The organism is Salinispirillum marinum (assembly GCF_042650105.1).
GTDB classification, from domain to species: Bacteria; Pseudomonadota; Gammaproteobacteria; order Pseudomonadales; family Natronospirillaceae; genus Salinispirillum; species Salinispirillum marinum.
The window spans coordinates 1,374,610-1,489,952 of sequence record NZ_JBHSAL010000001.1 but is presented as its reverse complement, the minus strand read 5'-3'; the positions used below and the strand labels follow the sequence as shown (position 1 = coordinate 1,489,952).

100 protein-coding genes and 1 pseudogene (2 of these 101 only partly in view) are annotated in these 115,343 nt (G+C 53.8%); 38 read left to right on the top strand and 63 right to left on the bottom strand.

What is annotated here, in order from left to right:
- Together ACFOSD_RS06935 and ACFOSD_RS06930 are read right to left on the bottom strand one after the other, a co-directional pair.
- A protein-coding gene (locus ACFOSD_RS06935) for a cation:proton antiporter domain-containing protein (RefSeq protein ID WP_380692370.1) crosses the window boundary here: on the bottom strand, positions 1-698 show its start. The gene continues 889 nt to the left of window position 1, outside the view; 698 of the gene's 1,587 nt are visible here — the first part of the coding sequence; the start codon lies at positions 696-698; the stop codon falls past the left edge of the window.
- A gap of 31 nt (positions 699-729) precedes the next feature.
- Complete coding sequence (locus ACFOSD_RS06930) at positions 730-1,587, bottom strand: endonuclease/exonuclease/phosphatase family protein (RefSeq protein WP_380692371.1); 858 nt, start codon at positions 1,585-1,587, stop codon at positions 730-732.
- A 64-nt stretch (positions 1,588-1,651) separates the two neighbouring features.
- Between ACFOSD_RS06930 and ACFOSD_RS06925 the strand changes: the two genes are divergently transcribed.
- A complete protein-coding gene (locus ACFOSD_RS06925) occupies positions 1,652-2,041 on the top strand; it encodes a diacylglycerol kinase (RefSeq protein ID WP_380692372.1) in 390 nt (129 codons plus the stop codon).
- Here the strand turns inward: ACFOSD_RS06925 and manA are convergent.
- Together manA and ACFOSD_RS06915 are read right to left on the bottom strand one after the other, a co-directional pair.
- Positions 2,038-3,225, bottom strand: a complete 1,188-nt coding sequence (gene manA / locus ACFOSD_RS06920; protein WP_380692373.1) for a mannose-6-phosphate isomerase, class I — start codon at positions 3,223-3,225, stop codon at positions 2,038-2,040. The two genes, ACFOSD_RS06925 and manA, sit on opposite strands and share 4 nt — an antisense overlap.
- Before the next feature lie 51 nt (positions 3,226-3,276).
- The gene (locus ACFOSD_RS06915; RefSeq protein WP_380692374.1) at positions 3,277-4,698 is read right to left on the bottom strand and encodes an aminotransferase-like domain-containing protein; all 1,422 of its coding nucleotides are present in this window, start codon (positions 4,696-4,698) and stop codon (positions 3,277-3,279) included.
- A gap of 185 nt (positions 4,699-4,883) precedes the next feature.
- On the opposite strand from ACFOSD_RS06915, the gene ACFOSD_RS06910 reads away from it, so the two are divergent.
- From ACFOSD_RS06910 to ACFOSD_RS06870, 9 genes are all read left to right on the top strand, one after another.
- Entirely contained in the window at positions 4,884-5,120 is a 237-nt protein-coding gene (locus ACFOSD_RS06910; RefSeq protein WP_380692375.1) for a DUF1127 domain-containing protein, read from the top strand.
- A gap of 153 nt (positions 5,121-5,273) precedes the next feature.
- Complete coding sequence (locus tag ACFOSD_RS06905) at positions 5,274-5,951, top strand: GntR family transcriptional regulator (protein WP_380692376.1); 678 nt, start codon at positions 5,274-5,276, stop codon at positions 5,949-5,951.
- A gap of 25 nt (positions 5,952-5,976) precedes the next feature.
- Positions 5,977-6,867, top strand: a complete 891-nt coding sequence (gene prpB, locus ACFOSD_RS06900) for a methylisocitrate lyase (protein WP_380692377.1) — start codon at positions 5,977-5,979, stop codon at positions 6,865-6,867.
- A 181-nt stretch (positions 6,868-7,048) separates the two neighbouring features.
- The gene (gene prpC / locus ACFOSD_RS06895) at positions 7,049-8,188 is read left to right on the top strand and encodes a bifunctional 2-methylcitrate synthase/citrate synthase (RefSeq protein ID WP_380692379.1); all 1,140 of its coding nucleotides are present in this window, start codon (positions 7,049-7,051) and stop codon (positions 8,186-8,188) included.
- 27 nt (positions 8,189-8,215) lie between these two features.
- Positions 8,216-10,825, top strand: coding sequence for a Fe/S-dependent 2-methylisocitrate dehydratase AcnD (gene acnD, locus ACFOSD_RS06890; RefSeq protein WP_380694929.1), 2,610 nt, complete (start codon positions 8,216-8,218; stop codon positions 10,823-10,825).
- Entirely contained in the window at positions 10,825-12,024 is a 1,200-nt protein-coding gene (gene prpF / locus ACFOSD_RS06885; protein ID WP_380692380.1) for a 2-methylaconitate cis-trans isomerase PrpF, read from the top strand. The genes acnD and prpF overlap by 1 nt, the downstream gene beginning before the upstream one ends.
- A gap of 91 nt (positions 12,025-12,115) precedes the next feature.
- Positions 12,116-12,964 (top strand): DMT family transporter, encoded by an 849-nt coding sequence (locus ACFOSD_RS06880; protein WP_380692381.1) that lies wholly within the window; start codon positions 12,116-12,118, stop codon positions 12,962-12,964.
- 52 nt (positions 12,965-13,016) lie between these two features.
- Entirely contained in the window at positions 13,017-13,403 is a 387-nt protein-coding gene (locus ACFOSD_RS06875; RefSeq protein ID WP_380692382.1) for a hypothetical protein, read from the top strand.
- 138 nt (positions 13,404-13,541) lie between these two features.
- Positions 13,542-13,943, top strand: coding sequence for an MAPEG family protein (locus ACFOSD_RS06870; RefSeq protein ID WP_380692383.1), 402 nt, complete (start codon positions 13,542-13,544; stop codon positions 13,941-13,943).
- 21 nt (positions 13,944-13,964) lie between these two features.
- On the opposite strand, the gene ACFOSD_RS06865 is transcribed toward ACFOSD_RS06870, so the two are convergent.
- From ACFOSD_RS06865 to ACFOSD_RS06850, 4 genes are all read right to left on the bottom strand, one after another.
- Positions 13,965-15,149 carry an AAA family ATPase gene (locus ACFOSD_RS06865; RefSeq protein ID WP_380692384.1) on the bottom strand — a complete coding sequence of 395 codons (1,185 nt, stop codon included), beginning with the start codon at positions 15,147-15,149 and terminating at the stop codon, positions 13,965-13,967.
- Positions 15,150-15,232: 83 nt separating this feature from the next.
- Complete coding sequence (gene gpt / locus ACFOSD_RS06860) at positions 15,233-15,727, bottom strand: xanthine phosphoribosyltransferase (protein ID WP_380692385.1); 495 nt, start codon at positions 15,725-15,727, stop codon at positions 15,233-15,235.
- Positions 15,728-15,817: 90 nt separating this feature from the next.
- Complete coding sequence (locus ACFOSD_RS06855) at positions 15,818-16,363, bottom strand: adenine phosphoribosyltransferase (RefSeq protein ID WP_380694931.1); 546 nt, start codon at positions 16,361-16,363, stop codon at positions 15,818-15,820.
- Positions 16,364-16,381: 18 nt separating this feature from the next.
- A complete protein-coding gene (locus ACFOSD_RS06850; protein WP_380692386.1) occupies positions 16,382-17,671 on the bottom strand; it encodes an NCS2 family permease in 1,290 nt (429 codons plus the stop codon).
- Positions 17,672-17,996: 325 nt separating this feature from the next.
- On the opposite strand from ACFOSD_RS06850, the gene ACFOSD_RS06845 reads away from it, so the two are divergent.
- The gene (locus tag ACFOSD_RS06845) at positions 17,997-19,049 is read left to right on the top strand and encodes a Gfo/Idh/MocA family oxidoreductase (protein WP_380692387.1); all 1,053 of its coding nucleotides are present in this window, start codon (positions 17,997-17,999) and stop codon (positions 19,047-19,049) included.
- Positions 19,050-19,068: 19 nt separating this feature from the next.
- The gene (locus ACFOSD_RS06840; protein ID WP_380692389.1) at positions 19,069-19,518 is read left to right on the top strand and encodes a heme-degrading domain-containing protein; all 450 of its coding nucleotides are present in this window, start codon (positions 19,069-19,071) and stop codon (positions 19,516-19,518) included.
- Positions 19,519-19,535: 17 nt separating this feature from the next.
- Here the strand turns inward: ACFOSD_RS06840 and ACFOSD_RS06835 are convergent, their stop codons facing one another.
- The 6 genes from ACFOSD_RS06835 to ACFOSD_RS06810 all read right to left on the bottom strand — a co-directional run bounded on the left by ACFOSD_RS06835 (position 19,536) and on the right by ACFOSD_RS06810 (position 29,588).
- Positions 19,536-21,554 (bottom strand): beta-propeller domain-containing protein, encoded by a 2,019-nt coding sequence (locus tag ACFOSD_RS06835; RefSeq protein WP_380692390.1) that lies wholly within the window; start codon positions 21,552-21,554, stop codon positions 19,536-19,538.
- Between the two features lie 223 nt (positions 21,555-21,777).
- On the bottom strand, positions 21,778-22,140 hold the full coding sequence (locus ACFOSD_RS06830; RefSeq protein WP_380692391.1) for a hypothetical protein: 363 nt from the start codon (positions 22,138-22,140) through the stop codon (positions 21,778-21,780).
- Positions 22,137-22,616 carry a transcription elongation factor GreA gene (gene greA / locus ACFOSD_RS06825; protein ID WP_380692392.1) on the bottom strand — a complete coding sequence of 160 codons (480 nt, stop codon included), beginning with the start codon at positions 22,614-22,616 and terminating at the stop codon, positions 22,137-22,139. The genes ACFOSD_RS06830 and greA overlap by 4 nt, the downstream gene beginning before the upstream one ends.
- Positions 22,613-25,834 carry a carbamoyl-phosphate synthase large subunit gene (carB, locus tag ACFOSD_RS06820; RefSeq protein WP_380692393.1) on the bottom strand — a complete coding sequence of 1,074 codons (3,222 nt, stop codon included), beginning with the start codon at positions 25,832-25,834 and terminating at the stop codon, positions 22,613-22,615. The genes greA and carB overlap by 4 nt, the downstream gene beginning before the upstream one ends.
- 435 nt (positions 25,835-26,269) lie before the next feature.
- Complete coding sequence (gene carA / locus ACFOSD_RS06815; RefSeq protein ID WP_380692395.1) at positions 26,270-27,400, bottom strand: glutamine-hydrolyzing carbamoyl-phosphate synthase small subunit; 1,131 nt, start codon at positions 27,398-27,400, stop codon at positions 26,270-26,272.
- Between the two features lie 328 nt (positions 27,401-27,728).
- The gene (locus tag ACFOSD_RS06810) at positions 27,729-29,588 is read right to left on the bottom strand and encodes a methyl-accepting chemotaxis protein (protein WP_380692397.1); all 1,860 of its coding nucleotides are present in this window, start codon (positions 29,586-29,588) and stop codon (positions 27,729-27,731) included.
- Positions 29,589-29,890: 302 nt separating this feature from the next.
- Between ACFOSD_RS06810 and ACFOSD_RS06805 the strand changes: the two genes are divergently transcribed.
- Positions 29,891-31,282 (top strand): sigma-54 interaction domain-containing protein, encoded by a 1,392-nt coding sequence (locus ACFOSD_RS06805; RefSeq protein ID WP_380692398.1) that lies wholly within the window; start codon positions 29,891-29,893, stop codon positions 31,280-31,282.
- A 1-nt stretch (position 31,283) separates the two neighbouring features.
- Here ACFOSD_RS06805 and ACFOSD_RS06800 read toward each other — a convergent pair whose 3' ends face one another.
- The 5 genes from ACFOSD_RS06800 to ACFOSD_RS06780 form a co-directional block, all read right to left on the bottom strand.
- Positions 31,284-31,994: an alpha/beta fold hydrolase gene (locus ACFOSD_RS06800; RefSeq protein WP_380692399.1), complete on the bottom strand. Its 711-nt coding sequence runs from the start codon at positions 31,992-31,994 to the stop codon at positions 31,284-31,286.
- A 1-nt stretch (position 31,995) separates the two neighbouring features.
- Positions 31,996-32,463, bottom strand: coding sequence for a nuclear transport factor 2 family protein (locus ACFOSD_RS06795; protein ID WP_380692400.1), 468 nt, complete (start codon positions 32,461-32,463; stop codon positions 31,996-31,998).
- A gap of 87 nt (positions 32,464-32,550) precedes the next feature.
- Positions 32,551-33,453, bottom strand: coding sequence for a LysR family transcriptional regulator (locus ACFOSD_RS06790; protein ID WP_380692402.1), 903 nt, complete (start codon positions 33,451-33,453; stop codon positions 32,551-32,553).
- A 64-nt stretch (positions 33,454-33,517) separates the two neighbouring features.
- On the bottom strand, positions 33,518-34,513 hold the full coding sequence (locus ACFOSD_RS06785; RefSeq protein ID WP_380692403.1) for an aldo/keto reductase: 996 nt from the start codon (positions 34,511-34,513) through the stop codon (positions 33,518-33,520).
- Between the two features lie 86 nt (positions 34,514-34,599).
- Entirely contained in the window at positions 34,600-35,289 is a 690-nt protein-coding gene (locus tag ACFOSD_RS06780) for a GntR family transcriptional regulator (protein WP_380692404.1), read from the bottom strand.
- Between the two features lie 205 nt (positions 35,290-35,494).
- Here ACFOSD_RS06780 and ACFOSD_RS06775 point away from each other — a divergent pair, with 205 nt between their 5' ends.
- Both ACFOSD_RS06775 and ACFOSD_RS06770 read left to right on the top strand, forming a co-directional pair.
- Positions 35,495-36,535 (top strand): aromatic ring-hydroxylating dioxygenase subunit alpha, encoded by a 1,041-nt coding sequence (locus ACFOSD_RS06775; RefSeq protein WP_380692406.1) that lies wholly within the window; start codon positions 35,495-35,497, stop codon positions 36,533-36,535.
- Between the two features lie 61 nt (positions 36,536-36,596).
- Complete coding sequence (locus ACFOSD_RS06770) at positions 36,597-37,568, top strand: PDR/VanB family oxidoreductase (protein ID WP_380692407.1); 972 nt, start codon at positions 36,597-36,599, stop codon at positions 37,566-37,568.
- 114 nt (positions 37,569-37,682) lie between these two features.
- Here ACFOSD_RS06770 and ACFOSD_RS06765 read toward each other — a convergent pair whose 3' ends face one another.
- The 3 genes from ACFOSD_RS06765 to ACFOSD_RS06755 all read right to left on the bottom strand — a co-directional run bounded on the left by ACFOSD_RS06765 (position 37,683) and on the right by ACFOSD_RS06755 (position 41,066).
- Positions 37,683-39,122, bottom strand: a complete 1,440-nt coding sequence (locus ACFOSD_RS06765) for an ice-binding family protein (RefSeq protein WP_380692409.1) — start codon at positions 39,120-39,122, stop codon at positions 37,683-37,685.
- A gap of 348 nt (positions 39,123-39,470) precedes the next feature.
- Positions 39,471-40,055, bottom strand: coding sequence for a hypothetical protein (locus ACFOSD_RS06760; RefSeq protein WP_380692410.1), 585 nt, complete (start codon positions 40,053-40,055; stop codon positions 39,471-39,473).
- A gap of 18 nt (positions 40,056-40,073) precedes the next feature.
- The gene (locus ACFOSD_RS06755; RefSeq protein WP_380692412.1) at positions 40,074-41,066 is read right to left on the bottom strand and encodes an LPP20 family lipoprotein; all 993 of its coding nucleotides are present in this window, start codon (positions 41,064-41,066) and stop codon (positions 40,074-40,076) included.
- Between the two features lie 192 nt (positions 41,067-41,258).
- On the opposite strand from ACFOSD_RS06755, the gene ACFOSD_RS06750 reads away from it, so the two are divergent.
- Both ACFOSD_RS06750 and ACFOSD_RS06745 read left to right on the top strand, forming a co-directional pair.
- Positions 41,259-42,929: a P-loop ATPase, Sll1717 family gene (locus ACFOSD_RS06750; protein ID WP_380692414.1), complete on the top strand. Its 1,671-nt coding sequence runs from the start codon at positions 41,259-41,261 to the stop codon at positions 42,927-42,929.
- A 15-nt stretch (positions 42,930-42,944) separates the two neighbouring features.
- Positions 42,945-43,091: pseudogene (locus ACFOSD_RS06745) on the top strand (integrase core domain-containing protein); the annotation flags it as partial.
- Positions 43,092-43,187: 96 nt separating this feature from the next.
- Here ACFOSD_RS06745 and ACFOSD_RS06740 read toward each other — a convergent pair.
- The 5 genes from ACFOSD_RS06740 to ACFOSD_RS06720 form a co-directional block, all read right to left on the bottom strand.
- Positions 43,188-43,940: a hypothetical protein gene (locus ACFOSD_RS06740; protein ID WP_380692416.1), complete on the bottom strand. Its 753-nt coding sequence runs from the start codon at positions 43,938-43,940 to the stop codon at positions 43,188-43,190.
- Positions 43,930-45,111 carry a DUF262 domain-containing protein gene (locus tag ACFOSD_RS06735; protein WP_380692417.1) on the bottom strand — a complete coding sequence of 394 codons (1,182 nt, stop codon included), beginning with the start codon at positions 45,109-45,111 and terminating at the stop codon, positions 43,930-43,932. The genes ACFOSD_RS06740 and ACFOSD_RS06735 overlap by 11 nt, the downstream gene beginning before the upstream one ends.
- Before the next feature lie 491 nt (positions 45,112-45,602).
- On the bottom strand, positions 45,603-47,342 hold the full coding sequence (locus tag ACFOSD_RS06730; RefSeq protein WP_380692419.1) for an acyl-CoA dehydrogenase family protein: 1,740 nt from the start codon (positions 47,340-47,342) through the stop codon (positions 45,603-45,605).
- A gap of 436 nt (positions 47,343-47,778) precedes the next feature.
- The gene (locus ACFOSD_RS06725; protein WP_380692420.1) at positions 47,779-49,560 is read right to left on the bottom strand and encodes an acyl-CoA dehydrogenase C-terminal domain-containing protein; all 1,782 of its coding nucleotides are present in this window, start codon (positions 49,558-49,560) and stop codon (positions 47,779-47,781) included.
- 186 nt (positions 49,561-49,746) lie between these two features.
- The gene (locus ACFOSD_RS06720) at positions 49,747-52,593 is read right to left on the bottom strand and encodes a M16 family metallopeptidase (RefSeq protein WP_380692422.1); all 2,847 of its coding nucleotides are present in this window, start codon (positions 52,591-52,593) and stop codon (positions 49,747-49,749) included.
- 206 nt (positions 52,594-52,799) lie between these two features.
- On the opposite strand from ACFOSD_RS06720, the gene ACFOSD_RS06715 reads away from it, so the two are divergent.
- On the top strand, positions 52,800-53,042 hold the full coding sequence (locus ACFOSD_RS06715) for a hypothetical protein (RefSeq protein ID WP_380692424.1): 243 nt from the start codon (positions 52,800-52,802) through the stop codon (positions 53,040-53,042).
- 1 nt (position 53,043) lies between these two features.
- Here the strand turns inward: ACFOSD_RS06715 and ACFOSD_RS06710 are convergent, their stop codons facing one another.
- Positions 53,044-53,412: a tetratricopeptide repeat protein gene (locus ACFOSD_RS06710; RefSeq protein WP_380692426.1), complete on the bottom strand. Its 369-nt coding sequence runs from the start codon at positions 53,410-53,412 to the stop codon at positions 53,044-53,046.
- Positions 53,391-55,715 (bottom strand): penicillin-binding protein 1B, encoded by a 2,325-nt coding sequence (gene mrcB, locus ACFOSD_RS06705; RefSeq protein ID WP_380692427.1) that lies wholly within the window; start codon positions 55,713-55,715, stop codon positions 53,391-53,393. Before mrcB ends, ACFOSD_RS06710 begins: the two co-directional genes overlap by 22 nt.
- A 113-nt stretch (positions 55,716-55,828) precedes the next feature.
- Here mrcB and ACFOSD_RS06700 point away from each other — a divergent pair, with 113 nt between their 5' ends.
- On the top strand, positions 55,829-56,830 hold the full coding sequence (locus ACFOSD_RS06700; RefSeq protein ID WP_380692429.1) for an adenosine kinase: 1,002 nt from the start codon (positions 55,829-55,831) through the stop codon (positions 56,828-56,830).
- Between the two features lie 8 nt (positions 56,831-56,838).
- Here the strand turns inward: ACFOSD_RS06700 and ACFOSD_RS06695 are convergent, their stop codons facing one another.
- Both ACFOSD_RS06695 and tyrS read right to left on the bottom strand, forming a co-directional pair.
- Complete coding sequence (locus ACFOSD_RS06695; RefSeq protein WP_449329092.1) at positions 56,839-57,342, bottom strand: winged helix-turn-helix transcriptional regulator; 504 nt, start codon at positions 57,340-57,342, stop codon at positions 56,839-56,841.
- 49 nt (positions 57,343-57,391) lie between these two features.
- Entirely contained in the window at positions 57,392-58,591 is a 1,200-nt protein-coding gene (gene tyrS, locus ACFOSD_RS06690) for a tyrosine--tRNA ligase (protein ID WP_380692432.1), read from the bottom strand.
- Between the two features lie 240 nt (positions 58,592-58,831).
- On the opposite strand from tyrS, the gene ACFOSD_RS06685 reads away from it, so the two are divergent.
- Positions 58,832-60,097, top strand: coding sequence for a M23 family metallopeptidase (locus ACFOSD_RS06685; protein ID WP_380692433.1), 1,266 nt, complete (start codon positions 58,832-58,834; stop codon positions 60,095-60,097).
- Positions 60,098-60,165: 68 nt separating this feature from the next.
- Here the strand turns inward: ACFOSD_RS06685 and erpA are convergent, their stop codons facing one another.
- From erpA to ACFOSD_RS06670, 3 genes are read right to left on the bottom strand one after another with little or no spacing between them, the layout of a single operon-like run.
- Positions 60,166-60,501, bottom strand: coding sequence for an iron-sulfur cluster insertion protein ErpA (erpA, locus tag ACFOSD_RS06680; protein ID WP_380692434.1), 336 nt, complete (start codon positions 60,499-60,501; stop codon positions 60,166-60,168).
- Positions 60,502-60,552: 51 nt separating this feature from the next.
- A complete protein-coding gene (locus ACFOSD_RS06675; protein ID WP_380692436.1) occupies positions 60,553-61,047 on the bottom strand; it encodes a bactofilin family protein in 495 nt (164 codons plus the stop codon).
- Positions 61,044-61,787, bottom strand: coding sequence for a DUF6776 family protein (locus ACFOSD_RS06670; protein WP_380692438.1), 744 nt, complete (start codon positions 61,785-61,787; stop codon positions 61,044-61,046). Before ACFOSD_RS06670 ends, ACFOSD_RS06675 begins: the two co-directional genes overlap by 4 nt.
- Before the next feature lie 213 nt (positions 61,788-62,000).
- Between ACFOSD_RS06670 and hemJ the strand changes: the two genes are divergently transcribed.
- Complete coding sequence (gene hemJ / locus ACFOSD_RS06665; RefSeq protein WP_449329091.1) at positions 62,001-62,423, top strand: protoporphyrinogen oxidase HemJ; 423 nt, start codon at positions 62,001-62,003, stop codon at positions 62,421-62,423.
- Positions 62,424-62,640: 217 nt separating this feature from the next.
- Here the strand turns inward: hemJ and ACFOSD_RS06660 are convergent, their stop codons facing one another.
- Positions 62,641-65,334: a LuxR C-terminal-related transcriptional regulator gene (locus ACFOSD_RS06660; protein ID WP_380692440.1), complete on the bottom strand. Its 2,694-nt coding sequence runs from the start codon at positions 65,332-65,334 to the stop codon at positions 62,641-62,643.
- Between the two features lie 292 nt (positions 65,335-65,626).
- On the opposite strand from ACFOSD_RS06660, the gene hemL reads away from it, so the two are divergent.
- Positions 65,627-66,913 carry a glutamate-1-semialdehyde 2,1-aminomutase gene (hemL, locus tag ACFOSD_RS06655; RefSeq protein WP_380692441.1) on the top strand — a complete coding sequence of 429 codons (1,287 nt, stop codon included), beginning with the start codon at positions 65,627-65,629 and terminating at the stop codon, positions 66,911-66,913.
- Positions 66,914-67,065: 152 nt separating this feature from the next.
- Here hemL and ACFOSD_RS06650 read toward each other — a convergent pair whose 3' ends face one another.
- Together ACFOSD_RS06650 and ACFOSD_RS06645 are read right to left on the bottom strand one after the other, a co-directional pair.
- Positions 67,066-67,914, bottom strand: coding sequence for a universal stress protein (locus tag ACFOSD_RS06650; RefSeq protein ID WP_380692442.1), 849 nt, complete (start codon positions 67,912-67,914; stop codon positions 67,066-67,068).
- A gap of 75 nt (positions 67,915-67,989) precedes the next feature.
- Positions 67,990-69,480 (bottom strand): SulP family inorganic anion transporter, encoded by a 1,491-nt coding sequence (locus ACFOSD_RS06645; protein WP_380692443.1) that lies wholly within the window; start codon positions 69,478-69,480, stop codon positions 67,990-67,992.
- A 501-nt stretch (positions 69,481-69,981) separates the two neighbouring features.
- On the opposite strand from ACFOSD_RS06645, the gene typA reads away from it, so the two are divergent.
- A complete protein-coding gene (gene typA, locus ACFOSD_RS06640; protein ID WP_380692445.1) occupies positions 69,982-71,793 on the top strand; it encodes a translational GTPase TypA in 1,812 nt (603 codons plus the stop codon).
- 147 nt (positions 71,794-71,940) lie between these two features.
- On the opposite strand, the gene ptsP is transcribed toward typA, so the two are convergent.
- Positions 71,941-74,223, bottom strand: a complete 2,283-nt coding sequence (gene ptsP, locus ACFOSD_RS06635) for a phosphoenolpyruvate--protein phosphotransferase (protein WP_380694932.1) — start codon at positions 74,221-74,223, stop codon at positions 71,941-71,943.
- The gene (locus ACFOSD_RS06630; RefSeq protein ID WP_380692447.1) at positions 74,183-74,719 is read right to left on the bottom strand and encodes an RNA pyrophosphohydrolase; all 537 of its coding nucleotides are present in this window, start codon (positions 74,717-74,719) and stop codon (positions 74,183-74,185) included. Before ACFOSD_RS06630 ends, ptsP begins: the two co-directional genes overlap by 41 nt.
- 187 nt (positions 74,720-74,906) lie before the next feature.
- On the opposite strand from ACFOSD_RS06630, the gene ACFOSD_RS06625 reads away from it, so the two are divergent.
- Genes ACFOSD_RS06625 through ACFOSD_RS06615 form a run of 3 tightly spaced genes read left to right on the top strand, consistent with a single transcriptional unit; the run spans position 74,907 to position 77,574 of the window.
- Complete coding sequence (locus ACFOSD_RS06625; RefSeq protein WP_380692448.1) at positions 74,907-75,560, top strand: histidinol-phosphatase; 654 nt, start codon at positions 74,907-74,909, stop codon at positions 75,558-75,560.
- Positions 75,536-76,678, top strand: a complete 1,143-nt coding sequence (locus ACFOSD_RS06620) for an imelysin family protein (protein WP_380692450.1) — start codon at positions 75,536-75,538, stop codon at positions 76,676-76,678. Before ACFOSD_RS06625 ends, ACFOSD_RS06620 begins: the two co-directional genes overlap by 25 nt.
- Before the next feature lie 11 nt (positions 76,679-76,689).
- Positions 76,690-77,574, top strand: coding sequence for an HDOD domain-containing protein (locus ACFOSD_RS06615; protein ID WP_380692451.1), 885 nt, complete (start codon positions 76,690-76,692; stop codon positions 77,572-77,574).
- Here the strand turns inward: ACFOSD_RS06615 and ACFOSD_RS06610 are convergent.
- Both ACFOSD_RS06610 and ACFOSD_RS06605 read right to left on the bottom strand, forming a co-directional pair.
- Positions 77,568-78,068 carry a methylated-DNA--[protein]-cysteine S-methyltransferase gene (locus tag ACFOSD_RS06610; RefSeq protein ID WP_380692453.1) on the bottom strand — a complete coding sequence of 167 codons (501 nt, stop codon included), beginning with the start codon at positions 78,066-78,068 and terminating at the stop codon, positions 77,568-77,570. The two genes, ACFOSD_RS06615 and ACFOSD_RS06610, sit on opposite strands and share 7 nt — an antisense overlap.
- Positions 78,068-79,483 (bottom strand): DNA-3-methyladenine glycosylase 2 family protein, encoded by a 1,416-nt coding sequence (locus ACFOSD_RS06605; protein ID WP_380692454.1) that lies wholly within the window; start codon positions 79,481-79,483, stop codon positions 78,068-78,070. The genes ACFOSD_RS06610 and ACFOSD_RS06605 overlap by 1 nt, the downstream gene beginning before the upstream one ends.
- A 143-nt stretch (positions 79,484-79,626) precedes the next feature.
- Here ACFOSD_RS06605 and ACFOSD_RS06600 point away from each other — a divergent pair, with 143 nt between their 5' ends.
- Positions 79,627-80,220: a YhgN family NAAT transporter gene (locus ACFOSD_RS06600; protein WP_380692455.1), complete on the top strand. Its 594-nt coding sequence runs from the start codon at positions 79,627-79,629 to the stop codon at positions 80,218-80,220.
- A 108-nt stretch (positions 80,221-80,328) separates the two neighbouring features.
- Here ACFOSD_RS06600 and ACFOSD_RS06595 read toward each other — a convergent pair whose 3' ends face one another.
- The 4 genes from ACFOSD_RS06595 to ACFOSD_RS06580 form a co-directional block, all read right to left on the bottom strand.
- Positions 80,329-80,778 carry a MarR family winged helix-turn-helix transcriptional regulator gene (locus tag ACFOSD_RS06595; protein WP_380692456.1) on the bottom strand — a complete coding sequence of 150 codons (450 nt, stop codon included), beginning with the start codon at positions 80,776-80,778 and terminating at the stop codon, positions 80,329-80,331.
- A gap of 77 nt (positions 80,779-80,855) precedes the next feature.
- The gene (locus ACFOSD_RS06590; protein WP_380692457.1) at positions 80,856-82,154 is read right to left on the bottom strand and encodes a TRAP transporter large permease; all 1,299 of its coding nucleotides are present in this window, start codon (positions 82,152-82,154) and stop codon (positions 80,856-80,858) included.
- A gap of 9 nt (positions 82,155-82,163) precedes the next feature.
- Positions 82,164-82,670: a TRAP transporter small permease gene (locus tag ACFOSD_RS06585; protein ID WP_380692458.1), complete on the bottom strand. Its 507-nt coding sequence runs from the start codon at positions 82,668-82,670 to the stop codon at positions 82,164-82,166.
- Positions 82,671-82,735: 65 nt separating this feature from the next.
- Positions 82,736-83,881, bottom strand: coding sequence for a C4-dicarboxylate TRAP transporter substrate-binding protein (locus ACFOSD_RS06580; RefSeq protein WP_380692459.1), 1,146 nt, complete (start codon positions 83,879-83,881; stop codon positions 82,736-82,738).
- Positions 83,882-84,117: 236 nt separating this feature from the next.
- Here ACFOSD_RS06580 and ACFOSD_RS06575 point away from each other — a divergent pair, with 236 nt between their 5' ends.
- The 6 genes from ACFOSD_RS06575 to ACFOSD_RS06550 are packed head-to-tail and all read left to right on the top strand — an operon-like array spanning position 84,118 to position 90,944.
- A complete protein-coding gene (locus ACFOSD_RS06575; RefSeq protein WP_380692460.1) occupies positions 84,118-84,882 on the top strand; it encodes a crotonase/enoyl-CoA hydratase family protein in 765 nt (254 codons plus the stop codon).
- Entirely contained in the window at positions 84,879-86,135 is a 1,257-nt protein-coding gene (locus tag ACFOSD_RS06570) for a thiolase family protein (protein ID WP_380692461.1), read from the top strand. The genes ACFOSD_RS06575 and ACFOSD_RS06570 overlap by 4 nt, the downstream gene beginning before the upstream one ends.
- Positions 86,136-86,146: 11 nt before the next feature.
- Entirely contained in the window at positions 86,147-86,914 is a 768-nt protein-coding gene (locus ACFOSD_RS06565) for a 3-hydroxyacyl-CoA dehydrogenase (protein WP_380692462.1), read from the top strand.
- A gap of 15 nt (positions 86,915-86,929) precedes the next feature.
- Positions 86,930-88,636, top strand: coding sequence for an acyl-CoA dehydrogenase (locus tag ACFOSD_RS06560; RefSeq protein WP_380692463.1), 1,707 nt, complete (start codon positions 86,930-86,932; stop codon positions 88,634-88,636).
- A gap of 24 nt (positions 88,637-88,660) precedes the next feature.
- Positions 88,661-90,496 carry a feruloyl-CoA synthase gene (locus ACFOSD_RS06555; RefSeq protein WP_380692465.1) on the top strand — a complete coding sequence of 612 codons (1,836 nt, stop codon included), beginning with the start codon at positions 88,661-88,663 and terminating at the stop codon, positions 90,494-90,496.
- A 25-nt stretch (positions 90,497-90,521) separates the two neighbouring features.
- Positions 90,522-90,944 carry an acyl-CoA thioesterase gene (locus tag ACFOSD_RS06550; protein ID WP_380692467.1) on the top strand — a complete coding sequence of 141 codons (423 nt, stop codon included), beginning with the start codon at positions 90,522-90,524 and terminating at the stop codon, positions 90,942-90,944.
- A gap of 36 nt (positions 90,945-90,980) precedes the next feature.
- Here ACFOSD_RS06550 and ACFOSD_RS06545 read toward each other — a convergent pair whose 3' ends face one another.
- On the bottom strand, positions 90,981-91,409 hold the full coding sequence (locus tag ACFOSD_RS06545) for a DUF5367 family protein (protein WP_380692468.1): 429 nt from the start codon (positions 91,407-91,409) through the stop codon (positions 90,981-90,983).
- A 76-nt stretch (positions 91,410-91,485) separates the two neighbouring features.
- On the opposite strand from ACFOSD_RS06545, the gene ACFOSD_RS06540 reads away from it, so the two are divergent.
- A complete protein-coding gene (locus ACFOSD_RS06540) occupies positions 91,486-92,031 on the top strand; it encodes a TetR/AcrR family transcriptional regulator (RefSeq protein WP_380692469.1) in 546 nt (181 codons plus the stop codon).
- Positions 92,032-92,129: 98 nt separating this feature from the next.
- Here ACFOSD_RS06540 and ACFOSD_RS06535 read toward each other — a convergent pair whose 3' ends face one another.
- The 5 genes from ACFOSD_RS06535 to ACFOSD_RS06515 all read right to left on the bottom strand — a co-directional run bounded on the left by ACFOSD_RS06535 (position 92,130) and on the right by ACFOSD_RS06515 (position 99,808).
- Positions 92,130-94,883, bottom strand: coding sequence for a M16 family metallopeptidase (locus ACFOSD_RS06535; RefSeq protein ID WP_380692471.1), 2,754 nt, complete (start codon positions 94,881-94,883; stop codon positions 92,130-92,132).
- Positions 94,884-95,060: 177 nt separating this feature from the next.
- Positions 95,061-96,584, bottom strand: coding sequence for a DUF5666 domain-containing protein (locus tag ACFOSD_RS06530; protein ID WP_380692472.1), 1,524 nt, complete (start codon positions 96,582-96,584; stop codon positions 95,061-95,063).
- Positions 96,585-96,624: 40 nt separating this feature from the next.
- Complete coding sequence (locus tag ACFOSD_RS06525; protein WP_380692474.1) at positions 96,625-97,464, bottom strand: DUF6502 family protein; 840 nt, start codon at positions 97,462-97,464, stop codon at positions 96,625-96,627.
- Between the two features lie 74 nt (positions 97,465-97,538).
- A complete protein-coding gene (gene pobA / locus ACFOSD_RS06520) occupies positions 97,539-98,744 on the bottom strand; it encodes a 4-hydroxybenzoate 3-monooxygenase (protein ID WP_380694934.1) in 1,206 nt (401 codons plus the stop codon).
- A 125-nt stretch (positions 98,745-98,869) separates the two neighbouring features.
- Positions 98,870-99,808, bottom strand: a complete 939-nt coding sequence (locus tag ACFOSD_RS06515) for a helix-turn-helix domain-containing protein (protein ID WP_380692475.1) — start codon at positions 99,806-99,808, stop codon at positions 98,870-98,872.
- A 177-nt stretch (positions 99,809-99,985) separates the two neighbouring features.
- Here ACFOSD_RS06515 and ACFOSD_RS06510 point away from each other — a divergent pair, with 177 nt between their 5' ends.
- Complete coding sequence (locus tag ACFOSD_RS06510) at positions 99,986-100,750, top strand: sulfite exporter TauE/SafE family protein (RefSeq protein WP_380692476.1); 765 nt, start codon at positions 99,986-99,988, stop codon at positions 100,748-100,750.
- Positions 100,751-101,002: 252 nt separating this feature from the next.
- On the opposite strand, the gene ahpF is transcribed toward ACFOSD_RS06510, so the two are convergent.
- The 6 genes from ahpF to ACFOSD_RS06480 all read right to left on the bottom strand — a co-directional run bounded on the left by ahpF (position 101,003) and on the right by ACFOSD_RS06480 (position 107,308).
- The gene (gene ahpF, locus ACFOSD_RS06505; protein ID WP_380692477.1) at positions 101,003-102,553 is read right to left on the bottom strand and encodes an alkyl hydroperoxide reductase subunit F; all 1,551 of its coding nucleotides are present in this window, start codon (positions 102,551-102,553) and stop codon (positions 101,003-101,005) included.
- A gap of 299 nt (positions 102,554-102,852) precedes the next feature.
- The gene (gene ahpC / locus ACFOSD_RS06500; RefSeq protein ID WP_380692479.1) at positions 102,853-103,410 is read right to left on the bottom strand and encodes an alkyl hydroperoxide reductase subunit C; all 558 of its coding nucleotides are present in this window, start codon (positions 103,408-103,410) and stop codon (positions 102,853-102,855) included.
- Positions 103,411-103,560: 150 nt separating this feature from the next.
- Positions 103,561-104,526, bottom strand: coding sequence for a GlxA family transcriptional regulator (locus ACFOSD_RS06495; protein ID WP_380692480.1), 966 nt, complete (start codon positions 104,524-104,526; stop codon positions 103,561-103,563).
- Positions 104,510-105,058 carry a cysteine hydrolase family protein gene (locus ACFOSD_RS06490; RefSeq protein ID WP_380692482.1) on the bottom strand — a complete coding sequence of 183 codons (549 nt, stop codon included), beginning with the start codon at positions 105,056-105,058 and terminating at the stop codon, positions 104,510-104,512. Before ACFOSD_RS06490 ends, ACFOSD_RS06495 begins: the two co-directional genes overlap by 17 nt.
- Before the next feature lie 138 nt (positions 105,059-105,196).
- Positions 105,197-106,324, bottom strand: a complete 1,128-nt coding sequence (gene gcvT, locus ACFOSD_RS06485; protein ID WP_380692483.1) for a glycine cleavage system aminomethyltransferase GcvT — start codon at positions 106,322-106,324, stop codon at positions 105,197-105,199.
- A 345-nt stretch (positions 106,325-106,669) separates the two neighbouring features.
- Positions 106,670-107,308 carry a helix-turn-helix domain-containing protein gene (locus ACFOSD_RS06480; RefSeq protein WP_380694936.1) on the bottom strand — a complete coding sequence of 213 codons (639 nt, stop codon included), beginning with the start codon at positions 107,306-107,308 and terminating at the stop codon, positions 106,670-106,672.
- A gap of 370 nt (positions 107,309-107,678) precedes the next feature.
- Between ACFOSD_RS06480 and gcvH the strand changes: the two genes are divergently transcribed.
- Together gcvH and gcvP are read left to right on the top strand one after the other, a co-directional pair.
- The gene (gcvH, locus tag ACFOSD_RS06475) at positions 107,679-108,065 is read left to right on the top strand and encodes a glycine cleavage system protein GcvH (protein WP_380692485.1); all 387 of its coding nucleotides are present in this window, start codon (positions 107,679-107,681) and stop codon (positions 108,063-108,065) included.
- 22 nt (positions 108,066-108,087) lie between these two features.
- A complete protein-coding gene (gcvP, locus tag ACFOSD_RS06470) occupies positions 108,088-110,958 on the top strand; it encodes an aminomethyl-transferring glycine dehydrogenase (protein WP_380692486.1) in 2,871 nt (956 codons plus the stop codon).
- 32 nt (positions 110,959-110,990) lie between these two features.
- Here gcvP and ACFOSD_RS06465 read toward each other — a convergent pair whose 3' ends face one another.
- From ACFOSD_RS06465 to ACFOSD_RS06455, 3 genes are all read right to left on the bottom strand, one after another.
- Positions 110,991-111,410, bottom strand: a complete 420-nt coding sequence (locus ACFOSD_RS06465) for a type II toxin-antitoxin system VapC family toxin (RefSeq protein WP_380692487.1) — start codon at positions 111,408-111,410, stop codon at positions 110,991-110,993.
- Positions 111,407-111,649, bottom strand: coding sequence for a FitA-like ribbon-helix-helix domain-containing protein (locus tag ACFOSD_RS06460; protein WP_380692488.1), 243 nt, complete (start codon positions 111,647-111,649; stop codon positions 111,407-111,409). Before ACFOSD_RS06460 ends, ACFOSD_RS06465 begins: the two co-directional genes overlap by 4 nt.
- 332 nt (positions 111,650-111,981) lie before the next feature.
- Complete coding sequence (locus tag ACFOSD_RS06455) at positions 111,982-112,182, bottom strand: cysteine-rich CWC family protein (protein ID WP_380692489.1); 201 nt, start codon at positions 112,180-112,182, stop codon at positions 111,982-111,984.
- 156 nt (positions 112,183-112,338) lie between these two features.
- Between ACFOSD_RS06455 and ACFOSD_RS06450 the strand changes: the two genes are divergently transcribed.
- Positions 112,339-114,156, top strand: a complete 1,818-nt coding sequence (locus tag ACFOSD_RS06450) for a putative bifunctional diguanylate cyclase/phosphodiesterase (protein ID WP_380692490.1) — start codon at positions 112,339-112,341, stop codon at positions 114,154-114,156.
- On the opposite strand, the gene ACFOSD_RS06445 is transcribed toward ACFOSD_RS06450, so the two are convergent.
- From ACFOSD_RS06445 to ACFOSD_RS06435, 3 genes are all read right to left on the bottom strand, one after another.
- Complete coding sequence (locus tag ACFOSD_RS06445; protein WP_380692491.1) at positions 114,146-114,661, bottom strand: GNAT family N-acetyltransferase; 516 nt, start codon at positions 114,659-114,661, stop codon at positions 114,146-114,148. The two genes, ACFOSD_RS06450 and ACFOSD_RS06445, sit on opposite strands and share 11 nt — an antisense overlap.
- Positions 114,658-114,936, bottom strand: coding sequence for a hypothetical protein (locus ACFOSD_RS06440; RefSeq protein ID WP_380692493.1), 279 nt, complete (start codon positions 114,934-114,936; stop codon positions 114,658-114,660). Before ACFOSD_RS06440 ends, ACFOSD_RS06445 begins: the two co-directional genes overlap by 4 nt.
- 125 nt (positions 114,937-115,061) lie before the next feature.
- Positions 115,062-115,343, bottom strand: the 3' portion of a protein-coding gene (locus ACFOSD_RS06435; protein ID WP_380692494.1) for an NADPH-dependent FMN reductase. It continues 273 nt past the right edge of the window; 282 of the gene's 555 nt are visible here — the last part of the coding sequence; its start codon lies off the right edge, out of view; it ends in the stop codon at positions 115,062-115,064.

The following is a 115,343-nucleotide window of genomic DNA, read 5'->3' as shown; positions in this document are numbered from 1 at the left end:
GCTAACAACACACCCATGACCAACGCCCCTAAATCACCCTTGATACCCACCGTTTCAAACAACTGATACCCCAACACCAGGGCAAACAGGAACCCAAAGAGCACCTGCATCTCACCATGCCCCAAGCGTTCCAGCAACCGACGAAATACCGGCGCCACCGGGATAAGCAACACCAGCGCCAGCGCCCAAGGGCTGGGCAGCGCGCCGGTAGATGCCGTTAGAAATAGCACGGCGAAGATGTCCTGCATGATCAATACACCAATCGCTACCCGGCCATACAGCGACTGCGTCTCACTGCGGTCCTCCAGTACCTTTACCGCGAACACCGTACTGGAAAACGACAACGCAAAACCCAGCACCAGTAGGTTGGTCCACCCACTGTTTTGAAACAGCATCACACCTAAGGCTTTTAGCGCGATAAACACCACCAAAAAGCCACCACTGGACAACACCATGTGCAAGGTGGCAACACCCCACACTTCCGGCCGAAGCAACAACTTAACATTCAATTTCAACCCGATGGTGAACAACAACAGCGTTACGCCTAAATCCGCAACGGAGTCCAATGCGGTGGTCAATTCATAACCTTGCCAGTTCAACACAAATCCGGCGGCCAAAAAGCCAGCGAGTGGCGGTAGCCGAACAATCATGGCCAGCATCCCACCGACAAACGCATACAATAAAAAAGCGGGTTCCATAGATTCTACCTAATCGATTAAAACGTATTGTTCACTGCAAACTAATGTATACCGGATGATGGTCTGAAGGCCAGACACCGTCATAACGGCGGTTCAGCCGCTCGGTATCACCCTGTTGCTGAAACCCCGTGAACAGAATGTGGTCAATGGCCGGAAACAGATGCAAGCCCCGATTAAAATGAAAGGTGCTGCCCGCGCTCGACGCCAAGGTAAACCCGAGGTCACGAATGGCAGCCACCTCAGCAAACCAGCCAGGGGCATTTAAATCCCCTAACACCACGATGGGCGCGTCACTCTGTAACCACGGCTGCATGCGCTGCATGATCAGTTCGGTGGTTTTTATGCGGTTGCTGCGGCTGCTGTAGTCGTTGTGCACATTCAGGACATAGAAGGCTTGCTCGGTCTGCCGATCTAAGAACTTCACCCAACTGCTGAAATACGCATGCCCACCGTTCCACTGTCGAGAATAGATAACGTCAGGGGTTGCCGAATAAAAGAAATATCCCTGCTCCAACGGCGTAAAACGCTCGGCTCGATAGATAATGGGCTGTGTTGCAGGGTAAGTGCGAGGATCACCCACAGCCGCCGCTTGGTATTCCGGCAGATGCTGTAGCACCCAATCCAATTGCTGGTTCTCCGGGTTGCCGCTGCCACCTATAAAGGTTTCCATCTCCTGAAACGCCACCAGATCAGCATTCATGTCGCTTAACGCCGCCACCACCGCATCCCGCCGGTCAGCCCACACCATTTTTGTTTGATTCGGCGAGATGTAATGCACGTTGAAGGTCGCAATACGAAACGGCTCGGCCACCGCAGCGTTCAGGATAGCGGTCATAAGCATCAAACCCACCATCAAAATTGTACCGACCCGTTTGAACACCATGTTCATCCAACCTTTTATTTGTCACACAAGTACGGTTTACTGCCTAAAAACCACCCAACGAGGATACCCCATGGTCAAGCCCGGCACTACCGGCCTGCAACGCATCATCAACGCCACCCGCTATTCCATGCACGGTTTTCGGGCGGCGTACCGCAACGAAGCCGCCTTTCGACAAGAGTTGCTGTTGGTAGGGGTAGCGGTACTCGCCGCCGCATTTTTGGCCGATACCCTGTTGCAATGGTTACTGCTGGTTGGCTCCGGTTTGTTGGTCTTAGTCGTCGAATTGTTGAATTCCGCCGTTGAAGCCATAGTGGACCACGCCAGCCCGGAATGGAATGAATTGGCCGGACGCGCCAAAGACATGGGCTCCGCCGCGGTGTTCACCAGCTTGGCGTTGATGGCGTTGACATGGGGTGTGGTGGTATGGGAAACGCAAGTGCTGGGGCTTTTCGCCGGTTAGAGTATCGCAACCACTGTAGTCACCACCGCCAACCGCGCATTGCCGCGTAAGCGCACCTCGCCTAAACAGGCGGGCAGCAAAAAAATATCGCCGTGCTGCACGCTTTGGTCGGCCACTTCTGCGTCGCCCGAAAGCACCAACAACAGTTCAGCGCTGCCACTGCACCCCAGCGTGACGGTGCCTTCGCTGAGGTCAATCAGCCGCAAGTCAAAATCCGTACAGGGAATATCGAAACGGGTTACGCCCTGCTCCGTGACACCCGCTTGCACCTGAACCGAGTCGGGCACCACGTTGGTAATGCGCAGCAATTCCGGTACATCCATGTGCTTTGAGGTCAAGCCGCCGCGCAGCACATTGTCGGAACTCGCCATCACCTCTAAGCCGGTGCCACGTAAATAGGCGTGCGGAATGCCAGCATCCAAATAAATGGCTTCTCCGGGTTGCAGCACAAGGTAGTTCAGCACCAAAGGAAAGAAGATGCCCATATCGGCGCCATACTGTTGATGCAGTTGGGCCATCCAAGCGAACTCAGGCGCATCGGGCAACACGGCCATGGCTTCCTGCACGATGGTTTCAACTTCGGCCTGAGGTCGCTGCAACAGCCACGCATACAATTCGGCCAAGGCGGGCAGGCCCTGCTCCCGCAAACGCTCTATCCACGCATGCAACGCTGGGCTGTTCAACTGAGTGAAACGGTCTGCCACCGCATCGGGTTGGCGAAACCCGGCCATGGCGTGAAATTCGGTCAGCGCCATGAGCAGTTCCGGCTTGTGGTTATCGTCTTTGTAATTGCGTGTTGGGTCTGTCCATGCGATACCACGCGCATTTTCCTCCGCAAAACCGGCTTCCGCCTGTGCTTTAGAGGGGTGTACTTGAACGGAAAGCGCGTGCTCGGCGCTCAACACTTTGAAGAGATAGGGCAGTTGGTCATGCATGGCGGCGTTTTGCTCGCCCAATATCGCTTTGGGGTCTTGTGCGATCAAGGCGTCCAAATGCGTTATGCCGTCTATCGCCGATGCCAGAGGCGAAGGTAAGCCCGTATGCGCACCCATCCACAATTCTGCAACCGGTTCGTTGGTGTTGACAGTTGGCAGATTCAACAGGTCAGTAATGGCCGTCGCCGTGCCCCATGCGTAATGCTGAAACACGGGCGTTAAACGAATGGGCCGGGTGAAACCTTGCATGTTAAATCCTAGTACAGGTTGTCGAGGTGTTTCAGTGTAGCGCAAACTCACTTAGGCATGCAGCGCCTCCTTCACCCATTGGCCCAAGCGCTGAATGGCTTCTTCGCGCTCGGGCGTCCAACGTTGGCTGTAGCCCAAGCGCAAGCAGTTTTTGTATTGCCCGGAAATGGAAAAAAGCTCACCCGGCGCAAAGAGAATGCCTTCTGCTTTAGCGCGATGGTAAAGCTCGGTGGTATTCACCTGCTCGGGGAATTGCAACCAAGCGACGATGCCGCCTTGAGGCTGCGACATACGTGTTTCCGCCGGGAAATACGCCGTCACCAAATCCGCCAGCCGTTGGTAACGCTGCCGGTATGTTTCTCTGGCCAGACGCAAATGTCGGTCGTACAGCCCTTGCGCCAATAATTCTGCCGCCACCATTTGCGGCAAGGCGGAATGGGTGTGCAAATTCACGAACTTACTGTAGGCCACCTCTTCAAAGTACCGGCCGGGCATGATCCAGCCGATGCGTAATTGCGGGTCCAACGTTTTTGATAGCGATGAACACAGCAGCACCCGGCCGTCGGCATCCAACGACTTCACTGCCCGCGTGCGCCGCTCGCCGAAGTACAAATCACCATAGATATCGTCTTCTATCATCGGAATATCATAGCGATCCAACAAGGCCATCAGTTCCTCGCGGCGTGCCATCGGCATATCGCACCCCAGCGGATTCGAAAACGTGGGGACCGACAAAATAACCTTGATCGGCCACTTCGCTAAGGCCAGTTGCAGGGCTTCAATACTCATCCCGCTTTCAGGGTGCGCGGGAATTTCAATGGCCTTCAAGCCGAAGGCTTCGATGATCTGCAACAGCCCGTAATAGCAGGGCGATTCTACGGCCACGATGTCACCGGGCTGGGTCAATACGCGTAAACACAGCGCCATGGCGTTTTGACAACCGGACGCCGTGATGACCGACTCTGGCGAAATAAACACCCCGGCATCGACCGCCCGCCGCGCGATTTGCTGGCGCAATTCCGGTAGCCCCTCCACGGAATCATAACCTACCCCAACGTAAGACTTGGTGCGGGATAGGCGGGTGTACGTGCGTTTGATCTGCTGAATGATGGGCAAGTCCAACGCGGGAACCGAGCGCGAGAAATTGCCATGGTCAGCGACTTTAGTGCGGCGCACGTCCATCATTAATTGGGAAACGGTGGCGGGCCGTGGCTTGGGTTTAGCGCATATAACAGAAGGTTTTTGCAATGCATCCGTTTGCTTTTGCTTCACGAAATAGCCTGACTTGGGTCGCGCTTCTATCCAGCCCTGCTGTTCTAAAAAGCTGTAGGCCGCCATCACGGTTGAGATGCTCACCGCTTCGCGTTGCGCCATTTTACGTACCGAGGGCAAACGCTCACCCGTTTGCACTGCGCCTTGGCGTATTTGTTCCGTTACGCGCTCCGCCAATTGAGCATAAAGATTGGTTTCCATCACGCCTCCGAACAAGGGTTAAAGCCGAGCAGTACAGTTGCGGTAAAACCGACCGGTACAGAGCTATTTCAGACCATCTGTACCGGTTGACTTTAACTTTTTCTATATCTGTATCGTATCAAATGAAGCGCCTACTATAGACCCTGTTGGCAACGTCGCCAACGTTTGTTTTTAGGAGAGAGACCATGAAAAGCGTTTTGGAAGCATCAGACCTCATTCATTCGGCAAGTGTTGCGGCCACTGAAAAAGGCCGAGCATTTCCAAGCAACGTTCATGCATGGTTAAGCCTGATGGCCAAATGGAAAACGAACCGGCGTATCCGCCGTCATCTCGCCACCCTACCCGACCACTTGTTGAAGGATATCGGCTTAACTCGCCAGCAAGCAGAGCAAGAAACGCAGAAATGGTTCTGGCAGGACTGATCGCTCAATAAACTGTTGGGCGCCCATGGGTCGTCAACCACCGACGACCCGATTCGACTTTCGTCCAATATTGTCGACAATTATTAAATTTTCCTCGACAAAAATGTAATTAAAAACCTATTATGTCGACAATCTTGAATTGAGTGTCGACACATGACCGTCTCCGCGTTAAAAACTCAGACCATCACCGAAGACCTCGCACAGCGCCTCAGCCAAGCCATTATTCGTGGCGAAATGCCGCAAGGCAGCAAGATTTCCGAGCCTGAGCTCGCCCGCAAATACGGTGTATCCCGCGGACCATTGCGTGAAGCCATTGTAAAATTGGAAGGCATGGGGCTGGTGACGCGCATTCCCAACGTGGGCGCGCGTGTGGTGGAATTGTCGACAGAATCCCTCGCCAACACCTTTGCCATTCGTGAAGCCTTAGAAGGCATGGCCGCCCGCCAAGCCTGTGAACATATTTCCGATGCCGAGCTGGACGAATTAGCAGCCTTGCTGGAACAACACGAGCAGGACTTACTTGCCAGTGGCGGCGAACACTACGCCGACCAAGAAGGCAATTACGACTTTCACAACCGCATCATCCGCGCCAGCCGCAACAAACAACTGATAGCCCTGCTGTGCGACGAACTCTACGCTGTGGTGCGCATGTATCGCCAACAAACGGCGGACCACCGCACCGACCCCATTCAAGCGCTGCGGGAACACCAGATGATTCTCGACGCGCTGCGCAACCGCGAAGCCGACTTAGCGGAGCTGTTGATGCGCCGCCACATCAGCCGTTCGCGGCGCTTGCTTGAACATTATCTTGCAAACACATCTAAACCCTAAACATCAGCTAACAGGAGGCCACCGCATGGCATCTTCAACCACAGCTCAGTCCCAAGGCGCAAAATTCCGCCAAGCCGTGGCCGACCACGCCCCCTTGCAAGTGGTCGGTACAATTAATGCCTACACCGCCATGATGGCAAAACAGACCGGCCACCAAGCCATTTACCTGTCTGGCGGCGGTGTCGCCAACGCCTCCTACGGCCTGCCGGATTTAGGTATCACCTCACTGAATGACGTACTGGAAGACGTACGCCGCATCACCGCCGCCTGCGACCTGCCCTTATTGGTCGACGCCGACACCGGCTTTGGTGGCGTATTCAACATCAAGCGCACCGTGACAGAAATGGAACGCGCCGGTGCAGCCGCCATTCACATTGAAGACCAAGTTGCACAAAAACGCTGCGGCCACCGCCCGAACAAAGCCATCGTATCGGCCGGAGAAATGACCGACCGCATCAAAAGCGCCGCCGATGCCCGTACCGATAGCAGCTTTGTGATTATGGCGCGTACTGACGCACTTGCCGTTGAAGGCATGGACTCCGCCATCGAACGCGCCGTCGCCTGCGTGGAAGCCGGGGCCGACATGATCTTCCCCGAAGCCATGATCACCCTCGAACAGTACCAACAGTTTGTCGACGCGGTGAAAGTGCCGGTATTGGCGAACATCACCGAATTCGGTGCGACGCCACTGTTCAGCAAAGAAGAACTCGCCACCGTCGGCGTCAGCTTAGTGCTGTACCCGCTATCGGCCTTCCGCGCCATGAACAAAGCGGCGTTGAACGTATACCAACACATTCTGCAAGATGGCCACCAGAGGGACGTAGTGGATACCATGCAAACCCGCATGGAACTGTACGATTTTCTGAACTACCACGATTACGAGCAAACGTTGGACCGGTTATTTGGCAAAGACTAACGATCACGACTTTTCGACACACTGCCGGTAGCGGTTTTATGGGGAGGGGTATGCCCTGTACCCGGCGTATGCGGCCCGGACGGCCGCATCCGAGCCCCCATGGACGGGTTTACGGCGTCCGGGGAAAGGGCATACCCCTCCCCATTAACCGCTACCCGAGAAAAACTAGAGGACAATAATAATGACCGACACCACAGCGAAACCCCTATCTGGCGCAGGCCTGCGCGGCCAATCCGCTGGTGAAACCGCCCTCTGCACCGTCGGTAAAACCGGCGCTGGCCTCACCTATCGCGGCTACGACGTCAAAGAACTCGCCGACAAAACCCAATTTGAAGAAGTCGCCTATCTGCTGCTGTACGGCAAACTGCCCAACCGCACCGAACTGGCCGCCTACATCAAACGCCTAAAAGGCCTGCGCGGCCTACCCGACGCGCTAAAAGCCGTACTCGAACAGATCCCCGCCGACGCCCACCCCATGGACGTCCTGCGCACCGGCTGCTCCATGCTCGGCAACCTCGAAACCGAACACAGCTTTGACGACCAACTGAACCACATCGACCGCATGTTGGCCGTCTTTCCGTCCATCATCAACTACTGGTATCGCTTCAGCCACCACGGCGAGCGCATCGACACTCTGGCCCCTGAAGTCGACTCCATCGGTGGCCACTTCCTCGCTTTACTGCACGGCAAAAAACCCAGCGAATTGCACGAACGCGTCATGAACGTCTCGCTGATTTTGTACGCCGAACACGAATTCAACGCCTCAACGTTCGCCGCCCGCGTCTGCGCCTCCACCTTGTCTGACGTGCATTCCGCCGTCACCGCCGCCATTGGCACCTTGCGCGGCCCACTGCACGGCGGCGCGAACGAAGCCGCCATGGCCATGATCCAGCAATGGAAATCGCCCGACGAAGCGGAAGAAGCCATTTTGGGCATGCTAGCGCGCAAAGACAAAATCATGGGCTTTGGACACGCCATTTATCGCACGCACGACCCGCGTAACGACATCATCAAACTGTGGTCGGAAAAACTGGCCGCCGAAGTGGGCGACACCGTGCTTTACCCCGTGTCTGTGCGCTGCGAAGAAGTCATGTGGCGCGAGAAAAAACTGTTCTGCAACGCCGACTTCTTCCACGCCTCGGCGTACCACTTTATGGGCATCCCCACCCCGCTGTTTACACCCATTTTCGTGTGCTCACGGGTGAGCGGCTGGACGGCCCACATCATGGAACAACGCGCCAACAACCGCATCATTCGTCCCAGCGCCGACTACACCGGGCCAGAAAACCGCCCCGTACCGGCACTCGACGAACGCGCTTAAACACCACCGGAATCAGCGAGCCCAATGATGAACAGCCTCTACAGAAAAACGCTCCCCGGCACCGCACTGGAGTATTTTGACGCCCGTGCCGCGGTAGACGCCCTCACACCCGGCGCGTACGACACGCTGCCGTACACTTCGCGCGTGTTGGCCGAAAACCTTGTACGTCGCTGTGACCCCGAGTTGCTGAACGATGCCCTGCGCCAGTTGATCGAGCGCAAACGTGACCTCGATTTTCCGTGGTTTCCGGCGCGTGTGGTGTGTCACGACATCTTGGGGCAAACCGCATTGGTCGACTTGGCTGGCCTGCGCGACGCCATAGCCGCCATGGGCGGCGACCCGGCGAAGGTCAATCCTGTCGTGCCAACGCAGTTGATTGTGGACCACTCGCTGGCCGTCGAACACGGCGGCAACGACCCGGACTCGTTCGCCAAAAACCGCGCCATTGAAGACCGCCGCAATGAAGACCGCTTCCACTTCATCAACTGGACCAAGCAAGCGTTCAAAAACGTGGATGTGATTCCGCCCGGCAACGGCATCATGCACCAGATCAATCTGGAAAAGATGTCACCGGTGATTCATGCCGTAGACGGCGTGGCCTACCCCGACACACTGGTCGGCACCGACAGCCACACCCCGCACGTGGACGCACTCGGTGTTATCGCCATTGGCGTAGGCGGTTTAGAAGCGGAAAGCGTCATGCTGGGCCGTGCCTCATGGATGCGGCTGCCGGATATCGTCGGTGTGGAACTGGTGGGCAAACGCCAACCCGGTATTACCGCCACGGACATTGTGCTGGCGCTGACCGAATTTCTGCGCAACGAAAAAGTGGTATCGACTTGGCTGGAGTTCTTTGGCGAAGGCGCCGACTCGCTGACCTTGGGCGACCGCGCGACCATTTCCAACATGACGCCCGAGTACGGCGCCACGGCGGCACTGTTTTCTATCGACCAAAACACGCTCGACTATTTAACGCTCACCGGGCGCAGCGCCGAACAGGTGGCCTTGGTGAAACAGTACGCGCAGACCACCGGCTTGTGGGCTGATAGCCTGAAGAGCGCACAGTATGAGCGCGTATTGCGCTTTGATCTTTCAACCATAGGCCGCAACATCGCCGGGCCAAGTAATCCGCACAAGCGCGTATCGACCGCCGACCTTGCCAAATTGGGCATCAGCGGCACCGTCGAACACCACGCCGATGGCCGTATGCCCGATGGCGCTACTATTATTGCCGCCATCACCAGTTGCACCAACACCAGCAACCCGCGCAACGTCATCGCTGCTGGCTTGTTGGCGAAAAAGGCCAATGCCTTAGGCCTGCAAGCCAAACCTTGGGTGAAAACCTCGCTCGCGCCCGGTTCCAAAACCGTGCAACTGTATTTGGAAGAAGCGGGTCTGCTACCCGAATTGGAAAAACTGGGCTTCGGCATCGTCGGTTTTGCCTGCACAACCTGCAACGGCATGAGCGGCGCGCTGGACCCGAAAATCCAGCAAGAAATCATCGACCGCGACCTCTACGCCACCGCCGTGTTGTCCGGCAACCGTAACTTCGATGGCCGCATTCACCCCTACGCCAAACAGGCGTTTTTAGCCTCGCCGCCGTTGGTGGTGGCCTATGCCATTGCGGGTACTATTCGCTTTGACATCGAAAAAGACGCCCTCGGCGTGGACGCCCAAGGTCAGCCGATTACGCTGAAAGACCTCTGGCCCAGCGACGAAGAAATCGACGCCATTGTCGCCCAAGCGGTGAAACCCGAGCAGTTCAACGCCGTGTACATCCCCATGTTCCAAATCGACGACAGCGCCAAAACGGCCGTCAGCCCGCTTTACGAATGGCGCCCACAAAGCACCTACATTCGTCGCCCACCGTATTGGGAAGGTGCACTGGCCAACAAGCCCGCGCTCAAAGGCATGCGTCCGCTGGCCGTGCTGGGTGACAACATCACCACCGACCACCTGTCGCCGTCTAACGCCATCATGCTCGACAGCGCAGCGGGTGAATATCTGGCCAAAATGGGCCTGCCGGAAGAAGACTTCAACTCGTACGCCACACACCGCGGCGACCACCTCACCGCGCAACGCGCCACCTTCGCCAACCCCAAACTGTTGAATGAAATGGTGCAGGAAAACGGCAAAATCAAACAAGGCTCGCTGGCGCGCTTAGAGCCCGAAGGCCAAGTGGTGCGCATGTGGGAAGCCATTGAAACTTATATGGCGCGCAAACAACCGCTGATCATTGTGGCCGGGGCCGACTACGGCCAAGGCTCCTCACGCGACTGGGCCGCCAAAGGCGTGCGCTTGGCCGGTGTAGAAGCCATTGCTGCGGAAGGGTTTGAACGCATTCACCGCACGAACCTGGTCGGCATGGGCGTGTTGCCGCTGCAATTTGAGCCCGGCACGACGCGACTGACGCTGCAGTTAGACGGCACCGAGATCTACGCCGTAGAAGGCGACATCGCCCCCGGTGCGACCCTGACCTTGGTGATTGAACGCACTGACGGACGCACCAATCACAGCATCGAACGCGTACCCGTACTGTGCCGTTTAGACACCGCCGAAGAAGTGTCGATCTACAGCGCAGGCGGCGTATTGCAGCGCTTCGCGCAAGACTTTTTGGAATCTGAAGGAGCTGTGTGATGACTGCAACAAAGACGTTCCCAGCACAGCAGCGCATCCCCGCCACCTATATGCGGGGCGGTACCAGCAAGGGTGTATTCTTCCGTCTAGAAGATCTGCCCGCCGCCGCCCAACAACCCGGCCCAGCGCGCGATGCGTTATTGATGCGGGTGATTGGCAGCCCTGACCCTTACGGCAAACAGATCGACGGCATGGGCGGCGCCACGTCAAGCACCAGCAAAACCGTGATCATCAGCCGCAGTACCAAGCCGGACCACGACGTCGACTACCTGTTCGGCCAAGTCAGCATCGACCAACCCTTTGTGGACTGGAGCGGCAACTGCGGCAACCTGTCCGCCGCCGTCGGGCCGTTTGCCATTCAAGCCGGATTGATCGACCCCGCACGCATCCCCGACAACGGCCTGTGCGAAGTGCGCATTTGGCAAGCCAATATCAGCAAAACCATCGTTGCGCACGTACCCATCACCAACGGCCAAGTGCAAGAAACCGGCGACTTCGAACTGGACGGCGTGACCTTTCCCGCCGCCGAAATCGCCGTGGCCTTTATGGACCCCGCCGCCGATGACGACCCAGACGCCAGCGGCGGCGCACTGTTCCCCACCGGCAACGTGCAAGACCGCTTGGACGTACCGGACGTAGGCAGCTTCGAAGTCACCCTAATCAATGCCGGCATCCCGACCATATTCCTGCACGCCGACGCACTGGGTTACACCGGCACCGAACTGCAAGACGCCATCAACAGCGACCCCGCTGCCCTCGCCCGCCTTGAAACCATTCGCGCCCATGGCGCCTTGAAAATGGGGCTGATCAAACACCTGGACGAAGCCAAAACCCGCCAACACACCCCAAAAATTGCCTTCGTCGCCCCCGCGCAGAGCTACACCGCCTCCAGCGGTAAAGCCATTGTTGCCAGCGACATAGACTTGGTCGTACGCGCGCTCTCTATGGGCAAACTGCACCACGCCATGATGGGCACCGCCGCCGTCGCCATTGCTGCCGCAGCGGTCATTCCCGGCACACTGGTGAACCAAGCAGCAGGTGGCGGGCAACGCGACAGCGTGGTGTTCGGCCACCCTTCCGGCACGTTAAGAGTGGGGGCCGTGGCTGAGCAAAATGGTGAGGATTGGGAGGTAAAGCAAGTGACGATGAGCCGGAGTGCAAGGGTGTTGATGGAGGGGTGGGTAAGGGTGCCTGTCTGATCTATCGCTACTTTGCTGAAGCAACGGATTATTTGAGTTTATGGCGCGTTAAAAGCACACTCTTCATCGATTAAATCTACGAACATTCATTATGCCTTTCTTACGCATTGCTCTACTTACGCTACTCGCCATGACCGCCTTCGCCGGTAATTCACTCTTAGCCCGCATAGCACTAACACAAACTACCATCGACGCGGTCAGCTTTACGTCTATTCGGTTAATCTCTGGTGCATTGGTACTGTGGGCCATCACGATGTTCTTGCATCGTGACCACACTGGCAAAGGCAATTGGGTGTCCGCCATTGCGTTGTTTGCGTACGCGGCCTGTTTCTCGTTCGCCTATTTCAGTCTGACGGCGGCGACTGGTGCTCTGCTCCTCTTCGGGGCAGTTCAGGCAACCATGATCGGTTATGGATTTTGGACGGGCGAGCGACTGATCAAACAACAACTTGCTGGCCTTGTGCTAGCGGTAGGCGGATTGGTTGTGCTGATGCTGCCCGGTTTGTCGGCACCACCGCTGTTTGGCTCTCTGTTGATGTTGGCCGCGGGCATGGCGTGGGGCGTCTATTCTGTGCGCGGAAAGGGCGCGGGTGATCCTACTCTGGTAACCGCTGGGAATTTCCTGCGAGCTTCGGTTTTTGCCGTCCTGTTGGCCATCGCGTTCTATGCACGTAGCAGTTTGGACTACGCTGGTATTGGGTATGCGATTGCTTCGGGTGCCATTACGTCCGGTTTAGGCTACGCGCTCTGGTACTCGGTTTTGCCCATGTTACGAGCGACCAACGCGGCGACAGTGCAATTGAGTGTACCGGTCATTACGGCGCTGGGTGGCATTGTGCTCTTGAACGAAGCCATGACGTTGCGGTTTGTTCTGGCGTCGTTAGCCATTCTGGGTGGCATTGCCTTGGTGATTTTAAGCAAAGATCGACAACTAAGATAAAGACGCTACACTGGCGCAGACTTAGCCTTCCACTACAGAAGCCCATCACATAATGACCTACCCCATCCTAGCGGCCTATTTTTTCAGCATGCTCACCGCTCTGACGGTGCTCTTTCAATTAGCGCTCGCCGCCGGTGCGCCGTGGGGCGAGATGGCGATGGGCGGAAAATACCCCGGTCGTTTTCCGCCATCACTGCGGGTGGCGGCAGTGGTGCAAGCGTTGCTGCTGTTATGCCTTGCGTTGATTGTGTTAACACGGGCGGGGCTTATGTTCCCGGGTTTTTACGCCTTTTCCACGGTAGCAATTTGGTTTGTGGTGGCATTTTGTGCGCTGAGTGCGGTGCTCAACAGCATTACACCCAGCAAAAAAGAAAGACGACTGTGGGCACCGGTTACCATTGTACTGCTGCTTTGCGCCATAGCGGTCGCTGTGAACTAATACGCACAACCGCCATTGAATTCTTGCGGTTCCCACTACGCTCGACATGCAAATCAAACGTATCTTTGCTTGCTGTGCTGTTTTAAGGCCAGAACTTGCTACCATGCGACAACGTTCACTGTTTGAGGAAGCTTAATCATGATCTACCCGCTATTGGCCATGGTGGCCTTTACCTTTGTGTTGTTGTTTGCCGGCTTTGCGATGCGTTTTCGGGCGGTGATGAAGGGTGAAGTTTCGATCGGGTATTTCCGCTTAGTGAGTGGCGAAGCGCCAAAGTATCTGCAACAGGCTACGCGACACTACAGCAACCTGTTTGAAATGCCGGTGTTGTTTTATGTGGCCGCACTGATCTGCGTACTGTACCCCATTGAGGGAGCGTGGATTACCGGCTTAGGCTGGCTTTATGTGGCAGGCCGGGCAGGACATGCGGCCGTACACCTGACGTACAACAACGTGGTACACCGCATGTTGGTGTTTCATTTTAGCAATGTTGTGTTGATTGCATTGTGGGTAATGGTTGGGTTGGCGCTGACGCGTTAGACGCAACCTCCTGATCCTCCGTTAAAGATTTTCCAAGCGCATGGTACGCCGCATAAATTCATCGAACAGCGGAACAGTGAATGCGGTGTCACCATGGTTTGGGCTATAGATCATGCCTTTCTCAATCAGCTTGCTGCGCAATGGTGCCAAGCTGGTTACCTCACGCTGCAACAAAGCCGCAATGTCTCCGGAACGATGCGGCCCGGCGCCTAATTCGGCCATGGCGCGAATGTAACGTTTTTCCGCGGGTGTTAGTCGGTCAAATCGGACACGAAAGAAGCTCTCATCCAACGCTGCGATGGTCAGCTGATGCGCGGTGATCACATCATCTACAGTAATAGGGCTTTGTCGGGCAACGTCCCATGTATGCTTACCCCATTCTTGCAGAAAGTAGGGATAACCTTGGGTTTCTTTAACAATAGCTTCTACGGCTTCCACCTCGAAGGCAACACCTTCCTCTCGCGCGGGTTCTAAAATGGCTTTTACAGCATCATCATGCTCAAGCGGCCCAATTTCAGGATAGTCAAACAATCGCTCTGCATACGATTTTGCATTGCCTGCTTTACCTCGTAGTTGCGGTAGCCCTGCTCCCATCATGGCAACGGGAAGGCGATCTTGCGCGCAGCGGTGCAGTGCTGTAATCAATGCCGCCAGTTCATTTTCGCTCACATATTGCAGTTCATCGATAAACATCACCAATGCAGTATCAGCGTGCTGTGCAGCAACGCCCACCGCGGCCAACAATGTCGTTAAATCGCCCTCTAAGTCACCATTGTCCGCTAATCCGGGCTCGGGCTCGAAGTCTAACCCGACTTCAATATCGCCAAACTTCATTTTCAGTGACGTGGCAAACCCTGCCAAGGCGCGTAACGCTTTATGGGCAACATGTTGTGCGGTTTTAATACGGCTGAGGCGCAATAAGGCTAGCCTCAGTTGTGGGGCTAATAAAGCGGGCAAAGAACGGTTTTCGGGTGTTTCAATACGTACTGTATGCACGCCTTCTTTTTCGGCATCGAGGCGCATTTGTTCAAGCAATACCGTTTTACCAACACCACGTAGACCGATCAATAACTGACTTTTGGCTGGCCGCCCAAGCCGCAACCGGGCTATGGCTATGCGTACCGTTTCTCTTAGGTCGTCACGTCCTGCCAGTTCGGTGGGTGGCGTACCTGCACCGGGTGAGTAGGGGTTGGTTACCGGGTTCATTATACGGACCTTAGCAAGTTTATCCTAAAAAGATAATACTCCTAATTTCCGTATAATCCAGCAATCAAGACGTCCGAAGAGGATTATCCATCCTTCCCAAACCTTGAGATTACGGGCTCAACATAGCTAAACCCCATATCCCAAGGGAATTGAATCCAGGTGTCTTGCGAGACTTCGGTGATGAATTCGTCCACCAGGGGAATGCCATCGGGTTTGGCGTACACGGTCACAAACTTGGCTTTGGGCAGCATGTCGCGCACCAACCGCGCCGTTGAGCCGGTATCCACCAGATCATCGACCAGCAAGTAGCCTTCGCCATCACCCACTTCGGGCGAGAATTTTTTCAGTACTTTCAAACTGCGCTGTTCCATGTGGTCGTAGCTGGACACACCTATGGTATCAACCCAAAGGATGTTCAATTCGCGGGCAATTAGTCCCGCTGGAATAAGACCACCACGGGTGATGGCAATAATGCCTTTGTACTGATTGCCCACCAGCCGTGTTGACAGTTCACGGGTATCCCGGTGAATCTGATCCCAACTGATGGTGAAATATTTGCGGTAGCGTTCTGTGGTCATATTTTTCTCCAGTGATGCCCCACTGCTCTTAGGTACAAAAAAGGTGCCCTAAGGCACCTTACCGTACGATGATGTCAATCAACTTACGGTCTATTCGGATTCGCTGAATTCACACACACTGAAGACACTGAATCCCGCGTGTTCAATGGCGGCGGAACCACCCAGCTCGGGTAGGTCAATAATGGCTGCACATTCTACCACTTCGCCCCCTAAACGCTTAATCAAATTTGCCGCCGCCAGCATGGTGCCACCGGTGGCAATCAGATCATCAATCACTAGGATGCGATTACCGGGATTAAAGGCATCGGCGTGTAATTCAACCGTTGCTTCGCCGTATTCCAGTTTGTAGGTTTCGCTCAGCGTTTTGAAGGGCAATTTGCCCTTCTTCCGTACCGGCACGAAACTCGCCCCCAATTCGTACGCAAGGGGCGCCCCAACAATGAATCCGCGCGCATCAATCGCTGCAATGGCATCGATCTGCACTTCCTGATAACGATGTACAAAAGAATCGATCAGTTTGCGAAAGGCGGCTTTTTGCTGCATCAGCGGTGTGATATCGCGGAAGTTCACGCCGGGTTGCGGCCAGTCGCGTACCGTGCGAATCACACTTTTAATGTAGTCACTGTAAGGGGTCATCGTGGTCATGTTTTACTCTTAAAGGAAGATGTATTTCAGCACAAACAGCGCTGCCAAAACGTAGGCCGCTATGCTGACATCCTTCCATTTGCCGGACAAGGTTTTGATGGCGGCGTAACTGATGAACGCCAACGCAATACCTTCCGCAATGGAATAAGTGAACGGCATAGCCAGCGCGGCAATCATTACCGGCGCGGCTTCGGTCACATCGTCCCAGTCTACTTTCGCCAATGAACCGGTCATTAACACGGCGACGTACAGCAACGCCCCAGCGGTAGCAAAGGCAGGTACTGAACCGGCTAAGGGTGCAAAGAACAAACACAGGAGGAATAAACCCGCAACCACTACGGCCGTTAAGCCTGTGCGGCCACCGGACGAAATACCCGCCGCGCTTTCAATGTAACTGGTGGTCGTAGAAGTACCCAACAGAGCACCGGCCATGGTAGCGGTGGAGTCCGACATCATGGCGCGATTAATACGTGGCAGGTTGCCGTCTTTATCCAACAGTTTGCCGCGCTCGGCGACACCGATCAATGTACCGGAGGTATCAAACAAGTCGACGAACAAGAAGGAGAAGATCACGCTGATCATCGCTACATCCAGCGCCCCGACGATGTCGAGTTGGAAGAACGTCGGTGCAATGGATGGCGGCATGGAAATAAAACCACCAATGCTGTTATGACCCGTAATGGCGGATGCTACGGTAACGGCCAGCACACCGATCATGACGGCGCCGGTAATCTTCAAATACGCCAAAGCGGCAATGATGAAAAAGCCAATCAACGCATAGATGGCTGAGGCAGACGTCAAATCACCCAAACTTACCAAGGTCGCCGGATTACCGATCACAATGCCAGCATTCTGCATGGCGATGATGGCCAGGAAGAAACCGATACCGGCACCGATGCCTAAACGTACAGACTTGGGAATGGCGTTGATGATCCATTCACGCACCTTGAAGATACTCAACAGCATGAAGATCACACCGGACAGGAAGACTGCCCCCAAGGCTGTTTCCCACGCGTGGCCCATGCCCAACACGACGCCGTAGGTGAAGAAGGCGTTCAAGCCCATACCGGGCGCTTGCGCGATGGGGTAGTTTGCCCACAGGCCCATGATCAAACAGCCTACCGCTGCGGCTAAACAGGTCGCCACAAAGATAGAATCACGGTCCATACCGGTTGCCGACAAGATGTCGGGGTTCACAAAAATAATGTAGGCCATGGTCAAGAAAGTGGTGATCCCAGCGATCACTTCCGTTTTGACGCTGGAGCCTTGTGCTTGGATCTGAAACAGACGTTCTAGCATAATCGTGCTCTCTGGTTTGTTGTTGGAGTCGAGCTCGGTGCGTTCATGATTCGTGCATTGGGGTATCCCTTGATGAACGAACGTAAAACATCACCCTGCACCATAAGATGGCGCAGTTTCCCGATTCTGTAAAGTTATGGAAAGTTTTGGTGCGTCATCTTGGGTTGACAATGCACCCTCACTGACCGCTTAGTCAAGTTAGCAAAATCCGCACCAAGACAGCTCTAGCGTGGTGCGTTACATTTTGATACTTGCGTGAAGGTCAGCAGGCTGGCATTAAAGTACAGCCTTACTTTTCTTACTTTCCGCTGACATGAGGGCTTCTGTGACACACTCCACCATTAAGACTGGTCTGATTGGCTTTGGTCTCTCTGGGCGCATATTTCATGCCCCGTTCATTCTCGACCACCCGGATTTTCAATTAACGGCAGTAAACAGCCGACAAGCGGAAGCGGTGGCAGAACTGGCACCAGAAGCGCGCGTGGTCGCAAGCGCAGAAGCCCTTCTGGCAGATGATGATCTAGACCTTATCGTGATCACCGCCCCCAATGCCTTGCATTTTCCATTGGCTGAAGCCGCCCTCTTGGCCGGTAAGCATGTACTACTGGAAAAACCCTCGGTGACGGAGTTGGCGCAAATGGAAACCCTTGCTACCTTGGCGCAGCGGCAGGGCAAAGTGCTGACGGTGTATCAGAACCGGCGCTTTGATGGCGATTTTCAAATCCTCCGCGAACTGGTAAGCAACGGCTCGCTGGGCAGCTTAAAACATCTGGACACCCGCTTTGATCGCTTTCGCCCTACCCCGCAACAACGCTGGCGCGAACAACCGGGAGTTGGCACGGGCATTTTTTGGGATTTGGGTCCGCACATTCTGGATCAGGTATTACACCTTCTGGGCACACCCCAACGCCTGAATGCGACCTTGCGCACCCTACGAGACGGTGGCACCACCACCGATTGGTTTGAGGTGCAATTGGACTACGGCGACAAAGTCGTGCATTTAGGCTCCACGCCCTTTGAGGCTGGACCGATGCGCCGTTTCGCAGCGCGCTTTGAGGGCGGCAGTTGGCACGCCTGGGGCTTGGACCCACAGGAAGCCGCATTACGCGCCGGTCAGATGCCTTGGCACCCGGACTACCCCTCTCAAGGCGCTGCACAAACAGCGGACCTGAGCGATGCCCAAGGTACTCAATCTCAGGCGTTAGCGAGCGGTCACTATCGCGCCTTCTATCAACAATTGGCCGACGCCATTCATGGCCGTGGCCCTGCCCCTGTTTCGCTCGCTGATGCCTGCCAATTGGTTTATGGCTTACAACTGGCGGAACAGTCCTCCGCCGAGGGCCGCTGGTTAGACTGGCAGTACCAGCCAACATTTTGACCAAGATGGATGCATAACGATGAATTTAGAAACCTTGTTGGAACAAGAAGACCGATTGCAATTTACCCACTTCGATGCAAACACCGCATGGGCCTTAGGTGAGCACTTACGCACCCGCGCCTTGACGGAACGTAAGGCGTTGGTGGTGGAGGTGTTCGCGTTTCAGCAGATTCTGTACCGCACGGCGACACCCGGCACCCAACCTGAACAGCATTTTTGGGTGGAGCGCAAACGCGCTTCGGTCCTGCGCTTTGGCAACAGCAGTTTTTATCTGGGTCAAGCGGCGCAAGCGAAAGGCACCACCTTTGAGGCCAAAGAGTACATCGATGTACAGCACTATGCAGGGCACGGTGGCGGTTTTCCTTTGCGCTTAAAAGGCATGGGAATCATTGGCGCGGTAACCGTTTCCGGTTTACCGCAAGCGGAGGATCATCAATGGGTGGTGGATGCGCTCGTTGCGATTTTATAGTCGTCTATCGCCTCAAATTACCAAGTGGTGCGGCGCTGAGCGCTGGGGTTTTGCCAAGGGAATGAAATCAACTCTTGGCCCCATACCAGATGCACCGCATCGCCGTAGAAAAATGCGCGAGCGTCTTGCACTGTCGTCCAGTCATCTCCGGCTCGTGCTTTAATGGGCACCCACTGGGCATCCCAGGTCGGCGCGGGCGCGGTGGTGATGTCGTACAGCAATACGCCCGCTTGCCGTTCTTGCCAGTTTTCCGCCAGCAAAACGGGGAATGCCATGCGATAGCGCGGCTCATTGGGCCACGCCAAACCGGTTAACGCATGATGGTTGTGCAATACGGGAGCAAAGGAGCCCCGCCCACCCCATTCGTCGTCGTACACTGAACGCAAATCACCGGCTACAGACGCATCGTACAGACTCACTTTTAAGGCCGTTTGCACGCCCTCCAAATCGGCCTGAAAGCCAATACCGACCAAAATATCATCCGTCACACGATGCAGGTAATCCGAAAAGCCGGTTTCCTCATAAGCATCCGTCATGTAGGGCGCGTCCGGCTGCGTGATATCAATCACATACAGCGGGTCGGTGCGTTCAAAGGTCACAATAAACGCCCGGTCATCCGTCAGGCGCACACCCTGCACATTTTCACGCGGTTTGCCGATGCGCTCGGGTTCGCGGTCATTCGGCAGTACCGCAAGTTCTCTGAAACCGTCAGGCTCCACGGCGACATTGATCAGGCGATGCCACCAATCGTCATTAACGTATTCGGTGGTGACCATGGTCAGCACGTGGTTGTGTTCCCGAATGCGAAATTCAGGGTTGTTCCAGCCCAGCGCACCCTCATAGTCGTAGCTATCGAAATAAGTAGGGCGAGCGGTGGTAAGGTCGAACCGGTGCAACTGGCTGCGTTGGCTGTTCCAATCCGGGCTGTCTAGCAAATACAGCGCTTCGCGGTTCTGGTAAATGCCGTTGATCGGGGTCGCGGCGCATTCGGTGGTGAATTGCTCGGGATTGTTCAAGTCAATCAAGGTGATCTGCGTCAGGGTGTGATAACCCGCCTCGGTCCATTCTCCCTCTAATGGCAGATAGCAGCCTTGCGCCATCGCCGCGGGTGCAATGGACTGACCGTTGAACGTCATGCTTGGTAGTAGATCGTGTATGGTCGCTTGGGTCAGTATCTCTGCGTTACGAGCTTTGGCTTCGTCATCGTTCCAAGTATGTGTTAATCCCTTAAGCGCCGGGCTGAATCGACTGACCAGCACCATATAATTATCGACCCGACGGCTATCCACCAAGTCGCCGTCTATCGTCAGTGTCCAACCAGGCTGTATGCGGTCGGGCTGTCGCACATCTATCGCTTCTACCGCCACCTTGCCGTTTTGCCAAAACAAGGGTTCGTTCCAGCCATGGTAAGGCATACGGCGACCACCCACGGCCAACAGACTGTCTTCATACGCATAGAAGCCATTCACCCACACCAAGTCCGGGTGCAGGGAGTAACTGCCACGCGGTTCATGCGTTGCATCGGGGCGTACCGTGAATGTCTGAATACTGGCGGGTGTGATCTCGCGCGCTGCACGCCAATCCTCTTCCGCCATACGCCACGGATAAAACACCCTAGGTTCATTCAGAATATAGAGATGATTGTTCAGATACTTCACCCGGTCAGCTTCATCGACACCCTGTTCAATGGTGTTGGTTTCGCTGACCGGAGCCGGAACCGCTGCGCTGTCCATTGTCGCGGTTTCTGCCATGCCCATGGTGCGCATGATCATAAACGGAGGATGTTCGGAGTAGGCTCTGGCTAATCCGGCTTTGAGGAAGGCTTCCAAGGTATGCGGATCGCTCACTTGGGTCAACGAGGATACGCCAAGATCGCGCGGTGGCGGAACATCGGGGCCAGGGAAGATCATACGCTGTACTTGCTGGGTGTCGGCACCGCCCAACTCGGCGTCCGGTACTTCTGTGGCGTCATGACGGGCGCAGGCACTCAAGAGTAATGACGCAATAGGTAGTGCAATAAAAGGAAAGGCACGCATGACGTTCTCCTTGGCAAACGCTGTTGGAGGAATTCTGGACGACCAGCAGAAAAAAGCGTGCAGTTTTACGCAGGGCTGACCTTTATAAACGTACGACGCTTTTTCGATCGTTAACGAAAGGGTAATGCAGGGGCGCAGGGCGTATGCCTCAAGGCGCGCCTTCCGGCCTGCCGTGAAGTGCCGGAGGCATACCCCGAAAGCCCCATGAGGGAGAAGTAAACAACTAGCTTTGGAAGGCCACCCAAGCCACGCACAGCAAACTCACCATGCCGTAGAGAATCGGTGAGGACGTGGCCGAGCTATCGACCACCACATACATAATGCCAACGGCGCTGGCCGCTGCACCAATCTGAAAAGCGGTGTCCTGCCACGGTGTCCACTGTAGCGCTTGCGCACGGGCCAGCAGGACAATGGCAAAACACAACAGCGCCAACAGCATGGTGATTTTACGCAACGCCACCAGTTCTTCTGGTGCTAAGGTATCCTGCAAAAAAGGGGTAACCAAATAGCCTATGGCCCAAACCGCCCCCACAGCGAACACGAACATAAGCCGTGCACCGAGGTGACGAATGGGCGTGAACATCACAGGTGTTCTACCTTCTCGATTTCATACTCGACCTGACCACCCGGCGTGACGACGTTCACCACATCGCCTTCTTCTTTGCCGATCAGCGCACGCGCAATGGGAGACGTGACGGAAATGCGATTTTCCTTCACGTTGGCTTCATCTTCACCGACGATGCGGTAGGTTACTTGTGCGTCGGTATCAAGATTGATCAACGACACCGTGGTACCAAACACCACTTTTCCAGTGTTGGGCAATGCCTTCACATCAATCACTTGGCTGCCACTCAGCTTGGCTTCGATTTCGGCAATGCGGCCTTCAATAAAACCCTGTTGCTCGCGCGCCGCGTGGTATTCGGCGTTTTCTTTCAAATCGCCGTGCTCACGAGCTTCGGCAATGGCCGCGATCACCTTCGGGCGCTCGATGGATTTCAGTTGTTTCAGCTCGTCTTGGAGGGCTTTTTCGCCCTCGACGGTCATCGGATAACGTGTCGTCATTGCACGGCTTCCTTATGTAAATCTTGCAGTTTACGAACGGTGCTGTCGGCCTGATATTCCAAGGCCGCCACAGACGCTACCGCACCTTCCAAGGTAGTGGTGTAATACACTTTATGCAACAAGGCACTGCGGCGAATCATGGCGCTGTCGGCAATGGCTTGGCGGCCTTCTGTGGAATTCACGATGAACTGAACTTCATCGTTCTTGATCATATCGACCATGTGTGGACGGCCTTCTTTCACCTTATTCACGATGCTTACCGTGATGCCACGCTCGGCCAAATAGGCGGCTGTACCACTGGTTGAAAACACCGTAAAGCCCAAGGTTTGCAGCTTACGCGCCAACTCAACGGCTTTCGGCTTGTCGCGTTCTTTGACGCTGATGATCACATTGCCTTGACGCGGAATGCGCACATTGGTTGCCAAAGTTGCCTTACCGAAGGCTTCGCCGAAGGTGTCACCCACGCCCATGACCTCACCGGTCGACTTCATTTCCGGGCTCAGAATAGGATCGACGCCGGGGAACTTGTTGAACGGCAATACACATTCTTTTACGGAGAAGAATTCGGGAATCAGTTCTTTGGTGAAATCCAACTCGACCAACGATTTACCCGCCATCACGCGTGCGCCGACATCGGCTAACGAGCGACCAATGGCTTTCGATACGAACGGTACGGTGCGTGATGCACGCGGATTCACTTCAATGACGTACAGTTGGCCATCTTGCCATGCCATTTGCACGTTCATCAAACCGACAACACCCAACTCGAGAGCCATCGCGGAAACTTGCTCACGAATCATATTTTGAATGTCGTCCGATAACGAGAACGGTGGCAACGAACAGGCGGAGTCACCCGAGTGTACGCCCGCTTGTTCAATGTGCTGCATAATGGCACCAATCACCACACGCTCGCCGTCGCATACGGCGTCGATATCGACTTCAATGGCGCTGTCCAGGAAGCGGTCCAGTAATACGGGCGAGTCGTTCGATACCTTCACCGCATCGCGCATGTAGCGCAGCAGCTCTTCTTCGTCATAAACGATTTCCATCGCCCGGCCACCCAATACATAGCTCGGGCGCACCACCAACGGATAACCGATTTCAGCGGCTTTGATGACCGCTTGCTCGACACTGCGCACCGTGGCGTTGTCAGGCTGCAACAGGTTCAACTTTTGAATCATCTGCTGGAAGCGTTCACGGTCTTCCGCGCGGTCGATTGCCTCCGGTGAGGTGCCAATGATGGGCACACCGGCCGCCGCCAGTGCCCGCGCGAGTTTCAGTGGCGTTTGTCCGCCGTACTGCACGATCACACCTTTCGGCTTTTCGAGGTCGACAATTTCCAATACGTCTTCCAATGTCACCGACTCGAAATACAGGCGGTCGGAGGTGTCGTAATCGGTCGAAACGGTTTCCGGGTTACAGTTCACCATGATGGTTTCGTAACCTTCGTCGCGCATCGCTAAAGCAGCATGCACGCAGCAGTAGTCGAACTCGATACCCTGACCAATGCGGTTCGGGCCACCGCCGATGACCATGATTTTCTCGCGCTCACTGGGGTTAGACTCGCATTCTTCGTCATAGCTGGAATACAGATAGGCAGTACTGGTGGCAAACTCCGCCGCACAGGTGTCCACGCGCTTGTAGACCGGACGAATGCCGTGTTGATGCCGCAGTGCCCGCACTTCGCTTTCTTTTACGCCTAGCAAAGCAGCCAAACGTTCATCGGCAAAGCCTTTGCGTTTGTAGGCACGTAAGGTTGAAGCATCCAGCGTGGACAGGTTGCTGGCAGCAATTTTGGCTTCGTCTTTAATCAGGTCTTCCAGTTGAATCAGGAACCACGGATCTACGCCGCTCAGTTCATAGACTTCTTGTACGCTCATGCCCAAACGGAACGCATCACCCAGATACCAAGGGCGTTGTGGGCCGGGTTCTTTCAGCTCACGCACAATGGCTTCACGGGCGCCGTTTTCGTTCAGGTCGACAATGGGCTCTAAACCGGCCGAACTCACTTCCAAACCACGCAAGGCTTTTTGGAAAGATTCTTGGAAGTTACGGCCAATCGACATCACTTCACCCACCGACTTCATCTGCGTGGTCAGGCGATCGTTGGCTTGCGGGAATTTCTCAAAAGCAAAACGTGGAATTTTAGTGACCACGTAATCAATGGAGGGTTCGAAAGAGGCAGGCGTTAAACCGCCAGTGATCTCGTTGCTCAATTCATCCAAGGTGTAACCCACGGCCAGTTTGGCCGCAACCTTGGCAATCGGGAAGCCCGTTGCTTTCGATGCCAATGCTGACGAGCGAGATACCCGTGGGTTCATTTCGATGATGACCATACGGCCCGTTTTCGGGTCGATACCGAACTGCACGTTGGAACCGCCGGTTTCGACACCGATCTCACGCAACACTGCCAAGGAGGCGTTACGCATGATTTGGTATTCTTTGTCGGTCAACGTTTGCGCGGGGGCAACGGTGATGGAGTCACCGGTGTGCACGCCCATGGCGTCAAAGTTTTCGATCGAGCAGATGATGATGCAGTTGTCATTTTTGTCACGCACGACTTCCATTTCATACTCTTTCCAGCCGATCAGGCTTTCATCGATCAGAAGTTCGTTGGTGGGCGAGAGGTCGAGTCCGCGCAGGCAGATCTCTTCAAATTCTTCTTTGTTGTACGCAATACCACCGCCAGAACCACCCATGGTGAACGAGGGGCGAATGATGGTCGGGAAACCGAGGTCTTTTTGTATAGCCCAGGCTTCTTCCATGCTGTGCGCGATGCCAGAGCGCGGGGTTTCGAGGCCGATGGCTTTCATGGCTTTGTCGAAGCGGTAGCGGTCTTCGGCTTTGTCGATGGTGTCGGCGTTGGCGCCGATCATGGTGACACCAAACTTTTCCAACACGCCATTACGTTCGAGGTCGAGGGCGCAGTTCAATGCGGTCTGACCACCCATGGTGGGCAATACGGCGTCTGGGCGCTCTTTTTCGATGATTTTAGCGACTTCTTGCCAGACGATGGGCTCAATATAGGTCGCATCGGCCATGCTGGGGTCGGTCATAATCGTCGCGGGGTTGGAGTTGACGAGAATGACTCGATACCCTTCTTCCCGCAGGGCTTTACAGGCTTGCGCGCCTGAATAGTCGAATTCACAGGCTTGCCCAATCACAATCGGGCCAGCGCCAATGATCAAAATGCTTTGTATGTCTGTTCTCTTCGGCATGAGTCAAGTTTCTCTTTTGGTGCCTAAATGTATTCAGTACTGTTCAAATTCGTACGTTCGCCGGTACCCGCTTGGCTGCACCGCCGCCGCCGACATTACGGACCACTCGCCGCAGACACGCATAAACCCATCCATGGGGCTCCATTGCGGCTTCCTGCCGCAAAGGGTCTGCTTTGAGTGGTCCGCACTGCCTGCGGCTGTACCCCGTACCCAGTTCAAAGCAACCGACACGCTTTGATCAATCGGGGGCAGGCCTAAGAGGGGCGATAAACCCTAGCCTGGCCGCCGACCCCCCAGGGACAAATTCGTCAGGAACGAATTTGCACGACCGCAGGGAGCCCGAAGGGTCAAGCGCAAGGATGCGCTTGATAATCGGTTTATGCGTGTCTGCGCAAGGCGGTGGGTATCCACATCAGCAAGAGCTACATACGCGCATCAACGCGCTGCCATCATCTCGACGAACTGGTCGAATAAGCCGGCAACGTCTTGCGGGCCTGGGCTGGCTTCAGGGTGCCCCTGAAAGCTGAACGCTTGCTTATCCGTGCGGCGAATACCCTGCAACGAACCGTCGAACAACGAACGATGCGTGGCTTCAAGGTTGCTTGGCAAACTGTCTTCCGCAACCGCGAAACCATGGTTCTGACTGGTGATCATCACCTTCTTGGTCGCCAAATCCTGCACCGGATGGTTCGCCCCATGGTGCCCGAACTTCATCTTCTCGGTCTTTGCGCCACTGGCCAATGCCAACAACTGATGACCCAAGCAAATGCCGAACACTGGAATGTCGGTTGCCAGAATCTCTTTAATGGCAGAAATCGCGTAATCACACGGCTCTGGGTCACCGGGGCCGTTGGACAGAAATACACCATCTGGCTTGAGAGCTAAAACATCTTTCGCCGGGGTTTGTGCCGGGACGACCGTTACCCGACAGCCGCGACTGGTCAACATGCGCAGAATGTTACGTTTCACGCCATAGTCGAACGCGACAACATGGTGCGGTAAATCGGCATCCGCCAACTCCGGGTGACCTTCACCCAAGGCCCACACACCACCGCGCCAATCGTAAGATTTCGCCGTACTCACCACCTTCGCCAAGTCCATACCCTTTAACGATGGCGTAGCCTGCGCTTTCGCAATGGCTGCTTCCGCACTCGCATCAGCACCGGCCATGATGCAACCGTTCTGGCTGCCCTTTTCGCGCAGGATACGGGTGAGACGTCGCGTGTCGATATCCGCAATCGCCACCATGTTATGACGCTGCATATAAGACGAAAGGGTTTCTTCACTGCGGAAATTGCTGGCTAACAGCGGGAGGTCACGGATGATCAGGCCTTTGGCCCAGAGTGTGTCACACTCTTCATCTTCAGAATTCACACCCGTATTGCCGATGTGTGGGTAGGTCAGGGTAACGATCTGCTCGGCATAGGAGGGGTCTGTCAGGATTTCCTGATAGCCGGTCATGGAAGTATTGAACACCACTTCTCCTGTGGTTTCACCTTCCGCGCCGATCCCGATGCCATGGAACACGCTCCCATCGGCGAGCGCAAGTATGGCTGGTATAGTCAAAGTTAAGGTCCTCACCCGGTCACTGAAAACTCGTTATGCACTGCGGAACTTTAAGAACGAAACCCAATTAGCGTCAACTTTCGGCAATCTCTCAGCATCATGCAGCGATATGCTTGGATCGTCTGACTAAGGGTTGTAAAAAAGCGAGATGAACCGGAAGCTCACCTCGCTTGATTGCATTTTTTCGCCCTGTGACCCCACAGGCAAATTTGGTGAATTTTATGGGAATTGGGGCGCTATGTCTATGTGAAATCGGCTTTAAAGAGTCATGCGAGCGGCGCATAAATCATCCGTCAACGCCGCACCAAAGCTGCCTAAGGGGTCAAATTTAAACCTTAAATTGGCTAACACCAGCGGCCAGACTTTGTGCCTCTGTGTTAACGTCATGGGTGATGGCAAGCAACTGCATCACCTTGGCTTGCTGGTCGCTGACCAGTGTCGCAATATGATCCATGTCTTGCGTCATGGTGCTGGTCGTGCGCGCCACCTCGTCTACCGCCACCCGAACTTCATCCATGCGTTGCGATGAATCCGCACTGGTGGTGCGAATGCCTTCCACGGCGGTTAAGGCTTCTTGTCCCAACTGTGAACCCAATTCCACCTGACTGCGGGCTTGTTTAACCGCCTCAATGGTGGCTTGAGTATCACGCTGAATGCCCAGAATGCGTTGCCCGATATCGCCGGTCGCCCCTGCGGTTTGCTCTGCCAGGGTGCGCACCTCATCGGCCACCACGGCAAAACCACGCCCGGCCTCGCCGACACGTGCCGATTCAATGGCGGCGTTCAACGCCAATAAGCTGGTTTTTTCCGCGATGCCATTGATCAACTCCAACACCGAACCAATTTTGTCGGAATGTTCACCCAAGTGACCGGCCCGTTGGTCGATCACCGCGACCGTGGCCGCAATTTCCTGCATGGCGTCAATGGCTTGACCGATCACCTGACCCCCTTGATGCGCGGCCTGTGCCGCACCTTCGGTGGCTTCATCCACCACCGCAGCCGAAGCGGCTACCTGATCGGTGGTGGCACTGACTTCTTCCATCGCGGATGCCAAGGCGTCGCTGCGTTCATGCAAGGCATCGCCGGCGCTGCGTAAACCACCGATATGTTCCTCCATCACCGTTGCCATGCTTTGCAGTTGCTGATTGCTGGCTTGCAAACCCACCACCAAGCCCGATAGCGCTTCAACGGTGTGGTTGATGCCCTGGGCTAGGGCTCCCAGCTCGTCATCGCCCTGACGCGTTGGCAATCGATCACGCAAGTCACCGGATGCAACCGCATCAAGAAACGCCAGCAACGCAGCAATACGTGATTGTAAGCGGCGACTGAGCCATAGAATGGCACCCGCCAGCAAGGTGGCCACCAACACACCCGTAAAGATCATACTGGCGCGTTGCACGTTGACCTGGGCGCGGGCATCCGCCTGTGCTTGTAGGAGTTGTTCGCCAGTGACCCGACGGGCCAATTCCGCCAGTTCAACCATTAAACCATTGCCCACAGCATTTAATTCTGCGGTGGCAGCGTTGAGGGCCAGGCGCCCCTCTATCAGCGCGGCACTGGCGTCGGCATAGTCTTGCAGATAGCTACTGAATTCATCGTTGAAACCGAGGCGTTCAAGATTGGCCGCAAAGTCGGCAATGCCAGACTGCCAACGCTCTATGTTGGAGGGCGACAGCGCAATAACAAAATCCTTTTCTTGTGCACGCACAGCGTTAAAACGTGTGACCAAAGCGCCCAGGCCTTCCAACTCATACGCCAAGGCTTCAGCACTGGCCGCCAGCGCTCCCTGCTGCCCTTCGTTCGGTGACAGGCCGACAGCGACTTGATAGGTCAAGGTATGATCAAAGGCGACGGCAAAGTCATCTGCCAGGGCAGCCACCGCACGCGTATCCATCGTAATGCCTTGCAGCGTGTCGGCAATGCGCTGCGGTAGTGCGGCCAAGCGCGCCCGAAAGTCTTCTTCCGCAGCACTGGTTAAATCCCGGCGTGCCAGTTCCATTTGCACGATGTCGGCCTCCAGCGCGAGCAAATCCAAAGCTTGATCGGCGGTCGTACTGACTTGCCCAAAGGCGCGATTTTGTTGTACTAAACCAAAGATACCAATGGTCATCAGGGTAGCCATACCCAACACGACCAGTACCAGCAAAGCCCACAGGCTCTGCCGGAAGTTCAATTGCCATTTCATCATACTGCCTTTTTTATTGTTGTCATGTTACGTGACGTAATGGGCGACCCATGTCGCCGCGCATGTGAGCCAAGCCATATCAAAATTCACGCCAACGAATAAATATCTATATATTTCAATGACTTAATGGATATTGACCCTAGAGCTACGTCCATTTAGCACCGTTAGGGGCGGCGATCTATCCGACCTTTCGGAAAATAGTACCGCAGCTCAATAGACATCGCCTCTGCATGCCGTCCGAACTTCAGGACACTATCCAGTTTTCCGGAAAACTGGCATGATACCCGCACTGTTTCGGAGGTTTTATGGCCCATTCACCCTTATTGTCTAAACTGACGCAATCCAGCGAGAGTTACGCTGCCGCCTTCGATGCCATGGAAGAGTGGATTGTGATTGTCGATGATCAGGCGCGCATCCTGTTCATGAACCGGCCTTACGCCCAGTTCATTGGCATTAACCGAGATGATGTGGTCGGAAAAAAAGTCACCGATGTGATCGAAAACACCCGTATGCACCTGGCGGTTGAAACTGGCAAGCCCGAACGCACGTCGCTGCAAGAAATTCGCGGCAACCACATGATCGCCAATCGCTACCCGATCATGGTGGACGGCAAGGTCGTCGGCGCTGTGGGTACGGTTTTGTTTCACGACACCCACGAATGGAAGCAGATCAACAGTCAGATTCGCGCCTTAATCGCCGAGCGCGATTTCTATCGCCAACAACAGGACGATGACAAAGTATCCACCAGCGGCGCACATTTCCGGTTGAATGACATCATAGGGCGCAGTCCGTCGATCTATGCGCTCAATGAGAAAGTAAAAAAGGTCGCCTCGGGGGATGTTTCGGTGCTAATTCGCGGGGAATCCGGCACCGGTAAGGAACTCTATGCCCACGCCATCCACCAACTATCCGAGCGCGCTGAAGGTCCCTTTATCAAGGTGAACTGTGCCGCTATCCCCGAAAATCTGCTGGAAGCCGAACTGTTCGGTTACGAGGATGGAGCATTTACCGGCGCGCGCAAAGGCGGCAAGCCCGGTAAATTTCAATTGGCGAACAATGGCACGCTGTTTTTAGATGAAGTGGGTGACATGCCACTGGCCATGCAAGCCAAACTGCTGCGCGTGCTGCAAGACCGTGAAGTGGAAGCCGTCGGCGCTACCCGGCTGATTCCGGTAAACATACGCTTGGTGGCGGCCACCCACCAACCATTAGAAGATCTGATTGCCAAGGGTGAATTCCGCGAAGACCTTTACTACCGCATCAATGTCGTGCCGCTCAATTTGCCGCCACTGCGGGAACGCCGGGAAGATATTCCCGCTTTAACCGACCACTTCTTGAGCCGTCTGGCTCGTCGTACTGGACGGCGCACGCCGAAATTGACCGCACAGGCGCTGACCGCCTTACTGGAATACCGCTGGCCGGGCAATATTCGGGAATTGGAGAACGTGCTGGAAGCAACGTTTTACATGAGCCAAGGACGGAAGATTTCGTTGCCTGCGCTGCCCGAACATATTGCCGGAGCACGTGCCCAAGATGTGGATACCGGCGGCACCCTGAAAGAGCGTTTAGCCAGCGCCGAACGGGTGATTCTGCGTGAAGCACTGGCCACCTGCGGCGACAACCGACTACGCACCGCCAAATACCTCGGCATTTCCAAATCAACCCTGTACGAGAAGTTGGCCCGCTTCGGCTTGTAGATCAATCAAACAAGAAGTCCCGCAAGGCTTGCGTCACGGCCTCTGGTTGCTCCATGGTGCTCATGTGGCCGGCATCTTCAATAACGACCAAGCGGCTGCCAGGCACTAACGCTGCCATAGCCTGATGTTGTGCTACATCGCTCCAGGTATCTTGTCGTCCAGTGATAAAGGTGGTCGGGCAGCGCACGCTGCGCAAGACCTCTGTCGCATCCGGACGTTCGATCAACGCTTTTATTTGGCGCTCGAACAGAGCCGGTGTTTTGCTGGCAATCATATCCAGAATGTCGCCACACAGTTGGGTATCACGGCGACGCTCCGGGTGCACCATGCCTTGCAACCACTCCTGACCCATCACCCGCATGCCCTTCTCTTTGGCAAGGTTAACGAACCGCATGCGGCCAGCGATTTCTTGTTCGCCTGTCTCGCCGTCGGCCAATGCACGATAACCGCTATCCATTAAGGCCACACGTTCAACGCGTTGTGGCGCCATGCGAAGCACCTCTAAGGCTACGCGCCCGCCCATGGAATGCCCGGTCATGGCGAAGGAGGCGGGTGCCAAGCGCAGAACTTCCTCGGCCATACCCGTAATAGATGTAGCCGCTTCGTAGTCCACGACATGAGTGACCACGGCATCGCCCAAGGCCTCGATCTGCGGTGCCCATACGGTGCGGTCACACATCAGACCGGGTAACATCATCAAGACTGGTTTCATTTTACGCTACTCCTGTGGCTGGCATGGGGTTCATGTTTAACGTGAAAGCGGCACGCCGCTCATGCAAACGCCAGCCATCAGGCGTCAACATACATTGATCAGCAAATTCACCCACCAGGGCGCGTGCCACGGGCGCGCCGAAAGGTTGCGCTACCGCAGCGGCATCCTCGGTTGAAAACAGCAGCACATAGCTCTGCACTGTCGCCCGGTCAGCGGTTAAATTCGTAATAAGTACGTTGGTGACGAGGTGACGATTAAAACGGTTAGGGGGTGTTTGCGCATAGGCCTTGGCAATGGCCTCAGGCCCGACAATCGGCTCAGGCGAGGTCGGGCGGTAAAGCCTGCCGTCGAGCGCAAACAGCGCCCCGAATGCTAGGTAGTCGCGCGTATCAACACAGTGCACGCTGGCTTTTATCAGGTTTTCCAGCGCCCAATGCGTCTGCATTCTGTGCGGTTCTGGCATTGCCATGGTCTGGCCTCTTGCGGATTCAATGGACAAATCATAGCCCATGCCTGAACCGAAAAGGCCCGACGAACAATGCGTTCCTCTGACGGGCTATTTTTCCGCCATGGCTTCCTCGCTGAGGGTCTTCAAGAAATCAATGAAGACGCGAGTACGTGCACTCAACATGCGACGGCTGGTGTACACCGCTGACGCCTTGGCCTGAGGTTCGATAATCCAATCATGTCCCACCTGACGCAATTTGCCTTGCGCAATATCATCACGCACGTATAAATAAGGCAGCAAGGAAATACCGGCACCGGCCACCACGGTATCCCGCACCATGATCGGGTCGGTGGTTTCGATTTCGCCGCCGATATTGAGCATCTGACGTTGGTCGCCATGACGCACTTTCAATGGTTTATTGTGATAGCGCTGCTCGCAGATGTGCACATTCTCCAGCAACTCATCGAGGGTGCGGGGAAACGGTATGGTCTTCAGAAAAGCCGGGCTGGCGACCCACACCAGCGGCGTTTCAAACAACGTGATGGCGATCATGTCGGAATCGGGTAACTCACCGACTTGCACCGCAACGTCAATGTGATCACCCAGCAGGTTGACCTGATTCGGGGTAATTTGAATATTCAGTTCCACATCGGGATAGGCTTTGCGGAAGCGATGCAGATTCCCCGCTAGGATCAGTCGGCTGAACGCCATGGGCAGTGACACGGTTAACAACCCACTGGGGTCATGCGTGATGCCGTTCATGTGCGCATCGGCGGCATCCACTTGTTCGAGGATCAGTTTACAGTGCTTATAAAACACTTCCCCTTCGCTGGTCATCCGCACATGGCGCGAATTGCGATCCAACAAGCGGACTTGCAAATCGTCTTCTAAACGCTGCACAAATCGGCTGACACTGGACTTTGGCATGCGTAACGCACGTGCCGCCGAGGAAATGCCTTGGTGTTCCACCACGGCTGCAAAAACAGGCAAATCTGCTATGTTCCACTTCATGAACAAACCGCACCCTTGTTATGGTTTGTTCCAGATTGTCCATTTTTTAGCCGTGCTTGTCACCTTATGCTGTAAATTCCTCGGTATCAATTTCCGCCTGCGTCGCCGCGTTATAGCGTGGCCCGTGAATGGTGTCTCGATTCACCAAGCGGTCCAGCTCGGCCAGCACATCGGCACTCAGGTTTAGGTCTTTTGCCTGGAAGTTTTCTTCCAGATGCACCTGCGATGTGGTACCGGGAATGGCAACAATGTGCTCGCCACGGCTTAATACCCAAGCCAACGCCAATTGCGCCGTGGTGTAACCGGTGCGTTTTGCCACCGCTTGCATACCCTCTATAGCCTGACGATTGGCCGCAAAATGTTCCGCTTGAAAACGCGGCATGTTACGCCGTAAGTCACTGTCGATCAGCCGGTCAGGGTCAGGCATGGCATCCGTTAACATGCCCCGCGCGACCGGACTGAAGGCAACAAAGGTCGCCCCCAGTTCACGGCAGGCATCCAATACCGCTATTTCCGGATTGCGGGTCCACAAAGAATATTCGGTTTGCACGGCGGCAATGGGGTGTTCGCGATGCGCTTTGCGTAAGGTAGCGGCCGACACTTCGGACAACCCAATGGCACCGATCTTACCCTCTTGCTTCAAATCGGCCAGCGTGCCGACACTCTCTTCAATCGGCACCGATTTATCCCAACGGTGCAGGTAGTACAGATCAATATGCTCCACGCCCAAGCGCTGTAGCGCCTCATCACACACGCGTCGCAACGCTTCGGGTCGACCATCAATCAACCGTTTGCCATCCGGGCCTTTGAACATTCCGCATTTGCTGGCCAAGAAAAATTCATCGCGGCGGTGCATAACGGCTTTGCCAAGCAAGGTTTCGTTGGCACCAAAACCGTATAGTGCAGCGGTATCCAAATGGTTGTAACCCAAGTCGAGGGCGCGGTTCAGCAGCCGCACGGCATCCGCTTCCGGGGTCGACACGCCATAAGCGTGCGAAAGATTCATGCAACCCAAACCAATACGGCAGGTGTCTGTTAAAGCAGTCAGTGCTTTCGCCATGGTGGTTACTCCATTGGTAGGAAACAAATTATTTGGCCGCAGTGTACCGCAAGCGGACGTTGCACCGGTGGTACGGTGCGTCCAATTTATGCGCTGTGACGATCCGGTAAACCAAACAAACTGCTGTAACGCACGCCGATGTAAGCATGTTCGCGCATCAGCATTTCTGCCCGTGCGCCTTCTCCATGTACCAGGGCTTGAAACACCAACTGATGTTGCATGTGTGCCAACTGCAGTTTACGAAATTCTTTATCCAGGTGATCAACGTCAAACATGATGGAATCGGATGATGCAAAAGGCAGATGCTTGTTGCGCGCAATGGCATCCGCAATGGGCCGACTGTCCGCTCCCTCAACGATCAGGCTGTGAAAACGGGCGTTCAGGTCGGCCCATACATCAATCCCCTCAGCACTGCGTTCAGCCCGTGCAAACAGCGCCTCGCCGTCGTTAAGACATTCTTGGAGCCCCTCTCGAATAGCATCCGGCAGTCCACGCTCGGCTAACCGACGTGCCGCCAACCCCTCCAATACGCCGCGCACTTCCAGCCCGCATAATACATCGTCAAGCGAAAACGCCCGCACCACAAAACCCTGCTTACCGCTGCGTTCTAATAGACCTTCTTGTTCAAGCGTACGAAAGGCTAGCCGAATGGGCGTGCGAGAAACCCCCAGCATATCGGCAATTTGCACTTCGCGTAATTTTTGCCCAGGAGCCAAATGCCCATCACTGATGAGGCGGCGCAAATTGGTTACCGCTAGGTGGCTGACGTTACTCATGCACAGACTTCCTCAGTCATTCTGGATCCTAAAAAGCGATTGTGGTCGTAGCTTACCTTGGGTGCAAGGTGCCGTCGCCAAGTTTAATGTTTCCGCAACGCTTTGGATCCATATAAACAAATTTACTTGACTTAATGGCAGCATAATTCTAATTTTGGATCCATAAAAAGACAGCGTGGCAAATTACTGCCCTTGGAGGACTGCAATGACAACGACTCACTCATGGCCTAAAAACACCTGGTATGTGGCCTGCACCCCGGATGAAATTGCCGAGAAACCTCTTGGGCGGCAAATTTGCGGCGAACGTATTGTGTTCTACCGCAGCAAAGAAAAGGCCGTAGGCATTGCCGACTTCTGCCCGCACCGTGGCGCGCCGCTCTCACTGGGTTTCGTCAATAATGAAGGCGACCTCGTGTGCGGCTATCACGGCATGGTGATGAATTGCGACGGTAATTGTAAGTCAATGCCCGGTCAGCGGGTCAGTGCCTTTCCCGGCGTGCGTAGCTATCCGGTTGAAGAACGTTATGGCTTTATTTGGGTGTGGACCGGTGACGCTGAACAGGCCAACCCCGACCTGATCCCGGATTTTAGCTGGTTTGACGACCCGAACTGGGCATACGGTGGTGGCCTGTACCACATCAACTGCAATTACAAATTGATGATCGACAACCTCATGGATTTAACCCATGAAACCTATGTGCATTCCACCAGCATTGGCCAGCCGGAAATTGAAGATGAGCCGCCCGAGTCCTTCCGCGATGGTGACACCATTGTCACCAAGCGCACCATGGAAAAGATCCCGGCACCGCCATTTTGGCAGAACGCATTGCGGTTCAACGACTTGGATCCAAATGTGCCAGTAGACCGCTGGCAGATTAGCCGCTTTACCCCGCCCAGCCATATCATGATTGAAGTGGGTGTGGCGCACGCCGGACACGGCGGCTACGACGCACCGGCCGACAAGAAGGCTTCCAGTATTGTGGTGGATTTCATCACCCCGGAAACGGAAACCTCGATTTGGTATTTCTGGGGCATGGCACGTAACTTTAAGCCTAACGATACTGAGTTGACCGATAAGATTCGCGAAGGCCAAGGGCAGATTTTCTCGGAAGATCTGGAAATGCTGGAAGCGCAACAGCGCAACCTGCTGGATAACCCCGACCGACAGTTGCTGAAACTCAACATCGATGGTGGCGGTGTACTGGCACGCCGTATGTTGGATAAAATCATCGCCGCTGAACAATAATTGATGAGCAAAGGCAGCCGCCAAAATCTCGGCAGCCGCCTAGCCCTTGAGGTAACGGAACATGAGCAAGACCAGCCTGAGCATGATTGTCGAGGTGAAGAAAAAAACGTCGGTGGCGGCAGACATCAGCTGTTTCGAGCTGGTTGACCCGCACGGCCGGGAACTGCCTCCTTTTACGGCAGGCGCGCACATCGACGTACAAACCGACGGCGAGCACCTGCGGCAGTATTCGTTGAGTAATGCCTCCAGTGAACGTAACCGTTACCAGATTGCCGTTTTACGCGAACCGAAATCGCGTGGTGGCTCGATTGCGATGCATGAGCAGGTGAAAGAAGGCGACTATCTGCACATCAGCGCACCGCGCAACCATTTTGCGCTCGACCATGATGCACGCCGCAGTGTGTTATTCGCGGGTGGTATAGGTATCACCCCAATTCTGGCGATGGCCGAAGAGCTGCATGCCAAAGGGGGCGAGTTCGAACTGCACTATTCCGCGAGCAAACCTGAACACGCTGCCTTTGTGGACTATTTAATGAGCGCACCCTACGCTGATCGGGTGCATTTCCATTACACCAAGGTTGAAGGTGGCAAACGCATAGACCTCGCCGCAATGGCCGCCAAGCCCGAAGCGGCGGTGCATATTTACGTATGCGGACCAGAATCATTCAATGATGCGGTAATCAACACCTTCGAAGCCGCCGGTTGGCCGAAACGTCAACTGCATACGGAATACTTCGTTGGGGCAGATGTAGACACCAGTGGCGACGGCAGCTTTACCGTGGAATTAGCGCGCAGTGGCGTGAGCTTTGTTATCCCCGCCGATAAGACCATCGCAGACGTATTGATTGATAACGACATCGACCTGCTCACGTCGTGTGAACAAGGCATTTGCGGCACCTGTGTCACCAAAATATTGGACGGCACACCGGAACACCGCGACCGTTATTTAACCGACGATGAAAAAGCCGCGAACGATCAGTTTACACCCTGTTGTTCGCGTTCTAAGTCAGCGAAGCTGGTGTTGGATTTGTAGGCGGAACAGTTTAAGCGATGCAGGGAGGCGAAAGTTATTGAAGGGTTTGATGAACATACAACACAATAGCCACAAAAAAAGCCCCTCTCGGGGCTTTTGCATTACAACAAAAGATTAAGGTTGAGTAACCGTTGTCGCGTCTAAGGTTACTGCCGTTTGGGCCATGGTTCGACCACTTAAGCTCGAACCTGTTTGCATGTCTATATTCGTTTGGCTCATAACAATGCCGACGAAGCTAGACGTTGTACCAAAGGTTACCGAACCTGCAACCTGCCAAAAGACATTCTCAGCCAATGCGCCACCAGTGAGTGTCAGCGCAACACCATTTTCAACAGTTAGGTTGCTGGCTACTTGAAATATCCATACCGCGTTAGCATCGCCACTTAAGGTTACGTTAGAGGTCATCAACAAGCCTGTGCCCCATTTGTACAAGCCGGGTGTCAACGTCATTCCTGACACGTTGCCTGCTCCTAATTCAGTGAAGTCAGGCAATGAGCGCCCTGCCGCATCGGTATAAGCGGTTTCCATATCACTTATTGCTGTGGTCAGCGTAGCTGGAGTAGGCACCGCCATATTGGCAGCATAAATGTTACCCGTAACGACGCCTGAGGTTGAAAACGTATCCGACGCATCGCGCGATTGCGAGAAGCCTGTGATCAGTGTTTCAGCCGCTGGACTCAAAGCAAGATCACCCGTGATTGCGGTCACACCCGTGGTCGAAATACCCGTTTTTGCAACGATGGCGTAATTACCCGCGCTGCCTAAGTTCACAGGTGCCGGGCCGTTGGCTAATTCATCACTGGTGGTGAACGTCCATACGCTATTAGCCGCCAATGCATTGGCAGATAAGTCTTGCATGCCCGTGGTTAGGGTCGCGGTGTATTCTGTATTGGCAGCTAGGTCATTGGTTGGGTTAAAGGTAGCCGTGGTGCCTAAATAACTCACGTCACCCGCAACCGTTGCGTCGTTTGCATCCTGCAAGGTAAAACTCGACGATGTAATGGTCTGCGGGTTTAAGACTTCGCTGAAGCTGGCGGTGATGTTGCGGTTTCTCGGTACATTAACGGCAGCGTTAGCAGGCTGTGTCGAACTGACCGTCGGTGCCGAAACATCGGCGACCTCCCCGGTAGTGAAGGTCCACGTATGGGCACTCGCAAGCGCTACCCCATCTGCGGACTTTGCGGCCGTGGTGATGGTCGCGGTATAGAGGGTGTTTGCACTCAAGGCGCTGGTCGGCGCAAAACGAACACTTTTGGTGACGCTGTCATAGGTGACTTGGCCGACCACAGCGGACTGAGCCGCGGCACCTAAGGTCATGCTGGTGGTCGTCAGCGTTTCGCTGTTCATTGCCACACTGAAGGCAGCGACGATTTTGGCGGTTGTCGAGACGCCCACGGCGGCGATAACAGGGCCTGTGCTGAGGACGGTAGGTTTTACCCCATCATCAGAATCATCTGAGTTGCTGCTGGTGCTGTTACAGCCAGCCACGACAAGAAATGCCAGCATGGCCATTAATAAGGCCACGGGCGAAGAAAATCGTTTAATTGACGTCATCGTATTCTCAAGGAATAAAGGTATGCAGGTGAAGGCGGCTCATGGATGACCCGTAGGTAATCTATGGCGTCGACCGTTACGAGACGACCGGGTTAAGGCAGAGGCGTTAGGGAAGGCACAGCGTCTCACAGTGTTTGTACACTGGCGTCTAAGCCAGCATTCTGGAGATTCCGGGGCGCAAGGGTACGCTTTGTTTTTCGTGGAGGCGTGAAGATGTAGATCGAAAGCCGGACAAGCACTGTGCGCTTATTATAGGCACATAGCGAGCTTTATTTAGCGCGTTCAGCCCTGAAAGTGCACGATGGCAAGCGCTCAGGGCCGAACCGGTTGCGGCATACTCAGCAACGGTTACTGCGGGTCTAAAGCTTCGTTCAAACGGTTCATGGCATTTTGGCTCATGAACATTTCAAACGCCTGAGCGTTGGTCATAACTTCAGGGTCAGCTTCGGTAACGATGGCCATTTCTTCTACGACAGCGCGGACGTTTGCTTCCGACACCGCAACCATCGAACAGAAGTTACGAGCACCGTTGATGTCTACGTAGTCGGCGGTCACACGACGTGCCCCAACCAAACGCTGGTCAACCACTTCACGCGCCGCTTCCTCATAGCTGGTGCCGATGTTCACGCCATCGGTGGTGGCTTCTACCCGGCGTTGATAGTCCTCACGCAACGCCTGTACTTGCGCGGACATACTGGCGGCCAATTGCTGGCGGGCCAACATGTCGGCCCGGCTGCTGTCTAGGCTGATATTGGCCGAAGCGGGGGTGCAGCCCGTCGCAGCACGGCCATCGGCCACTTCGGGGGTGAATACCCAAGTCGGCACACCGCTGCGGGTCATGGGTTCTGGTTGGGCTTCCGTTTGCTTGTTGGAACAACCGACGGCCAACACGGCAATGGCAAGGGCTGATAAAGCTAAATAGGGTTTACGCATAGTGAATTCCTCGGGGGCTTAGGGTTCTAGGGCGTCAATAAACGCGGTATTTAAATGGTCTAGTGTAGCAGTCACCGCCTGCTGCAACGCACGATCAGCACTGCCGGCCACACCGCGACGGGTGGCACTGGCTTGCCAGCGCACAACATTTTGTTCATCGGTCAGGCGCATGGCGGTGGTGACGAAGCTGTAATGCATGGCGCCTTGGGTTTGCGCTTCTTCGCTCATATTCACCGATAAACGCCATACCGCTTGTGCGGCATCGGTAAAACCCAAGCCTTGGTTAGCGAAAACAGCTCTGATTGCACTCGCCTGTTCTGCCGCCAGGGTATTTTCGGCGTCTAACCCTAAGGGCAACTGCGCCATAAATTGTTGATGCGCCTGAATGATTTCAGCCCGGCGGTTCGCCCAACCAACATCGATCACGCGCCCAACCAAAAACTGGTGCAACTGATTTCGTGCTTCCATACTGCCAACCGCCGCCATAATGCTGTGCCAGCCTTGCAACTGCAGCCATTGCGGTGCACTTATGTCGATTTCCACCGCCTGCAGTGCGCGTCGATCGTCTTCAAACAACCGCGATTGTCGGCGTGCCGCTTCCAGCGTATTTAAAGACACCAATGCATAGACAATGCCTTCCGGGCTACGCCAAGTATCGACCAAACGCGTGTCTTCAATATTGATATCTGGCACAACGGATTGGATGGACTGTTGATAGGTTGACGCAATGGTGTTGTCGTTTGCGGTGATGGTGCTGGCGGTATTCGCACTGATTTGTACTTGCAGGTTTTGCAGCAAATCAATAGTTGCCGCATTGCGGGCTTGTTGCAGGCTGTCGGCCTCGTTGCTCGACAACCGGACACCGCCCATTCCGTAGATCACATCGGCGGTGCGCGGCGGCATGGTTACCCAGTCAGGGCGGGCGTTCGCCACATCATCGGGCGTGCTGGCACACCCCAGCAAGCCAGCCACGAGCATGCTCAACAACCCTAGGGTTAACACAGTTTTCATCGGCAATCCTGTCCGCACTGGAATGATTCACTGGCATCCATTCTAGACGCGGAACAGACAAAATGACAATGGCGGATTGTCATTCGCTGCGAAGCTGGATTTACCTCCTTCATTAAAGTACTTGACCATTCATAAGACTCTGCTACCTTTACAAATATGATTTAAAAAACCTAATTAAGAGCCGAATTATTAATGGATGTAATAACTATAAAGAAGGGGCTAAAAATTGGTGAATTGGATGCAGAAGCTGATTTCGACCTACTTAAGTCTTGCTTCGTTGACAATGGTCAGTTAGAGAATCTGCTAGACATAAAATCTCCAGCCTCTATTATACTTGGCCGAACGGGATCTGGGAAAAGTGCTTTACTATATAAGATTTCTTTAGATGTTGAACATTCTGCAATGTTAGATCCAAATGACATTTCAATAAGATTCTTAGAGCACTCCAATATAATACAGTTTTTCAATGAAATAAATGTCAAACTAGATTTATTTTATCGGATACTGTGGCGCCATATACTGACAGTCGAGCTTCTTAAACTGAGGTATAGCCTCAAAAATAAAAGTGATAACGATACATTTCTATCCAGGTTTAATCAGTGGGTAGGCAGAGATTCTGTAAAAAAAAGAGCGTTCGAATATTTTTCAGAGTGGGGTGATAGGTTTTGGTTAGAAACGGACGAGCAGCTCCAAGAGTTAACAACAAAGTTAACTAAAGACATAAAGGCCAAGCTAGGTTCAAAATTTTCTGGGGTTGACATTTCGCTTGAGGGCGCAAGGTCATTATCTGAGGAAGTCAGATCTGAAATTCGCTCATTGGCCACACAGGTAGTCAGTGGGATTCAGATAAAAAGATTAAATGAAGTTTTAGAGTTATTATCAGACTTCGCATTTAATGATAGACAGAAAAGATACTATATATTAATAGATAAGCTAGACGAAGATTGGGCGGAAACCGAGACTAGATGCCGTTTCATTAGGGCTTTAATTGAGGAGACAAAGTCACTGAGAAAGATACCTCAAGTTAAAGTTGTAACTGCACTCAGGAGAGACCTCCTAGACTTAGTTTTTGACAGGACTAGAGACTCAGGATTTCAAGAAGAAAAATATGAAGCATACTTAGTCCCTCTTATCTGGAGCAAAGAGGACCTGAAGAACCTATTATCTGCTCGAGTAAACGAGGTTTATAGAAGACAATACACATCCGGCGCAGTGAGATTTATTGATATTTTCCCTAACCCTAAGAAAGGTGCCACAGGTGAAGCGATTGATTACATTATTGAGCGGACGCTATTCCGACCAAGAGATGCTATCCAATTCTGTAATGAGTGTTTTTTAATAGCTGCAGACCGTAACAGGATATCTTGGCGCGCAATATATGCAGCAGAAGTTAACTATTCCACAAAGCGATTGAAATCTCTTAAAGAGGAATGGTCGGAGTTTTATCCAGCACTGGAGGCTACAGTAGAAATCCTCCGCGGAGTAGTAAATCCATTCACTAGGTCGAATTTATTGGGTAAAAGACTTGAAGAAGCTGCTTTGGAAATCCATGAAGATGACCCTCGCGATCCTTGCGTAAAGAGTGTTAAAAAGTTTTTCGAGCCTAAGAGCAAAGTAACTGAGGCAGAAATTGTATCTCAAATACTAATATGCTTATACCACACAGGTATGATTGGAGTAAAAATGAGCACCTTAGACACATTTGTTTGGTCGCACATAGACCAGCCAAGAATATCTAAGAGTGAAGTAAAAAGAGCAAATCAAATAGTAGTACACAAAATGTTTAGGCGTGCTCTAGAAATAAATGATACTAAGTCTTTTCATGCCAGCCCGAAGACTCAAAGATTAAAAAAAACTTATTAATTTAATACACTATAGCGCTACAACCGTACCGTACGCTATTACTGGCTGGCACAATACTTGTTTGACAGCATTTAAAAAGTCCAAGTCTATGCGACACGTTGGCTCTGGCACTACAATAACGAACGTCCCAATATGGGGCTTGGAGGGAAAACTCCTCAATAGAAGTTGGCCTTGGTAGCCTAAGCTCTATTTATAAGCCCGCTTATAAATGAGTGGATTGCCAAATGACAGATCCGAAACCAAGAATCCACTTAAAAATCAAAATTCTTCAAGAGAACACAGGTACTCTTCATACAATTTTATAAAAATATTATCTATCAATACTAATATAGAAAAATATACAAAATAGTTGTCATATATGTAGCCCCCGCCAATTAATGTATTAAGAGTGGGTAGATTCTGCTGGTAAGAAAAAGTATTGTGAGCAACTCTATTTCTATGCTTATACAAATGATCGGTATACATTTCATCTAGAGATTTTTTTACACCGATTATATTCGATAGATTATTTCTATTTGTAAATAAATTACTTTTATCATGGATAAAATACCTTTCAGAAACTGCGCTCCAAATTTCTTGATATTCATTGAAGCCTTTTTGCGCCCAGACCATTAAATTTGAACCCTCAAATGAATTCCTTACCTGCATTGATGACTCATTTAGAATATTGGCTTTATTAATAGAGTGCAGATCAAACGCTTCATTTTTAAACTTGCTTATTTGTTCAACCAAATCCTTGTAAATTTCTTTTTTTTCTTTGTAGCTTGAACATTCACCTAGTGGTTTTTGAGAATATCTAAAATATCGATATTCATAATCGTTGGCTGCCATCTCCCAGCTAATGCATTTCATTTTTTGCTCTAGAGCGCCGGTCATTTTTAAAAAAATGGATTGCATAACATAGTCACATATTGGATATGTCTCTATACCGAAACCCACGCCACTGGTAGCAGTAACGGCATCCCCCAACATTTTTGATATTGATGAAAAGATAAATTTATTATGATTCATTGACTACATATTTTCCATAAATATATATTGATTTACTAATGCGGCTTCTTAAGTGACCTAAGTTATTTGGATTCTTCTGGTGGGATAGATCTTTCTTATACCGATTTATAGCTTCTACCAAACCTTCTCTTAATTTTTTTGGTTGAGATACATCTATTTTTTTCTTGCGAAATAGTATGTGGTAAACCAGCCCGAAAAGATACATATCAACATCGACAATAGAAGAATAATCGCCAAAAACGCCTAACTCTTCAAGAGCTATTTCCAACTCTGCCAAACAGCTTTCATAATTCTTGTCTGGAAATACACTAGAAAACCCCCCAAAAATCGTAGATTTCTCATTGCTAATGGCTGCGAAAATGTACTCCTCATAATATTTTTCCATTCTCTGCTTATAGCTTCTAGCTACTTTCTTTTCGTCACCGTCATTATGATATTGCGATAAAAGCGCCAAATATCGAACAAAGTCAGATTTCGTTTCATTGCTAAAGATTTTGACTAATATTTTTTTTGAAAAATTGGGAGAAAACAGCATAACAAGATCTTGATCAAGAAAATATAATGATGCTCTACTTTCCTGGGGCAGCAGGGGCTCGCCCTGAATATTTATATTTCTGAATACTGAGGAATAATATCTTTGCTGCTCTTTCTCATTAGATGTTTTTGGAACAAGGTACGAAAAGCCCAAAAAGTTCTTTTCAAGAAAATCATCATCCAAATTTAAACTTATCGCCTTGTAGTTTTTGTCGCGAATTTTTCCCAATATTTCTTCCTTGCTTTTTCCTTTGCTTGTCAACTCACCAACATTCCACTCAAGAATATTGTCAAATTGCCTTTCTTCATCAGGGTCATCATTGTCATTAGCAAACTCTTCGATGGCTTTCTTATATGTTTGAATATCAGGATACAACCCTAAGTACGCCAAAACGATGCTGGTAATTCTTTGTTGGCCGTCAAGAATTAAATTTTTATTCACCCCGTCTGAATTGAAGGCACCGATTGTAATGGGAGGAACAAACTGATTTTTCCTAAACGTATCAATGAGAGTCTCTACTTTTCTTTCACTCCAAACGAAGTAACGTTGATAGTCTGGAAGTATAATATTCTTCTTAAGAAGTAGTTCGATCCAATGCTTCAGGGAATACTCCCCGTAATAAACTCTATTTTCCATTCATTTGCCTGCTTTCGACTTATTAATATTTCACATTTGTAAGTTCAATACTATTTATTATGTGGGCAGCTAATATTTATATCGTAGCCTACGAGCCCGTTTTACCCGAAGCTACTACCTCAATTTGAATACTCCTTCTAAAGTAGGCCGAAAGTCAGTGATGGTCAACGTTTGGTTGAAGTCGTTTGGCGTGGGCATTGCTGGCAAAACGATCACCGAGGCTACTATCACGTTTTAGCACCACCATCTTAGCTTGTTGTTTTTATTGGGTTTTGTGGGGAGTTTGAGCATGCGAAAAAGATTTTAGGGACGAGGGCCGTTTTGCGGGGTTTAGGTTGATAGTCAATAAAATAGTGCGATGGGGTGAGGTAGGGAATTTGGCGAGTATGCTGAGAATGCAGAATAGCGGCCACAAAAAAGCCCCGAGAGGGGCGTTTTGGTAGCCGTTTTTGGAAGGGCCAATGTTCGGTCAGAGGGCTGACCTCCTACAGTTACAGTGCGATATCCATCAATACGGATGATTCGGCCTGCAAGCGCTGCAACAGAGTGTCGACCTGCGGCCACAGCCATGCGAAGTAGAATTGCGCGGTGGGTGCCTTCAAGGCGTCGGCCCCTTCTGCATTGACCATGCGCAGCCACAGGTAGCCGTAGGTGATCAATCCGAGCAGTTCAAGTACGTTGTAGGCTTGCGTACCGGCCAAGTTGGGTTCGCCCGCGTTCACCCAGGTTTGTACCTGTGCTTCCAGCTTGGTCATCACATCAAACACTTGCGTGCGTTGGCCGTGCCAGGCGCTGTCGATGTTTTGCAGTTCGCTACGAATGTCGGCAAAGAAGTCGGCCAGCCATTCACCTTTGTTCATCAGCACTTTGCGCCCGATCAGATCCATGGCCTGAATGCCATTAGTGCCTTCATAAATCTGCGCAATGCGTACGTCACGCACGGCTTGTTCCATGCCCCACTCGCGCACGTAGCCATGGCCGCCAAACACTTGTTGGGCCAGTACGGTGCATTCCAGACCACGGTCGGTGAAGAAGGCTTTGCCGAGCGGAGTTAACAGGGCTACACGGCCATCGGCTTTGACGCGCACGGCGTCATCGGGGTGATAGCGCGCGGTGTCGAGCTGTGCGCCCAAATAGACGCCCAAGGCGCGGCCTGCTTCAATGTAGGCTTTTTGGATCATCAACATGCGGCGCACGTCGGGGTGCACGATGATCGGGTCAGCACGGCCTTCTGTGCGCAGGCTGGCGTCGGCGGCTTTCGACTGTACGCGGTCTTTGGCGTAAGCGAGTGCTTGCTGATACGACCATTCGGCTTGCCCGGTGCCTTGCAAGCCAATCGACAGGCGCTCGTAGTTCATCATGGTGAACATGTAGTTCAGGCCTTTGTTGGCTTCACCGACCAAGTAGCCGGTCGCGCCGTCAAAGTTCATGACGCAGGTGGCGCTGCCTTTGATGCCCATTTTGTGCTCAATAGAACCGCAGGTGACGCTATTGCGTTCGCCCAATGAGCCGTCTGCATTCACCAGAACTTTAGGGACGACGAACAGGCTGATGCCTTTGGGGCCGTCCGGTGCGTCGGGCAATTTAGCCAGTACGAGGTGGATGATGTTTTCGGTGAGGTCGTGTTCACCGCCGGTAATAAAAATCTTGGTGCCTGAAACGGAGAAGCTGCCATCGGCTTGTGGTTCGGCCTTGGTGCGGATCATGCCCAAGTCGGAGCCAGCGTGCGGTTCCGTTAAGCACATAGAGCCCGACCAGCGACCTTCGTACATGGGTGGCAAGTAGGTTTCTTTCAGTTCGTCGGAGCCGTGGCTGGCGAGACTCAAGCACGCGCCAGCGGTCAATACGCTATACAGGGTGAGCGAGGAGTTGGCGGAATACTGCATTTCTTCAAACAAGACGGTGAGGCCTTTAGGCGCGCCCTGGCCGCCGTATTCGGTGACGCCACCCAGCCCAACCCAGCCGGATTCCGCCAGCGTTTGGTAGGCTTCTTTGAAGCCGTTAGGCGTAGTAACCCCATCGGCGCTCCAGGTGCAGCCTTCTTCATCGCCACTGCGATTCAGGGGTGCAAGTACTTGCTCACAAAGCTTAGCACCTTCTTCCAGAATGGCATCGGCCAAGTCGCCGCTCATTTCATTCAGCGCAGGCATAGCTGCCCATTGTTCAGGCAAGTTAAATACGCTATGCAACAAGAAGCGCATATCTTCTAGCGGGGCGCGGTAGTCGGTCATGACGTTTTCCTCTCTCGAAATTCTTATTGATCGCGGCTGCCGAGGCCAGTTATGTACCATTAATACCGGCATTGCACCTAGGTTGGGAGGGTCTATACTGGGGACGCTGCAAGCACGATCCCTGTGAGCTCGGATGCCGCCGTCCGGGCGGCATACGCCCCATACAAGACCCTCCCAACCTTGGCGCAATACCTGATTTTGGTCAGCACATCAGATGAATCGATCCACATGACATCTACTAACATAATCAGAAGCTATCAAAGGATTATGTCTACCGGTCAAGCCCGTGGGTTAGAGTCGGCGTATGCCGCCGGGACGGCGGCATCCGAGCCAGCATGGATGCTTTCACGGCGTCCGACTGTAGCCCTTAGCCTGTCCCCTTCAAGCTTAGCCCGATGCATGCGGCATCAGGCCTAGCCTAGCTGTTAGCTGATGCTTACAGGTACTGGAACTCTTCTTCTGACATCGCCATCAGCGTATCCAAGCCGTTCAACATGGCCAACTTGTGGCCTTCGGCGCGAGGTAGAATGCGGTCAAAATAGAAGCGCGCGGTGTCCAGCTTGGCTTTGTAGAAACCGTCTTTCTCGCCTGCGGCGATCTTGTTCTGCGCTTCCATTGCCATACGCGCCCAGTAGTAACCCAGCGTGATGTAGCCAGAGTACATCAGGTAATCGTAGGCTGCGCCGCCGACTTCTTCTTTATTCATCATCGCCTTCATGCCCAACTTCATGGTCACGTCGCCCCAATCTTTGTTCAGGGTCGCCAGCGTTTTCACCATCGGCTTAATGCCTTTCGCGCCGTCGTGCTCTTTGCAGAACTTATGGATGATTTTCGTGAAGTTCTTCAGCATGCCACCTTGCGTCATCAGTACCTTACGGCCCAACAAGTCCAGAGACTGAATACCGGTGGTGCCTTCATAGATGGTCGAGATACGGGCGTCACGCACAATCTGCTCCATACCCCACTCTTGGATGTAACCGTGGCCACCAAACACCTGCACACCCAAATTAGCCGCTTCCAAACCGGCTTCGGTCAAGAAGGCTTTCGCGATGGGCGTCAAGAAAGACAACAACTCGTCGGCCATTTTCTTCTCTTCGGCGTCGACATCTGAGTGCACGATGTCGACCAGTTGCGACAGGTGCATGATCATGGCGCGGCCACCTTCGGCGAACGACTTCTGCGTCAGCAGCATACGCCGTACGTCCGGGTGCACGATGATCGGGTCAGCCGGGCCGTTCGGGTTTTTCACACCACTCAATGAACGCATGGCTAAACGGTCTTTCGCATACGCCAATGCGCCTTGGAATGACAACTCAGCTGAAGCAACACCTTGAATCGCCGTGCCAATACGGGCGAAGTTCATGAAGGTGAACATGCAGTTCAGGCCTTTGTTTGGCGGCCCAATTAAGAAGCCTTTCGCGCCATCAAAGTTCATCACGCAGGTGGCGTTACCGTGAATGCCCATTTTGTGCTCAATAGAACCACACTTCACGTCGTTGCGTGTACCGTCCGGTAAAACCTTCGGCACGATGAACAGGGATATACCCTTGGTGCCTTCCGGTGCGCCGGGCAGACGGGCCAATACAATGTGCACAATGTTTTCAGCCATGTCGTGCTCACCGGCTGAGATAAAGATTTTGGTGCCGGTGATGGCGTAGCTGCCATCGGCGTTTTCTTCGGCTTTGGTTTTCAAAATGCCGAGGTCAGAACCACAATGCGGCTCGGTCAAGCACATGGTGCCGGTCCATTCGCCGGAAACCAGCTTGGTCAGGTAGACTTCTTTTTGCTCGTCGGTGCCGTGCAGATCAATGGTGGCGCGCGCACCGTGGCTCAAGCCGGGGTACATAGACCAAGACCAGTTTGCCGTGCCGGCCATTTCGGAAATGATGTGCCCTACAGATTCAGGCAATCCTTGGCCACCGTGTTCCACCGGGCTGGCCAACGCACCCCAACCGTTCTCAACGTATTGTTGATAGGCTTCTTTGAAGCCTGTGGGTGTGGTGACGCCGTCTTCACTCCAAGTACAACCTTCTTGGTCACCGCTTTGATTCAAGGGCGCGATGACCTGCTCACAAAACTTCGCCCCTTCGGCGATGATGGCGCTGAGCATGTCGCGGCTGGCCTCTTCGGCACCGATTTTCTGGTAATGGGTTTCGGCGTCATAAACGTCATACAACAGGAATTCGATGTCACGGACGGGCGCTTTGTACGTTGGCATAATGATGACCTCTCAAGCTGAGACAATGCTCGGATAAACAGACAATTCAAACAGTTGTTTGAAACATACGTTCGAGGCCAATTCGGGTCAAGCGGGTTTTATGCTTTGTGCATGCAATACAGGCAATGGCAGAGCTAATTCGAACATTGATGCCACCGTGGAAAGGGTGGCATCAATGTGAGCAAATCAGGGCATGATGCTGTGTACAGTGGTCAAGCGTTCAGCCTGCAAATACATAGCTTCACCCAACGCGTTCACCCGTTCGGTGGTGGCACCGCCCAAAGAAAGCTCCGGTTGCCTGAAGTACCACAAGGGTGTGCCGATATTCAGCGTCCAAATCATGGCATCCAATAATCCGGTGTTGCGGGCTAAATTGTCCCGCTCGCCGTTTATCAGGCGCTGTCGGGCATCGACCACCTCTTGCTCGGTAAAGGGTTGGCTGCGCAGGGTAGACAATACATCTTGCACCCGAGCAAGCGCTTCATCGGTTCGCTCCGGGTCGGTACTGAAGCGAATGACATTCAAACGTTGCGGGCGCTGCGGTAATGACCACAGTGTGCTGGCGCCAATGCTGTAAACCAGGCTGGCTTGTTCACGCACCTCCTGTAATAGGCGGGTACTGAATAAGTCGTTCAACACGCGATTAGCGGCGAAGTTTTCCGGTGTTAACTCCACGTCCGGTGTGGAAAAATACACCGTTACATCAGCGCGCTCGTTCGGGTTGTCAAATTGCTCAATGCGGGTTTCTTCCCATTCGGCGGTGCCGGTTTGCCATATCGGTTGTTCCGGGCTACGTAAAGGCAAGCCAGCCAAATGGTCGGTTAAGGCGTTTTGCAATTGGATGGTATCCACATCGCCCACCACCAGCAAGACATACTCAGTTTGCCCTTCGGTCAATAAACGCTGTGCGGCTTGCATCTGAGCCAGGTCCACGTTGCTGAAGTCGTCTGCACCGGGCGGTGTAAACGGCGGTTGTCCGCCAAACAAGGTTTCGGCTACCGAACGTTGAAAACGGCCAGCCGGAGTCGAATCAAAATTCCGATAAGCATCGGCATACTGTTGCTGCACCTGAGTCAGTGCGGTGGGGTCGATGGTTGAACGACTGAGGACTTCGGCCAACAACCGCACGGCATCGTCCATCGTGTCCTGCGTGGTCGCAACCTGTATTTCAAACCGGGGAATACCCAGTTGAATATCTAACGTCATTTCTTGCGTGGTGAGGTAAGCACTGAGGTCTACGCCATCCCTATCCAGTGCGCCTTGTTGTTGAAATACGGCAGGCAGTAAACGTAAGGCGGGTACCAGGGCAGGGTCACTGACCATTTGTCCGCCAATACCAACAAAGCGTAAATAGACTTTGTCTCGCTCTACCGTGGTCGGGTGAATCACGGCGGTGAGGTTGTTGCTCATGCGCCAGTATTCAAGGCCATGGTCGGTATCACTCGTCTGCGCGACAATGGCTCCGGGGTGACTATAGCTGCCGGTAGTGCGTAGCGCGGCCGCTGCGATGGGGGCCGTTATAGGGCCCATACGAACTCGATCGGTAACCTTCGCCAAAGCATCGGCATCCCACGCCAAACGCGCGTACGCTTCATCCGTCAGAAAGGCCGCGATCACTTGATCAGCTGGCAATAACAAGGTTTCAGCGAACGCATTGATTTCTTCCAACGTTAAGGCACTGAACAAGGCTTGCTCTACCTCGGCGATGGTATCGAACCGTGTCATCGGCAAGTCCAGCGCCAGCAAGCTCAACATGACATTCGCATGCACATTGGCCGGTGCGCCCTCCAGATAGCGCACCAGGCTGCTGTACTGCCCCATGGCCACACCAAAGGCGGTGCTGCGTTCCTGCTCGGTGATGCCATAACGACGCAAGCGTTCGATTTCTTCCGCCACAACCTGTAATGCAGCGTCCTCTTGTTGGGCGCGTGGCGTAATGCGCACCCCAACCACCGATTTCCCATCGGTTAAGCGATCTTGCAGTACCTGACCATCACTCAAGGCACTGTCGGCTTGCGTGGCGCGGCGATTCAGCCGTGTGGCCAGCACTTCCATAAGCAGGTTGGCTTGCAAGGCCGCCAGCACATCCTTTTCGGTGTTCAGGTTCAAGCGCGACAACACCTGTTTAAACACCATGGATGACTGCGCAGCCTGCGGATCATTCACCACCTGATAGCGCGTATCGGCGTATGACGGGGTAACGGCCCGGTCATAACGCACAGCGGGCGTGCGAGCTTTAAACTGCCCGAGCCCTTCATTCAAACCCGCCAGAACAGCATCTGCCTCGACCACGCCGCTGACCACCACGGTCATGAGTTCCGGTCTATACCACCGGTCATAGTAGCCACGCAAAAGCTCGGCGGTGGCTGCTGTAAATACCTCGCGCACCCCAATTGGGTAGCGTTCAGAATAGGGCGTTCCTGCATGCAAGAAGCGATGATGTTGCAGCCAAACCGGCTCGTCACCCGCGTAACCCGCAGCGCGCCACTCTTCTAAAATCACACCACGTTCGCTCATAACAGCATCTTCAGCAAACGTGATGCCTTGGGCCCAGTCGTGCAGCAAATCATAGGCGGTGTTCAGAAGGTCTGGGCGGTCCAGCGGAATTGACAGGGTATACACCGTTTCATGAAAACTGGTGTAGGCATTGATGTCTTGCCCGAAGCGCATACCTGCAGCTTCAAAAAAACGAATGATGTCTTGGCGCGGGAAGCGTTCAGTACCATTGAAGGCCATGTGTTCGACAAAATGTGCCAAACCTCGTTCGTGCGCCTCTTCCTGCGCCGAACCAGCCGCTACATGCAAGCGAATTTCAACCCGTGGTCGGGCACCGTTATCGGGCAAGGTTTTTACTAGGGCGCGCACGCCGTTATCAAGTTGAACATCGGTGATCTGTTCATCCGGGGCGTAAAACACCGCTTGGTCGGCTTGTGGGGTTGAAGTCGGCGACAATAATGCTGCACAACCTTGTACACCCACCAAGAATACCAGCCATACCACGGCCCGCAGTGCTCGCATTCTGTTCAATCCCATCCACAAATCCCCTGAAATCATGTTTTATCGAAGGGTAGAGAATATAGGCCCTAGGGGGCTTGACAAGGCAGTTGAAGGTGTAAATGATGCGTCAAAATTTCGCTCGGCCACTTTGGCGGCGTCGGGATACTGGACAATTCTGCGTCCAGCGTCCATAACTAGAGATGCAGAACTACTTCTCTGCTGTTGTTGTTCGGAGGTGCCGTATGGGACAACTGGATACTACCCGGCGTTCACATGTGTATGAACTGCTGGAAGAAAACGCGATCGGGCCAGAAGAATTGGCGTATTGCTTGGGTAAAGAACCCAAGGTGATGAACGCCATGTTACGCCAAGGCAGCCATCTGCATATTTCAGATGACTTGGCACGCCAGATAGAACAGGCGTTCTCCAAGCCTGCATTCTGGCTCGACGGCGACAGCCTGAGCGAGAACCCGACCACACACTGAGTTACGGGTTATTCAATAACTGAGTCATTTGGCGCTCTGCCGCTGAACCGGCAGGCGCGTACAACAAACCGCGTTGCAACACTGCCCGCGCCTGCGCACGGTCACCGTTCAAGGTGTGTACCCGTGCCAACAACACATAAGTACCCACGTCATCGGGCTTAATCATTAAGGCCCGTTCCAGTAAGGCGATGGCCGGTAGGTGATCGCTTTGCTGCATACGCTGAATGGCCTGGCGTTGCAGGTCCACAATAACATCCTGTCGCACATCTTCTGGCGGCGCCGGTTCAGGTTCCGGTGCAACCGGTTCACGCACGGCACAAGCGCTGACCCACAACAAACTCATCGCCACTAGAAAATACGTTCGAGCCATCGCCAACCTCCGCGTGGTGTCTCATTACGGTCTTCACGCTCGGCGGGCAGTTCAGCCGCAAACCCCGGACAGGCACGCGCCGACTCGGCAACGGCCACGGCTTGGGGAACAGCGACGGTGAGGGGCTGACAATCGCCCAACCAATAGCGATCGGGTTGTTCGGCTGTCCAACTGATGTAGCGTAAAGCCGAATGCAGGGGCTTTTGATGCACACTGGCGGCAGCCAGTTGTTCCATGGTATGTGTCCAAACGCGCAGCGCGCCGGTGCTTCCGGTGATGGGCAAGGGTTCATTCTGGTCATTACCGACCCAAGCAACGGCCAATAATTCCCCTGCTTCGCCCGCAAACCAACTGTCACGCTGCGCATCACTGGTGCCGGTTTTGCCCGCCGGACGCAACGCAGGTGCCAAGACCCGTCCGGCATAACGGCCGGTGCCCTCTTGCACACTCAAGCGCAATGCCGACTGCAACGCTTGCGCATCGGGCGGCGCAATGACCTGTTGCGTGCGCACAGTAAACTGACTCAGCACCTCCTGTTCTGCGGTCGTTACCGCGGTAATCGCTTTTAGCGGAGCACGGAAGCCATCAGCCAACATAGGTTGATACAGCTGTGTGACCTCGTAAGGTGTCATATCAACGGCCCCTAAAATCACCGACGGCACGACGGGCAGGCGGCCGTTATAGCCCAGTCGCTCAATGCTACGTAGCACATCACCCAACCCGGTTTCCATACCGACCCGCGCGGCCGCTTGGTTGTAAGAGTTGGTCAGGGCTTCCCACATCGGCACCACGCCGTGGGAAATTTGATCGAAGTTGGTGGGTCGCCATTCACTGCCATCACGCGCTGCCACCACCACTGGACTGTCATCCACCGGCGTTAGCCAATGCTGCCCTTTCTCCAACACTGCCAAATAAACCGCCGGTTTCAACAACGAACCCACCGGACGGCGTGCATCCAAGGCTCGATTAAACCCACCGCTTACACTGGTACGTGCCCCGACGACGGCGCGCACGTCACCCGAATCTCGATGCACCAACACCAATGCACCTTGCAAGGTATTGTCGGGCAGGCGATGCAAGCGCTCCATGGTGCGCAATGAGTCCGTCATTTGGCGCTGTGCAACGTCTTGCGCGTAAATATCGATGGAGGTGTGGATATGCAAACCTTCACGATTCAACACCTCGTCGGGATACCACAAGCGCAACTGACGGCGCACCAAATCCAACGCCGCTGCGTAAGCACCTTCGCCGGTTCCGGCGTTCAATCCCAAGGGTTCGGCCTGCGCTGCGCGCCGCTGTGTGTCCGTGATGATGCGCTGCTCGGCCATCACGTCGAGGATTACATTGCGCCGTGCGATGGCCCGCTCGGGATTGCGCAGCGGCGAATAGTAACTTGGACCGCGCAGAATCCCGATCAGGGTCGCTTGCTGGTTCAACGACAACTCTTCCAAGGGGCGACCGTAAAAATATTGTGCCGCCAAGCCAAAACCATGAATCGCACGTTGCCCATCCTGAGCAATGAACACCTGATTCATATAGGTCTCAAGAATGGTTTCTTTATCGACGTGCAGCTCAAGCAACACCGCCATGATGGCCTCAATGCCTTTGCGCACCAGTGTCTGGTCGGCGGTAAGAAACATATTCTTCACCAACTGCTGGGTAATGGTGCTGCCGCCCTGCTCCACCCGACCTGAACGGACATTGGCGACCAATGCTCGGGCAATGGCGGTGGGTGAGATGCCGTGATGCTGGAAAAAGCGCCGATCCTCTACCGCTACCAAGCCGGCCACCAAGGTTGGCGGCATGGACGCCAATTGCGCCAGCACACGGTCTTCCGCTTGCGCGGGCACGACGCTGCCGATGAGGGGCGGTGCCAGTCGGGCCGACAATACCGGGCGCTGGTCTGGGGTGGTCAGGCGCGCCAAAACGCCGTTGGCAAAATGTAGGGACAATTCACGGGCATGTTCCGGTTCATCCCAAAAAGCATAAGCCCGAGTAAACACATCGATACGGGCTGCCGAAACGACCTTAAACTCGCCCGGGCCACGAATCTCGGACGCAGAACGATAGCCCATCCGCTGCAGCCACCAAACAACTTCTTCATGGCGCTGACCGGAACCCTGATACAATGCCAGCGGTGCACCGTATACCTTGGCAGGGACGGACCACACATACTGGGCAAAGCGCTCCCGGACATAAATATCGAGGTAAACGATGCCAGCGGTTGCCACCACCACACCCACGATGCCTAATTTAAGGATGAGTGACCGAAAGCTCGCCCATCGTGTCTTTTTTTTCGCCATAAAGCCTCGTGAAATTTGGTTCCTGGGTTATCTTTGGCTAGAATGCCCGCCCCTTGTCACAGTCAGCGCTGACCCGCGATGCTTTTCATCGTTATGCTGCCAGGAACCTCTGTATGCTGGACCATAGTAACCCTGAATTCGATATTTTCGCCATTGGTCATGCCATCGTTGACGAAGAATATGCCGTGGATGACGCCTTCCTGACGCGTTTGGGCATTCGCCGCGCAGAGCGCACGCTGATTAATTTTGACCGTCGGCAAGAGCTAATCGTGGCGTTAAATACCGAAGCCGACCGCATCTATCAAGCGGGCGGCGGTAGTGCGGCCAATTCCGTGGTTACTGCGCAGTTGCTAGGTGCACGTTGTCATTTTGCCTGTAAGGTCGCGAACGACGAGGCCGGACGTTTTTTTCACGCTGATCTCGCGCAATCCGGCATTGATTTGCCCGGCGCTCCGTTAGCCGACGGCCATACCGGACGTTGCTTGGTGATGATCACCGCCGACGCCGAACGTACCATGAACACCTACACCGGCATTACCGATGAATTGGATTCACCCTATGTCGAACTGGATAAACTGCGCCGGGCCCGCTGGCTGTATTTGGAAAGCTATCTGGTCACCACGGAAACGGCACACCAAACCACCCTCACCGCACTGGCCGCCGCACACGACGCCCAAATTCCCGTGGTGGTAAATTTTGCCGACCCCGGCATTGTACGACACTTTAAAGAGCCATTAACTACCCTGTTTGCGCGCCCGGTGGAAGTCTTGATCTGTAACCACGAAGAAGCGCTGGCGTGGGCCGATACCGACGATTTCGCGCAGGCGATTCGCGTGCTGCAACAACTGGCACGGCACTTGATCATTACCGAAGGTGCAGCCGGCGCCCATGTTATAAGCGCAACGCACCATCAACAAGTGCCTGCCCCCAAGGTTAAGCCCGTTAATACGACCGGCGCAGGTGATACCTTTGCCGGTGGCATTTTGTACGGCTTGGCCAAAGGCTGGCCCCTGGCACAAGCCGCTGATCTGGCTTGCCGCTGCGCGGCAAGAAAGGTGGAAATGAACGGAGCACGATTACCGGCCGAAGAAGTGGCGCTGCTGCACCCGCGTTAACATCGGCCTTAATGGCCTGAGAGTGCCCTACGCCGATGTTCTGTTGGATACGGCGCGGCCGACTTCACTTCTTCCATAACAATATAGCTGCGCGATTCCTGTATTCCCGGCAAGGTCGACAGAATCTCCCCTAGGGTATAACGGTATTCCGACATATCGGTGAGGCGCAGTTTCAATAAATAGTCTGAAGAACCCGAGATCAGATGACATTCCAGTAAATTGGGAATGCCTTGCGCGGCTTTGCGGAAGTCATCAAAGGCCTGATTTGATTGATAGCGCAAGCTCACTTCCAGAAATACCAGCAAGTTCAGTCCCAAGGCAGCGGGATTTACCTCGGCATGATATCCGGTAATTACCCCCGCCTCTTCCAATCGACGCACACGCTCCAAACAGGGTGTGGTGGACAGCCCAACTTCCGCCGCCAGTTCGGTAAAGGAAATTCGCCCATCACGCTGCAACACATCGAGAATGTTGAGATCAATGGTATCCAGTTCCCGGCTGGGCTTCTTCACCACACGCATAGCTTGTCCTCAACATTCCAATGGTAGAGCCGATGCCGTTTTAAGGCGCCAGCGTGACCCGCGCGATCTTTTTCTTACCGGCTTGAATGATGTACTCACCCGCCACCAGCTTGTGTTCTGCGGGCACGACTTCCCAATCCACCTTAACGCGGCCATTTTTGAGCATATCGCGGGTTTGTGCGGCGTTTACGGCCAAGCCCGCGCGGTTTACCACCATGGAAATGGGCAGTTCCGAGGCTCCGTCCATGGCCACTTCAACGTTTGGCGTATCCTCTGGCACTTCACCGTCACGGACGATGTTGCCTGCCCCTTTGTGGGCCTTTTCCGCCGCTTCAGCACCATGGAAGCGCTCGACCAACTCCCTAGCCAGCAAGATTTTAATATCACGCGGGTTTGTGCCATTGGCCACATCGCGCTGTAATTGCTCGATTTCCGCCATCGACCGGAAGCTCAGCAATTCGAAATAGCGCCACATCAAGGAATCCGGCATTGACACCAACTTGTTGTACATCGCACCGGGCACCTCGGTAATACCGACATAGTTGCCCAATGATTTAGACATTTTGTTCACCCCGTCTAAACCTTCAAGCAAAGGCACGGTGATGACCACTTGCGGGTCTTGCTTCCAATGACGTTGTAAGTCACGGGCCACCAGCAGGTTGAACTTCTGGTCGGTACCACCTAATTCAATGTCCGCCTTGAGTGCCACCGAGTCATAACCTTGCACCAAGGGGTACAGAAACTCGTGAATGGCAATGGGCTGCTCACCCCGAAAGCGCTTGTTAAAGTCATCACGTTCCAACATCCGCGCCACCGAATATTGCGCCGCCAACTCAATCATCTGTACGGATGACATCTTGTTCATCCATTCACTGTTGAAGGCAACGATGGTTTTTTCAGGGTCCAGAATTTTGAACACCTGCTCTTGATAGGTACGGGCGTTCTCGGCCACTTGCTCCGGGGTCAGCGGTGGTCGAGTGGCACTTTTGCCGGTTGGATCGCCAATCAAACCGGTGAAATCACCGATCAAAAAAATAACTTCGTGACCCAACTCCTGGAATTGCCGCATTTTGTTGATTAAGACAGTGTGTCCGAGGTGTAAATCAGGCGCCGTGGGATCAAACCCGGCTTTAACGCGCAACGTTTTGCCACTGCGCAGTTTTTCGATCAACTCTTCTTCCACCAATACTTCAGCAGTACCGCGTTTAATCAGGGCTAAAGACTCTTCTAGACTGGGCATCGAACGGTGTTTCCCTTAATGAAATTTTGCGTGCGCGGAGTATACCACCGCGTGATGCAGTTCTAAAAACACCGAATTTTACATAGTGCGAACACGGTAAACGCTAGGCGCAGCAATTTTGTTACGGTTATACTTCAGGTTAGCGTTATAACGGATTGATTGGTTTTGATTACTTTAATTAAAAAGACACCCTTATTTCACCGACTGGCTATTATGATATGTAGCCTGTTGGTATTGGTCATGGCCGTATGGCCAGCCGCCGAACCGCGACGGGTACAAATAGAGTTGGCCGCTCTGACGCCAATACCTGAGGTAGTGCCAGAAGACCGGAGTCTGCAAGATGCAGCGATAGCCGCCAGTGAGATTTCGCTTGATAACGCTTGGCAAGCCGAAACAATTCGCATTGAAGTTGAACCTGGCGATACGTTATCGCATGTTTTTGATCGCGCCAAAATCCTCCCGACCACCTTATTTCGAATGCTCAACTCGGATAAAGAGCTGGAGCGTCGACTGGTACGTTTGCAGCCCGGTAATGTGTTTGAGTTTCAACGTTTGGATGGCCAGATACTCAGCTTTACCCTGCACAGCAGCCGTATAGAGGGCATTCAGGTGACCCTGAACGACGATGCCACGGTGGCGGACTGGGAAGCCTTTACCAACGAACCCACGCGCATGACACGCTGGGCATCTGGCACGATTGACGATTCGCTGTTTCTGGCCGCTCGTGATGCTGGCCTAAGTGACACCATGACCATGAATTTGGCGCAGTTGTTTGGCTGGGACGTGGATTTCGCACTCGATATCCGACAAGGTGATGAATTCACCGTAATCTATGAAGAACTATACGTAGACGGGGAATATTTTGGCGAAGGACGTATTTTAGCGGCCAGCTTCGTAAACCAAGGCAACGAATTCCACGCGATTCGCTATACCGACCAGCGTGGCGTAACAGAGTATTATGACGCTGAAGGGCGCAGCGTTCGTAAAGCGTTCTTGCGGACCCCACTGGAATTTGCCCGTATCTCTTCCCACTTTAATCCGAATCGTCGCCACCCGATTTTGAATACCATCCGTGCCCACCGGGGCACCGACTATGCGGCACCTACCGGCACGCCTATTCGTGCTGCCGGTGACGGCCGCGTGGTTGAAGCACGCTATAACGGCGGTTATGGCAATGTGGTGGTCTTACAACACGGTCAAGGCATTCGGACGCTGTATGCGCACATGAGCCGTTTTGGTAACGGTGTGCGCAGTGGTGTAAACGTTCGGCAAGGGCAAATCATTGGTTACGTCGGCACCACTGGCGCGTCTACCGGCCCTCACCTGCACTATGAGTTTTTGGTGAATGGTGTACACGTGAACCCCGTCACCGTGCGCCTACCGGATGCGCAGCCGGTGCATTCAGAATCGCGCGAGGACTATCGGCAATATGCGCAAACCATGATGACGCATTTGCAGTCAGCCAGAAACAGCGTAGCCAGTGCGGCATTGAGCCTGAACGAATAATCGGCTGCTAATATTACAGCCACAAAAAAACCGCCGTAGGCGGTTTTTTTGTGGCCAAGATTCCGACGTTATATCCCGAACGATGAACCGCAGCCACAGGTGGTCGTTGCAACGGGATTGGTCACGACAAAGCGAGCGCCTTGCAGCCCTTCCGAATAATCCACCACCGAGCCTTCCAAATATTGGTAGCTCAGCGGGTCGACCAAAAAGGTAGCCCCTTCCAGCTCTATGACCGCATCGTCTTCGGCAGCCTCTTCATCGAAGGTGAAGCCGTATTGAAAGCCCGCACAGCCGCCGCCGGTAACAAACACCCGCAACTTCAAGTATTCATTGTCTTCTTCTGCGACCAAGTGGCGGACTTTGTCCGCCGCTGCCGGTGTAATGGTAATATCGAAATCTGACACGTTCTCACCTCATAAGCGCTGACGCGATTATGAAATACCTGACTAATTTAATCAACTATTGACTGGCATCGTCGGCGCTTTAGTATCGGCACCCACACCCGCTTTGGCATCCTTGGGGTCAACCGGTGCTGTATCAACTTTACCCATATCCAGATTTACTGGGGGCTTTTTCTTACCCTTGGATTCTTCACCGTTATGCAACAGCTTACCGTTCACCCGTGCGCCCATGACCATTTCCATCATGGCGTAGTAAACATCGCCAAACACGGCGGCTTTTTTCGCCAGCTCGACGTGTTCGAAAGAGTAAACGTCGCCATGGACCTCACCATTAATGATGATGTGAGGGGCACGAATCTCACCCTTTACGATACCCTTATCACTGATGCGAACCACCGCTCCGCTGCCCGGTTCCGCGACAATATTGCCCGTCACCTTACCATCAATGTGCAGCCCACCTGAGAGTTTGATGTCGCCAACCACCTCGGCTTTCGAGGAAATCAAGGTGGTATCAAAGTTGCCTACTTTCTTTTCGTTGCCGAACATCATTCTTCTCCAATAACTTGCCAGTCTAATTCAATATCACGCGTTGCCGCCCGATTTCCGGTGGCTTGCGCAACTATCCTCACCTGCTGGGGTGTGAAGCCAGCCGGGAATTGTATTTCACCACGAATATCTTGGAAGTACCGATAACGGAACCGGATATCGACCCGATCCACATCCTCCGATACATCGTTCAGGGCATACACCACACGGTCGCCATTTTCTGTTTCACCGATGATATTAACCCCAACATAGCCCTCCAAGAACGAGCCATTAGCACCTGCGTGTGTCAGCATTAACAAGAAACGATAACGATCCGGGCCAATATTCTGCACGGTGAATTCTTCAATCAACAATCCGTTGGCGTTGTCCCCCGGAGCCATAATGCCACGGTACAAACGGACTTCTTGCTCTAGTGCCGCAATTTCATCGCGCAATGTGCGGTTGGTTTGCCGCACGCTTTCCGCCGCGGCCCGATCTACTTCCGCACCCTTCTCCAACACGATGGTGCGTTGACGAAGGTCGAGTATGGTGCGCTCTAAGGTCATGACTTCTGCAGTTAACGAAGTGACGCGTTCAGCGGTGTAGGTTCCTGTTTCAAAACCTTCGTTGCGGCCGAACAGGAACGCACCGACCACTAAGCTGACCATGACCACAACAGAGGTAATGCGCGTTAAAAAGATACGCCACGGTCGATGAACAACAACAACCAATTTTTCCTGTGTGCTACCGTGTACACGGGCCATAAAAACTCCTCAGGGTAAGATACAACGAACTTACCCAGTCATGCATAAGGTGACAGGACCGCACAAACGCTTTCTCCGCGCTTCTGTGTTTCGCCTGCACCCGCGTTTGGGCTATCATACTTTGGAATAAGAACACCTGCCAACTCAATGACACCTGACCTCTGTGTCAGAACTCAATCTAACACTGTAACACACTACCCGGAGCCAACTGTGCTGTATCTTGTGCTTAAATCGCTACACATTATTGCGGTGATTTCGTGGTTTGCCGGCCTTTTTTATTTGCCGCGTTTGTTCGTCTATCACGCGCAAACAGAAGACCAATTGGGTCACGAACGTTTCGTGGTGATGGAGCGTAAGCTATATCGCGGCATTATGACGCCCGCCATGATCGTCACTCTAGTGCTGGGTTTCTGGATGCTGTGGCTCGTGCCAATGTGGTGGACGCAAGGTTGGATGCACGCGAAGTTAGCCTTGGTGGCGGTATTAGTGGGCTATCATCATATATGCCTCGCGCACCTCAAGCGTTTTGCACGCGGGCAGAACAGCAAAAGCCACGTTTATTTTCGCTGGTTTAACGAAGTGCCTTTATTGCCCTTGCTGGGGATTGTGTTCTTGGTGGTGCTTAAACCGTTCTGAGCGGGTGGTGTACCAAGCGGTCTGAATAAAAACGAACAGGCAAAAAAAGCTAATCACCCTGAGGGTGATTAGCGAGAGACTACCTATCAACTAGACTGCCCTTGCCTGACAAGGACAAGACGCATACTAAAAGGAATAGGGACGAGCGATAAGGTGGAAGGGGGTCTATTTTCGTTTATCTTCGATTCCTCCACCCCACCGAACATCAACGAAGACGTTAATTCAACAGTGTCTCGCCTTTGGCCATCGCTTCACGCCGATTCCGCACCCCCAATTTTTTGTACAAATTGTTGATGTGGGTCTTCACCGTCGAGATGGCAATAAACATAACACTGGCAATTTCTTCATTACTGCGCCCAGCCAGAATGTGCTTGTACACCCGCCATTCTTTTTTCGACACACCCGCCGCCAACAAGGCATCCGGAATGTGCTCGCCACCGGGTTTGTCGCTGGTATTACGCTGCCGGTTTAGGGTCAACAACTGGTCCGCATATTTAGCGACATCGGCATTGAACACATGGGTTTTCATCAAACGTTCAACAATGGGCATGAGCCATTGACGGAGAAACAGCCAACTCGCCACCAACTGACGTTCGGCCGCCAAAGGCAACAAGCGTTTCACGTCCGACTCAGCTTGCTCATGGTCACCAGCAATGTCCGCCACCGCTGCATTCAGGAGGCCCATACGTACAGCTTCCACACTGAAGCTCATGGCCTCAGCGTGGGTAATGGCATCCGTTAATTTCCGCCGTGCTTGGGCGTAGTCGCCTGTGGCGGCGAGCCCATAGGCTTCGGCCCGCAACAACATGAAGTCTTTGACACTGTGGTAGGACGTAACCTCGGCCTTGGCTTTTAACCAGGTTTTGATTTTCTTATCATCACCGTTCTGCCACCACCACTGCAACTGCACTTCCAAACTGTAGGGCATCAGAATGTCGGCGGTGTATTCGCGGGCGAGAATTTGTTCATGTTCCAACGCCAGTTCACGCGCTACCGTCGGTTTACCTTTCAGCATTTCGCACTTCAACAGCCAACCTTGCAGGTGCAACTGCCAGTAGTCGTCCCAGCTTTCACACAGGCTTTGGATGCGATGAATAAGCTGCTTGGCTTCCCGCAGGTGGTATTCTTCTAGCGCCAATTCGGCTTGATTGATGTACGCAAACACCACATTGAACCCGTAACGCACACCTTTTTCACCGGCATAGTTCATGACTTCTCGGGATAAGTCGGCCGACTTGGCAAAGTCGCCAAGATTCTTCCAAATGATCGCCTGTTGATTCAAGGCCCACAGCACGGCGTCGTAATTCGCCTCTTGGCGGCTTAACAATTCGCTTTCTTCGTAGATCTCCAAGGCATTATGGATATCGCCTTGCTCGAACAGCACGTTCGCCAGAATCAGCAGCGCGCTTTGCCGCCGGATACTGTCCTTGTCGTGCATATCTAATGCTTTACGCGCGTAGTCACTGGCTTTGTCGTAATCCAAACGCGAAAACGCCGCCTGTGCGTTCACCGTCAGCATCTCGCCACGCAAATGATTGCGGGTGGCTTCCGGCTCTTGTTCCACCAAATGGGCCGCGCGGGATAGAAAGGCCTCTACAAAGGGTGCGTCACCAAAAATAGCCTCTACCCAACAACGTACCAAGACTAAGTTGGCGTCTTGTAGAATTTCATCTTCGGTTAATTCAGCCAGACAACGACGCACCAAGTCATAATGCGCCTTATGGATCAGCTCGTTACCATGCCGCCTGACAATATCGGTTATCTGCGCTTTGTTACCGGATTTAATCGCGTGGTCTACGGCACCGACCACATAACCCAACTCCAGAAATACCTGGCTGGCAGCTTCATGCAAGGCTTGAATGTTGGCGCCTGAATTGACCAACAGTTTATGACGCAGGAACTCGTGCAACAGGTGGTGATAGCGATACCAGTTTTTTTCTTCATTAAATTGCACAATAAACAGATGGTGCCGTTTCAGATATTCCAGCGTTTCATGCACATTAATGGTCGGACAAAGCGCCGCCGCCACCTCAACGGAGAAGCGTTTCACAATGGCCGTGTTCAGCAAAAACGTTTTTACATCATCGGGCAAGCCATCGAACAATTCGGAATCAAAGTAGTCAATGATATTGAGGTTCTTTTGATTTAACCCCGCGCCGACATCGGCCAATGACGGGTTCTGTTTAAGCCCCATCACAATCAATTGCAGACCAACAGCCCAACCTTCAATACGCGCTAAAATGGCCTCCGCCTGTTCGTCACTGATGTCGGCACCGCTAAATTCTTGCAGGAATGCTCGTGCTTCACCCAAGTCAAAAGCGAGGTCTTCTTCGGTAATCTCCGCCACCAGACCTTGTAAGCGCAAGCCGATGATATTAGGCGGGGGTTCAGACCGGGTGGTAATCACCAACTTCACATTCCCTGGCAGGTGCTTAACCAAGTACGCCAAGGCCGTGTGGATATCGTCATGTTCGATGAGGTGATAATCATCGATGACCAGCATAATCTCGTCATCGACCTGATCCAATTCATACAATAATTGGCCGAACAAGGCGCGTATATTACCCGCTCGGTTGCCAATACCATGGCTGATCAGCGGCTCACTGAGGTCTACCCGTTTTTGAATGGCGGCGATGAGATAGGCAGCGAAGGTGGAAGGGTCGTCGTCTTCCGGATCCAAGGATAGCCAACAGAGGGCCGTTTCCGGATTTTGCTCGGCATAAGCATAGTAGCCATAGAGTGCCGCCACTGTTTTCCCGAACCCCGCCGGGGCTTTAAGAATAACCAATGGAGACTCACACGCCGCAACAAATAACGCTTCAACCCGAGACCGATCGACCGTATTGGTGGGTAGTTTGGGTACCGATACCTTCGACGGGACAATAAAGTGTTGAGCGATGACATCCCCCATGAAGCAACACCTTGCCAGTTACTTTTCTTATTAATGAAGCACAATTATCTGCGCCGTGACATCCGAGGCGCGGCAATTCTCCGAAAAAACCGTTAAACTGCGCCACCCAACCGCTGTTTATTGTGCAAACAACGTCACAGTGGTTGAAATCGAAGTGATCACACTTCATACGCCAGCGGGCAGTTTACCATTGTTCCCCTGCTATCTGGCAACTGTGACGCTGAAATCGTTCTTTCAGCAGCGAAGACAACCTTCAACCGACTGCCGCCGGGCAGTCACCGGGAGCCCATTGATGACCACTTCTGCGGATCTTTTTCAACGCGCCCAACAGGTAATTCCTGGTGGCGTGAATTCACCCGTGCGCGCTTTTAAGAGTGTCGGCGGCGACCCTGTATTTTTCGATCATGGCGCTGGAGCGCATCTGTATGACGTGAATGGCAAAGCGTACATCGACTATGTGCTGTCGTTCGGCCCGTTGATTCTCGGCCACGGCGCACAGCCCATTCTCGATGCTATTCGTACCCAACTCGACAAAGCCATCACCTTTGGCGCCCCTACGGTATTGGAAGTCGAGATGGCGTTCAAACTCACCGAGCTGGTGCCATCGATGGACTTGGTGCGCATGGTGAATTCCGGTACCGAAGCCACCATGTCGGCCATCCGCGTGGCGCGGGGTTATACGGGCCGTGATCTGATCGTCAAATTTGAAGGTTGCTACCACGGCCATGCCGATGGATTGCTGGTTAAGGCCGGTTCTGGATTACTGACGTTGGGAGAGCCCACGTCTCCCGGCGTACCCGCCGACTTCGCCAAACACACCGCCACCCTGCCCTACAACGACCTCGACGCCTTAGAAACCTTCTTTGCCGCCAAGGGCAGCGAAATCGCCACCGTAATTGTCGAACCCGTTGCTGGGAATATGAACTGCATTCCGCCCGCACCGGGATTTCTGGAAGCCTTACGTCGCCTCTGTACCGAGCACGGTGCCGTGTTGATTTTTGACGAAGTCATGAGTGGTTTCCGTTGTGCTTTGGGTGGCGCGCAAGCGTTGTATAACGTCATTCCGGACATGACGTGCCTAGGCAAAGTGGTTGGTGGCGGTATGCCCGTCGGTGCCTTCGGGGGTAAGCGAGAAATCATGTCGGTGCTGGCGCCGGTCGGCCCGGTGTATCAAGCCGGTACGTTGTCGGGTAACCCCATCGCCATGGCCGCGGGCTTAGCCATGATGCAGGCCATCACCCAGCCCGGCTTTTATGACCGCTTAACCGCCAGTACCACGCGCCTGCTGGATGGCATGAAGCAAGCCGCTCAGGATGCCGGCATTGGCCTGACCACCAACCAAGCGGGCAGCATGTTTGGCTTTTTCTTCACCGATGAACCTAACATTACCCGCTTCGAGCAAGTGATGGCCTGTGATGTTCCACGTTTCAATAAGTTCTTCCATTTAATGCTGGAAGAAGGCGTGTATTTGGCGCCGTCGAGCTTTGAAGCAGGCTTTATGTCAGCCGCTCATACGGATGAAGTGATCGACGCTACGATAGCTGCAGCGGCGCGTTCGTTTGCACAGCTGAAGAATTGAATGACGGATTAGCAGCAGGGCATACTTTAGGCGTTGGCTCTCGGGGTATGCCTCCGGCGCTCCACGGCAGGCCGGGAGTCGCGCCTTGAGGCATACGCCCTGCGCCACGCCTACCCATCAGTTTAATCTGTGTTGAAGGATTTAGGAGAGCACTACCGCAACACCAGCATGGGGATATCCGCATGGCGGATCATTTTGGTGGTCATGCTGCCCAACAAGAGTTCGCGAATGCGTGAATGGCCATAAGCGCCCATCACCATAAAGTCGATGTTGTGGGCTTTTTTAAACTGCGCCAAAGCGGTTTCGACTTCACCTTGCAGTAAGGTGGTTTGCACATCCAAACCCGCGGCTTGCAGTACGTCATGCGCCCATGCGAGCTGTTCATGGCAGGCGGGTTTATCGTCACCCACTTTCACCACATGCACCGGCAAGCCTTGTAACAAGGGGCTGGCGGCAATCATCGCCATACCCTTGCGCATGGTTTCGCTGCCATCGAAGGCTACCATCACGGCGCTCGGCGCACGAAAATCACTCACAGTTATCAGAATAGGCCGGTGCACGCTGCGCACCACGTTTTCAACATGGCTGCCGACATGGTGCTGGGCGGGATGCTCGCCTTCGCGCCCCATCACAAACACCCGTGTTTCTGCTTCAACATCAAGCAGGGCTTCCACCAGATGCCCATGGCGCTGCCGGGTCAGCGTGCCAGCAATGCCCGCAGCTTCGGCTTGTTCTTGCGCCGCGGCCAGCATCACTTTGCCTTGCTCCAAGGCGAGCTTATTGCGCTGTTCGTCGAGCACGGTCAGCTCTTCCAATAAGGCTTCACGCGCGCCCAAACCGATGGCACCGCTTAAGTTGGACTGCAGCGGGTATTCACTGTGATCCAGCACATGCAAAAAGGTGAGCGGTGCGTTCAGGCGACGCGCCACCCAGGTGGCGTAATCGCATACGGAGGGTGAAGCATCAGAGCCATCGATACAGGCCATGACCATATCTGTCATTGTCGTTCTCCTCGTGTGGCAAGCCAAGTTCAGCTTAACCGTTTAACAGTGGACTGCCTACCGGTTGTTCGGCCATTAATGACCGCCACTGAGCAGTTTTTCCAAAGCTTCCGGTTTATCGTGTTCACCAAACCGATCCACGATGGTTTCACTCGCTTCGTTCATACCGATCACTTCAACCGCTGTCCCTTCACGGCGAAATTTCAATACCACTTTATCCAACGCGCCAACAGCCGTGATGTCCCAGAAATGCGCGTGTGACAGATCAATCACCACCTTATCAATGGCTTCTTTAAAGTCGAACGATGCCACGAACTTATCAGACGAGGAAAAGAACACTTGCCCCACCACCAAGTAACGACGCTCCGTACCTGAGCTGTCGAGCTCTTTTGCCACATGCATGTAATGGCCGACTTTATCGGCAAAGAACATGGCGGCCAGCAAGATACCCACGAACACACCAATGGCCAAGTTGTGGGTGTACACCACCACAACGACCGTTACGACCATGACAATGTTGGTACTGAGCGGGTGTTTTTTCAGGTCGGTAATCGAGCTCCAACTGAAGGTACCGATGGACACCATGATCATCACCGCGACCAAGGCACCCATAGGAATTTGCGACACCCAAGGCCCTAAAAACACAATGAGGAACATCAAGAAGATACCGGCTAACAAAGTCGAAAGCCGCGTCCGACCACCGGATTTGATGTTGATGATGGACTGTCCAATCATCGCGCAACCCGCCATGCCACCGAAAAACCCGGTAACAATATTGGCGTAGCCCTGACCTTTCGATTCACGATTTTTATCGCTGGGCGTGTCGGTTAAATCGTCCACAATGGTGGCGGTCATCATGGACTCCAGCAAACCCACCACCGCCATGGTGATGGCATAAGGAAAGATAATGAACAGGGTTTCTAGGTTCAGCGGAATATCCGGTATGAGGAAAATCGGCAAGGTGTCGGGCAGCTCACCCATGTCGCCGACGGTACGCAAATCCACACCAAAGTAGATGGCGACAATGGTCAGTACAACCAGCGCCACCAAGGGTGACGGAATGGCCTTGGTGATATAGGGAAAGCCATAAATGATCGCCAAACCGGCGGCAATGAACACAATGACCATGGCACTAAAATTTTCACCCGTAAACTCGGGCACCTGTGCCAGAAAGATCAAAATCGCCAGCGCATTCACAAATCCGGTCACCACCGAGCGCGACACAAAACGCATCAGATTGGCCAATTTCAGATAACCGGCAATGATCTGCAATAGCCCCGTCAGTACCGTTGCTGCCAACAGGTACTGCAAGCCATGCTCACGAACCAGCGTGACCATCAACAGAGCCATGGCGCCGGTGGCTGCCGAAATCATACCCGGACGCCCGCCCATAAAGGCGGTCACCACGAGAATACAAAACGAAGCATACAGGCCCACTTTCGGATCGACGCCGGCGATAATGGAAAACGCGACGGCTTCGGGAATAAGCGCTAGCGCCACCACCATGGCGGCCAACACATCACCACGCAAATTTGAGAACCAAGTCGTTCTAAGGGGTTGCCACATAATAATTTATTTCCACAGGGTTAGATCGATGGTTTAAAACGGACGTTCTGCTTCGGAACTATGTGCTAATGGACTAACCGCGGATCTTTCTGAATATCTTACCCGCACATACCCAATAACATGCTATATCACAGCCTGACAGAACAGGATGACGTTGTTGGACAACGATGCTTGCTTTAACGTGATTAAAGCAAACTGATAAATGGTGAACGCTAGGGCGGCGTAACAAGCACGGGCTTCTTCTCTGTCGTCGGTGGGTGTCTGGCAAAGGCAGCTAAGCGGTGTAGCCAAACAAGGGCAGCGTACGCTGCAAAAAAGAGGGCGCATACTACAGGCCAAGCCTTGTCTTGACAAGTTCTTGGCCTGGTAACGGCCTGCAGCCTGCAAATACACCATAATGATCACAAAATGACTTTATTTTACGAATTTACCGGTTATTCATTGAGCAATCATAGGAAATCCGTACAATGCCCAAGCCCTTTTTAAGACGGACCCGCTCCTGTGATCGACAATCTTCGTAACATCGCCATCATCGCCCACGTTGACCATGGCAAAACCACGCTCGTAGATAAGCTGCTGCAACAATCTGGCACCTTAGGCCGGAAAGACCAAGGCTCTGAGCGGGTCATGGACTCCAATGACCAAGAGAAAGAACGTGGCATCACGATCTTGGCCAAAAACACCGCCATTCGCTGGCACGATTACCGCATAAACATCGTGGACACCCCCGGACACGCCGACTTCGGCGGTGAAGTAGAGCGTGTTATGTCGATGGTTGACTCCGTACTGTTGCTGGTAGACGCAATGGACGGCCCAATGCCACAAACGCGCTTCGTTACGCAGAAAGCCTTTGAACGTGGCTTGCGCCCTATCGTCGTTATCAACAAAATCGACCGCCCAGGCGCACGCCCTGATTGGGTGTTGGATCAGGTGTTTGACCTGTTCGACAACCTCGGCGCGACCGAAGAACAACTCGACTTCCCCGTTATTTACGCGTCAGCCTTGAACGGCGTGGCCGGTATGGAAGCCGACAATATGGCCGACGACATGACCCCACTGCTGCAGTTGGTGGTCGATAAAGTCCCCTGCCCTCAGGTTGACCCTGAAGGCCCATTCCAGATGCAAATTTCGGCCTTGGACTACAACAGCTATGTTGGCATCATCGGCATTGGCCGGGTAACACGCGGTAAAGTGAAGCCCAACACGCAGGTAAAAGCCATTGATGTGAAAGGCAAAGTCCGTAACGGCCGTATTCTGCAAGTCATGGGTTACCATGGTTTGGAGCGCGTGGAAGTCGATCAAGCCGAAGCCGGTGACATCATCTGCATCACCGGTATGGAAGAACTGTTCATTTCCGATACGCTGTGCAGCCCGGATGCGATTGAAGCCTTGCCACCGCTGACTGTTGATGAACCTACCGTATCGATGACCTTTCAAGTCAACGATTCACCGTTCGCCGGTAAAGAAGGCAAGTTCGTTACCAGCCGCAACATCCGTGAACGCCTAGACCGTGAACTGCTCAGTAACGTTGCCTTGCGCGTGGAGGAAGGCGATACGCCAGAGAAGTTCAAAGTATCAGGCCGTGGCGAATTGCACTTGTCGGTGTTGATTGAAAACATGCGCCGCGAAGGCTTTGAATTGGCCGTGGGTCGCCCGCAAGTTGTGATCAAAGAAATTGACGGTGTTAAGCAAGAGCCTTACGAGCAAGTGGTGGTGGATGTTGAAGAACAACACCAAGGATCGGTCATGCAGGAACTCGGTGAGCGCCGCGCAGAACTGAAGAACATGATTCCCGATGGCAAAGGCCGTGTACGTTTGGACTTCATCATGCCCGCACGTGGCCTGATCGGTTTCCGCTCGCTGTTTCTGACGCTCACGTCAGGTTCCGGCATATTGACGAGTATTTTTGACCATTACGGCCCGATCAACCCGTCTACAGCGGGCGAACGCCAAAATGGTGTATTGGTGTCGATGGTGCAAGGTAAGTCGCTGGCCTACGCCCTGTTCACGCTGCAGGATCGTGGTCGCTTGTACATTGGTGCCAACGAAGAAGTCTATGAAGGCATGATCATCGGCTTGCACAGCCGCGACAATGACTTAGTGGTTAACCCCACAAAAGCCAAGCAGCTCACCAACGTGCGTGCGTCCGGTAAGGACGATGCGTTGTTGCTGACGCCACCTGTTCGGATGACGTTGGAACAAGCACTGGAATTCATCCAGGACGATGAATTGGTTGAAGTAACACCAAAAAGCATTCGCTTGCGCAAGAAAGAACTGCAAGAGAACGCGCGGAAGCGTACCGCGCGCAGTTAATACAATTTGGTTCGGCCAGAGGGCTGGCCTCCTACGAAAAGAAGTACCGCATAATGTGTATGCGCGAACCATTTACCGTAGGAGCGCGGCCCTCCGCGCGAAAATTCGGTCAGAGGGATCGCGTCTTAGGTGTATCAGCAGAGGCTTTTAAGACCAGCGATCCCGGTTAAAGGTAACACCGGCTAAGCTCACCCCTGCATCCTTCAATGCCAGCTCTACTGTACTCTTAATTACCAGCGGATCTTCCAAGGTCAGCACTTCGGCGGCCAAATCGCGCGCCCAGGTCATGTCGATTTCACGCAGCATCGACTTCACGCGCAACAAGCTCGCACTGTTCATCGATAGGGTGTCATAACCCAAGCCTACCAGCACCACGGCACCGGCCGGATCACCGGCCATTTCACCACAAATGGATACCGGCGTACCTTCTTCGGCCGCCACATCCACAATGTATTTCAGGGCAGTCAACACTGCCGGGTGGAAGCTGCTGTACAAACCGGCCACACGCGGGTTATTGCGGTCAACCGCCAACAGATACTGTGTTAAATCGTTGGAACCCACTGACAGGAAATCTACCCGCGAGGCATAGGCGCGCGTTTGATAAACCGTGGCGGGAACCTCAATCATCATGCCAATTTCCGGCATGGTCACCGGCACATTTTCTTCCTGCAATTCAAACAAGGCGCGATACACCAAGTGCAGTGCTTCGTCTAATTCACTGACACTGGTGATCATCGGCAACATAATCCGGAGGTTATCCAGCCCCTCACTGGCCCGAATCATGGCGCGAATTTGTACGAGAAAAATTTCTGGGTGGTCGAGTGTTACGCGAATGCCGCGCCAGCCCAAGAACGGGTTTTCTTCTTCAATTGGGAAATAAGGCAGTGCTTTATCGCCGCCAATATCCAACGTACGCATGGTCACCGGACGCGGTGCAAAGGCCTCCAACTGCTGTCGGTAAATCACCGTTTGTTCGGCTTCCGAAGGGAAACGCTCCTGCATCATGAAGGACACTTCGGTACGATACAGCCCAACACCTTCGGCCCCGCGGTCTAAGGAGCGATACACGTCGGTCAACAAACCGGTGTTGACCATCAACGAAATATCGGTGCCATCCAGCGTTGTGCAGGGCAGGTCTTTTTGAGTTTCAAGTTCGGCCTCGAACGCCTTCTCTTCTAGAACGATTTCTTGGAAGTGGCGCAGCCGTTCATCGGAAAGATTAACGTAGACGTGTCCACGGTAGCCATCGACCACCAACTGCTGACCTTCGATTTCGCGGTACGGCAGGTCAACCATACCCATTACGGTCGGAATGCCCATGGCACGCGCTAAAATGGCAATGTGCGAATTGGACGAACCCTGAATGGAAATGATGCCAGCCAAATGCGCTTCATCGACCTCGCCCAAAATGGCGGGCGTTAAATCCTCGCCAATGATGATGGCATTGTCGGGCAGGGTGCGTGGTCCGGCGTCTTCGGCACGTAAATAACTGAGCACTCGACGCCCCAAATCCCGAATGTCGGTGGCCCGCTCGCGTAAATACGCATCTTCCATATCCGAAAAGTGCTGTGAATATCCGTTAATGACCTGGGCTAATGCTCCCTCAGCCCATTCACCACCATCAATAACCGATTGCACTTCCGCACCCAGGGCTTGGTCGTCCAACATATTCAGATACACGTCGAACAGCGCTTGTTCTTCCGGACGTAATTCAGACGCCAGTTTTTCACCCGCGCGGCGAATATCGTTTTTGACCTGTTCCAATGCCTGTTGCAAACGCAGCTTCTCGCCGGGAATGTCATCTGTGCGGCGCGCCGGGATTTCCTGCAAGTCTGCCGGAGACATCACCAAGACGGCCGTACCGATAGCTACCCCGGTAGCGCCAGCCACCCCTTCAAAGCGGACATCACGCTGACTGATACCCGAAAGCACTCCATTGATGTCTTGGCCTGATGCTTCCGCATGCGCAATGACGCTCGCCAACTGGGCCGAAATGGTCACCAGAAAAGCTTCTTCACCCTCGTCAAAGCGGCGCCGCTCCGGTCGCTGCGCCGTAATAACGCCCAGCAACCGTTTTTGGTGAATGATCGGGGCCGCCAAGAAGGCATTAAAGGGCTCTTCACCGAGCGAGGAGACATAGTGAAACGACGGGTGGTTGGGTGCATCTTCAAGGTTGATGGGTTCTTCACGCTTACCCACCAAGGCAATGATACCCTCATTGCTGCCCAAGGAGACTTGGCCAACTTCCTGTTTGTTTAACCCCTCGGTCGCCATCAGCACATAGCGGCGCGATTTGTCATCAAACAGGAATATCGAGCACACCTGAACGTCCATCGCGTCGCGTACGCGTTCGACAATGACATTCAGGGCGCTCGTGAGATCCTTAGCGCTAGTAACTTCCTGTACGATCCGCTTCAGCGTGGTTAGCATGTTCAATAGAGTATCCTTTTAATTCTTTGGCCAATCGCGGGGCCAGCTCAGCCAGGGCCTGACGATAAACCTGTTTTTTAAATGACACCACCTGTGCCAAGGGATACCAGTAGCTTACCCATTGCCAGCCATCAAATTCCGGGGTATCACTGCCCGAAAAGTTTACTTTCTGATCGCGGCAGGTCATGCGTAATAAAAACCACTTCTGTTTTTGCCCAATACACACCGGCAAACTGTTGTGACGCAATAATCGTTTCGGCAAACGATACTTTAACCAACCACGGGTGCAGGCAATCACCTCCACATCGTCCGGGGTTAAGCCGACTTCTTCGCCCAATTCTCGGTATAGGGCCTGCAAGGGGGTTTCGTCCGCGCGAATACCGCCTTGCGGGAACTGCCACGCATCTTGCCCAATGCGTCGAGCCCAAAGCACCTGACCTCTAGCGTTTGCCAGAATGATGCCGACGTTTGGGCGGAAACCATCCACGTCGATCATAATAGTGCACTCAATTTGGTTTAATTGCGCTGATTGTTTCACAATGAAGGCGTGTCAGGCAACTTGACTGCGGATCGTCGATCACCTTTCGAACAACCACTAAAAACTTCTCATGAAAGCGCTAGCACGGGTGCCGGACGGTCGGTTAAATGGCATAATGCAGCATTAAATGCGGAGATGTACGGCCTTGAATCTGGCAATTTTTGACCTCGACAACACCTTACTCGCGGGCGACAGTGACCACGCTTGGGGTGCTTATCTGGTACAACAGGGCGTCGTCAGTGCCGAGGTACATGCGACCCAGAATGACCGGTTTTATCAACAGTATCTGGCGGGCGCGCTGAACATTCACGAATACGTAGCCTTTGTTACCGAACCGTTGCAGCGCCTATCCTTTGCAGCACGCGAACGCCTACGCAAACAGTTTGTGGCCGACGTGATCACGCCGATGATTGCCCCGGGCACAGCCACGTTATTGGCCCAACACCGGGCGCAAGGCGATGAACTGATCATCATTACGGCCACCAACCGCTTTGTCACCGAGCCTATTGCAGCGTTGTTGGCTATTCCACATTTGATTGCTACTGAACTCGAGAGTGATGCACAGGGTTATACGGGAAAGATTGCCGGTGTTCCTGCCTTTCAGGATGGGAAAATCACCCGCCTGAACGCCTGGCTCACCGAACGCGATGTGGAATTTACAGAGCGTTATTTTTACAGCGACAGTCATAATGACCTACCTTTATTGAAGAACGTGGATCACCCCGTTGCCGTGGACCCGGATCCAACATTGAAAACCATTGCTGAGGAACTCGGATGGCCCGTTATTACGCTCCGTTAATGGCCTTAACGGCGCTGTCGTTGATGGCGTGTACGCAAGAACCGGCCGCGCTGCCGGAAACGGATGCCCCACAGGTGGATGTAGAAGACGTCGTACCCATTGACCCATCCATCGTCAGCCCAACGGATGACCTCTATCTGACCTGGCAGTTGCAGTCCTTGCAGCGCTGCCAGGATGGCTATGGCGAGTTTAAAGAGGCCGTGCTGACGCTGGCCATTGATACGGACAGCTTCCTCAATGAGCCCTCCGCAGCGGGCTTGGCGCAAACACAGAGCAGTTGGCAGCTGGCCGCCGAAAAATGGGGCATGGCCGATTTATGCAGCCACCGACCACTCGCCACCGACAGTGCTACTAATTTCGCCGCGCGCTATCAACGCACGGTTGCAGCGCCAGCGTTACCCGGTTATCTCGACAGCATTCCAGACTACGCTGATACCGGCATAGTTAACGACAACACGGTCACCTTGAGCCTGGAAAGCTTGGAAGTGCAGCATCAAATCAGCTTTGAGGAAGAAGTCGCCCTAGGCCTGTATGCCGTTGAGGTACTGTTATTTGGTGTGGAACCCCGCTCAGCCGACGATTTCATCATGACCACCGAGGAAGGTGCCAGCACGACCCGACGCGCCGGTTTATTACGCCTGATCACCAACGACTTGCTGACGCAAGCAGAAATCTGGCAAGACAACTGGCCAGCCCGGATCAGCAATGTCCGCCGCACTTACTCCACCACCTATCAACTGACCTGGTTGATCGACAACTGGATTCTGGCACTGGAGAAAGTGGAGCGCGCCAGTGCTCGCGTCCTGAACGGTGAGCCCGGATTAGCGCTGCACCCGATGCATGACCATGTTCGCTTCAAAGGGACACTGGCGGCCTTACACGACTGGATGGCCCAACCGGATACGTTGCGCATCGTCGAGACGTTCGAGCTGCCCATGAACGAATGGCAAAGTACCGTGGAACAGACCGCGACCTGGCTTGAAACCCACACGGTGGATACCGAGACGACATCGGATCTCACCGCACTCCAACCGATCAATTCTGCGGCCATTCAGCACCTGCGTATATTTCGTGAGGTGACAGAAAACACATGGCATACACTGGCCAACTCTAACTGAGAGCATTCATCATGACGCAAGTGCAGTTGTCGGAAGAACAGATCAAACAGATTCTCCAAGGCATTGTCATACCACCACAGCCGCAAATCATGGTCGACTTGCAGATGGAACAGGTATACCCGGAACCTTCTATCGACCGTATTGCAGACCTGATCAAGCAAGATGTCGGCCTATCCGGCACCATCCTGAAAATCGTTAACTCCCCTTTGTACGGGCTGAGCAATAAAATCCAGTCCATCCATCAAGCCGTCATGTTATTGGGCCTGAACACCGTCAGCAACATCGTCAACGGCTTGAGCATCAAGGGTGAACTTAACGATTCCGACATCATCGAACTGAACCGCTTCTGGGACACCGCCATGGACATTGCCATTGTCAGTGCTTCCATTGCCAAACAAGTAGGCTATTCCTGCCCGGAAGAAGCCTACAACCTCGGCCTGTTCCATAATGTCGGTATTCCGCTGATGTATAAACGGTTCGACGATTACTTTACCGTCCTTCAGGAAGCCTACGCAGGTCAACACGCACGGGTGATTGACCGCGAAAATGAAGTGTTTAAAACCAACCATGCCGTGGTGGGTTATTACTGCGCAAGGTCTTGGAACCAACCGACGCACATTGCCGCCGCCATTGCCGACCACCACAACGTACGCCATCTGTTTGAAGCACGCGGGCATTCCACCAAACAAGCGAACTCACTGGTCCTGCTTGCCATTCTAAAAATGGCGGAACACATGTGTGGCAACTACGCCATCATCGGCCACCAAGATACCGATCATGAATGGGAAGACATTCGTGACCTCGTGCTGGATATGCTGGGCCTGAGCCCTTATGACCTGGAAACCATGAAGGTGATCTTTGACGAGCAGGGGATCAACATGAAGTATTGTTATTGACGCTGAACCTGCCCTTCAGCGCGCTCAAGTTCCAATAACCAAGCTTTCCTGTTTAACCCACCGGCATACCCGGTTAAGGTGCCGTTTTTACCAATCACCCGATGGCACGGCACCACGATACTCAGTGGGTTACGGCCGTTCGCCATGCCCACCGCTCGCGCCGCCGTGGGCTGACCGATGGCCTGTGCAAGCTGTGCATAGTCCCAGGTTTGACCAAACGGAATGGTGCTTAGGGCATTCCAGACACGCTGTTGAAAGGCCGTACCGATCGCGTTTAACGGTAGGTCGAAGGCCTGTCGCGCACCGGAAAAATATTCCGCCAGTTGGGCTTCGGCCAGTTGCAGAACCGGGTGGGCGTCTTGCCTTGCGTGCTGTTGCAGCTTTGCCGCCGCTGCGCCATCGTCAAACAGAATATGCTGGATACATTTCCCGTCGGTGCTGATGAGCAAGTTGCCAACCGGGGTGGCCATGTGGGTATAGATTAAGTCGGTCATTATAGTTTGCTCCATAGATGGAAGGTCGCATAACTGCGCCATGGCGCCAACCGGTCGGCGTCGAAGGTGGTATCGGCCCGAGTTGCCAACGCTTTTTTAACGCCAAGGTCTGTACCCAACCAGACATCCGGGTCACCCAACGCACGCATGCGCGCGTAGTCTACTGTCCAGCGGCCAATACCTTTCAACGTCAGCCAGTCTTCAACCTTGCTTGTTGTGCCATGCTCGGCGTACCACGCCGCAAACCGGCGCACCGTATCGCGTCGCGCTGTCGGCATTTTGAGCATATCGAGCGGATTCGAGGCGATGACCTCGGGAGCGGGAAAGTAACGCTGGACATGCCGCGCCTCAACCGGCTCACCTAAGGCTTCGACGAGACGCGTTACGTGCGTGCGCGCAGCGGCCACACTGACCTGCTGGCCCAAAATAGCACGTACACCCGCTTCAAATGGCGACCATATACCCGGAATACGCAGCCCCGGCGTGAGCCAATCAGCCGCCCCCGTAGCGTCCGTTAAATGCTGTTCGATGGCAATGACATCGGCATCAAGGTCCAACAATTGCCGTACCCGATGCACCAACGCACGCAGCGCCGATGGCGGATGGACCTCTACCCGCATCGCCAAACCATGCTTGCCCGCGATGGGGCTGAATTCAAACCAACCCTTGGCCGCATGGGCATAGTCCGTCGCCGGTAAGGTAAAGGTGCGCCCATAAGCGTCCTCCGTCACCCACTCCAAACCTTCTACAGCGCGGGCGCGCCAGAAAGCCAGCATGTGCTGCCAATTCAGGGGCGGCCGGTAGGCCAGCGTAAGTCGCACGTCCGACGACGGTTCACCTTGGCGTCGAATGGCGCTGGGGGTCATTTTTAGGTGCTTCTGGCAGGCGTCGTTGAAACGTCTCAGGCTTTGAAAACCCGCAGCGCCAGCAACGTCTATCATTGGCAGTGCCGTTTCATGCAGCAGCTTTTTGGCGAACATCACCTGCCCGAACAGGCTGTACGCCTTTGGAGACATGCCCAGCCGCGTTTGAAACAGTCGACGCAAATAGCGGTCGCTGATACCGAGGCGCTCGGCCAAGGCAGGCATATCGCCACCCTGCAAAGCTCCGCCATCAATCAGTGCCAACGCACGCTGAAACGTGGTATCCGTACCGCGCCACGCCCATGAACCCGGGGCACTGTCAGGCCGACAACGCAAACACGGGCGATAACCTGCGCCGTAAGCCTGCACAGCGTGGGTGAAGTATTCAACGTTATGTTCTTTCGGTGGCACGGCGGGACAAATGGGGCGACAAAATATTCCGGTGGTTTTTACCGCGACAAAGAACACGCCATCGAACCTGGCGTCACGCGCCAATCGAGCGCGTTGCCAGTCCTGTATTGCTTGTAGTTCTATCGAGTTAATCTTAGTCATGCCCTCATTCTAGCGCTTCTTTTATAGCAAACTCGCCATTTTCGGCACTGAATGCTATGACGGCAGGGCTTTCGGGGTTTGCCTAGCCTTGCCCAAACCAACATTCGCCGCTAGTCTGCGTGTATGTCTTTGAGGAAGTTAATATGGAAACCTTCGCGGTTGCGGTCACACTGTTTTTAATCATGGACCCGCTGGGTAATATCCCCATTTTTCTCTCCGTGTTGGCGAAGATCGACAACAAACGGCGCTATTGGATTCTGGCCCGCGAGCTGGTGATCGCGTTAGCCATCATGCTGCTGTTCCTGTTCGCTGGCTCATCCATTCTCAGTGTATTAGGCCTAACCCGCGAAGCGGTATCCATCGGTGGTGGCTTGGTGTTATTGATCATCGCCATACGGATGATCTTTCCGTCACGCGGCGGAGTAATGGGCGACAACGACAATGACGCCGAGCCATTAATCGTCCCCTTAGCTGTTCCCCTGATTGCGGGCCCGTCATTAATTGCTACCTTGGTGTTGCTGGCCGAAACCGGACCAGACCGCAGTGCGGATTGGGTGCTCGCGTTAGGTATGGCGTGGGGCGCTACCGCCGTGATTTTGATGTCGTCGAATTTCTTCTATCGGGTGTTAGGCGCACGCGGCCTGAAAGCCATCGAGCGTTTGATGGGGATGATTCTGATCTCGATTTCTGTACAAATGTTGCTGAACGGGTTCCGCAGTTATGTCGCGAGTTTTTAGGGTGGCTCGGCTGTAGGAGCGCTGCCCCCCGCGCGAACATTCGGCCAGAGGGCTGGCCTCCTACGGTTGGTTTTCGGCCAGAGGGTCGCACTCCTACACGATGGCGGCTCAGTTAACTAAATCGATAATCCGCATCAGCATATCCAACATCTGCTCTTTCTCACCGGGTTTCATAACTTGCTCAAAATGCGACTCATGCGCTAACACTTTTTGATGCAGGGCGTGGGTAAAACGCTCCCCTTCCGGGGTGAGGTACAGGGCGTACGAGCGCCGGTCGTTCTCAGACGGGCGGCGTTCCATTAACTTGAGTTTTTCCAGCTTATCGACGGCGGCTACCATGGCCGAGCGGTCGGTGTGAATGGCTTGCGCCACAGCGGTTTGCGTTAGCCCTGGGTTGTTTAACACGATGGCCAGAATACCAAACAGCCCCGGCGTTACACCCTGCTCGGTGCAGGTTGCGGTGAAGTTCTCGAAGTAGGCAATCTGTGCTCGCCGCAAGCGATAACCGACCAGCGTATTGAGCATTGAGTAATCGATGTCGTTTTGGTTCTGAGTCATCCGAATTCCTGACGATGCTTGTTGTGCCGCATAAACCTTGCGCTTGCGGGGGATGATAACACCCCCGCCCGTGATGTCTAACCGCCGGTAAAGACCATGACGATATCCGGGTAAAAAATCACCAAGGCCACGACCAACAAATCGGCCACCAAGAAAATGGCCACGCCTTTGAAGATATCGACCAAAGAAGCGTATTGACTGGCAACCCCGCGAATCACGAAGATGTTCATGCCCACCGGCGGCGTAATCATGCCGATCTCCAACAGTTTAACGAGCAATACGCCAAACCAGATCAGGCTCACATCGTACACCTCAAACACCGGCAAGAAGATCGGCAGGGTAACCAACATGGCACCAAAAGGCTCCATGAACAGACCAAGAAACAAGTAGATCAGCACGACGACTAACATAAGTTGCAGGTAGGACGGATCCCAACCGGACACCGCTTGGGAAATAAATCCGGCCATGCCGCTCAAACTGAGAAACACCGTAAACATTGACGCGCCAACGCCGATGATCAACAAGCCACTGGTGGTCGCCAGCGTTTCAAGCAATGAGGTCTTCATGATGGTCCAGTTCAAACGACCGGTCAGCAAGGAAATGACCACGGCACCCGCCGCCCCCACCGCGCCCGCTTCGGTGGCGGTGAAGAAGCCGCTGAACATGCCGCCAAACACCAGCACCCCTAAGACCAAAATGGGCCAAATTTCAACGATCGCTTGCCGCGCCGTGTAACCATCGTCATGCGCCGAGTGTCGCGGCACAATGTCAGGCCGGAACCAACTCATTAACAGGATGATCACCGCATAACTGACGGCTGTCAGCAATCCAATAGAAATGCCACCCAAAAATACCTGAGTGATGGAGACTTGCGCGAACACACCGTAAACGATCATCAGAATACTGGGCGGAATCAGCGCACCGATCGTGCCCCCTGCGGCGATGGTGCCACAGGCAAAGCTGGGTTTATAACCACTGCGCACCATTTCGGGAATGGCGATGCGCCCCATGGCGGCGGCGCAGGCTACGCTGGAACCGCTCACCGCCGCAAAACCCGAACTGGCAAAAATACTGGAAATCGCTAACCCGCCCGGCAACCAGCGGAACACCACTTTCGCGGCATTAAACAGACCCGCCGTTAACCCGGTATGAAAGCTCACAAAACCCATGAGCAGAAACATAGGTACAGCGCTCAGAGTCCACTTCGCCACAAACTCGTAGGGGGTAGAGGCCAACATGCTGAACGCAATGCTCCAGTCGAGCATATAGGTCATGCCGCCCAGCGACACAGCCATCAATGCCAAAGCGACCGGGACGCGCAAGGCCAGCAACAACAACAGAACCATCAGGCCATAAAAGCCCACTTCAACTGCCATGATAAAACCTCAATTCGTGGCGGTGTCAGGGCGCACTGCCCACGCCTGCACTTCACGCATCAAACACACATAGGCTGCCAACGTGAATGACACCGGCAACACAAAATACGAAGGCCAAACTGGAATGCGTGTATCCAGCGACATGACGTAGGCACCAATTTGATATTGTTCCACCGCCTTTTCCCAGGTCGCTAGCGCAAAAACCGCATAAATGAGAATCGACAAGACCGTGACCAACCGCTCGTTCCAACGCTGTAGGGCTTGTGGCATTAAGTCGGTAAACAGCTCGACCGAAATCATCTGCCGTTGCCGTTCTACCCAGCCTAAAGGCAACAGAGCCAAGAGCACCATGTAATAGCGGGTCACCAGTTCCAGTGTTGCGGGCGCTGACACATTGAAGGCTGAACGCAGCACCACGTCGAGCGTGACATGCAACATCATGGCGACGATACCCAGGGTACCTAATAACGCCAAAACCACGGTGATTCGATCAGAGAAACGGAACAGCGCGTTCATACCTACCTCATCTGCACCCGTAAGGAAAAAAGGGCGAGCCTGATGTTCAGGCCCGCCCAAAGCGCTTACAATCCGTAGCGAGTGAAGTCGACGTTAGCCCAAACTTCACGATTTACCTGTTCAGCAATTTGCTCGGGGTCGTTGTCGACCGACTCAGCAAAGGCTGTCCATTTTTCAACCAAACGCTCGAACTCAGCCATTTTGGCCGCCACATTGGTCAAGCCATCACGGCCTTCAGCACGGCCAACAATGCTCGCCAGATCCTGTGCTTTGAACGCTTCAGAGGCAGCCAGCAATTCAGGACTTGGGTCAATGAACTCGATGCCCTTGGTCCGTGCATTGGCTTCTGCAGCAGACGCCATTTCAAAGGCCCAGCGCTGCGTTGACATCGCACTGGCTAAGGAAGATGCTTCGGCAATGGCGCGACGATCATCCGCCGATAAACGCGCCCAAGTGTTGTTACCAATGGCGTGCGAAATGGTGGAGTGGTAAGTACCCAAACGCAACGTGCTCACGTATTTGACCACATCATCCAAGCGGAAGGAGATCATATCGGCCGACGAAGCAATGGTGCCATCCAACACCCCTTGCGAAATCGCTTCGAAGGTTTCACCTACCGAAACGTTAGCACCCACCGCACCCATGGCTTCCGCCCAACGCGCATAGTGTGGGCCACCTACGCGCAAGCGCAGACCACGCAAATCTTCCGCATTGCGGATCGGCTTAGTGGTTAGAATTTGATACGCATCCGAGGCATGCGAGGTGGTATAGACCACACCCAAACGCTTCAGCTCTGCCTGACAGTCAGCACAGTTCACAATGTACTCGGTCATCGCCGCGCCCATGGCTTGTGAGTTGGTGCCCATGAACGACAGGTCGCCCACCAAGTTGATGTTGGGTAAGTCTGATGGGAAATAAGCCGGCAGGAACATACCGGCATCCGACAAGCCCGAACGAATGGCGTTACGCATGTTGCCTAAGTTCGCCACTTCCGTACCCAAAATGACACTGCGTAAACGACCGTCAGTGGCGGCCGAAATTTCTTCTTGGAATACGGTGAATAACGGGGTGTGCCCCGGGTGCGCTGGCGGCGTTCCGGGTGTTAAACGCAATTGTTGTGCGCTCACGCTGGTGCTCAGTACGGCCAGAGCGGTTACCCCAGCAATGACACTGGTACGCCAGAAGTGTTTAAACGTGGGTGTACTCATCATGCAGTCCTCATTGTTATGTTTATTGTGCGGCATCGTTTCTAAATGTGCGCGCTTTTTCATGCGCGAGGTGCGTATCATCATGCACACATTGTTTTATCTTACAACAATTATTTTTGTTAACTGTTTATGGCAACGCGTTTTTATCAACCATTATGTTTATAAATTAAATTGTTTGATCTTACAACAATTTTCCGTATGCTAAGCACAATAACGATGACTGATGACCAGGCACCCCTATGACGGATATATCTTTGGTAACTTATCACGAGCAGGATGGCATTGCGCACATCCGGCTCAATCGCCCCGCTAAACACAATGCCATCAACGATCAACTGTTGTTGGACCTGGAAAAGTTGTTCGACCAGATGCCCGAAAGCGCCCGGGTTGTGGTGTTGAGCGGCAACGGCGACAACTTCTGTGCCGGCCTTGATTTGGCTGAGCATCAAGCACGCGACCCGTACGGCGTGGTCCAGCATTCTCGCATGTGGCACCGCGTATTCGGCAAAATTCAGAACTGTGGCTTACCCGTTGTCGCAGCACTCAAAGGTGCAGTCATTGGCGGTGGTCTGGAACTGGCGGCCAGCACGCATGTGCGGGTGGCCGAACCCGATACCTTCTTCCGACTGCCAGAAGGTCGCCACGGCATTTTCGTCGGTGGCGGTGGTTCTGTACGCATTGCGCGCATCATCGGGTCGGCGCGCATGGCCGACATGATGCTGACCGGCCGTACCCTCAGTGCCGAAGAAGGTGAACGTTTGGCGCTGGCGCATTATGTAGTACCCGCGGGTGAAGCCGAAACCAAGGCACTCGAACTGGCTAAGACCATCGCGCAAAACACACCGTTGTCCAATTGGGCCATGGTCACCGCCCTAGGCCGCTTGGAATACATGAGCGGCGACGATGGTCTTTATACCGAGTCTTTGGTAGCGGGGATGACGCAAACCAGCCCCGAAGTGCAAGCTCGAATTGGTGAATTCTTGAACAGGAAGAAATCTTCATGAACCGTTTTGCCGACGCTGAACAACATGCCCAAGTGGGCCAGTACGATGATATATGGTTGGTTGATGGCCGCCGCACCCCGTTTGCCGATTTGAGCGGCGTATTGCGCGATGTGTCACCGACCGACTTGGGCATTTATGCCGCCCGTGCATTATGCGACGCCACCGGTGTCCCGGCGGCCGATGTCGATGCGGTCGTCGCTGGCAGCGTAGCCCAAGCCAGCTTCGATGCCTATATGCTGCCGCGCCACATCGGTTTGTATTCCGGTGTGCCGCAGTCACGCCCTGCGCTGTTGGTGCATCGCCTGTGCGGCACGGGCTTTGAGGCCATCCTGACCGCCGCCGACCAAATTACCCTGGGCCGCGCTAAGGTTGTGCTGTGTGCCGCCGGTGAATCCATGTCACGTAATCCGGTAGCCTCATACACCCACCGCGCCGGTTTTCGCATGGGTCAGGTCGAGTTCAAAGACTTTTTATGGGAAGCCCTACTGGACCCCGCCCCCGGCATCAACATGGGCCAAACGGCCGAGAACCTCGCCCAGCAGTATGCCGTCAGCCGCCATGAGGCGGATGAATTCGCTGCACGCAGTTTCGCCAATGCCATTCGTGCATGGGATGAAGGCTATTACGACGACGAAGTGGTGCCGGTACACAACGTTGAATGGACGCTGGACGGTTACGCAAACCGTGGCCTGAAACTGGCCGACCGCGCGACCGAGTTCACCCGCGACGGCCATATCCGCCCCAGTCCGATGGACGTCTTGAGTCGTCTGCGCCCGGCCTTTGGTGGCGTACAAACCGGCGGCAATTCGTCCGGTGTCGTCGACGGTGGCGGCGCGGTGCTGGTTGCCCGCGGCGACTATGTACGGGCGCATGGCTTGAAGCCCCTAGCGCGTATCGTTGCCGGTTCCGTGGTCGGTGTACCGCCGGAAATCATGGGCATTGGCCCGGCACCCGCCATTCGTGCGCTCTTGCAACACCAGGGTATGGCACTGAACGACATTGCGCGCGTCGAACTCAACGAAGCCTTTGCCGCGCAATGCATCGCTGTAGAACGCGAACTGGGCTTGGACCGCGAGCGCCTGAACCGCCAAGGCGGCTCGACCGCTATGGGCCATCCCTTAGCTGTATCCGGCATTCGGTTAACCCACACGCTGGGCCGCCAACTGCAACGTGAGCAACAGCAATTCGGTATTTCCACCGCCTGTGCGGGGGGCGGCCAAGGCATTGCCGTACTGCTCGAAAACGCGGGCTAAGAGGACACAAGATGAACATTCAAGACTCGACCTTTCTTGTCACTGGCGCCAGTTCCGGTTTAGGTGAAGGCGTCACCCGCCGCTTGCTGCAACAGGGTGCACGCGTGCTGATGGCTGATGTTAACGCCGAACGCGGCCAAGCCATTGCTGCTGAGCTGGGCGAACGCGCGCGCTTTGTATCGACCGACATCACCAACACCGAACAGGCACAACAAGCCATTGCCGCAGCGGTCAGTTGGGGCGGGCGGCTCAATGGTTTGGTGAACTGCGCAGGTATTCCCGGTGCAGCGCGGCTATTAGGGCGCAACGGCGTGCATGATCTGGAACGCTTTCAGCGCATGATCAACGTCAACCTGATTGGCACCTTTAACATGATTCGGTTGGCCGCCGACGCCATGCAACATAATCCGGTGAACGCCGACCGTGAGCAGGGCGTTATCATCAACACCGCCTCAGTCGCGGCTTATGACGGGCAAATTGGCCAAGCTGCTTATGCCGCATCCAAAGGCGGTATTGTCAGCATGACCCTACCCATCGCCCGCGAACTGGCCGATTTCGGTATTCGCGTGATGACCATCGCACCGGGGCTGTTCAAAACGCCGATGATGGACGTGTTACCTGAAGAGGTGCAGCGCTCCTTAGGCGAATCCGTACCCTTCCCGGCACGCTTGGGTGAACCCGATGAGTTTGCGCGGCTGGCTTGCCACATCATCGAAAACCCCATGCTGAATGGTGAGGTCATCCGTTTGGACGGCGCCTTACGCATGGCACCACGCTGAGCAGGGACATAGACCATGTTGGATTACCGTGCACCGCGCGACGACATCGCCTTTATTCTGCAACACCACATCGGTGCGGAAGCACTGGCGACGGTGGATGCCTGCGCCGCCCTTGATACCGATTTGATGTCGGCCATCGTGGATGAAGCAGGGCGCTTTGCCGAACAGGTGCTTGCCCCCTTGAACCCCGTCGGCGACCAACAGGGTTGCCAATGGCAAGACGGCACCGTGCGCACGCCCAACGGCTGGCCCGCCGCTTATGATCAGTTCCGGAGTGCTGGCTGGACTGGCCTCTGCCTGCCCGAAGCGTTAGGCGGTCAGGCACTGCCTAAGGTACTGGCTATGCCGGTCGCCGAATGCTGGCAGAGCGCCAATTTGGCCTTCAGTATGATTCAACCACTCACCGAAGGCGCGGTAGAAGCGTTACTGGCCAGCGGCGAGCAAACACTTATTGACCGCTACGGGCCGTTGTTGGTCAGTGGCGAATGGACCGCGACCATGGCGCTAACCGAGCCTGCCGCCGGTTCCGACCTTGGGTTGTTGACCACCCGGGCTATCCCAGACGCTGACGGCGGTTACCGCCTGACCGGCAACAAGCTGTACATCACCTTTGGTCAGCACGACATGACTGAGCGCACCCTGCATCTGGTGCTGGCACGCCTGCCTGATGCGCCTGCCGGTAGCCAAGGCATCTCGTTATTCGCCGTGCCAAATATACGGCCAGGCGATGGCATTGATCAGCCCAACGGTGTCACCTGCACCGGCATTGAACATAAGATGGGCCTGCATGGCAGCCCAACCTGTACGCTGCAATTCGACCAGGCTTGGGGCGAATTGGTCGGCCCGGCGAACAAAGGCCTCAGCATCATGTTTGTGATGATGAACGAAGCCCGGCTGAGCGTCGGTTTGCAAGGCACGGCCATTGCCGAACGCGCTTATCAAGCGGCACTGGGCTGGGCCAACGAACGCCGCCAAGGTAAACATCCTCGTACCGGCGAGTCGCCCACCGCACTGATCGAACACCCCGACATTCGCCGCTTGTTACTGCGCATGCGCAGCCAGATTTTGGCTTCACGCTTGCTTGGCTATTATCTCGGCTTCCGGGTAGATCAAGCGCGGCAAGTAGAGCATCCCGCACAACAGGAAGCGCGTGCCGAGTTGGAATTACTGACCCCGGTATTCAAGGCATGGTCAACCGAGTACGCCAACCGGCTGACCGGTGACGCGATTCAGATTTTTGGTGGCATGGGGTTTATTGAAGAAACCGGCGTGGCGCAGTTCTACCGCGACTTAAAAATCTCCACCATTTACGAAGGCACCACGGGCATTCAAGCGCAGGACTTGTTGTTTCGAAAAATCCGTAAGGACAACGGCGCAACGTTCCACCACTGGCTCGACCGCGTGGCCGAACAGTCCAGTTTAGCGCCCTACGTCCAAGCGCTGCGCGACACCAGTGGCCGTTTACTGGATCACCAAGCACTTACATATCTGCATGCCGCAGCCGTGCCGCTGCTGGAAGCGACCGGCATTCTTGCCGGAGCATGGCAACTCTGCCAAGCCGCCGACAAAGCTCAGGCAGCATCGGTTGACGCTGGCTATCGGCAGAATGTTACTGCCCTGCGCGACTTCTACCACGCCCATTGGCTACCCGAATTACACCTACATCTGGCCCGCATACAGCAAGCGGATGTGGGACTTGTGGACTACGACTTTCAACAATAATCACAATACAGGCTTAGCATGACCATGAGCTTCAAAGACATTCATATTGGCATCGGCACGGTAGAACTGATTGACCGCCCTGATGGTAGCCAGTTGTTGCGCAACCAAGAACCGCTCAACGCCTACCCGGAAACTTTTATGCAGCGGCTGGACGAATGGGCCGAACGCACCCCCGACCAAGTACTGGTAGCGCGCCGTGATGCCGCCGGTGAATGGCAAAAAGTGACCTACGCCGAAGCCCGACAAAAAGTTCGCGCGCTGGGGCAAGCCCTGCTCGACCGCCAACTATCGCCCGAGCGGCCCCTAGTGATTTTGTCCGGCAACAGCATCGAACACCTGTTGCTGGCCTTCGCGGCCATGTATGTGGGTGTACCCTATGCGCCCATCTCACCCGCGTATTGCTTGGTGAGCAAAGACTTCAGTAAGGCCAAATACATCTGCGAACTGCTGACCCCCGGCCTTTTGATGGTTGATTCAGCGGCCAGTTTTGCCGCCGCCTTGAACGTCATCAAGCCAGAGAATGCAACTTGCGTGGCCGTCGATACCACAGGCTACGACGGCGAGGCCACAACCTTTGCCGAACTGTTAGAGACCCCCGTTACCGATGCGGTGGACCGTGCGCATCAGGCCGTCACGGCCGACACCATCGCCAAATTCCTGTTCACTTCGGGCTCCACCGGTATGCCGAAAGGCGTGATCAACACCAACCGCATGCTGTGCTCGAATCAGGAAATGCTGGTCAGCTTGATGACCTTCCATCGCACCCAACCACCTGTATTGATCGACTGGCTACCGTGGAACCATACCTTTGGTGGCAACCATAACGTTGGCATTGTGCTGTATAACGGTGGTTCGCTGTACATCGACGATGGCAAACCGGTGCCGGGCCAGATCGACATCACGCTCAAGAACCTGCAAGAAATTTCACCCACGGTCTACTTCAACGTACCCAAAGGTTTTGAACTATTGGTTGAATATTTCGAGCGTGATGATGCCCTGCGCGAGCGCTTCTTCCGCGACCTGAATTTGATGTTTTTTGCCGGAGCCAGCCTGTCGCAACACGTTTGGGACCGACTGGACGCCCTGGCGATCAAAACCGTCGGCCACAAAATCGGCATGTTAACCGGACTGGGCGCGACGGAAACCGCACCCTCAGCGATGTTTGCCTCCCTTGAGGAATCACAATCCGGCGTGATCGGCACCCCTGCCTTCGGTGTCGAAATCAAGCTCGTACCGAACGGCGGCAAAACCGAATTGCGTGTGCGCGGTCCCAACGTCATGCCCGGTTATTGGCGACAGCCCGATGTCACCGCCAAAAGCTTCGATGAAGAAGGCTTTTACTGCTTAGGCGACGCCGGTAAATTTATCGACCCCGCCAACCCGCAACGCGGCATGCGTTTCGATGGGCGAATTTCGGAAGACTTCAAACTCGACACTGGCACCTGGGTTAGCGTAGGGCCATTGCGTGCCAAAGTGATCGAAGCGGGCGCACCGCTGCTCAAAGATGCCGTCATCGCCGGACTGGACAAACCGTTTGTGTCCATGCTGGTGTTTACCGACTTGGAACAATGCCGTGCAGTCGCAGGTTTAGGGCCGGACGCCAGCCCCGCTGACATACACAGCCACCCCGCCGTGGAAGCCCGGTTTAAAGACATTCTGCACCACCTGATTGCTACCAGCACCGGCAGCTCGAATCGCGTAAAGCGTGCGGTACTGCTGGACGAACCGCCACGCTTGGATGCTCATGAAATTACCGATAAAGGCTCCATCAACCAGCGCGCCGTGTTGGAAAACCGGGCCGCTGTCGTGGCCGACATCTACTCTGCCAAACCTTCATCACGAGTGCTTAGCGCGGACTGACGAACCCATTTACGAGGACGACACTATGCTTATTAATCGCCACACCCGCACCGTAGAATGGGGCGACTGCGACCCCGCTGGTATCGTATTTTACCCGCGCTATTTTGCCTATTTTGATGACGCCACCGGCCGCCTGTTTGCCGCCGCAGGCTTCCCGAAATACGACATGGTGCAACGCTTCAACAGCGTTGGCATTCCCATGGTGGATACGCGCTCGAAGTTCTACATCCCATCACGCTACGGCGAAGAAATCGTCATTGAAAGCCGCGTCACCGAATTCCGGCGCAGCAGCTTTGACGTGCACCACCGCATTCTGAAAGGCGAAGCCCTCGCGGTGGAAGGCTTCGAAACACGGGTATGGGTGTGCGCCGATGAGGAAAAGCCCGGCGGTATTAAGGCACAGCCGATTCCGGAAGAGATACTAACTGCGTTTACTGTGGCTGCTTAGGCAGCCACACTGATGAACCTACCTTGACTCATCTCCCTAGGCGCTCTCACTCTTATGCCTTTCGCCCGACGAGGCGAGGCATACGAGCAGTATGATAGCGACGCCTCCGATGATGAGAGCAGCATAATGGCGATCATCAAAAGCGCCTGCAGACGGTAGCCAGACTTCAATGAACTGGGTCGTAAAAACGTCTAAACACATGGCTGGCGCGGTTAGGGCAATACCCGCTGAAGGTCTGTTTCTGGGTGAAATATTGAAAAGCCAAAAAATGCTATAGAGGCTTACCACAAACACCAGCGACGCAACAATCAACCACATCCAGAAAAGAACCCTTTGTTCTTCGATGGGTAAGCTTGTCTGCCAATACAGTCGAAAGACGAGCGCAAACAAGAACCAAAAGCTAATAGACATTAGGCACAATACGCCTAAGGTTTGTTTGTGTGTTAACGTCTTGAAGTTTTCCATTTTGTTTCCTCACACTTATGTAGCAACCGCTACATAATATGTTTTTGTAGCACTCGCTACAACAAAAAGGTGCGGTATGAATAAAAAAGCGTTAAAGCAAAAGGAATTGACCAAGCAACTGGGCGTTCTCTTCCTCGCCAAAGGGTTCAGCGATATGGGACTCCGGCAACTTGCGGATGCATTGGGCACCAGCGACCGTATGTTGTTGTATTACTTTGGCTCTAGGGATGCGTTACTTGAAACGGTGTTACTCGACATCGCACAACAACTGAGCACGCAACTGGACGAGAATTTTGGTGACCGAGTTTTTAGTCCCAACGAGTTTTTGGATGTGTTATGGCAATCGGCTTTAGATGAGGCCTTCGCAGATTACTTGCGTTTATGGTTGGATATTTCTGCGAAAGCCAACCGTGGTGACCCGCTACTGACCGCCATCGCCAACAAAATCAGTCACAATTGGATACGCTGGGCAGCGGGACGATTGTCTGCAGACGACGCTCAAACAGTGGCTTATGCAACCTTGATGCTGAGCACCGTCGATGGGCTGCTGATTCTGCATCCCAACGACCTGCAGCAGGGTGCTCCAGCCATCACTATGCTAAAAACGTTATTAATGCGTTAGAAGAGAACGCGTGCAGCCCCACGAGTCTCTCCGAACGCATGCCCCGGCATCATAACGCCGCCTGCGCTCGACGTTACGATGCTCATTTCATGCCCAGCCTAGGGCAACCACACCCACGTTTGCGGGATGGTGTCAGAGTACAAGAACATCGCCAATAGACCTTCTACATTGTCGGCGGTTGGTTCACGCGGGTCGGCGGTGACCAGACGCACCACGTCGTAATCAAAAAGCTCGGCATAAGCAATGTCGCTGGCCAGAACATTAGGAGACAATTGTTCGTTTTTCAGGCCATCGCGGCCTTCACTATGCCAACGGCTCAGTTCTTCTGGGTCAAGCGTGCCATGGGTGGCGGCTAAGGTTGCTCTGACCTCTTCTATCGCATGGTCGACTTCGTACGGGTCTACGGCAAGGCTGATCACCAAGGTTACATCGGCATGGCGCTCGGTGTTTCCGTCAACCTGTACGTGAATGCTGTAGACCTGCCCAAGCTCATTGCGCAAGCGGTCGAACAGACGTTCATTGAGCCAGCGGCTAAGATAGTAGCTGTCGAAGCCGTAGGTAGACGCCAAGTTGGCTTTAGGCAGGTTGTAACGCATTACGATTTGCGCACTTTGCTCGCCACTGCCCGTGACACGTTCATCGGACGAGGTTTGAACGCGCGGTACGGGTCGTCCAACCGGGATTTCTTCTGCCTGTGGAGCGAGTGTGGCGATGCTTTCCAAGACGGCACGCCGAGCGTCTTCACGCGAGATGTCACCGACGATGGATAAGCGGTAGTTTTGTGCTCCCGCTACGGTGCGCTGATAGACATCCATAACCTGCGCTTGGGTGATCTGATCCAACTCCTGTTGGGTCAATGGGCGCAAAGCCGCATCGTTACCATGCATCTCACGATTAGCCATGTCGATCCAAGGTTTATGCGGGTGTGTGGCCAACTGCTGCAACTGTTCACGATACTGCTGATGAAAATACTCCCACACTCTGGGGTCAATGCGAGCCTCAGTGAGGGCGCTGTGCACCACACGCAGCGCCATATCGAGATTGTCGGTTTCGGAAGAGCCATACAACGCTTTGTCGAAAAAGTCTTGGCGGATATCCAGCGCGAGGTTCTGGTCTTGCAGCCACTGATTGAGCTGCGGGCCGTCCAGGTCACGCAAACCGCTGTTGGCCAACATATCGACCAACAATCGACCTGCCGGTATATCCTCTTCAGCCAATCGGTTAAAGCCGCCCAATCCGACCATGGTGAAGTTCACCTTGTTCGGGTTCACGTCTGAGAACTTATGAAAGACCTCAATACCGTTGTCCAGTTGCCAGCGGGTAAGTCCATGGCCTAGGTCTTCTTCAAGTTCTGTGGCGCCTTGATAGGTCGGCTTAATTGACCACTCATTTCCGGCATCCGCGGTCGGTTGCGCGCTGGGCACGTAGCGCGCCGCCGCCAACCAAGCATCGATATCTGCAGCTTCGGGCGCTGCGATGTTATTCGGATGCACCAAGGCCACAATGGGCGCTTGCGTCAGTGTGGGGCTCAGGGCCTGCTGAATTTCGGCGGTAGTGACTAAAGGCAGAATCTCTTCCCACAAAGCCAGTTTTTCCGGCTGGTTCTGCATGGGCCAGTTTTCCAGTACATGGTACATGGCTTCATTAGCGAGGTGATCGGCGGAGTCTTGCTGACGACGTTCGGTGCGCAGGAAGTTGGTTTTCCAGCGCGCTAGCTCGGCCTCGGTTACGCCTTCGGTCAGCAAACGTTGGCGTTCTTCTTCCAGTACAGTAACGGCCTCCTGCATGTGCTCACCTTGGAAATAGGCGCCCAGTTCAATGGCAAAATACCCGGGTGCTGGGTAGTGAGCAAAGGCATCGAAGCCGGTTACACGACCGCCTAAGTCCAACACGCGGTTGCTTAAGCGATCGTACAACACATCCATCGCGACCCAGTAGGCCAACTCGCGTGTTTCATCGGCGTTGGTACTGGGTACATCTTGCGGATGCAGATAGCTGATCCACACCGAACCCGCCGTGGTGAGTGAGTCGGTGATCATGAAACGCGGGTTTATGGCGCTCAGATTCAACGCTGTACGTTCGGGCTGACCACCGCTGGCGCGCAGTGCATCCATGGGGAACACACGCTGTAAGGTTTGTTGCGTGGCGGCCAGGTCGACATCTCCTGCCACGATGACACTGATATTACCGCTGTGATACCAGTGTTCGTAGAAGGCTTTTAACGCATCTGCGGTAGCGGCTTCGATGCTGTCTTTGGTGCCGATGGGATAGCGTTCGGCGTATCGGCTGCCTTGATAAAAGTGGCCATTCAATAACTCATCGACACTGGTTTCTTCCCGCGTACGGTCACGCCATTCTTGTACCACGACCGATTTCTCGACCTCGACAACGGCGGGGTCAAAGGTGGCGTTGAAGGCCATGTCTGCCAGCACTTCCAGTACGCCATCGATACGTTCTTGGTCGGCGGTATTCAGGTGCACCCAGTAGACGGTTTCATTGAATGATGTGTACGCATTGCTGTGCTGCCCGATGTCGACACCCAGGTCGCGCAAGCGGGCTTGCAGAGTTTTGTCGGGGAAGTTTTCCGTACCGCGAAACACCATGTGCTCGACAAAGTGCGCGTAACCTCGTTGCTGATCCGTTTCTTGCAGGCTACCGGCCTGCACCACCAGCCTTATAGATACTTCATTGTTGGAATGGGAATTCGCATTCGGCCAGACAATGAATTGCGGGCGTCCGGTTTCTGCGGTGACACTGACGGACGATTGAAGATTTTTTTGAGCACAACCGACGAGCAACAGAGCACTCAGCACCCAACCAATGGGCAAGACCAGCCTATAGGGTTTAAACATGTTCGCATCCTTTTTTAGGTTCCTGAAGAGGTTGAGCGCGAGGAGGGGCAACACGAACGTTCAGCATGGCACCTCCCTGAGCCATCAACGCGCGGCAGTATGGCAGAAAAAAAAGCCCTCGTGGAGAGGGCTTTACAAGGATGCGATTACGGTTCGGCGAGAAATGTGATGCGGTTCTCAGTCGTCGTCATCGTCGTCTTCCACTTCAATCTCAGTAGCGGAGTAAATGCTGCCGCTTCGGCCATAGCTGACTTCAACAAAGTCGCCCACCATGAGGCTGCTGAAGGTGCCATCTTCCACGACACTGTCATCCGGAATGATAAGGCGTACACCGAGAACGACGATGTAATTTGTGCTGTTGTCGGTACCCTTTGCGGTGATGCTGCCTTCCAGTTGGTATTCGTCATCTTCGTCGTCATCTTCCCGCTCGATCTTAATGGCTTCGAGGATGCGGTTGCCGTTGTCGTCAGCGCGATCAATGCCGTCGATCTCCAGCCAGGTGCCGGCCGCTGTGGATGTGAAAAAGGCATCACGGCTCAGGCGCTGGTCGTTGTCATCGTCGAGAAGAATGCTAAACGGGGTCACCAATACTGTTACACCGCCCACCTTCAGGGTATATGCACTGGCGTCGAGACTTTCTACTTCCGCCTCCAATTCAGCGTTGGCGTCGCGCAGTTCAATTTCTTCGGCGCGTACGCCGTCTGTACCCCATTCACCCTCGATCTGCACCAGCAGGCCGTTTTGTAGATCTGCTTCGGTGAGGTCGTCATCGAACACATCGTCGTCACCGGCTGACCATGTTACGGTAATGCCGTTGACGGTCAGGGTGTTCGTCGTGGTGTTCAGGTTCTCAATCGGGCCGGTGAATTCGACGTCATCGCCCGATTTACCGCGGTAGAAGCGGGCTTGGTCGTCGAGGTTAATATCATCGGCCATGAACTCGGATTCGGTTTGATCAAAAGAACCGGTCACTTGTACGCGCTTACCATCGGCCAGTGTCACGCCATTTAATGGGGTGCCGCTGGTGTAGGACACCTGTAAGCTGCCGATTATAAAGGTTTGCTGTATCTCGCTCAGGTTAGAGATCACCCCTTCCAACTGGTCGTCTAGTGAAGTATCCGTTTGTACCGTCACTAAGCTGGCGCGAAACGAACCATCCGTATTTGACCAAGCGCTCACAGATACCCGTGTGCCGTTCGCCAGCGTTTCGGCGGTGGTGCCAGAAAATACGGTTTGTCCGGTGAGCTGTACGGTTTGTCCCAGCAAGGTGAATTCGCCCGTGCGCGTGGTGACATCCCATGTTTTTGCGCTGATGGTGCCGCGCAGGGTGTCGTCGTAGACCACTTTGTCGGCGCGGCCGGTGCTGTCGCGCCGCCATTGGCCTTCAACCCGCACGATCATGCCCTGCTTTAGGTCGTCGTCGCCCAAGCTCGCAGCCGTATTGCCGTTGATTTCATAATCGGCGTCGTCGGTGTTGTAGCGCGTGCCGTTCACGTAGATGGAACCAAATTGGGTGATGGGTCCGAGGCTGAACCCGGTGCCCTGTATACCGCCTTCGGCGACGGATGCATCAACAAAATTACAGCCGGCCACGGTGCCGAGCGTCAGGGCTGCCCCCACGCTCAGGATTTTCAGGCGCCAAGTTTTTAGCTGCTGTGGGCAGTTCTGCAACGGCTTCAAAGGCAAAAGGGTATGCAACATGATGCTCTCCAGTGTCACAGTCGTTGGTGTTGACCAACGGTTAGGGTTCGTTTGAAGCGTCGCTCTCCGACGCTTCCTCTAAAGCAAAAATACTTAATCCAAGGCGCACCAGCGGCTCGGCTGGTGTCTCTCCCGTAACGTCGGCATCGCGTGCCGCCAACCAGGCATTCAGGCGCAACAACAAGGCTTGCGCTTCCTCATGCGCCAGCGCGTTCCATTCCGGTAAGGCTGACCGAGGGATTTTGGTGTAGGCCACGGTACGTTGAAACCGAGGGGCTTCTTGGTGTTGCGCAGCAGTCAGGTTGTGGTCAATGGTGGTGAGCATAGCGCTCACATCGCTGCCAAAGATGCGCAACAGTTGGCTGTCGTCACCGAGCGGAATATAGGCTTTTTTCAGCAGCGTCCAGCCGTTGGTATCTTCTTGTGCGACACCTTGTTTGCACAGCTCATTACCTAATGCACGGGCGGGCATGTCGCCGCTGTAGCGCTTTACTAAGGTGCTGAAACTGATGGGTCCGTCGAATGGGAGGATTGCGGGTTCGCCCTGGTCATCGTGGAAATCGGCATCGTTGACCCACCCCGACACCACCCGGTCAGCCCGACCTTGGGCGGGTACGCTGGCGGGTTCATCGGCGTTCTGAATCCACTCCCGTAGGCGCTTTACTTCTTTACGAGTGAGACCGGTCAGCACCGCGGCGTGTGAATCGGTCGGTTTTTTACGGTTTGGGGCAAGATCATTTAACGCCACATCGACGTAGGCGCGTTTCACCAACTCGTTGAACTCGCCATAGGCCATGCCGTTGCGCAAGACAATCCGCAACAAGGGTCGCAGCAGGCGATAGAGGGCTTTATGTAATGGTGATACGGTGCTTGAGTTCATATTTGGGATATTATTCCCAAACATGAACCCTGACAAGCATATTTTTCATTTTTTGGGAATTTTATCCCATTTTCTTACGCCAGATCCTCATACGGCAAACCAACGTACTGCTCGGCAATAACCTTCTGACCCGCTTCGGAGGTCAGGTAATAATGGATTTCCGAGTCCATGAAGCGTTGATGGGTTTCCCGGTCGGAACCGTCTTTCGCCAATTCTTCGTCGAAATTGTGCATCATGTTGGTCATCCACCACGAGAAGCGTTCGCCGTTCCAGACGCGGCGCAGACAAATCGGGGAGTATTGCTCCACGGCGCTCTTGTCGCCGCCATTGAACACCCGTGTCAGCACTTTGTACAGCGTCGCCACGTCAGACGCGGCCAAATTCAAGCCTTTGGCACCGGTGGGCGGCACAATGTGCGCGGCGTCACCGACCAAGAACAAATTGCCATACTGCATGGGTTCACACACGAAAGAACGCAAGGGCGCGATGCTCTTTTCAATGCTGGGGCCAGTCACCATGTTCGCGGCGATGTCGGCAGGCAACCGCTTTTTGAGCTCGGCCCAGAAGGCGTCGTCCGACCAGTTTTCCACCTTGTCGGTCAGTGGCACTTGAATGTAATAGCGCGAACGCGTGGGTGAGCGCTGACTGGCCAACGCAAAACCGCGCTGCGTTTTGGCGTAGATCAGTTCGTCGTTGCAAGGTGGCGTGTCGGCCAACAGACCCAGCCAGCCGAAAGGATACACGCGTTCAAATTCTTTGCGTGAATCTTCGGGAATGGTTTTGCGCGATACGCCGTGAAAACCATCGCAACCGGCGATGTATTGGCAATTAATGTGCACTGGCTCACCGTTCTGCATAAAGGTTACATACGGCTGATCGGATTTCACGTCGTGCAGTTCGGTGTTTTCGGCTTCGTAGCACGTCTGCTGGCCGGACGCTTTGCGTGCGTCCATGAGGTCACGCGTGACTTCCGTTTGGCCGTAGCACATCACGGTTGCGCCACCGGTGAGTTCTTTCAAGTTGATGCGGAAGCGTTCGTCGTCAATGCTCAGTTCAACGCCATCGTGTACATGGCCTTCTTTCATCATCCGGTCGGCTACCCCGGCTTCATGCAGTAAATCGACCAAGCCCTGTTCCAGAATACCGGCGCGGATACGGCCCAATATATAATCGCCGCTGACGCGCTCGACAATGACGTTGTCAATGCCTTGCTTATGCAACAGTTGACCCAGTAGCAGGCCGGATGGGCCGCCGCCGATAATAGCCACTTGCGTTTGAATGGTTTTCACAGCACTACCTCATTATTGTTCTTTCAGTGAGGTACAGTGTCCGCTTTTTGGCGCGTGATTTAATGCAGATTACGTTTGAATTCTTGTACTTTTCGTTCAAATAATCGTTTTTCGGCCTAGCTGAGTCCTGTGCCGTCGTCGAGTTCTTTCATGGCATCATGCTGTTGCCGATACACCTTGGGTGAGGTGCCTTCTGCTTGTTGAAAGACGCGTGAGAAGTAGGCCGGATCAGCGTAGCCCAAATCAAAAGCAATGTGTTCAATGGTAGCGCGGGTGTATATGAGTTTGCGTTTGGCTTCCAACAGCAGGCGCTCTTGCAACAGTGCTTTGGCATTCTTACCCGCAGTCGTCTTGCACATTCTGTTCAAGCGCGCGGGCGGCATGTTGAGTTCACGCGCATAATCTTCCACTTTCCACTGGCTGGCAAAATGCGCTTCAATCAAACTGCGAAATTGCTGCATGGCGTTGTTTTCGGGTGACCGAGCGTCTTCCGTTCGATGTTGCAACGCCACACAACGGCTCAGCTGCAGTAACACGGCTTGCAACAGCCACTCACACAACAAATGACGACCCGGATTGATGCTGCGGAATTCGTCCATCATTTGCTCGACATTCACTTCTAGTTGGCGCAATACCGCAGAACCCCTGGCAAAAGAAATGATTTCAGGGCGCGCGAACAGCGTATCCAAATAGGTTTTGGTGCGTTCATCGGCCAAGTCCGTCACCATGGCCTGCGCTACCGTGAGTACCACGCCCTGCGTTTCCGGCGCAAAACGAAAACCGTGTACGATGCCCGGCGGCAAGCTGATGCAACAGGCACCGTCCAAATGGTGTTCCTGTTCATCGACCCAAGCAGTAACGGTGCCAGAAAAGACTAAGATAAGCTGATGCAGGCGCGCGTGGCGATGCGGCTTGATCACCCAGCCATTGGCTCGGCTGCGCGTGGCGATGGGTTCCAGGTGCAGGAACTCCAGCGAATCATGATGGCTCGCTTCACCGTAGAGCACAAACTGCGGTACGTCTTGTGCTTTTGTTTGTTGGGGTTTCGTGGGCATGTGCTCGGTTGTCCAGCCGTTACGTTTTCATGATAGCAGGCGAAATCTATTCACGTTGGTGGGGTACGCTCCCGCCGTCAAACATGAGGCAAATTTCGTCGTTGGTTATCTTTTTACCATAGCCTTAGCCACAGAGTATCGGTATAACTGCGTCACATTCAGCAATGTCTTTAGTCCATGACCTTCGACTACCTTTTAGCCGTGCTGCCTGTGCTGGCGCTGACCTATATTGCCTCCGGCATTGTTAAGGGGGTAACCGGTTTTGGCATGCCCTTTATCGCGGTGCCCGGCGCGGCGTTAGCTTTGGGCATTCCCATCACTCAGGCGATGGCCTGGGTGATGATCTCTGCCTTCACCACCAATTCCGTGCAACTGATTCAAAATGTGCGTTATTGGCGGATAATTCGGGAAATATGGCCGCTATTGCTCACCATGGCGGCGTTTATGATGGCGTCGGTGCAGTTGCTGTCTGTGCTTCGCAGTGAATGGTTATCGATTTTTCTTGGCGTGGTCATTGTGGTGACCATCAGTGCTCAAATGCTCAAAAAGTGGGATGTCCAGTCCGATCAACGGCGGCGCGCCTATATTTTGAGCGGTGCTATTAGTGGGTTTTCCGGGGGGCTTACCTCTTTTTACGGCTTTCCAGCCCTACAAGTGATGCTCGCCAGTGGCATGAAAAAAGAGGAATTTATCTTTTCCGCTGGCTTGTTGCTGTTTATGGGCACCACCATCCTGACCCTCGGTTTAAGCACACAAGGGTTGATGACAAAACAGGATGGCGTGATGTCTCTGCTTTTGCTCTTTCCTGCCATCATCGGCTTGTTGATCGGGCAAAGAGTGCGCCGCGTGCTGTCACCCGCCGGGTTTAGCCGCGTGGTCATGGGTGTGTTACTCGCCACCGGCCTTAGCATGTTCATGCGTGGCGTGTGGGGGCTGCTGTAGCCCCTATTCGCTCACCGCTGCTCAATCAACATCAACCCCGCTCCGGTGTTCGATATGGGTACATGGTAGTTGCGGTGCAGCACCGTCAGTTCACTACCCACGCAGGTCGGGTTTTCAATGGTTTGGAACCATTGGTTTAAAGCAATAGATAAAAAGCAGGTTTGGAACGTAGTATTGCACCCGGTATTTCTGCTGATGCTAAAAAAAATCGCCCAGCGAGGGGATCGCTGGACGATGAAGTTTAAACGTTCTTTACTGACGGATGAGGTAGTCAAACGCACCTAAAGCAGCGGTTGCGCCTGAACCCATCGATACGATGATCTGCTTGTACGGTGCCGTGGTGACGTCACCGGCGGCAAACACACCTTTCATGCTGGTCTGTCCGTGAGAATCAACGATGATTTCACCCCGCGGGGTCAGTTCAATCGTGTTCTTCAGGAACTCAGTGTTCGGCACCAAGCCGATCTGTACGAAGATTCCCGCTACATCGACGCTGTGTACTTCATCTGTCGCGCGGTCTTTGTAGGTCAGGCCTTTCACCTTCCCATCAGCGCCCACGACTTCGGTGGTCTGCGCTTCTTTGATGATGCGGATGTTCTTCATCGACTCCGCTTTACGTACCAAAACTGCATCAGCACGCAAGGTATTGGCGAATTCCAGTACAGTGACGTTGTCGACCAAACCGGCCAAATCAATCGCCGCTTCGATACCAGAGTTACCACCACCGATCACTGCAACAGGCTTGCCTTTGAACAGCGGACCGTCGCAGTGCGGACAATAGGTGACGCCCTTGGTGCGGTATTCTTGCTCGCCCGGCACGTTCATGTCGCGCCAGCGGGCGCCCGTGGCGAGAATTACGGTTTTACTTTTCAGCACGGCACCATTGGCCAGCTCGACTTCTTTCAAGCCATATGCACCTTCACGCAAAGCAACGGCTTTTTGGCTGTTCATGATGTCCACTTCGTACTGACGAACGTGTTCTTCCAGCGCCGCGACCATTTTCGGGCCTTCGGTTTCTTTCACCGAAATGAAGTTTTCAATGCCTAAGGTGTCTAGAACCTGGCCACCAAAACGCTCCGCCACAATTCCGGTACGAATGCCTTTACGGGCCGCGTAGATCGCTGCCGCTGCACCCGCTGGGCCACCACCCACCACCAACACATCAAAGGGCGCTTTTTCAGCTATGGCTGCGGCCGCTTTCGCGTCCGCGTCATCGTCCACCTTGTTCAAAATATCGGCCAACGACATACGACCGCTGCCGATTTCTTCACCGTTCAAGAACAACGTAGGTACCGCCATAATGCCACGCTCTTCCACTTCTTTAGGGAAGACGCCGCCGTCGATCATGGTCGCGGAGACGTTGGGGTTCAAAATCGCCATCAAATTAATGGCCTGCACCACGTCCGGGCAGTTGTGGCACGACAAGGAAATGTACACTTCAAAGTTCAGCTCACGGCGCAAGCCTTTGGCTTGATCTTGCAAGGCCTGATCTTCTTTCGATGGATATCCACCGGCTTGCAACAAAGCCAATACGAGGGACGTAAACTCATGGCCCATAGGAATACCCGCAAAAACCACCCGGGCGGTTTCGCCTTGTGGGCCGACTTCCATGCGCGGAATGCGGCCTGTTGGGTTGTCCAAGACAGTTAGGCTAATTTTGCTGTTTAGCGCTTCAATTTCTTTCGCCAATTCAAAGAGTTCTTTGGATTTTGGGCTGTCATCGACGGCTACCGTCAACTCAATCGGATTCACGAGTCGTTGCAGGTAGGCGTCCAGCTGTTGTTTCAAGGTTGCATCTAACATGATATCAATCCGCTTAAGTTAGTAACGGTGCTGGCTGCTGTGAGAGTTAAGGGCAGAACTTCCCCCTTCCGGCCACAACATGCGCAGCAGAATAACCGTCAATCATATAATTCTGGGGTTAAAGCAGCCCGAAATCAGGATATTTCGGGCTTAGGTATCAGCATCTGTCCGACCCCAAAGCGTTAGCGAGGCCATCAGGGCGCGGCGGAAATACCCGTAGAGGGGCGGAGCTTAGTGCACTAAGTGAGCACTCTACGGGTGTTTCCAACAAAGCCCTGACAACGCAGCTAGCTTTGCATTTAGATTTTGCCAACCAGGTCGAGTGAAGGAGCCAACGTCGCTTCGCCTTCTTTCCACTTCGCAGGGCAAACTTCACCTGGGTGAGCCGCTACGTATTGTGCTGCTTTCACTTTGCGCATCAGGTCTTCAGCGTCACGGCCAATACCTTCCGCAGTGATTTCCATTGCTTGGATGATGCCGTCTGGATCAACCAGGAACGTAGCGCGGTCTGCCAAGCCTTGACCTGGACGCATTACACCAAAGTTGTTGGTGATGGTGCCAGTCTGGTCGCCCAGCATGTAGTAGTTGATCTTACCAATGGTTTCAGAGCTGTCGTGCCAAGCCTTGTGTGTGAAGTGCGTGTCAGTAGACACAGAGAACACTTCTACACCACGCTTTTGCAGCTCTTCGTAGTGATCTGCCAAGTCGCCCAGTTCGGTGGGGCATACAAAGGTGAAGTCGGCTGGGTAGAAGAAAAATACTGCCCACTTACCTTTTACGTCAGCTTCGGTAACTTGAACGAATTCGCCGCTTTTGAACGCTGTTGCGGTGAATGGCTTGATCTCAGTGTTGATCATTTAGTTGCTCCTTGAGGTTTAGGTTGAACAGTGATGTTTGAAAACATGGTCATAGTACGAGGTTTGTATGGCATTTAAAAATTGATCTTCTTTAAGCATACAATAGCCAATAGCTATGATTGTTTTTAGCAATCATAGATATAAGCTTTTTTAAGTCTTTGCAGCGCTTAGCCGTCGAAACTGACTCGGCGTGCCAGAGTACCAACGCGCCCATGTCCGCCGTAGGCTGCGCTCGGCTTGAAAGCCACACCGCTCGGCTATATCGTCCATGCCGAGCCGGGTTTGCTCCAGTAATTGTCGAGCAAGTTCCAGCCGTGCCTGTTGCACGTAGTCTTGAAGCGTTACGCCCGTCGCTTGTTGAAAGATTCGGCGCAAATGCCGCTCACTTAGGTGAACCTGCTCAGCCAAGGTTTTCAGGCTCCAGCCTTGGCCTGGCGCTGCCATGATCAAATCTTGTATGTGGTGCACGCGGCTTTGCATATGGTTGCGATGATCCAGCCAAAAACTGAGTTGTGCTTCGTGACCAGAGCGGCGCTGATACATGACCAGTTCTCGCATAATGTCCAACGCCACAGCTTGCCCCCAGTGCCGAGCCACCAAATGCAGACACATATCCAATCCAGTGGTAATTCCGGCGCTGGTCCAAAACGGTCCATCTTCAACGAAGATACAATCTACCTGTACCAGGGCTTTAGGCGCTAGGGCGCGAAGGGTATCCGTTAAGTCGTGGTGTGTAGTGCACCGACGCCCATCCAGCAAACCGGCACGCGCTGCCAATAAGGTGCCGGAACAAATACCCGCCACCAATGCAAAGTCGTTGCTATGCTCACGCAACCACTGCTGAGTTGCACGGTAGCTTTGCGTACAGGGGTCCGTTGTTTGGCTATTGCTGCCGATCAGCATCAACCATGCGTCCGGCGACACCTTATCTGGCAGAGGTTCTAGTCCGCTGATCGAGAGTGCCTGATGTGCGCGCAATTCTGGCACTGGTGAGATGTAACGCACCCGCACATGGTCTGCGAGTGCAGGATGAACGAAGATTTGCGCTGGCGCCGCGAGATCCAACAAATGGACCTCAGGAAGCACCAGCAAATAGAGGTCATGCGGCTGGGTCATAATCCTCCACGAAACGTATGGTGGCAAAGCGGTCTGCCAGTACCAACGCGGTATGCGCATAAATCGCCGCAGTAGAAACTGTTTCGCCGGTTAAGGGATGCTGCATAGGGAACGTTAATGTTGCGTCCAATACGAAATCAACCTTATAACCCAAGTCTGATGCAACGCGCGTCGTGGTTTCACAGCATTGTTCGGTACGAATACCACTAACCACCAACTGGGTGATGCCCTGCTCGCTCAGCCATTCCTGCAATCCGCTCTCAGTGAGTGCATTATGAACGGTCTTATTGAACACCGGATCTTCGGCTTTTTTGTCCAGAAAGTCCATCAAACGGACATATCCGGACGCGGGAGAGAACACACCCTCTTCTTCATTATGCAGAATGAAAACCACTGGCCAATTTTGCCGACGAGCCGCAGCGATTAGCTGATTTTGGCGCTTGGCAAAACCGACAAACGCGGCCTCATCCCAGTAGGGTCTTTGCTTGAAGGACTCTTGAACATCAATCACCAACAATGCTGTCTTACTCATAAACTTCCCCTTACTCTATGAACTCAGGCTGGATTACCTATTGAGTATCCAGAATAAGGGGGAAGCTAATCGTTAAGAAGGCCATATCCGGCTAAGAATAGGACAGTATCGGACATATTAAATAAGCCTGACGTACATTTAGCCTCTGTAATAACGCTGTGGCACAAACGGCATAGCGCTAACCGTCATCGGCAATTTTTTCCCACGCACATCAGCGAAGACTTCAGTTTCCAAGGCGCTGTAAGGCGTCAGCACATAACCCATGGCAACGGCGGCTTCGGCGCTGGGGCCAAAGGTGCCACTGGTAACCACGCCGATGGACTGCCCTTCCGCATTGAACAATTCAGCACCTTCACGAACCGGTGCACGGCCTTGGCCTTTCAAGCCCACGCGCTTGCGTGTCCAGTTCTTGTTGACAATTTGGTCGAGAATCACGGCGCTGCCCAAGAAACCGCCGGGGCGTTCGCCATCCGCACGGCGCGCTTTAGAAATGGCCCAAATAAGGCTGGCTTCAAGTGGCGTAGTGGTGGTGTCCATATCGTGGCCGTACAGGCACAAACCGGCTTCAAGGCGCAATGAATCCCGCGCACCCAAGCCAATGAATTCCACCTCGCTTTCATTCAACAATAGGCGGCACAGACGCACGGCATCGCTGTTCGGGATAGAGATTTCGTAACCATCTTCACCGGTATAGCCGCTGCGGGACACGTAGCAATCAACGCCATCGAGTTTTACTTTTTGGTTGTCCATGAACACCATAGTCGCCACATCAGGACTAAGACGGCTCAATACATCCGCAGCTTTGGGGCCTTGCAGGGCAACCAAGGCGTGGTCGTCCAGCACCTCCAACTGGATGCTGCTCGGCAAATGCGCGCGCAAATGCGCAATGTCCTGTGTTTTGCAGGCCGCATTGACCACCATGTAATAACCTGCATCACCATAATTGGTGACCATCAAGTCATCCAAAATTCCGCCTTCCGGGCTGGTCAGCAAAGCATAACGTTGCTTGCCCACCGGCAGATCAATCACATCAATCGGCAGCAGCTTTTCCAGCTCGGCCGCGACATTGTCGCCCTTCAACCACAACTGACCCATGTGCGACACATCAAACAAGCCTGCAGCGGTGCGGGTATGCAAGTGCTCTTGTTTTACCCCAAGTGGGTATTGCACCGGCATGGAATAGCCCGCAAAAGGCACCATACGGGCACCGAGTTCAATATGAAGATCGTTCAAAGGCGTGGTTAAGAGGGCAGTCTGTTCGGTCATGGCATTCACCTTGGCAGTGCGTGATTAATTTTTGCCCATGATGCACCAAGTTCATCGTGTTTCCAATAGGAAACTTTGCGCGGAAATCATACTCACGATGATTTGATGTAGCCGATAAAACCCGAAGTGGTGAGACGTTGCTGCGCGCAAGGGAAGCTCTAAAAGCACTTCGAGCGAAGCAAAGACAAGGCAAAAGATTGCAAAACCAGCAAACTAATGACGAGGAAAACCCGAAGAGACGAAAATATGGCTAGGCAAAAATCCCCGCAATGAGCGACGTTTACATCGAGTAAACGAGCGAATTAAGGGGATTTTTAACAACGCCAGATTGAGAAAAAGCGGGTTTTAAGCAGTGACCCAGAGCACGAAGGCATCTTGTTCGCTCGTCGATATTAACGCATGCCCCATGCTGCAATCGTAATACGCCGAATCTCCCTCACTAAGCTCAATCGGCTCATAGAATTCGGTGTATAACAAGATCGTTCCGCTCAGCACGTACAAAAATTCTTCCCCATCGTGCCTGACCCAGCCGCCGAAGCTGCTGAAATCACGAGCGTGTACGCGCGTTCGGAACGGAATCATTTTCTTGTGCGTGAGCTGGGTGGCGAGCAATTCATGTTCGTAAGTCGGCGTAGGATGCGGCTTGCCTTCACCGCTGCGCGTAATGTCTCGCCGCCCTCCGGCGCTGGGGCCGTTACTGGGTTGGCTGAACAATTGCGGCACATCTATATTAAGGCCGCGCACTAATTTGGTGACCACACTGAATGTGGGAGAAATCAACTCATTTTCGATTTTTGACAAGGTAGACCGCGCCAAGCCCGTGAGCTTCGCGGCTTCCTCTAAGGTGAGTTGCTGACTCAGCCGAATAGCACGCACGCGCTCGCCGAGCTTCAACGGCTCTACTGTGGCTTCGACGCCACCTTGGCGTTCAACCGTTAGTGGCTCTTTGCGCTGGTCACGCAAAAACTGTGGTTCTTCCGGCATCATTCTTCTCTTTGAACATTGACCGCTTTTTCTCACCGGAATGGTGAAAATATTTACCGTGTTTCGCCTAGGGCTAGGTGCAGAGAGAGGGTAGGGTTTTGTGGGGCATGTGCCGCCATGGATGGCGGCAATGAGCCTCCAGGGAAGGATTTACGGCGTCCCCAAAAAACCCTGCCCACTCTCGGCACCGTGATAAACGGGATTGTAATGTCAGCTATCCTGTTCGACACAGCGGAAATATCATACGCTATATGACACAAATTTAGTTTATGTTTCCGATAAGAAATTTTTGTTGCTCGATAGAGTATGGATTGCTAGGCTCGCCACATCACTAACCTGCCCCTCTTCACAACAATTACAGGACACTCTTATGTCTAACGCACCGGCCGACTTGAAATACACCGCCACCCACGAATGGCTGAAAGCCGACACCGACGGCACCTACCTCATGGGTATCACGGATCATGCGCAAGAACTGTTGGGTGACATTGTATTCGTTGAATTACCCGAAGAGGGCCGTGAAGTCGCTGCGGGCGAAGAAATTGCTGTTATTGAATCGGTAAAAGCCGCTTCTGACATCTATGCCCCGGTCGCAGGCACCATTGTTGCTGTTAACGAGACCCTAACCGACAGCCCAGACACCATTAATGATGATGCCTTTTCCGCTGGCTGGATTTTACGCCTGCAACCCAGCAATGCTGCGGATGTCGATGCTTTGATGAGCGCCGACGACTACATGCAATCTTTGGCCGACTGATACCCAATTCGGAGACTGCTTTATGAGCATTCAGGACACTTCCCGCACGCCTTTGGCTGACCTGGTCAGTCATAGCTTTACCGAGCGCCATGTTGGTCCATCGGCCGATGAACAGCAGGCTATGTTAAAAGATCTCAAGGCCGAATCACTGGATGGTTTGATGATGCAGGTGGTGCCCGCGTCAATCCGTTTGAAGGAAGACTTGCCCTTGCCTGTTGGCTTATCGGAAGCCGATGCACTGGCCGAATTAAAAGCCATCGCGCAGCAAAACCAAGTATTGAAATGCTACATCGGCCAAGGCTATTACCCCACGCGTATGCCCGGTGTCATCCAGCGCAATGTGCTGGAAAACCCGGCGTGGTATACCGCCTATACCCCGTATCAGCCCGAAATTTCCCAAGGCCGCTTGGAGTCGCTGCTGAACTTCCAGCAAATGGTCATGGACCTCACCGGCATGCCGCTGGCGAATGCATCGTTGCTGGACGAAGCTACCGCCGCTGCGGAAGCCATGGCCTTATGTAAGCGCGGCAATGCACGCAATAAAAGCGAAATCTTTTTTGTCGCGGACACCGTTCACCCGCAAACCTTAGACGTATTACGTACACGGGCGCACTATTTTGGTTGGGAACTGGTGGTCGCTCCGGCCGAGAAAATCAGCCATTACCAGCCGTTTGGCGCGCTGTTCCAATACCCCGATACCGAAGGCAACGTTACCGACTTAGAAAGCCTCATCAATACGGCAAAAGCCCAAGGGGCTACTGTTGCCGTAGCTACTGATTTGCTGGCCCTGCTGTTATTGCGTTCGCCCGGTAGCATGGGTGCGGATATTGTATTCGGTTCTTCCCAGCGCTTTGGTGTACCCATGGGCTACGGCGGTCCGCACGCGGCGTTTTTTGCCGCGAAAGACGACCTGAAACGACAAGTACCCGGTCGCATCATTGGCGTATCGAAAGACCGCCATGGCGATACCGCGCTGCGCATGGCGATGCAAACCCGCGAACAACATATTCGTCGTGAAAAAGCGACCTCGAACATCTGTACTGCCCAAGCGCTACTAGCGAACTTGGCTGCTTTTTATGCTGTATATCATGGCCCGCAAGGCCTGCGTACCATGGCCGAGCGTGTGCATCGTTTAACCAGCATTCTGGCGCGCGGCTTAAAATTGGGCGGCGTGACCACCAATGCTACCTTCTTCGACACCCTCACCTTCACCGCCGACGCGACCTTACACGAGCGCGCCGAGCGTGCCGGTTGCAACCTGCGCCGCTACCCCGATGGCCGTGCCGGTGTCAGTTTCGATGAAACGACCACGAAAGATGATGTCATGCAGTTGCTGGACCTGATTCTGGGCGAAGGCCACGGCTTGAGTGTCAACACGCTCGACAACGAAGTCATGGCGAACAGCGACAGCGGCATACCAAGCGCACTGCGCCGGACTGATGCCGTGCTCACACACCCCGTGTTCAACAGCTACCACAGCGAAACCGACATGCTGCGCTATATTCGCCGTCTGGAAAACCGCGACTACTCGTTAGTGCATGGCATGATTCCGCTGGGCTCGTGCACCATGAAACTGAACGCCACTGCCGAGATGATTCCGGTGAGCTGGCCGGAATTCGCCAACATGCACCCCTTTGTGCCGGTTGAGCAGGCCAAAGGCTACCAGATCATGCTGCAACAATTGGAAGAGCAATTGATTGCCGTCACTGGCTACGACGCGTTTTCCTTGCAGCCCAATTCCGGCGCCCAAGGTGAATACGCCGGTTTGTTAGCAATCCGTCGTTATCAGGCCGCCAAAGGCGAAGCGCACCGCGACATCTGCTTAATTCCTGCATCGGCACACGGTACTAATCCAGCGACCGCCGCCATGATGGGCTTGAAAGTGGTCATCGTTGAATGCGATGACAACGGTAACGTAGACCTCGATGACCTGCGCGCAAAAGCCGCCGCTGCGGGCGATAAGCTCTCTACCTGCATGATCACCTATCCATCCACGCACGGCGTGTTTGAGGAAGGCGTGTCCGAGCTGTGCAAGATTATTCATGAACACGGCGGTCAGGTTTACCTGGATGGCGCCAACATGAACGCCCAGGTCGGCTTAACCCACCCTGGTCTGATCGGCTCGGACGTGTCGCACCTGAACCTGCACAAAACCTTCGCCATTCCACATGGCGGCGGTGGCCCCGGCATGGGCCCCATTGGCGTGCGTTCGCACCTCGCGCCCTATTTACCCGGCCATAGCGAAAAGGGCAATGGCGCAGGCGCTGTATCTGCGGCACCTTTTGGTTCAGCCAGCATTTTGCCCATTACGTGGATGTACAACCGCATGTTGGGCAAAGATGGCTTAAAGCATTCCACCGAAGTGGCGATTCTGAACGCCAACTACATTGCGGATGCCTTGGCCGACGATTACGAGATTTTGTATCGCGGCACCAAAGGCCGGGTGGCGCACGAATGCATTCTCGATATTCGCCCCCTAAAAGCGGCCAGCGGTATTTCGGAAGAAGATATTGCCAAGCGCTTGATGGACTACGGTTTCCATGCGCCTACGATGTCATTCCCGGTACCGGGTACCTTGATGGTGGAGCCGACCGAGTCCGAATCACAAGAAGAGCTGGACCGTTTCATCGAAGCCATGAAAGGCATTCGCCAAGAGATCGCCCGCGTGCAGAGCGGTGAATGGCCGGCGGACAACAACCCGCTGGTCAACGCACCACACACGCAGTTTGATTTAGTGAAGGAATGGAACTATCCCTACGACCGCGAAACAGCTGTTTTCCCATCAAGTGCTACGCGCGCCGCCAAGTTCTGGCCTGCAGTAAGCCGCGTCGATAACGTGTTCGGTGACCGCAACTTTGTGTGCAGTTGCCCGAGCATTGACGAGTACCGGTGAGTTGAAGGGCACTCAACTCACAGTTGGGTGCCCTATGAATGCCAAGGGTCGATAATGTCGATGCCTATATGCTCGAAATCTTTCACATTACGGGTAGCAAGACGAGCCTTTTTCTGCTGACAAATAGCAGCAATTTGAGCATCTGCCGAGTGAATTATTCTCCCCACACGTTCATTCTCGGCAACCAAATCTGCATAGTAGGTGGCAGCTTCTTCATCAAACGGCAAAATACGCCCAGCAAAGTCTTCATCAAACATCTCGAAAACAACAGTTGAATAACTATTCTTTCGCCGCCCCTCGGGCAGACGAGCAATACCGTAGAGTATTTCAGCCACCGTGATCGCCGTTATATTGATGCTATCCTGGTCTTCTTCATCCAGCCAATGCACAACCCTCATATTGGGTATTGGGCGCATAAGCTCTGATAATATATTGGTATCAAGGATGATCACTCTTCAAAATCCGTAATTCGTGGTTTGTCATCACGCGCTGGCAGCACCATTTCCAACCCACCCTCAGCGGCAAAGCGCTGATGGATACGACTTCCCAGCTTACCTTGCTGCGGTTTTATTACCGCCTGACGAAGAATTGCGCGAACCTCTTCTTCCATTGAATGCCCATGACGCGCGGCCTGAACACGAAGCTCGGCCTTCAATTCTTCATCTAAATTACGCACCGTAATAGTCGCCATTGTGATATCCCCTTGAGTGCTGTCATTGACAGCTATGATAGCACTCAGAAATAGACGCAGGGAAGGTTACGCCCCTCTAGGGAGGATCTAAAAACCACCATTTAAGCAGGGCATTCATATAAGTTGCTCGTTTTTGGCCGTATTGATCCGAATCCTTGCTGTTGGTCACTAGGTTTTACCCAGTTTGGTTACTGGTGATAAACCATACCCGGCTCGCCTGCAGCACGATCCGACACCATAAGCCCAAGCATTGAGTGCAGAAGTGCTCTGCGCGAGGAATGTCACTGACCAAGATTTCAAGGTGGCTGAGTATTAATCCGGGTTAGATATATCTATTTAGCAACTGAATAATGTGCACAGTCTGCACACAGGCAGGCTTGCTGCTGCATATGCTCGGGGATTTGCGCCAATGTTGCGGGGTCTAGGGTGACGGAGGTACACCAGCACGGTGTATTAAAATCTCCCGACGCGGCGGGAGTACAAGCGTTGAGCTTACCGCACAATGGGCAATGATGATTGGGCAGCGGTTGCATGGCTCGTCCGAAAATTCAACAATTGTTCATTGTGCCCTGTCCGGTGGGGCTTTCAACTAAAAGTGTCAAATTTCGTTATTGAGTCTTTTGGAAAGACCTGTATTCTCAATAATGATTCTGTTTGACCCTTACGCCAAACACTGAGGTTACACTGGGGTGGCTGACTACAACCAACAAGCGCGCGATGAATTCGTCGGTTTCCATGCGGAGCTCATGGGCTTGAGCCACGCTCCGGACTTTATGGTGAAGTCCCGCACCCAAAAGCTCGAAACCCTGATGCGTCTCTGCGCCAGTTTGTTAGGCGTCGATCGCTGCAGCGTATGGCAATTGGATGATACTGGCCAAGCGATGACCTGTGAGTTGCTGTACGAACGTGCCACGCAAACTTCAAACTATCCGAGCGTGGTTTTAAAAGCGGCAGACCATCCAGCCTATTTCGCCGCGATGACCACCAGCCATTTAGTCGATGCGGACGACGTGCTGGAAGATCCGCGCACGCAAACCATGCTGCATGACTACCTCATACCCTTGGGCATTCGTTCGATGTTGGATGCACCGGTGCATCATACGGGGCATTTTGCCGGCGTCATTTGTTTGGAGTCACTCACCCCTCGCCGGTGGTCGGTCGGGCTGATGGCCTTTGTCAGCGCGGTGGCGGAAACCATCAGTACCATTAACACCTATGAAGCCTGGCGCTTCAGCCAGAACCAACTGAATTACTTGGCACACACCGACCCCTTAACCGGCTTAGCCAATCAAACACGCCTACAAGATGATTTGCGCACGCTGTTGATGTCTGCTTCGACGCACCAGCCGATGCATGTGCTTTGGCTCAACATTGATCGCCTCAAAGTCATTAATGAAGGCTTGGGCAAGCATATCGGTGATGCGGTGATCGCCGAAATTGGGGCTCGCCTGAACCGCCTGGACACGACAACCAACGCTCTGGTGGCCCGTTATGGCGGTGATGGCTTTGTACTGGTCGTCCAAGGCGAACCCAAACAATTGGATGAGGTAGGGCAGACTGTCCTCAGGCAATGCCGACACCCGATTTATGTGGGCAAACATGAACTGACCGTTTCAGTGAGTGTGGGGGTTGCCCACGCTCCGCGACATGGGCAGGACGCTACCCTGTTGTTACAAAGCGCGGAATCCGCCATGTATTACGCCAAGTCGTTAGGACGGAATCAGGCGCAGACCTTTCACGTGGATTTAGCCGACCGTTTTCGTTCGCGCTTTCAAATGGAAAATGATTTACGTCGAGCGTTGCAAAACCATGAATTAGTGATGCATTACCAGCCCATTATTTTGGCGGAAACCCAACAGGTCGTTACCTTGGAAGCCTTGGTGCGTTGGCAGCATCCGACGCGCGGCTTGCTCTCGCCGCTTGAATTTCTTCCTTTGGCGCAAGATATGGGGTTGATGAAAACGTTGGGTAAGCGGGTACTTGAATTGGTGTGTCGTGATATCCAACGTTCTGCGATCACCTTGCCGAAAATTTCTATCAACCTGGCGTCGGAGCAAATCAGTGATGCCACTTTACCCGATCAGGTGCATGCGCTGCTGGCGCAATACAATATTCCCGCCTCTGCGTTAGCGTTTGAAGTGATTGAAGAGCAGTTACAAGACGATACCAATAAACTGGTGCTGACCTTACGTCGCTTGGCCGCAGCAGGCATTGAGCTCTATGTGGATGATTTTGGTACTGGCTATTCTTCGCTGGCGCGTTTAAAGAACATGCCGTTCAGTCGCCTGAAGATGGATCGCTCTATGGTGGCCGGCTTACCGGATGATTTTGATGATTGTGCCATTGCCTTGTCGATTCTGGGTTTGGCAAAAGGCCTGGGTATGTCGGTGGTCGCCGAAGGCATTGAAGATATCGCCCAAGCCGAGTGGCTATGCCATCAGGGCTGCGGCTATTTGCAAGGCTATCACTACAGTCACCCTATGCCATTGGATCAGCTCACGCTGTAGCTGAGAAGGCCGGATGATACTGAACCTCGGCCACGGGCATCTCGCCACCGAAAGCACGTACTAGAAAATACTCAGCCGGAACTCCGGGCAGTCGCAGCTGGGTTGACTGGGCAAATCCGAAGCGGCGGTAGTACGCGGGATCACCCAACACCACGCAACCTTTCGCACCCTTACCTTGTAGTTTGGACAGCACACAGCTGATCAATGCTGAGCCAATGCCTCGGCGCTGCACATCCGGGTGCACTGACACTGGGCCTAAGCCATACCAACCAGCGTCCCCTGAGCTCAAGGTCACCGGCGAAATCGCCACATGCCCTAAGAGCTGCCCTTGATCCACCGCGACCATGGATAACGTCAACACCTGCGCGGTCCGTAACGCGGCAACGATGTGGTGTTCATTGTGATCAGAATGAGCGACAGCCGCGAATGCCTGCTCTGTTAAATGATGAATCGCGGCCGCATCGCCCGGCAGTTCGGAGCGGAGGGTCGCAATGTCATTGCTCATACCACATCGCTCGACTTTACCGGCACCAAGCGACTGAACATATTACACAACAAGCCAAACCCTATGCCAATGGGTAAGTAATAGGCCATGCCCCAATGAGCCGGAGCAGCCCAAATCAACCCGACCATGGGTATGCCTACCACCATGGCAACCGGCGCGGGTATTTGGGCACGATAATGCGCCCCACACTGTTTGCAGCGTTTGGCAATCCAGGATGAAAAAATGCGCTCGGCGCTGAACAGGGGAATTTTATGCTGGCATTGTGGGCATTGCATGGCGAATCCTCGGTAACAATGGTTGCCGACTATAATGCGCCCATGGCGAGGGTTCAATCCGACGAATGTCTAAAAAATAAAACGGGCGCCAAAGCGCCCGCAAAAAGAGGAACAAGAAAGGAAAATTAACGCAATGTTTTCAGTGCTGTAGACCAAGGAATCAACTGATCCAACATGCCCGTCAATGAATCTTTGTGTTGATCAGCAGGCTTGAACACACTGAAGTTTTCAAAATCAGTGAACAACGACAACTGCACTTGGTTACGCACGTGCGCCAACTGCAATTCAGAAGCGATGTGACGCATGTGCTCGACCGCACGTACACCACCGGCTGAACCATAACCGACGAAACCAGCGGCTTTGTTGTTCCACTCTACGTTCAGGTAATCCAAGGCGTTTTTCAAAGC

Coding starts and splice junctions, on each gene's coding strand:
- ACFOSD_RS06930 (WP_380692371.1), bottom strand. CDS start 1,587: ATGAACATGGTGTTCAAACGGGTCGGTACAATTTTGATGGTGGGTTTG.
- ACFOSD_RS06925 (WP_380692372.1), top strand. CDS start 1,652: ATGGTCAAGCCCGGCACTACCGGCCTGCAACGCATCATCAACGCCACC.
- manA (WP_380692373.1), bottom strand. CDS start 3,225: ATGCAAGGTTTCACCCGGCCCATTCGTTTAACGCCCGTGTTTCAGCAT.
- ACFOSD_RS06915 (WP_380692374.1), bottom strand. CDS start 4,698: ATGGAAACCAATCTTTATGCTCAATTGGCGGAGCGCGTAACGGAACAA.
- ACFOSD_RS06910 (WP_380692375.1), top strand. CDS start 4,884: ATGAAAAGCGTTTTGGAAGCATCAGACCTCATTCATTCGGCAAGTGTT.
- ACFOSD_RS06905 (WP_380692376.1), top strand. CDS start 5,274: ATGACCGTCTCCGCGTTAAAAACTCAGACCATCACCGAAGACCTCGCA.
- prpB (WP_380692377.1), top strand. CDS start 5,977: ATGGCATCTTCAACCACAGCTCAGTCCCAAGGCGCAAAATTCCGCCAA.
- prpC (WP_380692379.1), top strand. CDS start 7,049: ATGACCGACACCACAGCGAAACCCCTATCTGGCGCAGGCCTGCGCGGC.
- acnD (WP_380694929.1), top strand. CDS start 8,216: ATGAACAGCCTCTACAGAAAAACGCTCCCCGGCACCGCACTGGAGTAT.
- prpF (WP_380692380.1), top strand. CDS start 10,825: ATGACTGCAACAAAGACGTTCCCAGCACAGCAGCGCATCCCCGCCACC.
- ACFOSD_RS06880 (WP_380692381.1), top strand. CDS start 12,116: ATGCCTTTCTTACGCATTGCTCTACTTACGCTACTCGCCATGACCGCC.
- ACFOSD_RS06875 (WP_380692382.1), top strand. CDS start 13,017: ATGACCTACCCCATCCTAGCGGCCTATTTTTTCAGCATGCTCACCGCT.
- ACFOSD_RS06870 (WP_380692383.1), top strand. CDS start 13,542: ATGATCTACCCGCTATTGGCCATGGTGGCCTTTACCTTTGTGTTGTTG.
- ACFOSD_RS06865 (WP_380692384.1), bottom strand. CDS start 15,149: ATGAACCCGGTAACCAACCCCTACTCACCCGGTGCAGGTACGCCACCC.
- gpt (WP_380692385.1), bottom strand. CDS start 15,727: ATGACCACAGAACGCTACCGCAAATATTTCACCATCAGTTGGGATCAG.
- ACFOSD_RS06855 (WP_380694931.1), bottom strand. CDS start 16,363: ATGACCCCTTACAGTGACTACATTAAAAGTGTGATTCGCACGGTACGC.
- ACFOSD_RS06850 (WP_380692386.1), bottom strand. CDS start 17,671: ATGCTAGAACGTCTGTTTCAGATCCAAGCACAAGGCTCCAGCGTCAAA.
- ACFOSD_RS06840 (WP_380692389.1), top strand. CDS start 19,069: ATGAATTTAGAAACCTTGTTGGAACAAGAAGACCGATTGCAATTTACC.
- ACFOSD_RS06835 (WP_380692390.1), bottom strand. CDS start 21,554: ATGCGTGCCTTTCCTTTTATTGCACTACCTATTGCGTCATTACTCTTG.
- greA (WP_380692392.1), bottom strand. CDS start 22,616: ATGACGACACGTTATCCGATGACCGTCGAGGGCGAAAAAGCCCTCCAA.
- carB (WP_380692393.1), bottom strand. CDS start 25,834: ATGCCGAAGAGAACAGACATACAAAGCATTTTGATCATTGGCGCTGGC.
- ACFOSD_RS06810 (WP_380692397.1), bottom strand. CDS start 29,588: ATGATGAAATGGCAATTGAACTTCCGGCAGAGCCTGTGGGCTTTGCTG.
- ACFOSD_RS06805 (WP_380692398.1), top strand. CDS start 29,891: ATGGCCCATTCACCCTTATTGTCTAAACTGACGCAATCCAGCGAGAGT.
- ACFOSD_RS06800 (WP_380692399.1), bottom strand. CDS start 31,994: ATGAAACCAGTCTTGATGATGTTACCCGGTCTGATGTGTGACCGCACC.
- ACFOSD_RS06795 (WP_380692400.1), bottom strand. CDS start 32,463: ATGGCAATGCCAGAACCGCACAGAATGCAGACGCATTGGGCGCTGGAA.
- ACFOSD_RS06790 (WP_380692402.1), bottom strand. CDS start 33,453: ATGAAGTGGAACATAGCAGATTTGCCTGTTTTTGCAGCCGTGGTGGAA.
- ACFOSD_RS06785 (WP_380692403.1), bottom strand. CDS start 34,513: ATGGCGAAAGCACTGACTGCTTTAACAGACACCTGCCGTATTGGTTTG.
- ACFOSD_RS06780 (WP_380692404.1), bottom strand. CDS start 35,289: ATGAGTAACGTCAGCCACCTAGCGGTAACCAATTTGCGCCGCCTCATC.
- ACFOSD_RS06775 (WP_380692406.1), top strand. CDS start 35,495: ATGACAACGACTCACTCATGGCCTAAAAACACCTGGTATGTGGCCTGC.
- ACFOSD_RS06770 (WP_380692407.1), top strand. CDS start 36,597: ATGAGCAAGACCAGCCTGAGCATGATTGTCGAGGTGAAGAAAAAAACG.
- ACFOSD_RS06765 (WP_380692409.1), bottom strand. CDS start 39,122: ATGACGTCAATTAAACGATTTTCTTCGCCCGTGGCCTTATTAATGGCC.
- ACFOSD_RS06760 (WP_380692410.1), bottom strand. CDS start 40,055: ATGCGTAAACCCTATTTAGCTTTATCAGCCCTTGCCATTGCCGTGTTG.
- ACFOSD_RS06755 (WP_380692412.1), bottom strand. CDS start 41,066: ATGAAAACTGTGTTAACCCTAGGGTTGTTGAGCATGCTCGTGGCTGGC.
- ACFOSD_RS06750 (WP_380692414.1), top strand. CDS start 41,259: ATGGATGTAATAACTATAAAGAAGGGGCTAAAAATTGGTGAATTGGAT.
- ACFOSD_RS06740 (WP_380692416.1), bottom strand. CDS start 43,940: ATGAATCATAATAAATTTATCTTTTCATCAATATCAAAAATGTTGGGG.
- ACFOSD_RS06735 (WP_380692417.1), bottom strand. CDS start 45,111: ATGGAAAATAGAGTTTATTACGGGGAGTATTCCCTGAAGCATTGGATC.
- ACFOSD_RS06730 (WP_380692419.1), bottom strand. CDS start 47,342: ATGACCGACTACCGCGCCCCGCTAGAAGATATGCGCTTCTTGTTGCAT.
- ACFOSD_RS06725 (WP_380692420.1), bottom strand. CDS start 49,560: ATGCCAACGTACAAAGCGCCCGTCCGTGACATCGAATTCCTGTTGTAT.
- ACFOSD_RS06720 (WP_380692422.1), bottom strand. CDS start 52,593: ATGGGATTGAACAGAATGCGAGCACTGCGGGCCGTGGTATGGCTGGTA.
- ACFOSD_RS06715 (WP_380692424.1), top strand. CDS start 52,800: ATGGGACAACTGGATACTACCCGGCGTTCACATGTGTATGAACTGCTG.
- ACFOSD_RS06710 (WP_380692426.1), bottom strand. CDS start 53,412: ATGGCTCGAACGTATTTTCTAGTGGCGATGAGTTTGTTGTGGGTCAGC.
- mrcB (WP_380692427.1), bottom strand. CDS start 55,715: ATGGCGAAAAAAAAGACACGATGGGCGAGCTTTCGGTCACTCATCCTT.
- ACFOSD_RS06700 (WP_380692429.1), top strand. CDS start 55,829: ATGCTGGACCATAGTAACCCTGAATTCGATATTTTCGCCATTGGTCAT.
- tyrS (WP_380692432.1), bottom strand. CDS start 58,591: ATGCCCAGTCTAGAAGAGTCTTTAGCCCTGATTAAACGCGGTACTGCT.
- ACFOSD_RS06685 (WP_380692433.1), top strand. CDS start 58,832: ATGGCCGTATGGCCAGCCGCCGAACCGCGACGGGTACAAATAGAGTTG.
- ACFOSD_RS06675 (WP_380692436.1), bottom strand. CDS start 61,047: ATGATGTTCGGCAACGAAAAGAAAGTAGGCAACTTTGATACCACCTTG.
- ACFOSD_RS06670 (WP_380692438.1), bottom strand. CDS start 61,787: ATGGCCCGTGTACACGGTAGCACACAGGAAAAATTGGTTGTTGTTGTT.
- ACFOSD_RS06660 (WP_380692440.1), bottom strand. CDS start 65,334: ATGGGGGATGTCATCGCTCAACACTTTATTGTCCCGTCGAAGGTATCG.
- hemL (WP_380692441.1), top strand. CDS start 65,627: ATGACCACTTCTGCGGATCTTTTTCAACGCGCCCAACAGGTAATTCCT.
- ACFOSD_RS06650 (WP_380692442.1), bottom strand. CDS start 67,914: ATGACAGATATGGTCATGGCCTGTATCGATGGCTCTGATGCTTCACCC.
- ACFOSD_RS06645 (WP_380692443.1), bottom strand. CDS start 69,480: ATGTGGCAACCCCTTAGAACGACTTGGTTCTCAAATTTGCGTGGTGAT.
- ptsP (WP_380694932.1), bottom strand. CDS start 74,223: ATGCTAACCACGCTGAAGCGGATCGTACAGGAAGTTACTAGCGCTAAG.
- ACFOSD_RS06630 (WP_380692447.1), bottom strand. CDS start 74,719: ATGATCGACGTGGATGGTTTCCGCCCAAACGTCGGCATCATTCTGGCA.
- ACFOSD_RS06620 (WP_380692450.1), top strand. CDS start 75,536: ATGGCCCGTTATTACGCTCCGTTAATGGCCTTAACGGCGCTGTCGTTG.
- ACFOSD_RS06615 (WP_380692451.1), top strand. CDS start 76,690: ATGACGCAAGTGCAGTTGTCGGAAGAACAGATCAAACAGATTCTCCAA.
- ACFOSD_RS06610 (WP_380692453.1), bottom strand. CDS start 78,068: ATGACCGACTTAATCTATACCCACATGGCCACCCCGGTTGGCAACTTG.
- ACFOSD_RS06605 (WP_380692454.1), bottom strand. CDS start 79,483: ATGACTAAGATTAACTCGATAGAACTACAAGCAATACAGGACTGGCAA.
- ACFOSD_RS06600 (WP_380692455.1), top strand. CDS start 79,627: ATGGAAACCTTCGCGGTTGCGGTCACACTGTTTTTAATCATGGACCCG.
- ACFOSD_RS06595 (WP_380692456.1), bottom strand. CDS start 80,778: ATGACTCAGAACCAAAACGACATCGATTACTCAATGCTCAATACGCTG.
- ACFOSD_RS06590 (WP_380692457.1), bottom strand. CDS start 82,154: ATGGCAGTTGAAGTGGGCTTTTATGGCCTGATGGTTCTGTTGTTGTTG.
- ACFOSD_RS06585 (WP_380692458.1), bottom strand. CDS start 82,670: ATGAACGCGCTGTTCCGTTTCTCTGATCGAATCACCGTGGTTTTGGCG.
- ACFOSD_RS06580 (WP_380692459.1), bottom strand. CDS start 83,881: ATGATGAGTACACCCACGTTTAAACACTTCTGGCGTACCAGTGTCATT.
- ACFOSD_RS06575 (WP_380692460.1), top strand. CDS start 84,118: ATGACGGATATATCTTTGGTAACTTATCACGAGCAGGATGGCATTGCG.
- ACFOSD_RS06570 (WP_380692461.1), top strand. CDS start 84,879: ATGAACCGTTTTGCCGACGCTGAACAACATGCCCAAGTGGGCCAGTAC.
- ACFOSD_RS06565 (WP_380692462.1), top strand. CDS start 86,147: ATGAACATTCAAGACTCGACCTTTCTTGTCACTGGCGCCAGTTCCGGT.
- ACFOSD_RS06560 (WP_380692463.1), top strand. CDS start 86,930: ATGTTGGATTACCGTGCACCGCGCGACGACATCGCCTTTATTCTGCAA.
- ACFOSD_RS06555 (WP_380692465.1), top strand. CDS start 88,661: ATGAGCTTCAAAGACATTCATATTGGCATCGGCACGGTAGAACTGATT.
- ACFOSD_RS06550 (WP_380692467.1), top strand. CDS start 90,522: ATGCTTATTAATCGCCACACCCGCACCGTAGAATGGGGCGACTGCGAC.
- ACFOSD_RS06545 (WP_380692468.1), bottom strand. CDS start 91,409: ATGGAAAACTTCAAGACGTTAACACACAAACAAACCTTAGGCGTATTG.
- ACFOSD_RS06540 (WP_380692469.1), top strand. CDS start 91,486: ATGAATAAAAAAGCGTTAAAGCAAAAGGAATTGACCAAGCAACTGGGC.
- ACFOSD_RS06535 (WP_380692471.1), bottom strand. CDS start 94,883: ATGTTTAAACCCTATAGGCTGGTCTTGCCCATTGGTTGGGTGCTGAGT.
- ACFOSD_RS06530 (WP_380692472.1), bottom strand. CDS start 96,584: ATGTTGCATACCCTTTTGCCTTTGAAGCCGTTGCAGAACTGCCCACAG.
- ACFOSD_RS06525 (WP_380692474.1), bottom strand. CDS start 97,464: ATGAACTCAAGCACCGTATCACCATTACATAAAGCCCTCTATCGCCTG.
- ACFOSD_RS06515 (WP_380692475.1), bottom strand. CDS start 99,808: ATGCCCACGAAACCCCAACAAACAAAAGCACAAGACGTACCGCAGTTT.
- ACFOSD_RS06510 (WP_380692476.1), top strand. CDS start 99,986: ATGACCTTCGACTACCTTTTAGCCGTGCTGCCTGTGCTGGCGCTGACC.
- ahpF (WP_380692477.1), bottom strand. CDS start 102,553: ATGTTAGATGCAACCTTGAAACAACAGCTGGACGCCTACCTGCAACGA.
- ahpC (WP_380692479.1), bottom strand. CDS start 103,410: ATGATCAACACTGAGATCAAGCCATTCACCGCAACAGCGTTCAAAAGC.
- ACFOSD_RS06495 (WP_380692480.1), bottom strand. CDS start 104,526: ATGACCCAGCCGCATGACCTCTATTTGCTGGTGCTTCCTGAGGTCCAT.
- ACFOSD_RS06490 (WP_380692482.1), bottom strand. CDS start 105,058: ATGAGTAAGACAGCATTGTTGGTGATTGATGTTCAAGAGTCCTTCAAG.
- gcvT (WP_380692483.1), bottom strand. CDS start 106,324: ATGACCGAACAGACTGCCCTCTTAACCACGCCTTTGAACGATCTTCAT.
- ACFOSD_RS06480 (WP_380694936.1), bottom strand. CDS start 107,308: ATGCCGGAAGAACCACAGTTTTTGCGTGACCAGCGCAAAGAGCCACTA.
- gcvH (WP_380692485.1), top strand. CDS start 107,679: ATGTCTAACGCACCGGCCGACTTGAAATACACCGCCACCCACGAATGG.
- gcvP (WP_380692486.1), top strand. CDS start 108,088: ATGAGCATTCAGGACACTTCCCGCACGCCTTTGGCTGACCTGGTCAGT.
- ACFOSD_RS06460 (WP_380692488.1), bottom strand. CDS start 111,649: ATGGCGACTATTACGGTGCGTAATTTAGATGAAGAATTGAAGGCCGAG.
- ACFOSD_RS06455 (WP_380692489.1), bottom strand. CDS start 112,182: ATGCAACCGCTGCCCAATCATCATTGCCCATTGTGCGGTAAGCTCAAC.
- ACFOSD_RS06445 (WP_380692491.1), bottom strand. CDS start 114,661: ATGAGCAATGACATTGCGACCCTCCGCTCCGAACTGCCGGGCGATGCG.
- ACFOSD_RS06440 (WP_380692493.1), bottom strand. CDS start 114,936: ATGCAATGCCCACAATGCCAGCATAAAATTCCCCTGTTCAGCGCCGAG.